Source organism: Lentzea sp. HUAS12 (assembly GCF_024125735.1).
Lineage (GTDB): Bacteria > Actinomycetota > Actinomycetes > Mycobacteriales > Pseudonocardiaceae > Lentzea > Lentzea albida.
This window is the reverse complement of sequence record NZ_CP099738.1, coordinates 9,425,358-9,539,513: the sequence shown is the minus strand read 5'-3', so window position 1 is coordinate 9,539,513 and position 114,156 is coordinate 9,425,358. Positions and strand designations below refer to the sequence as shown.

Annotated in this window: 108 protein-coding genes, 6 tRNA genes and 2 pseudogenes (2 of these 116 running past the window's edge); 45 read left to right on the top strand and 71 right to left on the bottom strand. The window is 69.7% G+C overall.

Annotated features, from left to right (window positions below):
- On the bottom strand, positions 1-495 hold the 5' portion of the coding sequence (locus ND450_RS44970; protein WP_253324004.1) for an esterase family protein. 207 nt of this gene lie to the left of the window's left edge; 495 of the gene's 702 nt are visible here — the first part of the coding sequence; it begins with the start codon at positions 493-495; its stop codon lies off the left edge, out of view.
- Positions 496-639: 144 nt separating this feature from the next.
- Here ND450_RS44970 and ND450_RS44965 point away from each other — a divergent pair, with 144 nt between their 5' ends.
- The 4 genes from ND450_RS44965 to ND450_RS44950 are packed head-to-tail and all read left to right on the top strand — an operon-like array spanning position 640 to position 5,375.
- Positions 640-2,148, top strand: a complete 1,509-nt coding sequence (locus ND450_RS44965; protein WP_253324003.1) for an NCS1 family nucleobase:cation symporter-1 — start codon at positions 640-642, stop codon at positions 2,146-2,148.
- Positions 2,145-2,987 carry a nitrilase-related carbon-nitrogen hydrolase gene (locus tag ND450_RS44960; RefSeq protein WP_089913091.1) on the top strand — a complete coding sequence of 281 codons (843 nt, stop codon included), beginning with the start codon at positions 2,145-2,147 and terminating at the stop codon, positions 2,985-2,987. The genes ND450_RS44965 and ND450_RS44960 overlap by 4 nt, the downstream gene beginning before the upstream one ends.
- Positions 2,984-4,369, top strand: a complete 1,386-nt coding sequence (gene hydA / locus ND450_RS44955) for a dihydropyrimidinase (RefSeq protein ID WP_253324002.1) — start codon at positions 2,984-2,986, stop codon at positions 4,367-4,369. The genes ND450_RS44960 and hydA overlap by 4 nt, the downstream gene beginning before the upstream one ends.
- 13 nt (positions 4,370-4,382) lie before the next feature.
- The gene (locus tag ND450_RS44950) at positions 4,383-5,375 is read left to right on the top strand and encodes a TIGR03842 family LLM class F420-dependent oxidoreductase (RefSeq protein ID WP_253324001.1); all 993 of its coding nucleotides are present in this window, start codon (positions 4,383-4,385) and stop codon (positions 5,373-5,375) included.
- Between the two features lie 3 nt (positions 5,376-5,378).
- Here ND450_RS44950 and ND450_RS44945 read toward each other — a convergent pair whose 3' ends face one another.
- The 8 genes from ND450_RS44945 to ND450_RS44910 form a co-directional block, all read right to left on the bottom strand.
- Positions 5,379-6,329 (bottom strand): NUDIX domain-containing protein, encoded by a 951-nt coding sequence (locus ND450_RS44945; RefSeq protein ID WP_253324000.1) that lies wholly within the window; start codon positions 6,327-6,329, stop codon positions 5,379-5,381.
- The gene (locus tag ND450_RS44940) at positions 6,326-7,438 is read right to left on the bottom strand and encodes a glycosyltransferase family 4 protein (protein WP_089913109.1); all 1,113 of its coding nucleotides are present in this window, start codon (positions 7,436-7,438) and stop codon (positions 6,326-6,328) included. The genes ND450_RS44945 and ND450_RS44940 overlap by 4 nt, the downstream gene beginning before the upstream one ends.
- The gene (locus ND450_RS44935; RefSeq protein WP_253323999.1) at positions 7,435-8,337 is read right to left on the bottom strand and encodes a phosphatidylinositol mannoside acyltransferase; all 903 of its coding nucleotides are present in this window, start codon (positions 8,335-8,337) and stop codon (positions 7,435-7,437) included. Before ND450_RS44935 ends, ND450_RS44940 begins: the two co-directional genes overlap by 4 nt.
- Positions 8,334-8,936: a phosphatidylinositol phosphate synthase gene (gene pgsA / locus ND450_RS44930; RefSeq protein WP_253323998.1), complete on the bottom strand. Its 603-nt coding sequence runs from the start codon at positions 8,934-8,936 to the stop codon at positions 8,334-8,336. Before pgsA ends, ND450_RS44935 begins: the two co-directional genes overlap by 4 nt.
- A gap of 734 nt (positions 8,937-9,670) precedes the next feature.
- Entirely contained in the window at positions 9,671-10,510 is an 840-nt protein-coding gene (locus ND450_RS44925) for a helix-turn-helix transcriptional regulator (protein ID WP_089913118.1), read from the bottom strand.
- 383 nt (positions 10,511-10,893) lie between these two features.
- Positions 10,894-11,442 carry an HIT domain-containing protein gene (locus ND450_RS44920; protein WP_253323996.1) on the bottom strand — a complete coding sequence of 183 codons (549 nt, stop codon included), beginning with the start codon at positions 11,440-11,442 and terminating at the stop codon, positions 10,894-10,896.
- Positions 11,439-13,445 carry a threonine--tRNA ligase gene (thrS, locus tag ND450_RS44915; protein WP_253328158.1) on the bottom strand — a complete coding sequence of 669 codons (2,007 nt, stop codon included), beginning with the start codon at positions 13,443-13,445 and terminating at the stop codon, positions 11,439-11,441. Before thrS ends, ND450_RS44920 begins: the two co-directional genes overlap by 4 nt.
- Positions 13,446-13,520: 75 nt before the next feature.
- Positions 13,521-14,012: a GNAT family N-acetyltransferase gene (locus ND450_RS44910; protein WP_253323995.1), complete on the bottom strand. Its 492-nt coding sequence runs from the start codon at positions 14,010-14,012 to the stop codon at positions 13,521-13,523.
- Between the two features lie 129 nt (positions 14,013-14,141).
- Between ND450_RS44910 and ND450_RS44905 the strand changes: the two genes are divergently transcribed.
- Both ND450_RS44905 and ND450_RS44900 read left to right on the top strand, forming a co-directional pair.
- Positions 14,142-14,456: a hypothetical protein gene (locus tag ND450_RS44905; protein ID WP_089913131.1), complete on the top strand. Its 315-nt coding sequence runs from the start codon at positions 14,142-14,144 to the stop codon at positions 14,454-14,456.
- Positions 14,453-14,917: a hypothetical protein gene (locus tag ND450_RS44900; protein WP_253323994.1), complete on the top strand. Its 465-nt coding sequence runs from the start codon at positions 14,453-14,455 to the stop codon at positions 14,915-14,917. The genes ND450_RS44905 and ND450_RS44900 overlap by 4 nt, the downstream gene beginning before the upstream one ends.
- A gap of 129 nt (positions 14,918-15,046) precedes the next feature.
- Here ND450_RS44900 and ND450_RS44895 read toward each other — a convergent pair whose 3' ends face one another.
- The 6 genes from ND450_RS44895 to ND450_RS44870 all read right to left on the bottom strand — a co-directional run bounded on the left by ND450_RS44895 (position 15,047) and on the right by ND450_RS44870 (position 21,748).
- Positions 15,047-16,687 carry an AMP-binding protein gene (locus ND450_RS44895; RefSeq protein ID WP_089914208.1) on the bottom strand — a complete coding sequence of 547 codons (1,641 nt, stop codon included), beginning with the start codon at positions 16,685-16,687 and terminating at the stop codon, positions 15,047-15,049.
- Positions 16,688-16,874: 187 nt separating this feature from the next.
- Positions 16,875-17,573: a FadR/GntR family transcriptional regulator gene (locus ND450_RS44890; protein ID WP_253323993.1), complete on the bottom strand. Its 699-nt coding sequence runs from the start codon at positions 17,571-17,573 to the stop codon at positions 16,875-16,877.
- Between the two features lie 2 nt (positions 17,574-17,575).
- Complete coding sequence (locus tag ND450_RS44885) at positions 17,576-18,343, bottom strand: 3-oxoacyl-ACP reductase (RefSeq protein WP_253323992.1); 768 nt, start codon at positions 18,341-18,343, stop codon at positions 17,576-17,578.
- A 33-nt stretch (positions 18,344-18,376) separates the two neighbouring features.
- Positions 18,377-19,729, bottom strand: coding sequence for an aldehyde dehydrogenase (locus tag ND450_RS44880; protein WP_253323991.1), 1,353 nt, complete (start codon positions 19,727-19,729; stop codon positions 18,377-18,379).
- Complete coding sequence (locus ND450_RS44875; protein WP_253323990.1) at positions 19,726-20,421, bottom strand: gamma-glutamyl-gamma-aminobutyrate hydrolase family protein; 696 nt, start codon at positions 20,419-20,421, stop codon at positions 19,726-19,728. Before ND450_RS44875 ends, ND450_RS44880 begins: the two co-directional genes overlap by 4 nt.
- Positions 20,408-21,748: a glutamine synthetase family protein gene (locus ND450_RS44870; protein WP_253323989.1), complete on the bottom strand. Its 1,341-nt coding sequence runs from the start codon at positions 21,746-21,748 to the stop codon at positions 20,408-20,410. The genes ND450_RS44875 and ND450_RS44870 overlap by 14 nt, the downstream gene beginning before the upstream one ends.
- Positions 21,749-21,859: 111 nt before the next feature.
- On the opposite strand from ND450_RS44870, the gene eat reads away from it, so the two are divergent.
- From eat to ND450_RS44845, 5 genes are all read left to right on the top strand, one after another.
- The gene (gene eat / locus ND450_RS44865; RefSeq protein WP_253323988.1) at positions 21,860-23,284 is read left to right on the top strand and encodes an ethanolamine permease; all 1,425 of its coding nucleotides are present in this window, start codon (positions 21,860-21,862) and stop codon (positions 23,282-23,284) included.
- Positions 23,285-23,478: 194 nt separating this feature from the next.
- A complete protein-coding gene (locus ND450_RS44860) occupies positions 23,479-24,240 on the top strand; it encodes an IniB N-terminal domain-containing protein (protein ID WP_253323987.1) in 762 nt (253 codons plus the stop codon).
- Between the two features lie 12 nt (positions 24,241-24,252).
- Positions 24,253-25,146 (top strand): NAD-dependent epimerase/dehydratase family protein, encoded by an 894-nt coding sequence (locus tag ND450_RS44855; RefSeq protein WP_253323986.1) that lies wholly within the window; start codon positions 24,253-24,255, stop codon positions 25,144-25,146.
- The gene (locus tag ND450_RS44850) at positions 25,139-26,002 is read left to right on the top strand and encodes a 3-hydroxybutyryl-CoA dehydrogenase (protein WP_089913160.1); all 864 of its coding nucleotides are present in this window, start codon (positions 25,139-25,141) and stop codon (positions 26,000-26,002) included. Before ND450_RS44855 ends, ND450_RS44850 begins: the two co-directional genes overlap by 8 nt.
- A 49-nt stretch (positions 26,003-26,051) precedes the next feature.
- Positions 26,052-26,576: a hypothetical protein gene (locus ND450_RS44845; RefSeq protein WP_253323985.1), complete on the top strand. Its 525-nt coding sequence runs from the start codon at positions 26,052-26,054 to the stop codon at positions 26,574-26,576.
- Here ND450_RS44845 and ND450_RS44840 read toward each other — a convergent pair.
- The 10 genes from ND450_RS44840 to ND450_RS44795 all read right to left on the bottom strand — a co-directional run bounded on the left by ND450_RS44840 (position 26,573) and on the right by ND450_RS44795 (position 35,295).
- On the bottom strand, positions 26,573-27,154 hold the full coding sequence (locus tag ND450_RS44840; RefSeq protein ID WP_253323984.1) for an ATP/GTP-binding protein: 582 nt from the start codon (positions 27,152-27,154) through the stop codon (positions 26,573-26,575). The two genes, ND450_RS44845 and ND450_RS44840, sit on opposite strands and share 4 nt — an antisense overlap.
- A complete protein-coding gene (locus ND450_RS44835) occupies positions 27,135-27,500 on the bottom strand; it encodes a DUF742 domain-containing protein (RefSeq protein WP_089913169.1) in 366 nt (121 codons plus the stop codon). The genes ND450_RS44840 and ND450_RS44835 overlap by 20 nt, the downstream gene beginning before the upstream one ends.
- A complete protein-coding gene (locus tag ND450_RS44830) occupies positions 27,500-27,934 on the bottom strand; it encodes a roadblock/LC7 domain-containing protein (RefSeq protein WP_089913172.1) in 435 nt (144 codons plus the stop codon). Before ND450_RS44830 ends, ND450_RS44835 begins: the two co-directional genes overlap by 1 nt.
- Complete coding sequence (locus ND450_RS44825; protein ID WP_371927602.1) at positions 27,931-30,273, bottom strand: nitrate- and nitrite sensing domain-containing protein; 2,343 nt, start codon at positions 30,271-30,273, stop codon at positions 27,931-27,933. The genes ND450_RS44830 and ND450_RS44825 overlap by 4 nt, the downstream gene beginning before the upstream one ends.
- Before the next feature lie 177 nt (positions 30,274-30,450).
- A complete protein-coding gene (locus ND450_RS44820) occupies positions 30,451-31,365 on the bottom strand; it encodes a superoxide dismutase (RefSeq protein ID WP_253323983.1) in 915 nt (304 codons plus the stop codon).
- Positions 31,366-31,467: 102 nt separating this feature from the next.
- On the bottom strand, positions 31,468-32,307 hold the full coding sequence (locus ND450_RS44815) for a helix-turn-helix transcriptional regulator (protein WP_089913177.1): 840 nt from the start codon (positions 32,305-32,307) through the stop codon (positions 31,468-31,470).
- Between the two features lie 111 nt (positions 32,308-32,418).
- A complete protein-coding gene (locus ND450_RS44810; RefSeq protein ID WP_253323982.1) occupies positions 32,419-33,153 on the bottom strand; it encodes an ATP-binding protein in 735 nt (244 codons plus the stop codon).
- 48 nt (positions 33,154-33,201) lie between these two features.
- Positions 33,202-33,525 carry a hypothetical protein gene (locus ND450_RS44805; protein WP_253323981.1) on the bottom strand — a complete coding sequence of 108 codons (324 nt, stop codon included), beginning with the start codon at positions 33,523-33,525 and terminating at the stop codon, positions 33,202-33,204.
- A gap of 66 nt (positions 33,526-33,591) precedes the next feature.
- Positions 33,592-33,846: a hypothetical protein gene (locus ND450_RS44800; RefSeq protein ID WP_143091512.1), complete on the bottom strand. Its 255-nt coding sequence runs from the start codon at positions 33,844-33,846 to the stop codon at positions 33,592-33,594.
- 9 nt (positions 33,847-33,855) lie between these two features.
- Positions 33,856-35,295 carry a PucR family transcriptional regulator gene (locus ND450_RS44795; RefSeq protein ID WP_253323980.1) on the bottom strand — a complete coding sequence of 480 codons (1,440 nt, stop codon included), beginning with the start codon at positions 35,293-35,295 and terminating at the stop codon, positions 33,856-33,858.
- A 128-nt stretch (positions 35,296-35,423) separates the two neighbouring features.
- Between ND450_RS44795 and uraH the strand changes: the two genes are divergently transcribed.
- From uraH to ND450_RS46190, 9 genes and pseudogenes are all read left to right on the top strand, one after another.
- Complete coding sequence (gene uraH / locus ND450_RS44790) at positions 35,424-35,738, top strand: hydroxyisourate hydrolase (protein ID WP_036015170.1); 315 nt, start codon at positions 35,424-35,426, stop codon at positions 35,736-35,738.
- A 2-nt stretch (positions 35,739-35,740) separates the two neighbouring features.
- A complete protein-coding gene (locus ND450_RS44785; protein ID WP_253323979.1) occupies positions 35,741-36,601 on the top strand; it encodes a xanthine dehydrogenase family protein subunit M in 861 nt (286 codons plus the stop codon).
- Positions 36,592-37,053: a (2Fe-2S)-binding protein gene (locus tag ND450_RS44780; RefSeq protein WP_089913194.1), complete on the top strand. Its 462-nt coding sequence runs from the start codon at positions 36,592-36,594 to the stop codon at positions 37,051-37,053. The genes ND450_RS44785 and ND450_RS44780 overlap by 10 nt, the downstream gene beginning before the upstream one ends.
- Positions 37,050-38,402 carry an 8-oxoguanine deaminase gene (locus ND450_RS44775; RefSeq protein WP_253323978.1) on the top strand — a complete coding sequence of 451 codons (1,353 nt, stop codon included), beginning with the start codon at positions 37,050-37,052 and terminating at the stop codon, positions 38,400-38,402. The genes ND450_RS44780 and ND450_RS44775 overlap by 4 nt, the downstream gene beginning before the upstream one ends.
- The gene (locus ND450_RS44770; RefSeq protein ID WP_253323977.1) at positions 38,399-40,585 is read left to right on the top strand and encodes a molybdopterin cofactor-binding domain-containing protein; all 2,187 of its coding nucleotides are present in this window, start codon (positions 38,399-38,401) and stop codon (positions 40,583-40,585) included. The genes ND450_RS44775 and ND450_RS44770 overlap by 4 nt, the downstream gene beginning before the upstream one ends.
- 19 nt (positions 40,586-40,604) lie before the next feature.
- Entirely contained in the window at positions 40,605-41,066 is a 462-nt protein-coding gene (locus tag ND450_RS44765; RefSeq protein ID WP_253323976.1) for a nucleoside deaminase, read from the top strand.
- Between the two features lie 105 nt (positions 41,067-41,171).
- On the top strand, positions 41,172-42,578 hold the full coding sequence (locus ND450_RS44760) for an NCS2 family permease (RefSeq protein WP_253323975.1): 1,407 nt from the start codon (positions 41,172-41,174) through the stop codon (positions 42,576-42,578).
- Between the two features lie 57 nt (positions 42,579-42,635).
- Positions 42,636-43,529, top strand: a pseudogene (locus tag ND450_RS44755) (XdhC family protein); the annotation flags it as partial.
- 16 nt (positions 43,530-43,545) lie between these two features.
- Complete coding sequence (locus tag ND450_RS46190) at positions 43,546-43,932, top strand: gamma-glutamylcyclotransferase (protein ID WP_371927601.1); 387 nt, start codon at positions 43,546-43,548, stop codon at positions 43,930-43,932.
- Between the two features lie 138 nt (positions 43,933-44,070).
- Here ND450_RS46190 and ND450_RS44745 read toward each other — a convergent pair whose 3' ends face one another.
- A complete protein-coding gene (locus tag ND450_RS44745) occupies positions 44,071-44,685 on the bottom strand; it encodes a TetR/AcrR family transcriptional regulator (RefSeq protein ID WP_253323973.1) in 615 nt (204 codons plus the stop codon).
- Between the two features lie 89 nt (positions 44,686-44,774).
- Between ND450_RS44745 and ND450_RS44740 the strand changes: the two genes are divergently transcribed.
- Genes ND450_RS44740 through ND450_RS44730 form a run of 3 tightly spaced genes read left to right on the top strand, consistent with a single transcriptional unit; the run spans position 44,775 to position 46,975 of the window.
- On the top strand, positions 44,775-45,638 hold the full coding sequence (locus tag ND450_RS44740; RefSeq protein ID WP_253323972.1) for an NmrA family NAD(P)-binding protein: 864 nt from the start codon (positions 44,775-44,777) through the stop codon (positions 45,636-45,638).
- A gap of 43 nt (positions 45,639-45,681) precedes the next feature.
- Positions 45,682-46,590, top strand: a complete 909-nt coding sequence (locus tag ND450_RS44735; protein WP_253323971.1) for a TIGR03619 family F420-dependent LLM class oxidoreductase — start codon at positions 45,682-45,684, stop codon at positions 46,588-46,590.
- 40 nt (positions 46,591-46,630) lie between these two features.
- Entirely contained in the window at positions 46,631-46,975 is a 345-nt protein-coding gene (locus ND450_RS44730) for a putative quinol monooxygenase (RefSeq protein ID WP_253323970.1), read from the top strand.
- 42 nt (positions 46,976-47,017) lie between these two features.
- Here the strand turns inward: ND450_RS44730 and ND450_RS44725 are convergent, their stop codons facing one another.
- The 5 genes from ND450_RS44725 to ND450_RS44705 form a co-directional block, all read right to left on the bottom strand.
- Complete coding sequence (locus tag ND450_RS44725) at positions 47,018-47,641, bottom strand: response regulator transcription factor (RefSeq protein ID WP_089914214.1); 624 nt, start codon at positions 47,639-47,641, stop codon at positions 47,018-47,020.
- Positions 47,642-47,762: 121 nt separating this feature from the next.
- Positions 47,763-48,914, bottom strand: a complete 1,152-nt coding sequence (locus tag ND450_RS44720) for a sensor histidine kinase (protein WP_253323969.1) — start codon at positions 48,912-48,914, stop codon at positions 47,763-47,765.
- Between the two features lie 9 nt (positions 48,915-48,923).
- Positions 48,924-49,649 carry an ABC transporter permease gene (locus ND450_RS44715; protein ID WP_253323968.1) on the bottom strand — a complete coding sequence of 242 codons (726 nt, stop codon included), beginning with the start codon at positions 49,647-49,649 and terminating at the stop codon, positions 48,924-48,926.
- Positions 49,633-50,526 carry an ABC transporter ATP-binding protein gene (locus tag ND450_RS44710; RefSeq protein ID WP_253323967.1) on the bottom strand — a complete coding sequence of 298 codons (894 nt, stop codon included), beginning with the start codon at positions 50,524-50,526 and terminating at the stop codon, positions 49,633-49,635. The genes ND450_RS44715 and ND450_RS44710 overlap by 17 nt, the downstream gene beginning before the upstream one ends.
- Positions 50,527-50,638: 112 nt before the next feature.
- On the bottom strand, positions 50,639-51,229 hold the full coding sequence (locus ND450_RS44705; RefSeq protein ID WP_253323966.1) for a TetR/AcrR family transcriptional regulator: 591 nt from the start codon (positions 51,227-51,229) through the stop codon (positions 50,639-50,641).
- Between the two features lie 80 nt (positions 51,230-51,309).
- On the opposite strand from ND450_RS44705, the gene ND450_RS44700 reads away from it, so the two are divergent.
- Both ND450_RS44700 and ND450_RS44695 read left to right on the top strand, forming a co-directional pair.
- Entirely contained in the window at positions 51,310-51,639 is a 330-nt protein-coding gene (locus ND450_RS44700; protein ID WP_253323965.1) for an antibiotic biosynthesis monooxygenase, read from the top strand.
- A 19-nt stretch (positions 51,640-51,658) separates the two neighbouring features.
- Positions 51,659-54,001, top strand: a complete 2,343-nt coding sequence (locus tag ND450_RS44695; protein WP_253323964.1) for a tetratricopeptide repeat protein — start codon at positions 51,659-51,661, stop codon at positions 53,999-54,001.
- On the opposite strand, the gene ND450_RS44690 is transcribed toward ND450_RS44695, so the two are convergent.
- Complete coding sequence (locus ND450_RS44690) at positions 53,967-54,569, bottom strand: DUF305 domain-containing protein (RefSeq protein ID WP_253323963.1); 603 nt, start codon at positions 54,567-54,569, stop codon at positions 53,967-53,969. The two genes, ND450_RS44695 and ND450_RS44690, sit on opposite strands and share 35 nt — an antisense overlap.
- A 131-nt stretch (positions 54,570-54,700) precedes the next feature.
- On the opposite strand from ND450_RS44690, the gene ND450_RS44685 reads away from it, so the two are divergent.
- Positions 54,701-56,143, top strand: a complete 1,443-nt coding sequence (locus ND450_RS44685) for an LVIVD repeat-containing protein (protein WP_371927599.1) — start codon at positions 54,701-54,703, stop codon at positions 56,141-56,143.
- 16 nt (positions 56,144-56,159) lie between these two features.
- On the opposite strand, the gene ND450_RS44680 is transcribed toward ND450_RS44685, so the two are convergent.
- The 10 genes from ND450_RS44680 to ND450_RS44635 all read right to left on the bottom strand — a co-directional run bounded on the left by ND450_RS44680 (position 56,160) and on the right by ND450_RS44635 (position 64,954).
- On the bottom strand, positions 56,160-57,320 hold the full coding sequence (locus ND450_RS44680) for an MFS transporter (RefSeq protein ID WP_089913242.1): 1,161 nt from the start codon (positions 57,318-57,320) through the stop codon (positions 56,160-56,162).
- Positions 57,321-57,728 (bottom strand): VOC family protein, encoded by a 408-nt coding sequence (locus tag ND450_RS44675; protein WP_218159589.1) that lies wholly within the window; start codon positions 57,726-57,728, stop codon positions 57,321-57,323. It lies immediately after the preceding gene.
- 42 nt (positions 57,729-57,770) lie between these two features.
- Positions 57,771-58,904 carry a low temperature requirement protein A gene (locus tag ND450_RS44670; RefSeq protein WP_253323962.1) on the bottom strand — a complete coding sequence of 378 codons (1,134 nt, stop codon included), beginning with the start codon at positions 58,902-58,904 and terminating at the stop codon, positions 57,771-57,773.
- Positions 58,901-59,932: an ABC transporter ATP-binding protein gene (locus tag ND450_RS44665; RefSeq protein WP_089913247.1), complete on the bottom strand. Its 1,032-nt coding sequence runs from the start codon at positions 59,930-59,932 to the stop codon at positions 58,901-58,903. Before ND450_RS44665 ends, ND450_RS44670 begins: the two co-directional genes overlap by 4 nt.
- 2 nt (positions 59,933-59,934) lie before the next feature.
- Positions 59,935-60,717, bottom strand: coding sequence for an ABC transporter permease (locus tag ND450_RS44660; RefSeq protein WP_245786010.1), 783 nt, complete (start codon positions 60,715-60,717; stop codon positions 59,935-59,937).
- On the bottom strand, positions 60,705-61,622 hold the full coding sequence (locus tag ND450_RS44655; protein ID WP_253323961.1) for an ABC transporter permease subunit: 918 nt from the start codon (positions 61,620-61,622) through the stop codon (positions 60,705-60,707). The genes ND450_RS44660 and ND450_RS44655 overlap by 13 nt, the downstream gene beginning before the upstream one ends.
- Entirely contained in the window at positions 61,619-62,740 is a 1,122-nt protein-coding gene (locus tag ND450_RS44650) for an ABC transporter substrate-binding protein (protein WP_245786012.1), read from the bottom strand. Before ND450_RS44650 ends, ND450_RS44655 begins: the two co-directional genes overlap by 4 nt.
- 89 nt (positions 62,741-62,829) lie before the next feature.
- Positions 62,830-63,318 (bottom strand): HAD domain-containing protein, encoded by a 489-nt coding sequence (locus tag ND450_RS44645; protein ID WP_253323960.1) that lies wholly within the window; start codon positions 63,316-63,318, stop codon positions 62,830-62,832.
- 40 nt (positions 63,319-63,358) lie between these two features.
- Complete coding sequence (locus ND450_RS44640; protein ID WP_253323959.1) at positions 63,359-64,294, bottom strand: hypothetical protein; 936 nt, start codon at positions 64,292-64,294, stop codon at positions 63,359-63,361.
- 87 nt (positions 64,295-64,381) lie between these two features.
- The gene (locus ND450_RS44635; RefSeq protein ID WP_253323958.1) at positions 64,382-64,954 is read right to left on the bottom strand and encodes a hypothetical protein; all 573 of its coding nucleotides are present in this window, start codon (positions 64,952-64,954) and stop codon (positions 64,382-64,384) included.
- 132 nt (positions 64,955-65,086) lie between these two features.
- Here ND450_RS44635 and ND450_RS44630 point away from each other — a divergent pair, with 132 nt between their 5' ends.
- Entirely contained in the window at positions 65,087-67,963 is a 2,877-nt protein-coding gene (locus ND450_RS44630) for a tetratricopeptide repeat protein (RefSeq protein ID WP_253323957.1), read from the top strand.
- Here ND450_RS44630 and ND450_RS44625 read toward each other — a convergent pair.
- Both ND450_RS44625 and ND450_RS44620 read right to left on the bottom strand, forming a co-directional pair.
- A complete protein-coding gene (locus tag ND450_RS44625) occupies positions 67,954-69,150 on the bottom strand; it encodes a helix-turn-helix transcriptional regulator (RefSeq protein WP_253323956.1) in 1,197 nt (398 codons plus the stop codon). The genes ND450_RS44630 and ND450_RS44625 overlap by 10 nt on opposite strands.
- Before the next feature lie 102 nt (positions 69,151-69,252).
- On the bottom strand, positions 69,253-69,429 hold the full coding sequence (locus ND450_RS44620) for a hypothetical protein (protein WP_253323955.1): 177 nt from the start codon (positions 69,427-69,429) through the stop codon (positions 69,253-69,255).
- A 217-nt stretch (positions 69,430-69,646) separates the two neighbouring features.
- Here ND450_RS44620 and ND450_RS44615 point away from each other — a divergent pair, with 217 nt between their 5' ends.
- The gene (locus ND450_RS44615) at positions 69,647-70,300 is read left to right on the top strand and encodes a hypothetical protein (RefSeq protein ID WP_253323954.1); all 654 of its coding nucleotides are present in this window, start codon (positions 69,647-69,649) and stop codon (positions 70,298-70,300) included.
- A gap of 45 nt (positions 70,301-70,345) precedes the next feature.
- Here ND450_RS44615 and ND450_RS44610 read toward each other — a convergent pair whose 3' ends face one another.
- The 10 genes from ND450_RS44610 to ND450_RS44565 form a co-directional block, all read right to left on the bottom strand.
- On the bottom strand, positions 70,346-73,465 hold the full coding sequence (locus ND450_RS44610; RefSeq protein WP_253323953.1) for an ATP-binding protein: 3,120 nt from the start codon (positions 73,463-73,465) through the stop codon (positions 70,346-70,348).
- Positions 73,462-74,067, bottom strand: a complete 606-nt coding sequence (locus ND450_RS44605; RefSeq protein ID WP_253323952.1) for a hypothetical protein — start codon at positions 74,065-74,067, stop codon at positions 73,462-73,464. Before ND450_RS44605 ends, ND450_RS44610 begins: the two co-directional genes overlap by 4 nt.
- A gap of 13 nt (positions 74,068-74,080) precedes the next feature.
- Positions 74,081-75,697: a KGGVGR-motif variant AAA ATPase gene (locus ND450_RS44600; RefSeq protein ID WP_253323951.1), complete on the bottom strand. Its 1,617-nt coding sequence runs from the start codon at positions 75,695-75,697 to the stop codon at positions 74,081-74,083.
- Positions 75,698-75,699: 2 nt separating this feature from the next.
- Entirely contained in the window at positions 75,700-76,287 is a 588-nt protein-coding gene (locus ND450_RS44595; protein WP_253323950.1) for a TIR domain-containing protein, read from the bottom strand.
- A 164-nt stretch (positions 76,288-76,451) separates the two neighbouring features.
- Positions 76,452-76,523, bottom strand: a tRNA-Val gene (locus ND450_RS44590).
- A gap of 1 nt (position 76,524) precedes the next feature.
- A tRNA-Gly gene (locus tag ND450_RS44585) sits at positions 76,525-76,597 on the bottom strand.
- Between the two features lie 158 nt (positions 76,598-76,755).
- A tRNA-Val gene (locus tag ND450_RS44580) sits at positions 76,756-76,827 on the bottom strand.
- A 1-nt stretch (position 76,828) separates the two neighbouring features.
- Positions 76,829-76,900: transfer RNA gene (locus tag ND450_RS44575), tRNA-Cys, on the bottom strand.
- 40 nt (positions 76,901-76,940) lie between these two features.
- Positions 76,941-77,013: transfer RNA gene (locus tag ND450_RS44570), tRNA-Gly, on the bottom strand.
- A gap of 107 nt (positions 77,014-77,120) precedes the next feature.
- A complete protein-coding gene (locus ND450_RS44565; protein ID WP_030477975.1) occupies positions 77,121-77,546 on the bottom strand; it encodes an SsgA family sporulation/cell division regulator in 426 nt (141 codons plus the stop codon).
- A gap of 256 nt (positions 77,547-77,802) precedes the next feature.
- Here ND450_RS44565 and ND450_RS44560 point away from each other — a divergent pair, with 256 nt between their 5' ends.
- From ND450_RS44560 to ND450_RS44545, 4 genes are all read left to right on the top strand, one after another.
- Complete coding sequence (locus ND450_RS44560; RefSeq protein WP_245786015.1) at positions 77,803-78,423, top strand: RNA polymerase sigma factor; 621 nt, start codon at positions 77,803-77,805, stop codon at positions 78,421-78,423.
- A complete protein-coding gene (locus tag ND450_RS44555; RefSeq protein WP_253323949.1) occupies positions 78,420-79,211 on the top strand; it encodes an anti-sigma factor in 792 nt (263 codons plus the stop codon). Before ND450_RS44560 ends, ND450_RS44555 begins: the two co-directional genes overlap by 4 nt.
- 22 nt (positions 79,212-79,233) lie before the next feature.
- Complete coding sequence (locus tag ND450_RS44550; protein WP_089913272.1) at positions 79,234-79,656, top strand: TIGR02611 family protein; 423 nt, start codon at positions 79,234-79,236, stop codon at positions 79,654-79,656.
- A 56-nt stretch (positions 79,657-79,712) separates the two neighbouring features.
- Positions 79,713-79,784 (top strand) — tRNA-Val (locus tag ND450_RS44545).
- Between the two features lie 1,387 nt (positions 79,785-81,171).
- On the opposite strand, the gene ND450_RS44540 is transcribed toward ND450_RS44545, so the two are convergent.
- The 5 genes from ND450_RS44540 to ND450_RS44520 form a co-directional block, all read right to left on the bottom strand.
- Entirely contained in the window at positions 81,172-81,741 is a 570-nt protein-coding gene (locus tag ND450_RS44540; RefSeq protein WP_253323948.1) for an STAS domain-containing protein, read from the bottom strand.
- An 87-nt stretch (positions 81,742-81,828) separates the two neighbouring features.
- On the bottom strand, positions 81,829-82,152 hold the full coding sequence (locus ND450_RS44535; RefSeq protein ID WP_253323947.1) for a hypothetical protein: 324 nt from the start codon (positions 82,150-82,152) through the stop codon (positions 81,829-81,831).
- 8 nt (positions 82,153-82,160) lie between these two features.
- Positions 82,161-83,519, bottom strand: coding sequence for a High-affinity nickel-transporter (locus tag ND450_RS44530; RefSeq protein ID WP_253323946.1), 1,359 nt, complete (start codon positions 83,517-83,519; stop codon positions 82,161-82,163).
- Entirely contained in the window at positions 83,516-84,811 is a 1,296-nt protein-coding gene (locus ND450_RS44525) for a lipopolysaccharide assembly protein LapB (RefSeq protein ID WP_253323945.1), read from the bottom strand. The genes ND450_RS44530 and ND450_RS44525 overlap by 4 nt, the downstream gene beginning before the upstream one ends.
- A gap of 79 nt (positions 84,812-84,890) precedes the next feature.
- Positions 84,891-86,444, bottom strand: coding sequence for a DUF4331 domain-containing protein (locus tag ND450_RS44520; protein WP_253323944.1), 1,554 nt, complete (start codon positions 86,442-86,444; stop codon positions 84,891-84,893).
- Between the two features lie 295 nt (positions 86,445-86,739).
- Between ND450_RS44520 and ND450_RS44515 the strand changes: the two genes are divergently transcribed.
- Entirely contained in the window at positions 86,740-87,078 is a 339-nt protein-coding gene (locus tag ND450_RS44515; protein WP_253323943.1) for a hypothetical protein, read from the top strand.
- Between the two features lie 129 nt (positions 87,079-87,207).
- On the opposite strand, the gene ND450_RS44510 is transcribed toward ND450_RS44515, so the two are convergent.
- Both ND450_RS44510 and ND450_RS44505 read right to left on the bottom strand, forming a co-directional pair.
- Positions 87,208-88,695: a molybdopterin-dependent oxidoreductase gene (locus ND450_RS44510; protein ID WP_253323942.1), complete on the bottom strand. Its 1,488-nt coding sequence runs from the start codon at positions 88,693-88,695 to the stop codon at positions 87,208-87,210.
- Positions 88,696-88,965: 270 nt separating this feature from the next.
- The gene (locus ND450_RS44505) at positions 88,966-89,616 is read right to left on the bottom strand and encodes a helix-turn-helix transcriptional regulator (RefSeq protein WP_253323941.1); all 651 of its coding nucleotides are present in this window, start codon (positions 89,614-89,616) and stop codon (positions 88,966-88,968) included.
- Between the two features lie 274 nt (positions 89,617-89,890).
- Here ND450_RS44505 and ND450_RS44500 point away from each other — a divergent pair, with 274 nt between their 5' ends.
- Positions 89,891-90,622: an anti-sigma factor domain-containing protein gene (locus tag ND450_RS44500; protein ID WP_253323940.1), complete on the top strand. Its 732-nt coding sequence runs from the start codon at positions 89,891-89,893 to the stop codon at positions 90,620-90,622.
- Positions 90,623-90,666: 44 nt separating this feature from the next.
- The gene (locus ND450_RS44495; RefSeq protein WP_253323939.1) at positions 90,667-90,819 is read left to right on the top strand and encodes a hypothetical protein; all 153 of its coding nucleotides are present in this window, start codon (positions 90,667-90,669) and stop codon (positions 90,817-90,819) included.
- 146 nt (positions 90,820-90,965) lie between these two features.
- On the opposite strand, the gene ND450_RS44490 is transcribed toward ND450_RS44495, so the two are convergent.
- The 5 genes from ND450_RS44490 to ND450_RS44470 all read right to left on the bottom strand — a co-directional run bounded on the left by ND450_RS44490 (position 90,966) and on the right by ND450_RS44470 (position 94,880).
- The gene (locus ND450_RS44490; protein ID WP_089913299.1) at positions 90,966-91,616 is read right to left on the bottom strand and encodes a fasciclin domain-containing protein; all 651 of its coding nucleotides are present in this window, start codon (positions 91,614-91,616) and stop codon (positions 90,966-90,968) included.
- Between the two features lie 226 nt (positions 91,617-91,842).
- Complete coding sequence (locus ND450_RS44485; protein WP_253323938.1) at positions 91,843-92,580, bottom strand: anti-sigma factor; 738 nt, start codon at positions 92,578-92,580, stop codon at positions 91,843-91,845.
- Positions 92,577-93,182: a sigma-70 family RNA polymerase sigma factor gene (locus ND450_RS44480; RefSeq protein ID WP_256557414.1), complete on the bottom strand. Its 606-nt coding sequence runs from the start codon at positions 93,180-93,182 to the stop codon at positions 92,577-92,579. Before ND450_RS44480 ends, ND450_RS44485 begins: the two co-directional genes overlap by 4 nt.
- Positions 93,183-94,377: 1,195 nt before the next feature.
- Entirely contained in the window at positions 94,378-94,557 is a 180-nt protein-coding gene (locus ND450_RS44475) for a hypothetical protein (RefSeq protein ID WP_253328155.1), read from the bottom strand.
- Positions 94,512-94,880, bottom strand: a complete 369-nt coding sequence (locus ND450_RS44470) for a hypothetical protein (RefSeq protein ID WP_253328166.1) — start codon at positions 94,878-94,880, stop codon at positions 94,512-94,514. Before ND450_RS44470 ends, ND450_RS44475 begins: the two co-directional genes overlap by 46 nt.
- Before the next feature lie 171 nt (positions 94,881-95,051).
- On the opposite strand from ND450_RS44470, the gene ND450_RS44465 reads away from it, so the two are divergent.
- From ND450_RS44465 to ND450_RS44440, 6 genes and pseudogenes are all read left to right on the top strand, one after another.
- Positions 95,052-95,321, top strand: a complete 270-nt coding sequence (locus tag ND450_RS44465) for a hypothetical protein (RefSeq protein ID WP_253323937.1) — start codon at positions 95,052-95,054, stop codon at positions 95,319-95,321.
- 89 nt (positions 95,322-95,410) lie between these two features.
- Positions 95,411-95,752: pseudogene (locus ND450_RS44460) on the top strand (peptidoglycan-binding protein); the annotation flags it as partial.
- 201 nt (positions 95,753-95,953) lie between these two features.
- Entirely contained in the window at positions 95,954-97,174 is a 1,221-nt protein-coding gene (locus ND450_RS44455) for a TIGR02679 family protein (RefSeq protein WP_253323936.1), read from the top strand.
- A 29-nt stretch (positions 97,175-97,203) separates the two neighbouring features.
- Complete coding sequence (locus ND450_RS44450) at positions 97,204-98,751, top strand: TIGR02677 family protein (protein ID WP_253323935.1); 1,548 nt, start codon at positions 97,204-97,206, stop codon at positions 98,749-98,751.
- The gene (locus ND450_RS44445) at positions 98,748-99,980 is read left to right on the top strand and encodes a TIGR02678 family protein (protein WP_253323934.1); all 1,233 of its coding nucleotides are present in this window, start codon (positions 98,748-98,750) and stop codon (positions 99,978-99,980) included. Before ND450_RS44450 ends, ND450_RS44445 begins: the two co-directional genes overlap by 4 nt.
- A complete protein-coding gene (locus ND450_RS44440) occupies positions 99,977-104,047 on the top strand; it encodes a TIGR02680 family protein (RefSeq protein ID WP_253323933.1) in 4,071 nt (1,356 codons plus the stop codon). Before ND450_RS44445 ends, ND450_RS44440 begins: the two co-directional genes overlap by 4 nt.
- A gap of 358 nt (positions 104,048-104,405) precedes the next feature.
- On the opposite strand, the gene ND450_RS44435 is transcribed toward ND450_RS44440, so the two are convergent.
- On the bottom strand, positions 104,406-104,906 hold the full coding sequence (locus ND450_RS44435; protein WP_253323932.1) for an SCO family protein: 501 nt from the start codon (positions 104,904-104,906) through the stop codon (positions 104,406-104,408).
- Positions 104,903-106,507 (bottom strand): hypothetical protein, encoded by a 1,605-nt coding sequence (locus tag ND450_RS44430; protein ID WP_253323931.1) that lies wholly within the window; start codon positions 106,505-106,507, stop codon positions 104,903-104,905. Before ND450_RS44430 ends, ND450_RS44435 begins: the two co-directional genes overlap by 4 nt.
- A gap of 235 nt (positions 106,508-106,742) precedes the next feature.
- On the opposite strand from ND450_RS44430, the gene ND450_RS44425 reads away from it, so the two are divergent.
- Together ND450_RS44425 and ND450_RS44420 are read left to right on the top strand one after the other, a co-directional pair.
- Entirely contained in the window at positions 106,743-107,423 is a 681-nt protein-coding gene (locus ND450_RS44425) for a response regulator transcription factor (protein ID WP_305885233.1), read from the top strand.
- Positions 107,420-108,793, top strand: coding sequence for a HAMP domain-containing sensor histidine kinase (locus ND450_RS44420; RefSeq protein WP_253323929.1), 1,374 nt, complete (start codon positions 107,420-107,422; stop codon positions 108,791-108,793). The genes ND450_RS44425 and ND450_RS44420 overlap by 4 nt, the downstream gene beginning before the upstream one ends.
- A gap of 48 nt (positions 108,794-108,841) precedes the next feature.
- Here the strand turns inward: ND450_RS44420 and ND450_RS44415 are convergent, their stop codons facing one another.
- A complete protein-coding gene (locus ND450_RS44415) occupies positions 108,842-110,959 on the bottom strand; it encodes an MMPL family transporter (protein ID WP_253323928.1) in 2,118 nt (705 codons plus the stop codon).
- Positions 110,960-111,165: 206 nt separating this feature from the next.
- Here ND450_RS44415 and ND450_RS44410 point away from each other — a divergent pair, with 206 nt between their 5' ends.
- On the top strand, positions 111,166-112,371 hold the full coding sequence (locus ND450_RS44410) for a hypothetical protein (protein WP_253323927.1): 1,206 nt from the start codon (positions 111,166-111,168) through the stop codon (positions 112,369-112,371).
- 1 nt (position 112,372) lies between these two features.
- Positions 112,373-113,236, top strand: coding sequence for a Rieske 2Fe-2S domain-containing protein (locus ND450_RS44405; RefSeq protein WP_253323926.1), 864 nt, complete (start codon positions 112,373-112,375; stop codon positions 113,234-113,236).
- An 18-nt stretch (positions 113,237-113,254) separates the two neighbouring features.
- On the opposite strand, the gene ND450_RS44400 is transcribed toward ND450_RS44405, so the two are convergent.
- Positions 113,255-113,929 (bottom strand): response regulator transcription factor, encoded by a 675-nt coding sequence (locus ND450_RS44400; RefSeq protein ID WP_253323925.1) that lies wholly within the window; start codon positions 113,927-113,929, stop codon positions 113,255-113,257.
- A 104-nt stretch (positions 113,930-114,033) separates the two neighbouring features.
- On the bottom strand, positions 114,034-114,156 hold the final stretch of the coding sequence (locus tag ND450_RS44395; protein ID WP_253323924.1) for a TetR/AcrR family transcriptional regulator. The gene runs 492 nt beyond the window's last position; 123 of the gene's 615 nt are visible here — the last part of the coding sequence; its start codon lies off the right edge, out of view; its stop codon occupies positions 114,034-114,036.

Sequence of the window (114,156 nt, the reverse complement as noted above, 5' to 3'; positions counted from 1 at the left end):
CCACACCTCTCGTGACGCGAACCCGTCGATGCGCTCGGCGTCCTCCCACGCAGGGAATAGCGCCGGGCTGATCGCCGCCACGGCCTTCAAAGGCCGCCTGGACGCGATGTCCAGCACGCCGAAGCCGCCCATCGACACGCCCAGCGCGGCCTCGAACGGCACGGGCGGTGTCAAGTTCACCCAGTAGTCCTCGCCGCCGTTGACCACCGCGCACCGGAACGCGCTGCCGTTGAGGAACCGCGGCAGCCCGAGGGCCTCCCACCACCCGACGCTGCCGCCACGGCCGTGCAGCACGAGCACGGTCGGACCGGTCGCACCCATCCACGCACCCCACGGCATGGGCTGAACGGGTACAGGTTCGACGTCCGGCACCACGCCGTCGGGGCCCGTCCAGCCGAGCAGACGGCGGCCTCGCGGGGAGAGCGCGGCGCACGTCCCCGCTGCTCCCGCCAGCCCCACGCCACCGAGCAGAACAGTCCTGCGCGACATCCCCATGCCCGTCAGTGGAACACAATGTGCGCCGATCATGACAAGCGTGGACACTCTGACACTGCCAGTCCTGCACCGGCGGACCCAGGATTCCGGGATGGAATCAGACCGGGTTGGCGTTGTTTCAGCAGCGTAACAGGGGGTTGAACGATGGCAGTCGAGTCCTCACCGCCCCAGGTCACACCTGATGGCCGAGTCGAACTGAGCGACGTGGGTCCCATCAAGGACAGCAGGTTCTACAACCCCGAACTCGCCCCCGTACCGGTCGAGCAGCGGACGTGGACGACGTACAACTTCTTCGCGCTGTGGATGGGCATGGCGCACAACATCCCCAGCTACACGCTCGCGGCGTCGCTGATCGCGATCGGCATGGACTGGGTGCAGGCCTTCCTCACGATCACCCTGGGCAACCTGATCGTGCTGATCCCCATGCTGCTCAACAGCCACGCGGGCACCAAATACGGCATCCCGTTCCCCGTGTTCGCCCGCGCGTTCTACGGCATCCGCGGCGCGAACCTGGTGGCGTTGCTGCGGGCGTTCATCGCGTGCGCCTGGTTCGGCATCCAGACGTGGGTCGGCGGCAAGGCGCTGCACGTGATCATCGGCCGGCTGGCCGGGGACGGGTGGACCAAGGCGTCGTCGATCGGCGGGCAGCCGTGGACGTTGTGGTTGTGCTTCTTCGGTTTCTGGGTCGTGCAGATGCTGGTGATCTGGCGCGGCATGGAGGCGATCCGCCGGTTCGAGAACTGGACGGCGCCGCTGGTCAGCATCGGGTTCCTGATCCTGCTGGGCTACGTGCTGGTCAAGGCGGGCGGGTTCGGCCCGATCCTCGACACGCCCAGCAAGCTCGGCTGGGGACCGGACTTCTGGAAGGTCTTCTTCCCCGCGCTGATGGGCATGATCGCGTTCTGGTCGACGCTGTCGCTGAACATGCCGGACTTCACGCGGTTCGGCGGCAGTCAGAAGAAGCAGGTCACCGGGCAGATCCTCGGCCTGCCGACCACCATGTCGTTCATCGCGATCGTCGCGATCCTGACCACCTCGGGCGCGCAGGCGCTGTACGGCGAGGCGATCTGGGATCCGGCCGACCTCGCGTCCCGCTTCGACAGCACGTTCCTGGTGATCATCGCGCTGGTCTCGCTGGTGCTGGCGACGATCTCGGCGAACCTCGCGGCGAACGTCGTCAGCCCGTCCTACGACTTCTCGAACGCCTTCCCGAAGCGCATCACGTTCGCGGTCGGCGGCCTGATCACCGGTGTGATCGGCATCGTGATCCAGCCGTGGCGGCTGATCTCCGACCCGAACATCTACATCTTCGCGTGGCTCGGGTTCTACGGCGGCCTGCTGGCGTCCGTGGCCGGCGTGTTCGTCGCCGGGTACTGGGTGATCAGGAAGACCCGGCTGGAACTCGCGGACCTCTACCTCGACGGCAGTGGCGCGTACTGGTTCAACGGCGGCTGGAACTGGCGTGCGGTCGCGGCGACGCTCGTGGGCTCGGTGCTCGCGGTCGGCGGCGCCCACGGCGGGCCGTTCCCGGCGGACGGGCTCATCCCGTTCCTCAAGCCCCTCTACGACTACAACTGGGTCGTCGGCTTCGCGGCCGGCTTCCTGGTCTTCCTCGCTCTGAAGGACACCACGGCAAAGGAGACGACCAGGTGAGCAACATCATCCGGGCGGCGCTCGTCCAGCAGAAGTGGACGGGCGACAAGGAGTCGATGATCGCGAACGCGGTCGAGCACATCCGCGCCGCCGCCTCCCAGGGCGCTCAGGTGCTGTGCCTTCAGGAACTCTTCTACGGCCCGTACTTCTGCCAGGTGCAGGACGCCGACTTCTACTCCTACACCGAGTCCATCCCGGACGGCCCCACCACGCAGCTGATGCAGGAGGTGGCCGCGCAGAACAACATCGTGCTGATCGTGCCGATGTACGAGGTCGAGCAGCCGGGCGTCTACTACAACACGGCGGCCGTGATCGACGCCGACGGCACGTACCTCGGCAAGTACCGCAAGAACCACATCCCGCAGGTGAAGGGCTTCTGGGAGAAGTTCTACTTCAAGCCCGGCAACCTCGGGTACCCGGTGTTCGACACGGCGGTCGGCCGGATCGGCGTCTACATCTGCTACGAGCGCCACTTCCCCGAGGGCTGGCGCGCCCTGGGCCTCGCGGGCGCGAAGATCGTGTTCAACCCGTCGGCGACGTCCCGGTCGTTGTCGGAGTACCTGTGGAAGCTGGAGCAGCCCGCCGCGGCCGTCGCGAACGAATACTTCGTCGGCGCGATCAACCGCGTGGGCGTGGAACCGCTGGGTGACAACGAGTTCTACGGCCAGACGTACTTCGTCTCGCCGCGCGGGCAGCTCGTCGGCGACGCGGCGTCCGACACCGAGGAAGAGCTCGTGGTGCGCGACCTCGACCTGGACCTGCTGACCGAGGTCCGCGACACGTGGGCGTTCTACCGCGACCGCCGCCCCGACACCTACGAGGGCCTGGTGACCCCGTGAGCACCCTGATCAAGAACGGCCTGGTGATCAACGCGACGGGCTCGCACGCCGCCGACGTGCTGATCGACGGCGAGCACATCGCCGCTCTCGTCACGCCGGGGTTCGCGGTCCAGGCGGACGAGGTCGTCGACGCGGCCGGGAAGTACGTCATCCCCGGTGGCATCGACGCCCACACGCACATGGAGATGCCGTTCGGCGGCACCCAGTCCGCGGACACCTTCGAGACGGGCACGACCGCCGCGGCGTGGGGCGGCACCACCACGATCGTCGACTTCGCCGTGCAGCCCAAGGGTTCGTCACTGCTGTCCACACTGGACAAGTGGCACAGCAAGGCGGACGGCAACTGCGCGGTCGACTACGGCTTCCACATGATCATCTCCGACGTGACCGACGAGTCGCTCAAGGAGATGGAGTCGTGCATCGCCGCCGGCGTGAACAGCTTCAAGATGTTCATGGCCTACCCCGGCGTCTTCTACGCCACCGACGGCGAAATCTTGCGCGCCATGCAGAAGGCGCGCGAGACCGGTGCCACGATCATGATGCACGCGGAGAACGGCATCGCGATCGACCAGCTCGTCGCGCAGGCACTGGCCTCGGGCCTTGGCGACCCGGTGCAGCACGGCCTGACCCGGCCGCCGGAGCTGGAGGGCGAGGCGACGTCCCGCGCGATTCAGCTGGCACGCGTCACCGGTTCGCCGTTGTACATCGTGCACCTGTCGGCGTCCCAGGCGCTCGACGCCGTGACGGCCGCCCGTGACACGGGCCAGAACGTGTTCGCGGAGACGTGCCCGCAGTACCTGTACCTGTCGCTGGAGGACCTGGCGAAGCCCGGTTTCGAGGGCGCGAAGTACGTGGCGTCGCCTCCGTTGCGCCCCAAGGAACACCAGTCGTCGCTGTGGCGCGGCCTGCGCACGAACGACCTGTCCGTCGTCAGCACCGACCACTGCCCGTTCTGCTTCAAGGACCAGAAGCAGCTGGGTCTCGGCGACTTCTCGAAGATCCCCAACGGCATGCCCGGTGTCGAGCACCGCGTCGACCTGCTGCACCAGGGCGTCGTGAAGGGCGAGATCACCCGCGAGCGCTGGGTCGAGATCGTCTCCACGACCCCGGCGCGCATGTTCGGCATGTACCCGCGCAAGGGCGTGATCGCCCCGGGAGCCGACGCGGACGTCGTGGTCTACGACCCGTCGGCCACGCAGACCATCTCGGCCGACACGCACCACATGGCCGTGGACTACTCGGCGTACGAGGGCTTCGAGGTCACCGGCCGCGTGGAGACGGTCTTCTCGCGGGGCCGCAAGGTGATCGCCGACGGCGCGTACCACGGCTCGACCGGCCACGGCCGCTTCGTGTCGCGCGATCTCAACCAGTACCTCGTCTGAGAGGAGGTCCACTGTGGACTTCGGTGTAGTGCTGCAGACCGACCCGCCGGCGCGGGACGTGGTGGAGGGCCTCCGCGCGGCCGAGGACTGCGGCTTCCGCTACGGGTGGACGTTCGACTCCTGCGTGCTGTGGCAGGAACCGTTCGTCATCTACTCGCAGGTGCTCTCCGCCACGCGGGACCTGGTCATCGGCCCGATGGTGACCAACCCGTCGACCCGCGACTGGTCCGTCACCGCCTCCCTGTTCGCGACGCTGAACGACATGTTCGGCAACCGCACGGTCTGCGGCATCGGCCGCGGCGACTCGGCCCGCCGCGTGATCGGCCAGAAGCCCGCGTCGCTCGCGACCCTGGGCTCCGCGATGCACGTGATCAAGGAGCTGGCGGAGGGCCGGGAGGTCGAGCACCACGGCACACCGGTCCAGATCCCGTGGGTGCGCAACGGAAAGCTCGAGATGTGGATGGCCGCCTACGGTCCGAAGGCGTTGAAGATGGTCGGGGAACAGGCCGACGGCTTCATCCTGCAGACCGCCGACCCGGACATCGCCCGCTGGACCATCGGCTCGGTCCGCGAGGCGGCCGTCGCGGCCGGACGTGACCCGTCGGCGATCACGATGTGCGTGGCGGCACCGGCCTACGTGGGCACGGACCTCGCGCACCAGCGCGACCAGCTGCGGTGGTTCGGCGGCATGGTCGGCAATCACGTCGCGGACCTCGTGGCGCGGTACGGGGACTCGGGCGTCGTGCCCAAGGCCCTGACCGACTACATCAAGGACCGCGAGGGCTACGACTACTCCCACCACGGCAAGGCGGGCAACCGTTCCACGGACTTCGTGCCGGACGCGATCGTGGACCGCTTCTGCCTCGTCGGGCCGGAGTCGGCGCACGTCGAGCGGTTGCAGGAGCTGAAGGAGATCGGCGTCGACAACTTCGCGCTGTACCTGATGCACGACGAGAAGGACAAGACGCGGGACGCCTACGGGTCGGCGGTCATCCCCGCGGTCTGACGGTCAGCGGACCGTGCGGGTCTCCCCGTCCCAGGCCTGGCCGAGCGTCGGCATGAGCTCGGCCAGCTGGACGGGGTAGACCGTGTCCTCGGCGGCTTCCAGCTCGGCAGGGCTCCACCACCGGTGCGCGGTGATCGAGGTTTCCTCGACGTCGTTGAACCCCGACGTGTCGACGGTCAGCTCGCCGTCGACCGAGGCGTGGAAGAACCACTCCTCGGCGTCGAAGGTCTCGCCGCCGAAGCTGAACACCGCGCGCCGGCGCCAGATCGGCCCGACCAGGTCCTCCGGCGCCAGCTTCAGGCCGGTCTCCTCGAAGGCCTCGCGCAGGGCCGTGTCGCGCAGCTCCTCGCCCTCCTCGACGCCGCCGCCGACCGTGAACCAGAACGACTCCTGCGGACGTGCGGGGTCGAAGCCCTGGAACAGGAGCACGCGGCCGGCGGAGTCCGTCAGCACCACGCGGGCCGACGGGCGCGGCTTGAGCATCACGGGTTCGGCGGGGGCGGTGGGCTCGGCGATCTCGAAGTACGACGGCTGCGGGGCGGTGCCGGCCAGGCGCAGCCAGCGGGCCACGCGGCGGCGGCGCTGCAGCAGGGTGTCGCGGACGGCGTCGTTGTGGACGCGGCGGGCCAGCATCACGCGTTCTTCGGCGTCGGCGAGTTCGAAGGCCAGTTCCGGTGCCAGGGACGAGCGGTCGACCGTGACGAGGAGGGCCGAGAGTTCGTTCTCGGCCTGTTCGCGCTCCGAGCGCGTGGCGGACTCGGCGCGTGAGGCCGCGGCGGACAGCGCGGGGTCCAGCAACGCGCGGGCGACCACCGCCCGGCGGGCCAGTGCCGCGTCGAGGGCCGCCCAGGCCGCGTCGGTGCGGACGTGCAGGCGGTCGAGGCGGTTCGCGATGCTGAGGACCCAGGCGGCCAGCAGCAGAGTGAGGAGGACGACGACGAGCGCGGTGGTCATGCCTCGCTCACCCGGCGCGGATCGGCGGCGATCGCGGTCTCGTAGACGCGCAGCACCTGCGAGGCGACCACGGACCAGTCGTAGGTCTGAACCCGTTGGGACGCAACGGTCACGTACTCGGCGCGCAGGGCCGAGTCGCGCAGCACCGAGCGCAGCGCGTCGGCCAGGGCGTGGGCGTCGCCCACCGGGAACAGCACGCCCGCCTTGCCGTCGTCGAGCACGCGCCGGAACGCGTCCAGGTCGCTCGCCACCACCGCGGTGCCGGCGGACATGGCCTCGGTCAGGATGATGCCGAAGGACTCGCCGCCGGTGTTCGGGGCGACGTAGACGTCGACCGAGCGGAGCATGCGGGCCTTGTCCTCGTCGCTGACCTGACCCAGCAGGTCGACCCTGTCGGCGTGCGGGCCCTCGAACGGGTTTTCGCCGCGGCCCACGACGAGCAGGCGCAGGTCGGGGAACTCGTCGGCGATCAGGCCGAACGCCTCCCACAGCAGCGGCATGCCCTTGCGCGGTTCGTCGTAGCGGCCGACGAACCCGATCGTGCCGCCCGGCCGGGGGTAGCCGTCCAAAGTGGACGCGGAGGCGAAGAAGTCGACGTCGACGCCGTTCGGGATCTCCACCGCGTCCCCGCCGAGGTGCTCGACCTGGACGCGCCGCGCCAGCGCGGACACGGCGATGCGGGCGGTGACCTTCTCCAGGAACGGCTGGAGCACGCCCTGGAACGCCGACAGCATCTTGGAGCGCGGCGTCGAGGTGTGGAAGGTGGCGACGATCGGGCCGTCCGCGACCATCAGCGCGAGGAACGACAGCGACGGCGCGGTCGGCTCGTGCAGGTGCAGGACGTCGAACCTGTGCTCGTCGATCCAGCGGCGGACCCGCGCGTACGAGACGGGGCCGAAGCTCAGGCGTGCCACGGAACCGTTGTACGGGATGCCGACCGCGCGACCGGCGGACGTGACGAACTCCGGCAGCTCCTGGTCGTCGTCGGCCGGTGCGAGCACGTTCACCGTGTGGCCGAGGCCGATGAGGGCGCGGGCGAGGTCGACGACGTGCGCCTGCACTCCCCCTGGCACGTCGAAGGAGTACGGGCAGACGATGCCGACCTTCACCGCGCGAGCCTCCTGGCCAGTGCGGCGCGGCGGCTCTCCGGCAGGTCGGCGAGCCAGAGCTTCTGCATCATGTGCCAGTCGGCCGGGTGCGCGGCGATGTCGGCGGCGAACACGTCCGCGACGGCCTGCGTGGCGGTCTGGACGTTGCTCACCTTGATCGGCGGGTGGATGCGGAAGTGCCAGCCGTCCCCGGTGAACCAGCAGCCGACCGGCAGCAGCGCGGCGCCCGTCGTCGACGCCAGGTGCGCGGGGCCCGCGGGCATCAGGGTCTGCTCGCCGAAGAACGTCACGGGGACACCGGACGACGTCAGGTCCCTGTCCGCCAGCAGGCACACGACCTTGTTGGCGCGCAGCCGATCGGCCAGCACCGTCGCGGGTGGACGGTCGCCGCCGTGCAGCGGCAGCACCTCGAAGCCGAGGGTCTCGCGGAAGTCGAGGAACTTGCGGTACAGCGACTCGGGCTTGAGCCGCTCGGCCACCGTCGTGAACGTGCCGGAGTGGCCGACGAGCCAGACGCCCGCCATGTCCCAGTTGCCGCTGTGGGGCAGCGCGACGACCGCGCCCGTGCCCGCTGCGAGCGCCGCGTCGAGGTTCTCCACACCCGACACCTGCGAGTCGCACTTCTCGTAGGCGGCCTTGAGGTCCATCGACGGCAACCGGAACGCCTCGCACCAGTACCGCGCGTACGACCGCAGCGAGTCGCGCACCAGTTCGTCGAGCTCGTCCTCGCCGGCCCGCGGCACCACCCGGCGGAGGTTCGTGCGCAACTGCTCGACGCTCGCACCGCCCTTGCGCGCCGCGTAGTCCGCGCCCGCGCGGAACAACCCGCGCGCCCACGACTCCGGCAGCAGGCGGATCAGCCGCCACCCGGCGCTGTACCCGAGGGTCGCGAGGTTCACGCGGCCTCCCGCGCCGACTTCGCCACCGCGAAGACGCGCTGCAACACCGTGACGACCGTCATCGCCGCGAGCAGCCACAGCGAGATGTCCAGCAGGTACGGCACACCCAGCCCCTGCACCCCGGCGCCGATCAGCGCGACGATGAACCGCTCGGCCCGCTCGGCCAGCCCGCCGTCCGCGTTGAGCCCGGACGCGTCGGCCCGCGCCTTCACGTAGGAGATGACCTGCGAGGCCACCAGGCAGATGAACCCGGCCGCCGCCGTCCACCGGTTGCCCGTGTCGAACGCGTACCAGGTGAGCGCGGCGAACAACGCCCCGTCCGCGATGCGGTCACAGGTGGCGTCGAGCACGGCACCGAACCTCGTGGGCCCCTGCGCTCGGGCCATGGCACCGTCGATCAGGTCGAGCAGCACGAAGAACGTCACCAGCGCACAGCCCACGAACAGCTGCCCGCGGGGGATGAACCACAGCGCGCTCGCCACGGCACCGACAGTGCCGGCCACGGTCACGGCGTTGGGCGTGAGGCCACGCGCCAGCAGCCACGCCCCGATCGGATCGGTGACGCGCGAGACGGACGCGCGAGCGAAGATGTTCAGCATGGCAGCCGCAGCCTAGCTGGACTGGCGAAACGCGCGCGCCGCGGGTGAGGTCCGGCGGCGGGCGGGGGCGGGTGCCGGTTGGCGCGCGGGCGGGGTGGGGGCCGGGTGCAGGGTTGGCGCGCGGGCGGGGCGGGGCGAGCGGGACGTCCGGGGTTTGCGCGTGGGCAGGCCGGCGGGAAGAGGAACCGAAGCGGGCCAGCGAGGCGGAGGCCGTGCGGGGACGAACGCCCTGCGGGGCGGGGCGAGGTAGCCGCGGGAGCGGCGCGCAGTCGGGTGCGGTCCGGGCGAACCGCCCGGGGCGGAGCCTTTCTGCGACGCACGTGTGCGCGAGGGGCGCTCCGGGGCGCGCGAGAGGCGGGCGGTGCGCGCGTGACGCAACCCGTGCGCGAGACGCGACGCACGCGCGAAGGCGGACCGTGCGCGAGGCGCCAGTCGTGCGCGCGAGGTGCGGGCGGTGCGCGAAGCGCCAGCCGTGCGGGATGTGCGAGGCATGCGCACGAGGCAGACCGTGCGCGAGGTGCCGCACGTGCGCGAGACACGGGTCATGCGGCATGACGCAAACCGTGCGCGAGTCGCGGGGCGAGAGCCGTGCGCGCAGCGCCGGGCATGCGCGCGAGGCGCGGGCCGTGCGAGCGCCGTCTCATCCCCGCGACAGCCCCGCGAACAGCCCGCCCAACCCCCTCACTCAACCCGTCCCTAACACCACCACTGACCGGACCCGCCCGGCCGGGCCCCTAGCCCAGCCGGCGGTGGTCCTCGGCGATGCGCTTCAGCAACCCCTGCAACTCCTCCCCTCGCACCGCCAGCCGCTCCAACCGGCTGAACAACGCGAGGTACTCGCGCACGTCCAGCGGGTCGGTGATGGTGGCGTTGCCGGTCAGCACGCTGACCGTGACGACGCGCTCGTCGTAGATCTGGAACCCGTGCAACGCGACCACGTTGGCGTCGGCCGACCACGGCACGACGCCCAGGCGGACGTTCGGGCGGCGTTGCATGGCGATCAGGTGTTCCACCTGTTCCGCCATGAGTTCCGCCGAGCCCATCCGCCAGCGGAGTGCGCTCTCGGACAGCACGAACACGAACTGCTTCGCCAGGTCGTCCATCCGGGAACGACGGGTGCGCAGGGCGGCCACCGCGGCCTCCTGCTCCGAATGCGGCATCGTCCCCAGCACGATCCGCAGGTAGGCCTCGGACTGCAGCAGCGAGGGGACCAGGTTGACCTGGAAGAACCTCGACGTCGCGGCCCGCGCCTCCACGCGGCTGATCGTCTGCTGGTGGCGGTGCGCTCCTCGGTGCAGCACGACGCGGCGGGTCTCCGCCTCCGCGTGCAGCGACCTGGCGAGTTCGACCAGTTCGATGCGCGTCTCTCTCGCGGCGGCCAGTTCTGCCACGAGACGCTCCACGTCCGTCACGGACGGGAGCAGCATGCCGTTCTCGATCTTCGACAGCTTGGACTGGCTCATCCCGGTGGCACGGGCGGTGGCCGTGCCGGTCATCTTCGCCTCGGTGCGCAACCGGCGTAGTTCACGCGAAAGCCGCTCTCTCGCTAATCGCGAACGCTCAGGTGCGGTCATGTTCGCACCGTAACCATTCGCACACGGTGAGACGATCGGCCATAGGCGGGGACTTGACTCGCAGTTGACACCTCCAGGTGGGTGATCTCACCTACCTGGAATCGCTTTGTGCTGGCGTTACGTCTCGAACAGGCCGGGAAATGCACCCGAAAGAAGTAACCCAATGCCATTCCGCGTCACATGGAAAGAGCCTTGATTGTCCACCAGAGACAAACGCCAGTGGGTTTTGTCACTCTTTTGTCCATGAATTCGTACGGATTTCAAACACACCGCCGCGCTAAACGCCGGGTTTAGCGCGCAAAACGCCGGGACGACGGTGCCGGAAATCACTGCGAAAGGGGGCGAGCGGAACCCCGCTCGCCCCCCGTCATCCGATCGACCGGTCAGCCGACGGCCTTCCAGCCGTCGGCCAGGAGCTGCCGGGTCTCGCCCAGCAGCTGCGGCAGCACCTTCGTGTGCCCGATGACCGGCATGAAGTTCGCGTCGCCACCCCACCTCGGCACCAGGTGCTGGTGCAGGTGGGCGGCGATCCCGGCGCCGGCCACGACGCCCTGGTTCATGCCGATGTTGAACCCGTGCGGCGCCGCCACGTGCCGAGCGACCCTCATGGCCTTCTGGGTGAAGGCACCGAGCTCGGCCACCTCCGACACCGTCAGGTCCGTGTAGTCCGCCACGTGCCGGTACGGCAGCACCATCAGGTGGCCGGGGTTGTACGGGTACAGGTTCAGCAGCGCGAAGACCTCGGCGCCGCGCGCGACGATCAGGCCGTCCTCGTCGGACAGTTCCACGACGCGGCAGAACGGGCAGCCCGCCGGCTCGTCGCCCTCGGCCTTGCCCGCTCCCTGCACGTACGACAGGCGGTGCGGGGTCCACAGGCGCTGCAACGCGTCCGGGACCCCCACACCGTCCTGAGAGGAGTACTCAGGCGTCACGAGAGCAGTTCCGCCGTGGGCGAGGCGTTCTCACGACGCTGCACCCACTCGACGATCTGCTCGACGGCCCGCTCCACCGGCACGCCGTTGATCTGCGTGCCGTCGCGGAACCGGAACGACACCGCGTTCGCCTCCACGTCCTTGGCGCCCGCCAGGAGCATGAACGGCACCTTCTGCATGGTGTGGTTGCGGATCTTCTTCTGCATGCGGTCGTCGGAGGCGTCGACCTCGACGCGGATGCCGGCCTTCTTCAGCGTCTCGCGGACGGCGAACAGGTGGTCGGCGTTCTCGGACGTCACCGGGATGCCCATGACCTGCACCGGCGCGAGCCACGCCGGGAACGCGCCCGCGTAGTGCTCGGTCATCACGCCGAAGAAGCGCTCCACCGAGCCGAACAGCGCGCGGTGGATCATGACCGGGCGCACGCGCGAGCCGTCCGGGCCCGTGTACTCGAGCTCGAAGCGCTCGGGCAGGTTGAAGTCGAGCTGGATGGTCGACATCTGCCAGGTGCGGCCGAGCGCGTCGCGGCACTGCACGGAGATCTTCGGGCCGTAGAACGCGGCGCCGCCGGGGTCGGGCACGAGCTCCAGGCCGGACTCCTGGGCGACGGACGCGAGCGTCTCGGTCGCCTCGTCCCAGATCTCGTCCGCACCCACGTACTTCTCGGGGTTCTTGGTCGAGAGCTCCAGGTAGAAGTCGTCGAGGCCGTAGTCGCGCAGCAGGTCCAGCACGAACGTCAGCAGCGACTTCAGCTCGTCGCGCACCTGGTCCTTGGTGCAGAAGATGTGCGCGTCGTCCTGCGTCATGCCGCGCACGCGGGTGAGGCCGTGCACCACACCGGACTTCTCGTACCGGTAGACGCCGCCGAACTCGAACATGCGCAGCGGCAGCTCGCGGTAGGAACGGCCGCGCGACTTGAAGATCAGGTCGTGGAACGGGCAGTTCATCGGCTTGAGGTAGTAGTCCTGGCCCGGCTTGCGGACGGTGCCGTCCTCGTTCAGCTCGGCGTCGAGGTGCATCGCCGGGTACATGCCGTCCTTGTACCAGTCGAGGTGGCCGGAGACCTCGAACAGGTTGCCCTTGGTGATGTGGGGCGAGTAGACGAACTCGTAGCCCTCTTCGGTGTGGCGCTGGCGGGAGTAGTCCTCCATCGCCTTGCGGATGATGCCGCCCTTGGGGTGGAACACCGCGAGACCCGAGCCGATCTCGTCCGGGAACGAGAACAGGTCGAGCTCGACGCCCAGCTTGCGGTGGTCGCGGCGCTCGGCCTCGGCCAGGCGCTCCAGGTACGCGTCCTGCGCCTCCTGCGACTCCCACGCGGTGCCGTAGATGCGCTGCAGCTGCGGGTTGTTCTCGTTGCCGCGCCAGTACGCGGCGGCCACGCGGGTCAGCTTGAACGCCGGGATGTGCTTGGTCGTCGGCACGTGCGGGCCGCGGCACAGGTCGCCCCAGACCTGCTCGCCGGAGCGCGGGTCGAGGTTGTCGTAGATCGTCAGCTCGCCGCCGCCGACCTCCATGACCTCGCTGGTGTCGACGTCGCTCTTGATGTCGACGAGCTCCAGCTTGAACGGCTCGGAGGCCAGCTCGGCCTTCGCGGAGTCGATCGACTCGACGACGCGCCGGGAGAACCGCTGCGAGGACTTGATGATCTGCTTCATGCGCTTCTCGAGCGCCTGCAGGTCCTCGGGCGTGAAGGGCTTCTCGACCTGGAAGTCGTAGTAGAAGCCGTCCTTCACGGGCGGGCCGATGCCGAGCTTGGCCTCGGGGAACTGCTGCTGGACGGCCTGCGCCAGCACGTGCGCGGCGGAGTGGCGCACGACGCTGCGGCCGTCCTCGGTGTCCGCGGCGACGGCCTCGACCTCGACGTCGACCTGCGGGGTCCACGACAGGTCGCGCAGGTGGCCCTCGGCGTCGCGCACGACGACGATCGCGTCTGCGCCCTTGCCCGGCAGACCGGCCTCGCGCACGGCCGTGCCCGCCGTCGTCCCAGCCGGAACCACCACGCGCGGCGGGTTCTGGGCGACTGCTGGGCGCGACTCGGACACGGTGACTCCTAGATCGAAGAGAGTGATTGCGGATCAGATGTTATCGGTGCTCAAGATGGACATGACGATCGCGTCGTGGAAGACGCCGTCCCAGAGCAGGGCGTCCCTCAACCGGCCCTCCTCGCGGAAGCCCAGTTTCTTGTACACGTGGATGGCCCGCTCGTTGAAGTCGTACACCTCCAGGTCGACGCGGTGGAGGTTCCGCTCGTGGAACGCGTGGTCGAGGACGTGCTCGATCGCGGCCGTCCCGTACCCCTTGCCGAAACCGTCCCACAGCGCGATCCGCAGGCCCGCCGAGCGGTTGTGCGGATTGATGGTGAGAACGACTTCGCCGAGGAACTCGCCGTCCTCCGTTATCGCACGCGTGTAGCGGTTCGGGTCGTTCAAGGTCCGCTCGACGTAGGCCTCGTAATCCTCCAGCGTGAACGTCCCGTGCGTACCGGTGAGGCGGTCGACCTCGGCGTCGTTCGGGCGGCTCCTGGCCATCGCCTGCGCGAACTCCCTGCGGAGCGGTACGAGTTCCATGGTCCGATTGAAGCGCGCCGGCGCAACCGCTTTCTCTACGCAGCGGCGTCTGAGTGGTTTTTCGGATGCGGCGCAGGGCCCGGGGCGAGCACCCTGGTCGTCTCCCGGCCCGCCGAAAGGAGCACCGCCATGTCCGACCTGGTCGTCGAATGCCCGGTCCGCCTCACCGAGTCCAACCGGGACGAACTGCGCCTGCTCTACGCCGACCTCCGCGACCACTACGCCCGCCGCGACGCCCGCAACGGCACGCGCACCACGTTGCACTTCCTGTGGACCGGGGTTCTCGACGACGAGACCTTCGGCGCGACCTACGCCGACCAGCGGCACGTTTTCGCTGGTTCGAGGCCCGTGATGAACTCCAGGCGGTTCCCAGGAGGGCTTCAGGAAACGAACAGGTGGCTGTCAGCCCCAGCTCAGTCGAACGGCGCATCGTTGAGGACATGAGCGAGCAGGGACAGACGCCTCCGCCGAAGGAGCCGTCGAACGACGAACCGCAGGCGGCCCGGCCTGCACCGGACCAGGCGACGACCCCGCTGCCGGCCGACCCCGCGCCGTCCGCGACCGCCGCGCAGGCCCCACCGGCCGCCGCGCAGGCACCGGCCGGACCACCTCCGCCTCCTCCGGCCGCGACCCCCGCGGCCGCGGTGCCGGCAGGCCCCGGCCGCGGGAGGCGCTTCGTGCGCCACCGCGCCACCCAGCTGGTCGCCGTGGGGCTGCTCGGCCTGGTCCTCGGCGGCGGCATCGTGGGAGCGGTCGCCGCCAACCGCTTCGACCACCGCGGCGGCCCCGGCCAGGTGCGGATGTACGAGCGCGGTGAACGAGGCCCCGACCGCGGCGGCGACCGCTTCGACCAGCGCGGGCCGTTCGGCGACCGCGGTGAGCGGGGCGACCGCTTCGAGCGGTGACCCGACCGAGTGCGCGACTCACGTACCGATCCCGACGCCGTGAGTCGCGCACTCCCCAAGCCAGGAACGCGCGTCACCGCCGGATTAGTCCCCCTCGTTCTGCGGTGACGCGCGTTCCGCCCAAAAGCCCTAGTGCTGCGGCCCGAGCCGGATAGCCAGGAGCTGGCGCCGCAGCACCTTGCCGGTCGCGTTGCGCGGCAGCTGCGGCACGACCACGACCTCGCGCGGGACCTTGTGCCGGGCGAGGCGGGTGCGCACGAACTCGCGCAGCTCCCGCACGTCGATCCGCGCCCCCGCGACCGGCACCACGAACGCGCGCAACCGTTGCCCGTACTCGGGATCCGGCACGCCCAGCACCGCCGCGTCGCGCACCCGGTAGTGCGTCATGAGCAGGTTCTCGACCTCGACCGGGTACACGTTCTCGCCGCCGGAGACGATCATGTCGTCCTCGCGGCCGTCGAAGTAGAGCCTGCCGCTGGGGTCGAAGTGCCCGAGGTCGCCGGTCGCGACCAGGCCGTCGATCGAGTCCTTCTGCGTGCCGTCGGTGTAGAGGTCGACGGTCAGCGAGCCGCGCACGTAGATGCGGCCCGTCACGAACGACCGGGTGATGCGGTTGCCGTTCTCGTCGTAGATGCGCACGACGCAGTTGTGCGGGGGCAGGCCGACGCTCGACGGCGCGGCCGCCAGGTCCTCGGGGGTCGCGACGGTGGCGACGGCGACTTCCGTTGAGCCGTAGAGGTTGTAGAGCACCGGGCCGAGGACGGATTGGGTGCGCTCGACGAGGTCCGGCGAGATCGGCGACCCGGACGAGAACACGACGCTCAGGTGCGACAGGTCGAACGAGTCGATCACGTGCCGGTCGAGCTCCATGATCCGCTGCAGCATCGTCGGCACCAGCACCAGCGTCGTGCAGCGCTGGCCCTGCACCGACCACAGCGTCTTGCGCGGGTCGAAACGGCGGTGCAGCACCGCGCGCGAGCCCAGCGACATCGCGAGCGTCAGGTGCGAGTAGCCGACGGAGTGGAAGATCGGCGCCGCGATGAACGTCGACTCGCCCGAGCGCATCGGGATGCGGTCGAGGAAGTCCGACGCGGTCAGCACCGACTTGATCTCGCGGGCGGTGCCCTTGGGCGTGCCGGTCGTGCCGGACGTCAGCTGGATCACGACACCCGGTTCGCGCGGCGGTTCCAGTTCGCCGCGCGGCGCCTTGGCCACCAGCTGGTCCAGCGTCGGCGTGCGGCGGTCCAGGCCGTCGCGCGACCACGACAGCCAGCGCGGGATCGACGGCGGCAGCTGGTGGAACAGCGGTGTGAACTCCTCGTCGTGGATGACGAGCGAGGCACGCTCACGGTGCAACAGGTCCAGGACCACCGGGGCGCCGAACCCGGTGTTGACGAGCAGCACGCGCACACCGAGCTTCGCGCACGCCAGCAGCGACTCGACCATGCCGCGGTGGTTGCGGCACATCAGCGCCACGATGTGCGTGTGCTGCACCCCCAGCGAGCGCAGCCCCTGCGCGATCGCGTTGGAACGCCTGTCCAGCTGGCGGTAGGTGACCGAGCCGCGTTCGTCGACGACCGCGACGCCGTCGGGGTTCAGCCGGACGGACCGGCGCAGCGCCGTCACGTTCGGTCCCCAGACCTTGACCTCCTGCAACGCCTGCATGGACATCTTGATGTTCGTGAGACTGACCATGCCCGCCTCGGACAAGACACGGAGTGAGTGCACCCGGCCCATGGCGTCGCGAAACACCTTGCGCAACCCTGGCATCAACAGCTCCTCGCGCTGCAAGTCCCCGAGGTATTCGGACGGTAACTGTCCGCAAGGCTCACGCCAAGCCTTGCCGCATGCGGAATTCGCATGACAACAGGACATTTAAGCCTGCAAACGTTTTCACGTTGTCGTCAACATGCCCGATCACTGTGCCACGTTGCTGCGTTCGCCGGAGTCTGACCGGTCAGACCAGGAAGCCGCGCAGCAGCGAGGCCGTCCCGTCGAGGTGCTCGGCCATCGCCTGGCGGGCCGCCGCGGGGTCTCCGTCCAAAATGGAGGCGATGATGCGCTCGTGCTGGGCGTTGGAGTGCGCGAGGTTCGGTTCGAGCAGCGGGATGTGGTCCAGCAGCTCGTTGGCGCGCATCCGCGACTCGGCGACGGCGGCGGTCAGCGCCGCGGACCCGGTCGCCTCGGCGATCGCGAGGTGCAGCCGCGAGTCCTTGCGCCGGTATTCCGCGAGCGACGAGGTCGAGGCCTCCTCCAGGCGGGCGCGCAGGCCGCGGCGTTCGGCCGGGCCGAGGGAGCGCCCCGCCGCCGTCTCCGCCGCGCCCGTCTCCAGCACCCTGCGCAACGTCAGCACGTCGTGGAGGTCACCGAACTCCTTGCCGGGGTCCGACTTCGGGAGCGCGTCCTTGACGAACGTGCCGCCGTACCGCCCCCTTCGCGACTCGACGTAGTGGTTCTCCTGCAACGACCTGATGGCCTCGCGCACGGTCACCCGGCTCACGCCGAGCCGGGTGGCCAGGTCCCGTTCGGACGGCAGCCTCTCCCCCGGCGCGACGACGCCGAGCCTGATGGACTGCATGAGCCGTTCGACGGTCTCCTCGAAGGCGTTGCCCGCCCGCACCGGGCGGAACAACGCCTCCTGCGCGTGCTCCACCATCGCTAGAGCGGTGTCACGTACGCGCCGGCGATGCCGCCGTCCACGAGGAAGTTCGACGCGGTCATGAACGAGGAGTCGTCGGACGCCAGGAACGCGACCGCCGCGGCGATCTCCTCGGGTTCGGCGAACCGGCCGAGCGGGACGTGCACGAGCCGGCGCGCGGCCCGCTCCGGGTCCTTCGCGAACAGCTCCCGCAGCAACGGGGTGTTGACCGGGCCGGGCGACAGGGCGTTGACGCGGATGCCCTCCCGGGCGAACTGCACGCCGAGCTCGCGCGACATGGCGAGCACGCCGCCCTTGGACGCCGTGTAGGAGATCTGGGACGTCGCCGCGCCCATCGTCGCGACGAACGACGCCGTGTTGATGATGGAGCCCTTGCCGCCTGCCTGCATGTGCGGGATGGCGTACTTGCAGCACAGGTAGACCGAGGTGAGGTTCACCTTCTGGACGCGCTCCCACGCCTCGATGCCCGTCGTGAGGATCGAGTCGTCGTCGGGCGGCGAGATACCGGCGTTGTTGAACGCGATGTCCAACTTGCCGTAAGTGTCCACAGTGGTCTGGAAGAGCGCCTTGACCTGTTCCTCGTCGGTCACGTCGACCTGGACGAACAGCCCGCCCACCTCGTCCGCGGCCGCCTTGCCGGTGGCCGGGTCGAGATCGGCGACGACGACCTTCGCGCCCTCGCTCGCGAACCGGCGCGCGGTCGCGAGTCCGATGCCGCTGCCGCCCCCCGTCACGACGGCCACGCGGCCCTCGAGTCGCTGCACCATCTTGTGTTCTCCTTGCTCGGGTGTGACCGGAAATCAGGTGGCGATGAAGACGTTCTTGACCTCGGTGAAGGCGTCGAGCGCGTCGGGACCGAGCTCGCGGCCGAGGCCGGACTGCTTCACACCACCGAAGGGCGTCCAGTAGCGGACGGACGAGTGCGAGTTCACCGACAGGTTCCCGGCCTCGACGGCACGGGACACCCGGATCGCGCGGCCGACGTCGTTCGTCCAGATCGACCCGGACAGGCCGTACTCGGAGTCGTTCGCGATCCGGATCGCATCGGCCTCGTCGGTGAACGGCAGGACGACGACGACCGGCCCGAAGATCTCCTCGGTGACCGTCGCATGGTCCGCGGGAGGCGTCAGGACGGTGGGCGGGAACCAGAAGCCCGGTCCGTCCGGTGCCGAACCGCGGAACGCGACGTGCTCGTCGTCTGGGACGTAAGACGCCACCTTGCCGAGGTGCGCCGCCGTGATGAGCGGCCCCATCTCGGTGGCCTCGTCACCGGGCTCGCCCACCTTGACGCCCTTGACCGCGGGCTCCAGCAGCTCCATGAACCGGTCGTAGACGCCGGCCTGCACGAGGATCCGCGAGCGCGCGCAGCAGTCCTGACCGGCGTTGTCGAACACCCCGTACGGCGCCGTGGCGGCCGCCTTCTCGAGGTCGGAGTCGGCGAAGACGATGTTCGCGGACTTGCCGCCGAGCTCCAGGGTCACCCGCTTCACCTGGTCCGCGCAGCCCGCCATGATCTGCTTGCCGACCTCGGTGGAGCCGGTGAAGACGACCTTGCGCACCAACGGGTGCGTGACGAACCGGTTGCCGACGACGCTGCCCTTGCCCGGCAGCACCTGGAAGACGCCCTCCGGGAGGCCCGCCTCCAGCGCGAGCTCACCGAGCCGGATCGCGGTCAGCGGCGTCACCTCGGCGGGCTTGAGCACCACCGCGTTGCCTGCGGCCAGCGCGGGCGCGAAACCCCAGCCCGCGATGGGCATCGGGAAGTTCCACGGCACGATCACGCCGACGACGCCGAGCGGTTCGTGGAACGTGACGTCGAGCCCGCCCGCGACCGGGATCTGCTTGCCGAACAGGCGTTCCGGCGCGGCCGAGTAGTACTGCAGCACGTCCCGGACGTTGCCCGCCTCCCACCGCGCGTTGCCGATGGTGTGGCCGGAGTTCTCGACCTCCAGCAGCGCGAGCTCCTCGACGTGCGCGTCGACGACCTCCGCGAACTTCCGCAGCAGCCGGGCGCGGTCACCGGGGGCGACGCCCCGCCAGCTCTCGAACGCCTTCTGCGCGCGGGCGATCGCCGCGTCCGTCTCTTCGAGGGACGTGTGCGGTACGGACCGCACGACTTTCTCGGTGGCCGGGTTGATCACGTCAAAGGTCACGACGCTTTGCTCCTTGCGACGTCCACGAGCGCTTCGAACAGCCTGAGGTCTTCGATGTCCTGCTCCGGGTGCGACTGCACGCCGACGACGAACCGCGCGCCCTCCAGTTCCACGGCCTCGACCGTGCCGTCGGGGGCCTGCGCGGTGACCCTGAGCCCGTCCGCGATCCGGTCCAGCGACTGGTGGTGGTGGCATTGGACGGTCGTGCGGCCGCCGAGGATCCGGTGCAGCGCGGTGCCGTCCGCGACGGTGATCTCGGTGTGCTCGAACACCGCGGGCGCCGGGTTGTGGCCCTCGACGTGCTGGTGCAGCGTGCCGCCCAGCGCCACGTTGAGGACCTGCATGCCCCGGCACACCCCGAGCAGCGGCAGGTCGAGCTTCAGCGCGGCCTCGACCAGCGCGAACTCGGCCTCGTCGCGAGCGGGGTTCGGGTCACCGGTCCGCTCGTCGGGCTCGGCCCCGTAGGTCCCGGGGTCGATGTCGGCACCGCCCGCGATCACCAGGGCGTCCAGGAAGGCGATGGTCTCGGCGTTCCACGCGCCGACCGGCGGCAGCATGACGGGGTTGCCGCCCGCCTGCACCACGCAGTCGAGGTAGCCGCGGTAGAGCACCGCGGCCTCCACGTCCCAGTGCCCGAAGCGCGTGCGCTCCAGGTACGTGCTGATGCCGATGAGTGGCTTAGAGGCGCTCAAACCCGCGTACCTTCTCCCAGTCCGTGACCGCCGCGTCGAACGCGGCCAGCTCGACCTTCGCCGCGTTCAGGTAGTGGTCCACGACGTCCTGTCCGAACGCCGACCGCGCGATCTCGCTGGCGGACAACAACTCCGCGGCCTCGCGCAGCGTCGTCGGCACCGTCGGCCGGTCGGACGCGTAGGCGTTGCCGACGAACTCGTCCTCCAGTTCCAGCTCCTGCTCGACGCCGTGCAGACCGGCCGCGATCAGCGCCGCCACCGCGAGGTACGGGTTCACGTCCCCGCCGGGTACCCGGTTCTCGAACCTCAAAGACTGCCCGTGGCCCACGACCCGCAGCGCACACGTGCGGTTGTCCCGCCCCCACGCGACGGCGGTCGGCGCGAACGAGCCCTGCACGTAGCGCTTGTAGGAGTTGATGTTCGGCGCGAGGAAGTAGGTGAGCTCCCGCAGCGCAGCCAGCTGACCGGCGAGGAAGTGCTTCATCAGCTTCGACATGCCGTGGCCCTCGGCGAAGACCGGCTCCCCGTCCTGGGACCGCAGGGAGAGGTGGATGTGGCAGGAGTTGCCCTCGCGTTCGTTGTACTTCGCCATGAACGTGAGCGACTTGCCCTGCTGCGAGGCGATCTCCTTGGAACCGTTCTTGTAGATCGCGTGCTGGTCGCACGTGCGCAGCGCCGTCGTGTAGCGGAAGGCGATCTCGTGCTGGCCGGGGTTGCACTCGCCCTTGGCCGACTCGACGACCATGCCGGCGCCCGTCATGCCGTTGCGGATGGCGCGCAGCAACGGTTCCACGCGCGCGGTGCCGAGCAACGAGTAGTCGACGTTGTACTGGTTGGACGGTGTGAGGTTGCGGTAGCCCGCGTTCCAGGCCTGCTCGTAGGTGTCGTCGAAGACGATGAACTCGAGCTCGGTGCCGACGTACGCCTCGAGGCCGAGCGCCGCGAGCCGGTCGAGCTGCTTGCGCAGGACCTGCCGCGGCGAGGCGACGACGGGGTCGCCGTTCTCCCAGACGACGTCGCACATGATCAGCGCGGTTCCCTCCTGCCACGGCACCCGGCGCAGAGTCTCGACGTCCGGCTTCATCACGAAGTCGCCGTACCCTCGCTCCCAGCTCGACATCTCGAACCCGCTCACGGGGTTCATCTCGACGTCGACGGCGAGCAGGTAGTTGCAGCCCTCGGCGGAATGGCCGAGGACCTCGTCGAGGAAGTACTGCGCGGCACAGCGCTTGCCCTGCAGGCGGCCCTGCATGTCCACGATCGCGACCAGGACGGTGTCGATCTCACCGGTCTCCACGGCCTCGCGCAACTCCTCGACGGTCAGCATCTCCGCGTTCCTCCAAAGGTATGTCTGCGAGCCATTGGCGGCACCATCTTGACACCACCGGGTGACGAGCGCCACCCTCAACCACCGCTTAAAGGACTATTAGGAGTCCATATGGCCAAGCACGTCGAGTACGAGAAGGTGAGCAGCGACTACCTGGAGCACCGACAGCTCAAAAGAGGCGCGGCGGGGTGGGTCCTGCTGGCCGGGCTGGGAGTCTCGTACGTGATCTCCGGCGACTTCGCCGGGTGGAACTTCGGCCTCGCCCAGGGTGGCTGGGGCGGGTTGCTGATCGCCACGATCCTGATGGCGACGATGTACACGTGCATGGTGTTCGGTCTGGCGGAACTGGCGTCGGCACTGCCCGTGGCGGGCGCCGGCTACGGCTTCGCGAGGCGCGCGCTCGGCCCGTTGGGCGGGTACGCGACAGGGATCGCGATCCTCATCGAGTACGCCATCGCTCCCGCGGCGATCTCGGTGTTCATCGGCGACTACGTGAAGGCTCTCGGTCTGCTCGACGCCACGTGGCCCGTGTACCTCGCGTGCTACATCGTGTTCGTCGGCATCCACCTGTACGGCGTCGGCGAGGCGCTGCGGGTGATGTTCGTGATCACCGGTGTCGCGGTGGTGGCCCTGGTGGCGTTCGTCGTGGGCATGGTCCCGAAGTTCGACTCCTCCAAGCTCTTCGACATCGGCGACGGCTCGTTCCTGCCGATGGGTGTGACGGGCGCGTGGGGCGCGGTGGTGTTCGCGATCTGGTTCTTCCTCGCGGTGGAGGGCGTGCCCCTGGCCGCCGAGGAGGCGCGCGATCCCAAGCGGGACATGCCCCGCGGCATCATCGGCGCGATGGTGGTGCTGCTGGTGTTCGCGGCGGCGATCCTGCTCGTCGCTCCCGGCGGTGCGGGTTCGAAGGTGCTGGAGGCGTCCGGCAACCCGTTGCCCGAGGCGGTGCGCGCGGCCTACGGCGGCGACACGTTCCTGGCGCAGCTCGTGAACTACGTCGGGCTGGCCGGTCTGGTGGCGTCGTTCTTCTCGATCATCTACGCGTACTCGCGGCAGCTGTTCGCGTTGTCGCGGGCGGGATACCTGCCGCGGTGGTTGTCGAAGACGGGCAAGCGCAAGACCCCGTACCTGGCGTTGATCGTGCCCGGCACGATCGGCTTCGTCCTGGCGACCACGATGAAGACGATCGACCCCGTGACCGGTGGCGCCCGGCTCATCAACATCGCGGTGTTCGGTGCCGCGTTGTCGTACGTGCTGATGATGGTGTCGCACATCGTGTTGCGGAAGACGGCGCCCGACCTGCCTCGCCCGTACCGGACTCCTGGCGGTGTGGTGACCACGGGCGTGGCGCTGGTTCTCGCCGTGGCCGCTGTCATCGCGACGTTCTTCGTGGACGAGATCGCCGCCGCGGTCACGGCGGGCATCGTGGTGATCGCCGTGGCGTACTACTGGTTCTACAGCCGGCACCACCTCGTGGCGAACGCTCCGGAGGAGGAGTTCGCGGCGATCGCGAAGGCAGAGGCCGAGCTCGACTGAGCGGACGGGCGGCGGCACGGGCCGTGCCGCCGCCCGCCCCTAACGCGGGGCGACGTCCCCCTAACGGGTGACGGACGGCCCCTAAGGAGTTCGGCCGCCCGAGATCTAGGGCGCGGACCCGATGCCAGGGGGATGTTGATCTCACTACGGTTCCCGGGAACCTTCCCCCGACCCGCCGTAGGAGCTCCACTCCCATGATGCAGCAGGACATCCAGCCGGCCACCCCGCAGCAGCCCGTTCAGCCCGCCGCGCCCGCCCAGGCCACCCCGGCGGCCGTGCCGCAGGAGGCCCAGCCGGCGACGCTGCAGGAGTTCGCCCTCAACCTCCTGAACGACCCGGCGGCGCTGTCGGCGTTCAACCTCGACCCGGAGGGCGTCCTCGGCTCCTGCGGCCTCGGCGACATCACCCCCGGTGACGTGCAGGAGATCCTCCCGCTGGTGCTCGACGCCGCCTCGATCGCGGACGTCGGCGGCCTCGCGGACGTCAACGGCCTGGTCGGCGACCTGTCCGGCCTCGGCGACGTGTCGCACACCCTCGACGGCGTCACCGGCGTCGTTCCCGGTCTCGGCGACGTGGCCGGTCTGGGCGGTGTCGCGGACCTCGGCGGTGTGGCGGACCTGGGTGGCGTCACCGACCTCGGCGGCGTCACCGACCTCTCCGGTGTGACGGGTCTCGCCGGCACCGGCGACGTGCTCGGCACCGTGACCGGTGTGGCGGACGTCGACGGCGTCCTCGGCACCGTCACCGGCGTGACCGACGTCGTCTCCCTCGACGTCACGACCGTCACCGAGACCGTCCACGAGGTCGTCCCGGACGTCGCGCCGGTCAGCGACGTGCACGACACCGTCCACGGCGTCGTCGACGTTCTCGGCGGCGACGTGCTGGGCGGCGTCACGGACCTCGACGTGCTCGACGGCGTCGGCGGCCTGACCGAAGGCCTCGGCCTCGGTCTCTGATCTGGTGCTCGGATGAGCAGACGAGCGTTGATCCTCGGCGGCACGGGCCTCATCGGCCGTGCCGCCGCTCGGCGTCTGGGGCAGGCGGGCTGGACCGTCGACGCGCCGGGCCGCGAGGTCGACCGCGGCGATCCCGAGGCCCTGGCCGCCGCGATGGGCGACGGCGCCGACCTCCTCGTCGACACCCTCTGCTACTCGGCCCGGGACGCGCGGACGCTGCTGCCGTTGGCGCGCAAGGCCGTCTTGACCGTGATGATCTCCGCCAAGGCCGTGTACGCGGACTCGCGGGGACGGCACGCGAACTCCCCCGAGCCTCCCCGGTTCGACGATCCGGTCACCGAGGACCAGCCGACGCTCGCACCACAGGAGTCGGATCCGTTCACCCGCGAGGGATACGGCCCGAACAAGGTCGCGGCCGAACGGACGCTGCTCGACAGCGGACTTCCGGTCACCGTGCTGCGACCGTCCAAAGTGCACGGTCCTGGCAATAAGCGCCCGCTGGAGCAGTACTTCGTCGAACGGATCCTCGCGGGCAACAAGGTGGTCGTGCTCGCCGCACGCGGTGAGGGCGTTGACCACCCGACCGCCGCGGCGAACCTGGCGGCGTTGATCGAGACGGTCGCGGACCACCCCGGCGCGCGCGTGCTGAACGCCGCCGACCCCGACGCCCCGAACGGCCTCGAGATCTCCCGGATCATCGCGGCCTCGCTCGGCCACGTGTGGACGGAGATCCTGCTGGACCACTCCGAAGCGGGCCTGCACCCGTGGCACCGCGGCTTCGTCCTGGACACGTCCGCCGCCGTGGCCCTGGGCCACCGCCCGGTCGGCGACTACGCCCACACCGTGCAGGAGACGCTCCGCGACCTGGTTTCGAGGCACTCGTGGCAGGATCGGGCACGTGAGTGACATTCAACGTGTGGGAGTCGTCGGTTCCGGTCTCATGGGGTCCGGTATCGCCGAGGTGAGCGCACGCGCCGGTCTCGACGTCATCGTCGTCGAGGTCAACGCGGGTGCGGCCGAGGCGGCGCAGGGGCGGATCGCCACCTCGCTCGCCAGGGGCGTCAAGTCGGGCAAGCTCAGCGAGGAGGACCGGGACGCCGCCATCGCGCGCATCCGGTTCACCACCGACATCGGCGAGTTCGCCGACCGCCAGTTCGTGGTCGAGGCGGTCGCCGAGAACGAGCAGGTCAAGACCGAGATCTTCGCGTCGCTCGACAAGGTCGTGAAGGACGAGGACGCCATCTTCGCGTCCAACACGTCGTCCATCCCGATCATGAAGCTCGGCATGGCCACCAACCGGCCCGAGCAGGTCATCGGCGTGCACTTCTTCAACCCGGTGCCGGTGCTGAAGCTGGTCGAGATCGTGCCGTCGCTGCTGACCGGCGCCACCACGCAGGACCGCGCCGAGGCGTTCGTGACCGGCACCCTGCACAAGGAGGTCATCCGCTCGCAGGACCGCGCCGGCTTCGTGGTCAACGCGCTGCTGATCCCCTACCTGCTCTCGTCGATCCGCATGCTGGAGTCCGGCTTCGCCTCGGCCGACGACATCGACAACGGCATGGTGCTCGGCTGCGCGCACCCGATGGGCCCGCTGCGCCTCACCGACCTGATCGGCCTCGACACCACCAAGGCCATCGCCGAGTCGATGTACGACGAGTTCAAGGAGCCGCTGTACTCCCCGCCGCCGCTGCTGCTGCGCATGGTGGACGCGGGGCTGCTCGGCAAGAAGTCGGGCCGCGGTTTCCACAACTACGCGAAGTAGCTCCTCACGAAGGGTTCCTCGAAAACGGTTCGAGGGACCCTTCGCGTTTGTGGACAATGCCGAGGTGTCCTACTTCGGCATCGACGGCTACGAACCCCGGTGGCTCGCCGGTTCGTCCATCATCGACGCCGCCCACGGGCCACGCCTGCGGGCGCTGACCGGCCACGTCCTGCGCCACGTCTGGCTGCTCTGGGACATCGAGGACGACGAGTGGTTCGCCGACGCCCCCGTCCTGCTGGACTTCGGCCACGAGCAGGTCGAGATCAGCCACCAGAAGTTCGCCGACCTCTCCGTCACCTGGAACACCATCTCCCCGGCGAAGCAGCCGGCCTGGACCAGCGGAGTCTTCCAGCTCGCGTGGCGCGACGAAGCCCGTGCCGACGCGTCCGCCCACCACGGCCACCGTCTCGACGCGGTCGAGCTGCTGGAGTACGCGGGATCCAACGCCGCCCACGGCATGACGGCCATCAGCTTCGTGTTCTCCGGCAACCGGCTGACCGTCTCCAACGGTCTCGACGAGAACGACCTGGAGTTCGGCGGGCCGGACCCCGCCTACCGCCGAACCCCGCTCTAGACCGCCGCCAGCCGGTTCATCGAGTGCTGGATCAACGCCACCAGCACCGACTTCGACGACTCGCGGTCCCGCGCGTCGCACAGCACCACCGGGATCGCCTCGTCGATGTCCAGGGCGTGCCGCACCTCGTCCACCGTGTACGCCTGAGACCCGTCGAAGCAGTTCACGGCCACGATGAACGGGATGCCGCGGTGCTCGAAGAAGTCGATCGACGGGAACGACGAGTCGAGCCGGCGCGTGTCGACGAGCACGACCGCGCCGATCGCGCCGGTCGCCAGTTCGTCCCACATGAACCAGAACCTGTTCTGGCCGGGCGTGCCGAACAGGTACAGCACCACCTTGGTGTTGATGGTGATGCGGCCGAAGTCGAGGGCGACGGTGGTGGTGTCCTTGCCCTCGATGCCGGCGAGGTCGTCGACGTGCACACCGGCCTCGGTGAGCAGTTCCTCGGTCCGCAGCGGCGGGATCTCGGACACCGACGCGACCATGGTGGTCTTGCCGGTGCCGAACCCGCCCGCGATGACGATCTTGACCGCGGTCGGCACGGTCAGCTGGGCGTCAGATCCCACGAACACCATCCAGTACGGCCTGCAGGAGGTCCCTGTCAGGAATCTTGGGAGTGGAGGTCTGCACGAGCACGTCACCGCGCTCGATGAGGTCCGAGAGCAGGACCTTCACCACGACGAGCGGGACGTCGAGGTAGGCGGCGACCTCGGCGACCGAGAGCGGGCGTGCGCACAGGGCCATGATCTCGCGATGTTCGACCGTCAGCGAGGTCTGGTCGGACGCAAACGAGGACGCCCGGACCTGCGTCACGAGGTGCAGATCAGGCGCGTTCGGCCGGGTGCGGCCGCGCACCATCGCGTACGGCCGCACCAGCGGGCCCGCGGCCTCGTCGTACCACCAGTCGTCGCGCCCGGTCATCAGCGCGACTCACGCGCCGAAGGGACCGTCGCGGTCTCGGCGCGAGGAGCCGAGGAGAGGTACGTGCCGACTCGCTTGACCAGCATGTTCATCTCGTACGCGATCATGCCCATGTCCGCGTCCTCCTCACCCAGCACGGCCAGGCACGCGCCGTGGCCCGCAGCGGTCACGAAAAGATAAGCATGCTCCATCTCCACGATGGTCTGCCGGACAGCACCACCACCGAAATGGCGGCCGGTCCCCCGGGCGAGTGACTGGAACGCGGACGCCATGGCGGACAGGTGCTCCGAGTCGTCGCGCGACAGCCCGGCCGAGCGGCCGAGCAGGAGTCCGTCCGCCGACAGCACGACCGCGTGGCGGGCTCCGACCACGCGCTGGATGAGGTCCTCCAGCAACCAGTTCAGTTCGCCGTGCTGGCTGGTGTTGTCCTTCATGACGAGGGGGCTCCTTCTGATCTCCAGTCGTCGGACAGCCGGGCGTCACGGGTGCCGCGCTGGAACGCGGCGAGTCCGTCACGGGTCCGCTCGGCCGCCCGTTCGCCGGTCACCGGCTCGGCGTGCGACGGCTCCTCCGAGGACTGCATGAGCTGCGGCGCGAGGTTCTGCCGCTTCTTCCTGCGGGGAAGGGGTGCCTTCCCGTCCATCGCCTGAGGTGCCGCGGGGGTTGGTTCGTCCACAGGGGCAACAGCGCTCATGTCAGGTTCTACGAGCGCGTTCAGCCCCGCGTTCAGTGCCTCCTGCACTTCGGGATTCACCTTCACGGGGAAGCTCGGGTGGTCCTCGGTGTGCCCGTGGTACGTGTCGTGGAACGACCGCACCGGCATCTGAGTGGTCTCGGTGATGTCGCCCGCGGTGTTGTGCGGGGCGACGATGGCGGGCGGCAGGACGCACAACGCCACTGTGCCGCCGTAGGGCGAGTCGCGCAGCTCCACCTTGATGCCCCGCCGTGCGGCGAGCCTCGCGACGACGAACAGGCCGAGGCGGGACTCGCCCCGGAACGCCATCGTCTCGAAGTCCGGCGGGTTGGAGAGCTTCGCGTTGGCCTGGAGGCGTTCCTCCTGCGTCAGGCCCAGGCCGTGGTCCTCGATCTCGATGACGAGCCCGTGCGGCGCGGCGCTGGAGTGGACGATCACCTCGGAGCGCGGGGACGAGAACGCCGTGGCGTTGTCGACGAGCTCCGCGAGCAGGTGGATGGTGTCGGCGACGGCCACGCCGACCAGCGCGCGGTCGGGCACAGGGTTCACCCTGACCCGGACGTACTGCTCGGTCTCGGCGACGGCGGAGCGGATGACGTCGCTCAGGCGCACCGGCTTGCGCCACTGCCTTCCGGGCTGCTCCCCGGCGAGGATGATCAGGTTCTCCGCGTTGCGGCGGGCGCGGGTCGCCAGGTGGTCGAGCTGGAAGAGCGAGTCGAGCTGCTCGGGGTGCTCCTCCTCGCGCTCCAGCTTGTCGAGGATCTTGAGCTGCCGGTGCACGAGCCCCTGGTTGCGGTGGGCGATGTCGAGGAAGACCCGGTTCACGCCCTCGCGCGCCTGCGTCTCCTTCACCGCCGCCGCGACCGCCGTGTACTGGGCGGCGTTGAACGCGTCCGCGACCTGGCCGATCTCGTCGTTGCCGTAGTCGAGCGGCGGCATGTCCCGGTGGACGTCCACCTGCTCGCCGCCGCGCAGGCGCGCCACGATGTGCGGCAGCCGTTCCTGGGCGAGCCGCAGCGTGTCCTCGCGCAACGACGTCAGCCGCGTGACGAGCGCCCTCGACACGAGCCGATTCGAGATGCGCAACGCCAGCACGATGCCCACGACGACGGCGAGCAACGCGATCAGGCTGCCGATCAGCACCGCGGCGACCCGGCTGTCGGCCTTGTCGACGCCCAGGTCGGCGGCGTTGCGGGCCTGCGTGACGGCGAGCCCGACGAGGTTGTCGTGCACGGGACTGGCCACGCCGCGCCACTGCACGTCGGTGACGGCCGCGTCGGCGGTGATGATCCGGCCCTCGAGGTCGAGCAGCGTCCGGTACTCCGTGCTGCCGCGCAGCGCGTCGTACTGCGAGCGCGGCTGCTCCAGCGCGAACGGGATCGAGGAGTCGAGGCTCGAGTGGTACGCGCCGATCAGCCGGGCGAACTCGACGCGTTCCGGTGCGGCGAACGAGCCGTTGAGCAGCCCGCGCGACCCGATCGTGGCACCGCGGGAGAGCCAGTCGGAGGCCTGGAAGATCGTCACGGCCTGGACGTTCGCCTGGCTCGCCTCCGCGTCGGGCACGAGGCGCGCCTGCCTCGACAGCAGCGCGACGCCCGAGTCGAGCAGGCTGTTGTAGAAGTCGTAGACCGCCTGCGCGTTCGCGGACCCCGAGTCGATCCGGGCGCGTTGCTGGGGCAGCTCGTCCAGCGCGGTGTTGAGGGCGTTGATCCGGTCGTCGATGTCCTGCGGCACGCTGTCGGAGAACTCGGTGAACGCGGCCTTCATCTTCCGGACGGCCTCGTCGGTGACGGCGTGCTGGCGCTTGAGCCCGCCCCTGTCGACGCCCTGGACGTTGCCCAGGACCTCGAGGCTCTGCTGCCGTTCCTTCTGCAGCCCGGCGAGCGCCTCGACGGACGGGATCGCCGCGCCCTTCACCCCGGCCGCGACCGACCGCATGTAGAAACCGTCGAAAAGGGTGTAAGAGGAGAAAACGGCCCACATGACCAGCAGGACCACGCTGGGAACGACCACGACACCGGCCAGCCGCGACCGAATGGTCCGGTAGTTGGTCGGTGTGTAACCGCTCTTCTCGCTCACAGCGCTCTCGGTCTCTCCTGTGTCCCACGGCTAGCGCTGCGGGTTACCTGAGTAACTCCTTCGGGTGGTTTCAGGTTACGGGGCAGGCTACCCAGTCGAGTGAGAGGAGCAACACCCGGTACAGGGGTTCTCACAAGGCAAGAACCCCCGTACGGGCTAGTTCCGTCGTCCGTTTTCCTAGGGGCGCTCCACCGCCACGACGGTGTACGTCGTCTCCGGCGTCGGAGGCGTGCTGAACCGGGCATTCGGCAGGTAGAGGCGCTTGCCGAACGCCGCGACCGTGGTCGGCACGTCGAAACGGGCGTCCGTGCGTTCCGCCGCGAGCGTCGCGCCATCACGGCTCAACGTGTAGCGCGCGACTTTGTTCAGTCGGTTTTGCACCACGTACAACTGACGCCCCTCACGCAACAGGCCGTCGCCATTGGTGAGTGTTTGACCGTTCAAATTGATCTCGGTCGATTCACCACTCCGGGGATCGATCCTGAACAACTTCCCGGTGTTGCTCTGCACGACGATCAGACCGCCGTCGAGCCCGGTGACGATCCCGTTCAGGTTCGTGGCGCCGGGGGTGACGACGAGATCACCCGTCACCGCGAGCGTGCGGTGCGGCTTGAGGCTCAGCGGCACCTCGTAGAGCACCGCCTTGCGCGAGTCGGTGAACCACGCCGACTTCTCGGTCAGCACCACGTCGTTGACGAACGTGTCCGCGGTCGCGAACTGGAACTTCGCCAGCAGCTTCCCGGAACGCGTGTCGTAGACCCGTGCGTCGCCGCCCGTGCCGCCCGCGACCCACAGCCGCTTGCGGTCGTCGACCTTCAGGCCCAGCGACGGTGTCCCCGGCCCGGTGGCCAGCACCTCGCCGGTGCCGGTGCGCAGGTCCGCCGCGTAGATCGACCCGTCGGCCCGCGACCCGAAGTAGGCCGTCGTGCCGCTGATCGCGATGCCTTCCGGCTGCCACCCGTTGGGCAGGGAGAACTCCGTCGGGAACCGCGTGCCGCGGGACTGCTCGGACGCGCCTGCGGTGGCCGGCGCCGCGGCGGTGAGCGAGACGCCCAGGACCGCCACGAGCAGGACACCGAATCTGCGGTACATGCCGCCTCCTAATCGGATTGGGTGCGTCCCCGATCCTTCTCCAGAGGACGGCCGAACAGGAGATTTCTCAGGATTCCGACATCTCCACAGGTCAGCGGCGCGTCACAGCTCGGCCGCGGCCTCGGCGACGAGCTCCAGCGACTCGCCCTCCCCCAGCGCCACCTCCCGCAGCCCGGCGAACCGCTGCGCGCACTGCTCGGTCATCCCCGGCTCCTCGACGTACTCGCCCTTCACGAACGTCTCCAGGTACGCCACGTCGTCGTGCTGCCGGTGCGCGAACCCGAGCAGCGTGAACGGCGACCCCATCGCCGGGTAGGCGCCCGCGCCGCGCGGCACCACCCGCACGCTCACCGTCTCGTGCTCGCTCACCTCCATGAGGTGCAGCAGCTGCGCCTTCATCACCCGCGGCCCGCCGACCACCTGCCGCAGCACCGCCTCCGGGAACACCGCCTGCACCGTCAGCGGGTCCTTGTCCCGCAGGCGCGTGGCCCACGCCTCCCGCACCATCGCGAGCCGTGCCGTGCGCACCGGGTCGTCGGTCTGCATCACGGCGTCGGTGTAACCGGGGAGCTGGAACACCGCCGGGACGAGGTCGAGCGTGAACGCCCGCAGCACCGTCGCCTCGAACACCAGGTTCGCGAAGTCCGCCGCCGGGTCGAAGTTCACCGGGTGCCCGGCGCCCTTGCGCGCCCGTTCCGCGTGCTGCGCCCGCGCGACGACGGCCTGCCACTCCACGACCGGCACCTTGTAGACGTACCCGAGCGCCATGACGTCGACCGGCGCGGACGGCTGCACCGCGTTCTCCATCATGGACAGCTTGGCGCTGCTGAACCCCACGCGCTGGCCCGCCTCGGTGAGGCTCAGCTCGCGCTCGGCGCGCCACCCGGCCAGCTGACGCCCGATGGCGCGTTCGAGCGTCGTGGCCCGGAAATCCTTCGGCATGACGCGAAGGATAGGACCAATTCGGATCCCCGAAAGGGACGGGCGGTGTGGACAACCCTTTACTGGCAAGGAAGTTCGTTCACCGTGACGCGTTGCGTTAAACGCACGAAGCTATTGATAACGCATCGCGCGCGCATGGGCACGCACGAGGTCGTGGAACCGGAACGCGTCGTCTCCGACCTCGGTCAGCAACGACTTCTCCACCAGGTCGTCCAGCGCGTCTTCCACGTCGCACTCGGGTTCGCCCGCGATCGCCGCCGCCACGGGCACACCGAACGCGCCGGGTTCCCACGCGCACAACCGGTAGAGCCGCGCCTGCCGTTCACCGAGCTCCACATAGGACAGATCGAGCAACGGCCCGAGCCGCCCGTCGTCGGGCAGCGGTCCCACGGCGATCTCCCGTGCTCCCGGGAGAGCGAGCCTCGACCGGCTCGTGACGAGCACGGTGCCCGACGCGGGCAGCAGCGGCGTCACCTGCTCGGCGGAGTCCGCGTTGTCCAGCAACAGGGTGAACTGCCGGCGCGTGACGAGGCCGCGGAAGACCGCCTGCTCGTCGGCGGGGCCGGCGTCGAGCCCGAACGCCCGCAGCACGCGGCCGAGGTCGTGCGCCGCCAGGTCGACGTACAGCTGCGCTCCGGACCCCCTGTCCCGCAACCACTTCAACGCCAGCGCGGTCTTCCCCGCACCACTCGCGCCGTGCAGCACCGTCACCCCGGCCCGGATGCCCGCCAGTTCGGCGTCCCTGCCGACGAAGTGCCGCGGCGGCGCGGGCGGGCGGAACCGCGGCGGCACGTCGTCGCGCCCCCTGATGCCCCCGGTCGCGCCGGCCACCAGAACGTCCCTCATCCCGCACCTCCCCGAAACCTCGAAGTTACGGGCTTTCCCCGTCTTTCATCAGACGGCCATCGAGTGATCGCACGTGAGCGCGGCCCCGGTCCTCGACGTCGAGGACCGCACCTGCCGGCCGTTGACGATGATCTTGCACGTGAGCTCGCCGTGCACGCCCTCGAGCCGGACGACGACCCTGCCCTTGCGCTTGCCCATGCGCTCGAACGGCAGGTCGGGGTTGCGCAGGGTGCGTTCCTCCTCACCGGGGAACGTGTAGGTGAGCCGGTCGGTCGTGCCCGTTCCCTCGACCACCACGCGGATGTTGGGCGCTGCCGCGCAACCGGCTGTTCCGGCCAGCAGCAGGCCCACGAGTAAGGCGGCGGTCTTCATGCCCCGAACGGTAGGAAGCGCGGGGGTGATCCGGCATCAGCCTGAAGGCTCAAGCGATATCAGCCATCAGAGTGACAAGCCCTGGTGCCGAAGGCACTCCTCGACCCTGATCCGCTCGACCTCGCGGTCCATCCCCTCGGGCAGGGCGCGCAACCGGTGCTCGACGCCCAGGGCCGTGCAGGCCTGCACGAGCAGCGCGTCGTAGGCCTGACGAGCACCGATCTTCTTGGCGGCCGACGCACCGGGCTCGAAGCACGCCCGTGCCCGCCGCACGCGACGAAGGTCGGCCGCGATTTGTTCGATCGGCCGATGTTCGGACACGGTGCCAAGCTACCCCGCCTGCAACGCGAGGAAGAGGTCCACGCGCGCCTCGAACTCCGCGAGGTCGGTGCCGAGCAACTCCTCCACGCGACCGACCCGGTACCGCAACGTGTTGACGTGGACGTGCAGCTTGGCGGCCGCCGCCGTCCACGAGCCGGAGCAGTCCAGGAAGACCTTCAACGTGCCCACGAGGTCCGAGCCGTGCTCGGCGTCGTAGTCCAGCACGGGCCCGAGGAACCGGCGGCGCAACGACGTGCGCAACTCCTCCGGCACGCCCGCGAGCAGCAGTTGGTGCAGTGCGATCTCCTCGCCCGCCACCACACACGTGCGCCCGCCACGGCGCTCTCCCAGCCGACGCGCGTGCGTGGCCTCCTCCGCCGCACCGCGCAGGCCCCGGGACGTGACCGGTGAGCTGATGCCGACGAGCACGCGGGACGAGCCGAGGCCCGGTTCCATCACGCGCATCGCCTCGCGGAGGTCGTCGGGCATCGAGTCGCCGGCCTTGGCGATCGCGTAGACGGTGTCGCCGACCGGGGTCACGAGGGCCTGCGGCAGCGCCTCCTCCAGCACGGCGGCGGCCAGGTCGGTGCGCTGGTCGGAGGTCACCGCGCTGATCACCCGGAGCCGGGCGCGCTCCAGACCGGCGGCCGCGAGCCGCGACTCCAGGTCGGCCGACCCGTTCAGCACGGCGGAGACCAGGGGCGCGGCCGTGCGGTTCTCGATCTGGCGGCCCTGCGCCTCGCGGAGGCGTTCCAGCCCGACCAGGGACGCGAGCTCGGCGGCGGCCTCCTGCTGCACCGGGCCGCCGACGACGAGGACCCAGCTGGTGAGCCGGTTGCCGCCGCGCTCGGACACCGGCACGAGCGTGACGCCCCGGACCGTCTTCGGCAGCCGGTCGGCCTGCAGGAACTCCTTCACCAGCCCGACGCGGTCGGGCAGCTCACCGCCCGCGACGACCCGGCCGGCCGTGGACAGCACCCAGCACGACGCGCCCAGCTCGTGGCTGCCGGCGAGCAGCAGGGCGGGCAGGCCGGAGCCCTCCGCGACGACGTTGAGCAGGCGGCGGTGGCGCGAGAGCCCGACGAGTTCCATCGAGACGCGTTCGGTGATGGTCGCGAACGAGAGGTCGACGGGCACTTCGAGCAACGGCACGTGGTGGCGTTCACAGGCATCCACGAGGTCGGTCGGCAGCGCGCGGTCCTCGGTCTCCGACGCGGCCAGCCCGGCGACGCGGGCCGAGGCGAGCGAGCGGACGAACGTCTCGGAGTCCTGCGGGCCGTGGTGCCAGAGCAGGCCGGACAGCACGAGCTCCCCGCCGGACAGGTACCGGCTGGGGTCGGGCAGCTCCGTTCCGTACACGCGCGTGACCGTGCGGTCGAGCTGGTCCTCACCGGTGTGCAGGCTCAGGCGCAGTTCCGGCATCTGCAGCAACGTCCGCAGCAGCAACATGACAGGTCACTTTCGTCCATTCGTGTTTGTAGGAAAGCACAAATCCTCGTCGTGCAGGGGCCTGGCGATTCATGTACTTCTGCCGTAGAGGAACACAGCCGTGTCTCTGTGTACTGGCTCACAACCAGATGGGAGGGCGAGTGACGATCTCCACGCACGTGCTGGACGCGGCGCGAGGCAGGCCGTTCGCGGGCATCGCCGTGTCGCTGCAGCGCCGCGACGGGACCGAGGTGGCGAACGCCGAGACGAACACCGACGGGCGGATCACCGGATGGGGTGAGGGCCTGGAAGCCGGGGTGTACCGGCTGGTGTTCGACACGGCCGAGGCGGCGCCGTTCTTCCCCGAGGTCGTGCTCACGTTCGACTACTCCGATCCGGCGCAGCACTACCACGTGCCGCTGCTGCTCTCGCCGTTCGCCTACTCCACCTACCGAGGTAGCTGACGATGGACTTCCTTCGACCGGAAACGCTCGCCGAGGCGTTGGAGCTGAAGGCTTCGAGGCCGGACGCCGTGCCGATCGCCGGCGGCACGGACGTCATGGTGGAGCTGAACTACGACCACCGCAGGCCCTCCGCCCTGCTGGACCTCACGCGCGTCCCCGAGCTGCGGCAGTGGTCGGACGGGCTGCGGATCGGCGCGGGCGTGCCGTACGCGCGGATCATCACCGAGCTCGGCGAGCAGTTGCCGGGTCTCGCCATGGCCTCCCGCACGGTCGGGTCGCCGCAGATCCGCAACCGCGGCACGGTCGGCGGCAACCTCGGCGCGGCCTCCCCCGCGGGGGACACCCACCCGGTGCTGCTGGCGTCGGACGCGGTCATCGAGGTGGCCTCCACGCGCGGCACGCGGATGATCCCCGCCGCCGAGTTCTACCTGGGGGTGAAGCGGAACGCGCTGGAGCAGGACGAACTGATCGTGGCGGTCCACCTCGCGCCTGCCAAGGGGCCACAGCAGTTCTCGAAGGTCGGCACGCGCAACGCCATGGTGATCGCGGTGTGCTCGTTCGGAATCTCGCTGTTCCCGCAGGAGAACCGCGTCGGCGCGGCGGTCGGGTCGGCCGCCCCGACACCGCGGCGGGCCACCGAGGCCGAGGAGTTCCTGGCCTCGGCGCTGGACTTCCGCAATCCGGCGCCGTTGCTCGACTCGGTGAAGCGCGAGTTCGGCGAGCTGGTCTCGCGGGCCGCGTCGCCGATCGACGACGTGCGCGGGTCGGCCGCCTACCGCAAGCACGCCTTGGCAGTGATGGCACGCAGGACGCTGGGCTGGGCCTGGCAGGAACTTCTGGACGGGGAGCGGGCATGCGCGTGAACGTGACGGTCAACGGCGAGCAGCGCCAGGCCGACGACGTGTGGGAAGGCGAGTCGCTGCTGTTCGTGCTGCGCGAGCGGCTCGGGCTGCCCGGCTCGAAGAACGCCTGCGAGCAGGGCGAGTGCGGGTCGTGCACGGTGTACCTGGACGACGTGCCGGTGTGCGCGTGCCTGGTCGCGGCCGGGCAGGCGCAGGACCGCGAGGTGCGCACGGTCGAGGGGCTCGCCGACGGGGACGCGCTGGACCCCGTGCAGGAGGCGTTCGTCGAGGCGGGCGCGGTGCAGTGCGGGTTCTGCACGCCCGGTCTGGTCGTGCAGGCGCACGACCTGCTGGACCGCGTGCCGAACCCGTCGGACCCGGAGATCCGCGAGGCGCTCGCCGGGAACCTGTGCCGCTGCACCGGGTACGAGAAGATCCTGGACGCCGTGCGACTGGCGGCGTCGCGCCGATGATCGTCCTCGACCGCTGCGCGGTGTCCACTGTGGACGAAGCCGGGACCGAGCACGCGTCCGGGCACGTCGTGATCGAGAACGGGCGGATCTCCTCCGTCGGTTCCGGCCCGGCGCCACGGCCCTACGAGTCGCACACGTACGTCGACGCGTCGTCGTGCCTGGTCACGCCGGGGCTGATCAACACCCACCACCACCTCTACCAGTGGGCGACGCGCGGCCTCGCGACCGACGCCACGCTGTTCGAGTGGCTCACGACGCTGTACCCGGTGTGGCGCGGCCTGGACGACACCGTGACGCACGCGGCGGCGTCGGCGGGGCTGGCCCGGCTGGCGCTGACGGGCTGCACGCTGGCCGCGGACCACCACTACGTCTTCCCGTCCGGCGGCGGTGACGTGTTCGACGCGCTGGTGTCGGCGGGGCGGCGGATCGGGATCCGGCTGGAGGCGATCCGCGGGTCGATGGACCGCGGTGAGTCGTCCGGTGGCCTGCCGCCGGACAACCTGGTCGAGGACACCGAGGCCGCGCTGGTCGCGACCGAGCAGGCCATCGGCGACCACCACTCGACCGCCGACGACGCCCTGGTGCGCGTGGCCGTCGGGCCGTGCTCGCCGTTCTCGGTGTCGAAGGAGCTGATGACCGGGGCCGCCTCGCTCGCCCGCCGGCACGGCGTCCGGCTGCACACGCACCTCGCCGAGACCCTCGACGAGGAGGAGCAGTGCCTGGCGGAGAACGGCTGCACGCCGACCGAGTACGCCGAGCAGCTCGGCTGGCTGGGCCCGGACGTGTGGCTCGCGCACACCGTGCACCTGAACTCCGGCGCGGTGAAGAGGCTGGGAGCGACCCGGACGGGGTCCGCGCACTGCCCGACGTCCAACGGGCGGCTGGGCACCGGGATCGCGCCGGTCCGCGACCTGCTCGACGCCGGCGCGCCCGTGGGACTCGGCGTCGACGGTGCCGCGTCCAATGAGGACGGTGGCCTGGTCGTGGAGCTGCGGTCGGCGCTCTACCAGGCACGGCAGCGCGGCGGTCCGGGCGCGCTGGACGCCCGCAAGGCGTTGTGGATGGGCACGATGGGCGGTGCGCAGGTGCTGGGCCGCGCGGACTCGCTCGGCTCGATCGAGCCCGGCAAGGTCGCGGACCTCGCCGTGTGGGACCTGTCCGGGATGAACTACGCGGGGATCGCGGACCCGGTGGCGGCACTCGTGCTGGGCACTCCCCCGCCGTTGAAGCTGTTGATCGTGGGCGGTGAGGTCGTGGTGCGGGACGGGGTCCTGCTCACCGCGTCCACCGACGACCTGGCGCGGGACCTCTCCGCCGCCAGCGCCAAGCTCCAGGAGGCTGCGCGATGACCCTCACTCCCGCCGAGCTCACGTCCGCGGTGTCGGGTGGCATCGGGACGTCTCCGCAGCGGCCTGACGGCAACCTGAAGGTGCGCGGCGAGTTCGCCTATGCGTCCGACCTGTGGCACGAGGACATGATCTGGGGCGCGACGCTGCGCTCACCGCACCCGTACGCCCGCATCACGTCGGTGGACATCACCGAGGCGTTGAAGGTGCCGGGCGTGTACGCGGTGCTGACCCACTCGGACGTGCCCGGCCGCAACCTGTACGGGCTGGAGCACAAGGACCAGCCGGTGCTGGCCGTGGACGTCGTGCGCTACCAGGGCGAGCCGGTGGCGCTCGTCGGCGCCGACCACCCGGAGACCGCGCTGCGGGCCATGAAGAAGATCGTCGTGACCTACGACGTGCTGGAACCCGTGGTGGACATGGAGACCGCGGCCGACGACACCCCGTTGCACCCCGGCGGGAACCTGGTCCGGCACGTGCCGATCCGCCGCGGTTCGCAGGACGTCACGGCCGACGTCGTGGTGACCGGGCGGTACGAGGTCGGCATGCAGGACCAGGCGTTCCTCGGGCCGGAGTCCGGGCTCGCGGTGCCGGCGGAGGACGGGTCGGTCGACCTCTACATCGCGACGCAGTGGCTGCACGTCGACCGCGACCAGATCGCGGCGGCGCTGGGGTTGCCGCAGGAGCAGGTGCGGCTGACGCTGTCCGGTGTCGGTGGCGCGTTCGGTGGCCGCGAGGACCTGTCGATGCAGGTCCACGCCTGCCTGCTGGCGCTGCACACCGGCAAGCCCGTGAAGATGGTCTACAACCGCGAAGAGTCGTTCTACGGCCACGTGCACCGGCACCCGGCCGTGCTGTACTACGAGCACGGCGCCGACCACACGGGCAAGCTCGTCTACGTCCGGACGAAGATGTACCTCGACGGTGGCGCGTACGCCTCCTCCACGCCCGCTGTGGTGGCCAACGCGGCGACACTCGGCGTTGGACCGTACGAGGTCGACAACGTCACGGTCGACGCGTACGGCCTCTACACGAACAACCCGCCGTGCGGCGCGATGCGCGGATTCGGTGCTGTGCAGGCGGGCTTCGCCTACGAGTCCCAGATGGACAAGCTGGCCGAGGCGCTGGGCATGTCCCCGGTCGACGTCCGGATCCGCAACGCGATGACCGAGGGCTCCGTGATGCCGACCGGCCAGGTCGTGGACTCGGCCGCGCCCGTCGCCCAGCTGCTGAAGCTGGTGCAGGACAAGCCGTTGCCCGCCGGCACCTCCACCGACATCCGCGAACTCCCCGGTGGCGTCTCGAACACCACGCACGGCGAAGGCGTGGTGCGGGGTGTCGGGTACGCGGTCGGCATCAAGAACATCTGCTTCTCCGAGGGCTACGACGACTACTCGACCGCCCGCGTCCGGGTCTCGATGGTCAACGGCGAACTGGCCGCCGCGGTGCACACCGCGGCGTGCGAGGTCGGCCAGGGCCTGGTGACGATCATGCAGCAGATCGTGCGCACGGAGCTCGGCATCGAGCGCGTCACCGTGCTGCCGATGGACACCACGATCGGCAACGGCGGTTCGACTTCCGCCTCCCGCCAGACGTACGTGACCGGTGGCGCCGTGAAGGCCGCCTGCGCGCTGGTGAAGGCACGTCTGGACGGTCGTGCGGACATCGGTGACGAGGTCATCGACGAGACCACCGAGTGGCGTCACCGCGCGACCGAGGCCCTCGATCCCGAGACCGGGCAGGGCAACGCGCACGTCCAGTACGGGTTCGCCGCCCACCGCGCCGTCGTCGACGTGGACGTCGACCTCGGTCTGGTGCGCGTGGTGTCGCTGGACTGCGCCCAGGACGTGGGCCGCGCGCTGAACCCGCAGGCCGTGGTGGGCCAGATCCAGGGCGGTTCCGCCCAGGGCCTCGGCCTCGCGGTCATGGAGGAGATCCAGACCTCCGGCGGCAAGGTGCGCAACCCGTCCTTCACCGACTACCTCATCCCCACCGTGCTCGACATGCCGCCGATGAGCATCGACGTGCTCGAGCTCGCCGACCCCCACGCCCCGTACGGGATCCGCGGCGTCGGCGAACCGCCCACCATCTCGTCGACCCCGGCGATCGTGGCGGCGATCCGCGCGGCGACCGGCCTGGCGCTCACCCGCGTCCCGGTCCGCCCGGAACACCTCACCGGTACTTAGAACCCTGGAGTTTCCTGCTGTGAACGCACATCTGCTCGCCACCATCGACCTGGCCACCCGCAACGTGGCCTCCGGTGGGGGCCCGTTCGGCGCGATGGTCGTCCGCGACGGCGAGGTGATCGCCACCGGCGTGAACCAGGTGACGCCGTCGCTCGACCCCACCGCCCACGCCGAGGTCGTCGCGATCCGCGCGGCCTGCCAAGCCCTCGGTGACTTCAAACTGACCGGCTGCACGCTCATCTCGTCGTGCGAGCCGTGTCCCCTGTGCCTGTCCGCCGCGCTGTGGGCGCGGGTCGACAGGGTCGTCTACGCCGCCGACCGCCACGACGCGGCGGCGGCCGGGTTCGACGACCGGGAGTTCTACGAGCTGTTCAGCAAGTCGCGCGACGACTGGGAACTGCCCGTGCACCAGATCTCCACCGGTGAGGACAACGCCCCGTTCACAGCGTGGATGTCGCTCGCGACTCGTATCGACTACTAGGCCACAAGCCCCCAAAAATCGAACACAGTGCTGACCGGAGCTCACATCGCTTAAACGCGTTCCGGCGTTGGAACGCGCCCACCGGCATGGGAAAGGCCGTCCTCCATGACCCAGTTACGGAGCCGACAACCGACGTCGGCCCTCGACCAGTTCTTCCGCATCACCGAACGTGGCAGCTCTTTGGGCCGTGAGGTGCGCGGGGGCATCACGACGTTCGTCGCGATGTCGTACATCGTGCTGCTGAACCCGTTGATCCTCGGCGCGTCCGCGGACATCACGGGCGCCAAGCTCACCATCGCCGAGATCACCACAGCGACGGCGCTGGCCGCCGGCGTGATGACCGTCCTCATGGGACTCGTCGGCAACGCACCTCTCGCGATAGCGGCGGGTCTCGGCGTGAACGGCGTGGTGGCCTTTCAGATGGCACCGGAGATGACGTGGGCGCAGGCCTTCGGTCTCGTGGTGCTCGAAGGCATCTGCATCGTGGTCATGGCCGCCTCCGGAGTCCGCGAGCGGATCATCAACGCGATCCCGGAGCCGTTGAAGATCGCGATCACCGTGGGCATCGGGCTCTACATCGCTCTGGTGGGACTGGTCTCCGCCGGTTTCGTGACCCGCACGCCGGACGCGGCGGGATCGACCGTGCCGGTGCGCATGGGCCTCGACGGGCACCTCAGCGGGTGGCCGATCGCGGTCTTCTGCCTCGGTCTGCTGCTGATGATCGTGCTGCTGGCGCGGGGCGTGCCCGGTGCCGTGCTGATCAGCATCGTGGTGGCGACCGTCGTCGCGATCGTGGTGAACGCCGTGTTCGACGTGCGGGGCTGGGGTCTCGTGACGCCGTCGCTGCCCTCGTCCGTGGTGAGCTCGCCGGACTTCGGGTTGTTCGGACGCGTGGACCTGTTCGGCGGCTTCGTGTCGGCGGGCGTGATCGCGGCGACGATCTTCCTGTTCACGCTGGTGCTCTCCGGGTTCTTCGACGCCATGGGCACGATCACGTCGGTCGCCGACGAGGCGGGGCTGAAGAAGGACGGCAAGGTCGAGGGGATGGGCAAGATCCTCATGGTCGACGGCGCCGGCGCGATCGCCGGTGGCGTCACGGGGTCCGCCCCGAACACCGTGTTCCTGGAGTCGGCCGCGGGCGTTGGCGAAGGCGCCCGGACCGGCCTGGCCTCGGTGGTGACCGGTGGGCTGTTCCTGGTGGCACTGCTGTTCACACCGCTCGCGACGGTCGTGCCGGCGCAGGCGGCGGCACCGGCGCTGGTGGTGATCGGCGGCCTGATGATGACCCAGATCCGCCGGATCCCCTGGCAGGACACGGACTTCACGATCCCCGTGTTCCTGACCGTGTCCATCATCCCGTTCACCTACTCGATCACCAACGGCATCGGCGCGGGCCTCGTGTCCTACGTCGTGCTGCGCATCTGCAAGGGCCGCTGGCCCGGCTGGCTGATGACCGGCCTCGCGCTGATGTTCGCCGTGTACTTCGGCGTCGACCTGATCAGCGGCAAGTGATCCGCGGGGCCCGGCCGGGCGGCCACCCGGCCGGGCCCCCTTCGTTGGGGAGGTTCGATGCGCGACCTGGCTTCGACTTTGCTGTCGTGGGACCGGTTCGCGGTCGCCTCGGTGGTGGCCGTGCGCGGCAGTGCGCCCCGCCCGGTCGGCGCCGCGATGGCCGTCGGACCCTCCGGCGAGGTGATCGGCAGCGTGTCCGGCGGCTGCGTCGAGGGTAAGGTGTACGACCTGGCGTGCGAGGTGCTTTCGAGCGGTGTCCCCGCGCTGGCGTCGTTCGGCTACTCCGACGACACGGCGTTCGCGGTCGGCCTCACCTGCGGCGGCTCCCTCGACGTGCTGGTGCAGCGCGATTCTCTCCCGTTGCGCGCGGCCCTCTCGGCCTCTCTGGAGGGACTCCCGCTCTCGGTGCGCTTCGAGGCCGGGGGCCGGGTGTTCACCGACTCGTGGCTGCCGCCGCCGCGCCTGCTGGTGTTCGGCGCCATCGACCACGCCGCCGCCGTCGCCGAGATGGGCCGTTTCCTCGGCTATCACGTGACCGTGTGCGACGCACGCCCCGTTTTCGCCACCCATGAACGCTTTCCCGCCGCACACTCCGTCGTCGTCGACTGGCCGCACCGCTACCTCGCGTCCACCCGCACCGACCCGTCCACCGCCGTCGTGGTGCTGACCCACGACCCGAAGTTCGACGTCCCGGTCCTCGTCGAGGCCCTGTCCCGACCGCTGGCGTTCGTCGGCGCGCTGGGCTCCCGCCGCACCCACGCCGAACGGCTGTCGCTCCTGCGTTCCGAAGGTGTGCCGGAGGCGTCACTGGCGCGGCTGCGTTCGCCCATCGGCCTCGACCTGGGCGGACGCAGCGCCGCCGAAACGGCCGTGTCGATCGCGGCCGAGCTCGTGGCCGTGCGCCACGACGGGTCTGGCCTCCCCCTGTCCTCGCTGTCCACGCCCATCCACCGAACCCTGGAGAGCCATGGCACTGATCTTCCTCAACGGCGGCGGCATGCGGGGCGGACCGCTGCACGCCCAACTGCAGGGCACGCCGATGGTGTGCCGGGCCCGCAGTGCGGCCAGGTACCGCTACTTCTCGGTGCGGGGGAAGTTCCCCGCGATGCACGAGTCGGGCTCGGCCTCGGTCGTGGGTGAGCTCTACGACCTGCCGCTGAAGGTCCTGCGCGACCACCTGGTCCCCGCGGAGCCCGCCGAACTGGAGATCGGCGTCATCGAATTGGAGGACGGCAGCGCCGCCCTGGCCACCGTCCTGCGGGACGCGATGGTCGACCCGTTGCTCCAATCGGGTGACATCCAGGACATCTCGTATCTGGGGGACTGGCGGGAGTTCCTTCATCGCGAGGGGTGAGGGAAGTGGCATCGGGGGGTGCCACGGGCAAGGGGGAGTTGCCGCAGGCGGCGGACCCGGTGCACACGCCGGGTTCGCCGCGGGGGTCCGAGCGGCAGCAGGTCGTCCAGCGTTCCCGCGCGGATCGGGCCGGCACGGCTACGGCCGCGCCAGCTCCTCGACCACCCGGTCCACCTCCAGTGACGGGTCGGCGATCCGCGCCGCTCGCAACGCTCCCGCGAGCACGGTCATGAGCATTTCGACGACCACGTTCTCGTCGAACGGGTGCTCGCTCAGCAGGTAGTCACGCGCGAGCTGGTCGGCCGCTGTCGTGTACATCCGCAGCACGGCCCGCACCGCCGGCCGGTCGAAGTCCAGGCCGAGGTTCTCGCACAGCTTCCGGTTGCCGTCGTCCCGCACCGCGTCGAACGGCTCCTCCGCACCCCACGGCTGCAGCAACAGGTTCAACGCCAGTTCGCGATGCGCCACGAGGTAGGACAGGTGGGCCGCGTGCGATCGGCGGATCCGTTCGCCCAGCGGCACGTCCGGATTGCTGACGTGCAGGTCCAGCACCTCGCGGCCGATGGTGCACAGCACCTCGCTGTAGAGCCCCTGCTTGCTGCCGAAGTGGTGGAACACCAGGCCGTGCGCGACACCGGCCGCGCGTGCGATGTCTGCTGCCTTGACGTCGTCGTACTTCGACGTGATGAACAACTCTCGTGCCGCGGCCAGGACTTTCTCCCTGGTGGCAGCGGCGCTGGCGGCGCGGGTCATGCCTCCACGCTAACAGTTCATTGACTCGAAGTCAGCGAAGCGGTATCCATTGATTAAGAGTCACTGACTTTGAGTCAACGGAGGGGACCATGACCAAGACGCTGATCATCGGAGCGACGGGCACCGTGGGTGGGCTGGTGCTGGACGAGGCCGTGCGCCGAGGTGTGGATGTGCGCGCGTTGGTGCGCAACAAGGAGCGGGCGAACCTGCCCGACACGGTCGAGCTCGTCGAAGGTGATCTGGCCGACCGCGAGGCCGTGAAGAGCGCGCTGCGGGGCGTCGACTCGGCGTTCTACGTGTCGCCGCACGAGACCAACGAGATCGACATCGCGACGGTCTTCGGCGAGGAGGCGCAGCGGGCGGGCGCTCGACTGGCGTTCGGCGGCTTCCACATCGAGGACGACGACGCGCGTGAGGCGGCCGGGCGCGCGATTCCCGCGTACGTCGGCAAGCTGCGGCTGGCCGCGTTCCTCGCGAGCACCGACACCCGGCCCGCGATGTTCAGCCTCACCAACTTCGACCAGAACGACGAGGTCTTCCGCGCCGACATCGAGGCCGGTGTCTTCCCGACGCCGCTGCACCCCGGCGGCGTCAACCGGATCGACCTGCGCGACGCGGCCGAGGTGATCACGAACGCGCTCACCGACGTCAGCTTCGCGCCCGGCTCCTACCAGCTCCTCGGGCCGGAGTCGTTGAACGGCGAGCAGTCGGCGCGGATCTGGGCCGAGGCGCTCGGTCGCGAGGTCCGCTACACGGGGGACGACCCGCAGTGGCGTGAGGCGTTCGCGAAGAGGCTGTCCGGCCAGAAACTCGTGGACTGGATCCGCAGCTTCGAACTGCTCGGCGCGGCGGCCATCCCGACCGATCCGGCCGAGGTGGACACGATGACGAAGCTGCTCGGGCACGCGCCGCGCACGTTGCGGGACTACGTGCGCGATTCGGTGAACCGCTGACCTCAAACCGCGGTCAGGGTCCGCGTCGATCCCGGGGAGTGATGTGAAGATCGGATTCACGCTGCCGCAAGCCGGAGGTGTCGCCTGGCAGGCGCCGCAGGTGGCGAGGTACGCGCGCGAAGTGGAACAGCTGGGAGCGGACAGCCTCTGGGTGATCGACCGGTTGCTGTCGCCGGTCGACCCCGCCATCGGCCACAACGGCGGCGAGAGGTTCCCGGACGAGTTCCGCGCGATCCTGGACCCGTTCGTGCTGCTCAGCGTGGCCGCCACGGCCACGGAACGGGTGCTGATCGGCAGCAACGTCCTCAACGCGCCGTGGTACCCGCCTGCGCTGCTCGGTCGCGTGCTCACCTCGCTCGACGTGCTCAGCGGGGGACGCCTGGTGCCGGGCTTCGGGGTCGGCTGGTCGCCGGACGAGTTCGAGGCGGTCAACGTGCCGATGGCCGAGCGCGGCTCCCGCCTGGACGAGACCCTCGACGTGCTCGACCAGTTGTGGACGGCCGATCCCGCCGAATACCGCGGCAAACACTGGACACTGCCCGCCACCCGCGCGGCCCTGAAGCCGGCGCGCCGCCCGCCGGTCTACCTGGCGGCGTTCGCTCCCGCCTCCATGCGGCGAGTGGCGAGCCGTGCCGACGGCTGGCTACCGGCGTTGGTACCGCCCCGTGCCACGGACATCCAGGCGGCGGTGAACGGGCCCTGGGCGGTGATCCGCGGCATGGCGGCCGAAGCCGGCCGTGATCCGGACGAGCTGGACGTGATCCTGCGCATCTACCCGTCCGTCCGCTCCGCCACCGTCGTGCGGGAGGTGGCCGAGCTGATCAGGCGCGTGGAGGCGGAGTCCGAGGTCCGGCACGTCCTGGTGGACCTGATGTACCTCGCCGACGACGTCGACCAGATGCTCGACCTGGCCGCCGGGATGCTGGCGAGCGTGCGCGGACAGCAGAAGTGACCTGCGTGGCGCTGGCGCCATGCCGTTCTGGGAGGAAGTCTTGAGCAACACCGACAACGGCGCTCTGGCGCCTGCCGAGTTCCTGTCCTCGACCGAGCCGGTCAGCCTCGTCGCCGTCGCCCGCCTGCGGCCGGGCTTCGAGCCCGAACACGTCCACCGGCTGGTGAAGGCGGCCATCCCCGCGGTGCACGCGGAGAAGGGGTGTGAGCAGTACGTCGTCCACGCCGAGCTCGACGACCCGCGCGTCTTCGTGTTCTACGAGCGCTGGTCGAACGGCTCGGACCTGCTCGGCCACCTGCGGAACCCCGACCTGCGGGAGCACTCCGACGCGTTCTTCGAGGCCCTCGACTTCGAGCTGCGCTGGCTGCTGCCGCTGAGTGCGTGACGCGAGCTGTGAACCCGCACCCCGGGGCAAGGGGTCGCGGGTTCACCGACCTCCCGGCTTGAGCAGCCCGCGCTCGTACGCCACCGCGACCGCCGCCGCCCGATCCGACACACCGAGCTTCGCGTAGACGTGCAGCAGGTGCGTCTTCACCGTCGCCTCGCTGATGAAGAGCGCCGCCGCCACGGCCCGGTTCGTGGTCCCCTTCGCCACCAACGCGAGCACGTCGACCTCCCGGGCCGACAACGGTTCCGAGGCAGGCTCCCGCACCTGCCCCAGCAACCGCGTGGCCACCGCGGGCGACAACACCGCCTCCCCCGAGTGCGCCGCGCGGATCGCCCGCTGCAACTCGTCGCGCGGCGTGTCCTTCAACAGGTACCCGGTGGCGCCCGCCTTGATGGCGGGCAACACGTCGCGGTCGGTGTCGTACGTGGTGAGCACCAGGACGCGGCACGGGTGGCCGCGCAGCCGTTCGATCGCGGACACGCCGTCCGAACCGGGCATGCGCAGGTCCATCAGGACCACGTCCGGCGAGACGGCCGTGACCACGGCGACCGCCTCGTCCCCCGACGCGGCCTCGCCGACGACCTCGAAGTCGCCGGTGGACAGCATGCCGCGCAGGCCGTCGCGGACGACCGGGTGGTCGTCGACGATCACGAGCCGGATCACGCCGCCACCCTCCCGCCGCGCACCACACGACTCACGCCATCACTCCCCTGCTCCACACACGCTCCCCACCGCTCGCCAACCAGGCCGGCCGCCGCCCCTCCCCAGCCACGCCCCTCCCGCCTCACGCGGGCACCCGCGCCGAGATCGCCGTCCCCGCCCCGGGCTCCGACTCCACGAACAACGCCCCCGACAGCCGGTGCACCCGATGCCTCATCGCGGGCAGCCCGAACCCGTCGGACGGCCGAGCCAGGTCGAAGCCCACCCCGTCGTCCCGCACGTCCAGCGTCACGACGTCCTCCATGTAGGACAGCGTCAGCCCCACCCGCGACGCCGAGGCGTGCTTCGCCACGTTCGCCAGCGCCTCCTGGGCGGTGCGCAGCAGCGCGACCTCCACCTCCGGGTGCGTCTCGCGCACAGCTCCGGTCAGCGTGACCGAGACCGGGACGCCGTTGTGCCTCGACCAGCCCGAGGCGACGTCGTCGAGTGCCTCGTGCAGGGCCGCCGAGTCGAGGGCCGGTGGGCGCAGGGCGTGGACGGAGCGGCGGGCCTCGGCCAGGTTCGACCGCGCCAGGTCGGTGGCCACGGCGACGCGGCGTTCCCAGTCCGAAGAGGACGCGGCGGACAGTTGCGTGATGATGCCCGCCAGGCCCTGGGCCAGCGTGTCGTGGATCTCGCCCGCCATGCGGTGGCGTTCGTCCTGCACGCCCGCCTCGTGCGCCTGCACCAGCAACTGGGCGTGGAGGCCCTCGTTCTCCTCCAGCAGTTCCTTGCGCATCCGGGACTGTTCGGTCGTCACGTGGCCCACGTACGTGAAGGTGCACGCCACCACCACGAACACGAGCATCAGCAACCAGAACGCCGCCGGGGCGTCGGACGGGTAGCCGCCGAACAACGACAGCGTCGCCAGGCCTGCCGTCAGCGCCACGACGAAGAACATCCAGCGGCCGCGCAGGATCTCGCTCGCGTAGACGTAGACCGCGTACGACACCGCGCCGAACCAGTGCTCGCGCATGCCGAGCACCGCGTAGAACACCACCATGCCGGCGATGAACACCGCCATGAGGTCCGTGCGCCGGTGCCACGCGGGATGCAGCGTGAACCACCACATCATCCACGCGAAGCCGAACGCCACGACGCCGTAGGTGAACCAGCGCTCCGGCGCGGACTGCGCGGTGAAGATCGAGTACAGCACCGTCGTCACGATCAGCACGAAGTACGGGATCACGTGCGCGATCGTGACGAGCCTGCGCTCCCACCTGTCCAACGCGGCCATGTCCACGAGCTACTCCCAGCGGAACGTCCTGGCCGCGACGGTACCCGCCACGAGGCCCACCAGTCCCATGATCGCGAGATGCCTCCAGTCCGGCGCGGTGCCGAGCCACGCCTGCTGCAGCGCCTCCACACCCGGAGGCGCGTACGAACCGATCGCCTGGATCGCCGTGGGCAGCATGAACCGCGGCAGGTACACGCCGCCGAGGAACATCAGCAGCATGAACACCACCGTCGCCCAGCCACCGGCCGCCCGCGCGTTCGGGACCAGGGCGGCGATCACCAGGCCCAACGCGAACGTGCCCGCGCCTCCCAGCACCACGGCACACGCCAGGCCGAGGGGGTGGTGAGGCAGGTCGACGCCGAAAACGACGTACCCCACGACTATGAGGAGCAGCACCGACAAGATCACCGCGGCGAAGTTGACCACCATCTGACCGGCCAGCAACCGCGCCGGGTGCACGGGCGTCGTCGACAACCGCCGCAACACGCCCTTCTCCCGGTAGGACGCCACCACGGTCGGCACGCGCTGCAACCCGATGAACGCCAGCGTGAACACCACCAGCGCCGACATGTAGCTGTCGATGAAGCGCTGCCCGCCGAGCTCCGGCAGGGGCTCGCGCAAGCCCGGAATCGCGCCCAGCACGAGCAGCAACATCGACGGGAACAGCACCGCGAACAACGAGTTCAGCCGGTCGCGCAGGAACAAGCGCGCCTCTATCTCAACGATCCGCACCATCACGACCCCCGGTGAGTTCGACGTAGGCGTCGTCCAGCGAGACCTGGTCGACGCGGAGCTGCCGCGCCACGACCTGCCGCCGCGCGAGCAGGGACGTCACGGCGTGCAGCAGGTTCTCCGATCCGCTGACCACGAGCTGCTCCCCCACCGCGGACACCGACGTGACCTCGGGCAACGCCTCCAGCAACGTCACGTCCAGCGGCTCCGACGGCACGAACCGCACCCGCGTCGCACCGTCCACACGCGACACCAGGGCGGAAGGCGTGTCGAGCGCGACGATCCGCCCCTCGCGGAACACCGCCACCCGGTCGCAGAGCCGTTCGGCCTCCTCCATGAAGTGCGTGACCAGCAGAATCGTCACGCCGGCCGCCCGCACCTCCTCGACCACCGACCACGTGTCGCGCCGCGCCTGCGGATCGAGCCCCGTCGTCAGCTCGTCGAGCACGGCGACGCGGGGCGAGCCGACCAGTGCCAGCGCGATCGCCAGCCGTTGCTTCAAACCGCCGGACAGCTGCCCGAACTCCGCCTTCAGGTGCGAGGTGAGCCCCAGCCGCGCGGACCAGTCGGCGGGCGACGGGTAGAACGACGAGAACAACGCCAGCGCCTCGCCGACCCGCATCCGTTCCGGCAGTTCGGAGGCCTGCAACTGCACCCCGATCGACGCCCGCACGTCGGCAGGCCGCTCCCCCAGCACCGCGACGCTCCCGGAGTCGGGCGTCCGCAGCCCCGACACGCACTCGACCGTCGTCGTCTTGCCGGCCCCGTTGGGCCCCAGCACGCCGAAGATCTCCCCCTCGGCCACCTCGAACGACACGGAGTCCACCGCCACGCGGGGCCCGTACCTCTTCCCGAGGTCGCGCACTTCGATGATCGCCATGCCACCAGCCTCGGCGACCGGGGCGCCGAGATCATCGAACGACGAGTCCGACCGGGATCAACCGATCGGTTGATGCCACCGGTCATCCGCGGCGCCGACCACGCGGCGGCGCTCAGCCGATGGGCTTGTCCAGCCCATGCACCACCTGGTCGAGCAATGTCGCGATGACCGCCTCGTTGTGCTCGTTGCGGCCCGGCGTGATCATCCGCGACGTCGCCTCGACCATCGCGTGCACCAGCATCGCCCGCAACGCCGCGCGCTCCACGCCGGCGGTCTTGAACACCCCGACGAGCGGCGCGAGCAACCGTTCGTGCTCGGCCCGGATCTGCTCGCGCGACGAGTCCGGCAGCGTGTGCGCGGACAACGCGACCACGGCCCCGTGGCTGCCGTCGGTGATGATCGCGAGCTCGGTACGCAGGTACGCCTCGATCTTCTCGGGCACGGACGAGGCGCTGTTGACCGCGTCCTCCAGCTTGTCCGCCCACTCCGGCAGCGCGTCCGACACGATCGCGGCGACCAGTTCCTCACGCGAGCGGAAGTACTCGTAGAGGCTCGGCCGCGACAGCCCGACGCGTCTGGCGAGCGACGCGAGCGTCAGCGCCTCCGCCCCCTCGGAGGACACGATCTCCCGCCCGGCGTCCAGCAGGGCGCGCAACCGGTTGGCGCGGTGCTCCGCGACGGTGTCTGCGCTGATCCTCGGCACATCGGGATCGTATCGCGCTTGATTTCCCGACGGGGAGTTGGAATAGTTCCCGACAGAGCGTCGGGATCAGGGAGGCCAGCATGTTCATCGCGACCAACCGGATGTTCGTGAACCCGGAGATGTCCGAGGAATTCGAGCGGTACTTCCGCGGCAACATGCGCACCCACCTGCCCGGAGTTCCCGGCCTGCTGCGCAGCACGCTGCTCAAGCCGACGCAGGACGACCAGCCGTACGTCTCGGTCAACGAGTTCGAGTCCGAGGACGCCTTCCGCGCGTGGGTCGCCTCCGACGCGTTCCGCGAGGCGCACAAGGGCCACCGCACGATCGCACGCCTGGTGACGGGCAACGAGCCGGAACGGTTCACGCACGCCGAAGACCTGGTCCTGCCCCGGCAGCGCGTCGAGCAGTAGGCCGCTAGCCTTCCCCCGCATGGGGGAAGTGCGCTTTCTGCTGCTGGGACCGTTGCGGGTGGAGGTCGGCGGGCAGGAGATCCCGCTGCCCGCCGGTCGCGGCAGGACCATCCTCGCGACGCTGCTCGCGAACGCGGGCGAGGTCGTGCCCGTCGAGGAGCTGGGCGGTGCCTCGTCCACCCCCCAGGCCGTCAGCAGGCTGCGCCGGGTGCTGGGCGAGGCCGCCGGCAGCCTGCGCACGCACGGCACCGGCTACCTCCTCCACGTCACGAACTCGGACCTCCTCGACTTCCGGTCGTTGCGCGACCAGAGCCGCTACGCGGAGGCCCTGACGTTGTGGCGTGGCAGGGCCTTCGAGGACGTCGAGGGCGTGCGGGACGTCGCCGCGCGCCTGGACGGCGAACGCAGGGCCGTCGAGGCGCTCGCGCCGGTGCCGCACCAGGTCCCCGCGCCGCCCGTCCAGTTCGCCGGACGCGACCGCGAACTCGCCGCGTTGCGCCGCTCCGGCCCGGTCACCCTGCTCAGCGGGGTGGGCGGAGTCGGCAAGACCACCCTCGCGCTGCAGTGGGCGAAGGAGGCCGACTTCCCGGCGGGGCAGCTGCACGTGAATCTGCGCGGCTTCGACCAGAACGCGCCGGCACGTCCCGAGGAGGCCATCCGGAGCTTCCTCGGCGCGCTCGGCGTGCCACCGGAGAGCCTGCCCCCGAGCACCACCGAGCAGGCCCTGCTGTACCGGACGTTGTTGCGCGGCAAGAACATGCTGCTCCTGCTCGACAACGCCCGCGACGCCGACCAGGTCCGCCCGCTGCTGCCGGACGACCCCTCGTGCCGCGTGGTGATCACCAGCCGCAACCGGATGGACGACCTCGGCGACACCACCAGGGTGCGGCTCGACGCGCTGAGCCCCGCCGAGTCGCACCAAGTCCTGACCAAGCGGATCGGTGCCCGCGCAGGCGCCGAGCCCGAGGCGCTCTCCCGCCTCGCCGCGCGGTGCGGCGGCCTGCCCCTCGCCCTCGCGATCGTGGCCGCCCGCGCCGACCCCCAGCACTCGCTGACCGCGCTCGCCGACGACTTCGCGGACGACGACGTGCTCGACTTCCTCGACACCGGCGAGGAGACGACCACCGTCCGCTCGGTGTTCGACTGGTCCTACGAGCGGCTTTCGGTTACCGCGCAACGACTCTTCCGTCTGCTCGGCGTCCACCCCGGACCGGACGTGTCCGCGCCGGCCGCCCGCAGCCTGGCGGGCACCACCCCTGCGCTGCCGGAGCTGGTCGCCGCCAACCTCGTGACCGAGACCGGCGACGGCCGCTTCGTGCTGCACGACCTGGTCCACGCGCACGCCCGCGGCCTCGTCGAGGAAGACGAGGGCCGAGACGCGTTGCACAGGTTGCTCGACCACTACCTGCACAGCGCGCACCACGCAGACGCCGAACTCCACGCCCACCGTCAACGCCTCATGATCGCTCCGCACGTCCCTGACGTCGTCCCGGAACGACCGGACGGCCACGACGCGAGCAGCAGGTGGTTCGCCGCCGAAACCGGCGTGATCATCGCGCTCGGCATCGCCGCGGCCGGCGCACGGCTCGACCGCTACGCGTGGCAGCTCCCGTGGTGCCTGACGGTCCACATGGACCGCTCAGGCAGATGGCACGAATGGGTGACCGTCCTGCGGTCCGCGCTCGCCGCCGCCCGGCGACTCGAGGACGACCACGCGGCCGCCCGCCTCCACCACATCCTCGCGCACGCCCACTACCGGCTGAGCGACGCCGAGACGAGAGACAGACACCTGCGGACGGCTCTGGCCCTGTACGAACGCGGCGACCTCACCGACGGTCAGGCGCGCGTGCACCGCAGCCTGGCCCAGGCCCACGAGGAGCAGGGCGACCTCGCCCAGGCCCTGCACCACGGACGACGCGCGGTGGCACTGGCCGCGAGCGACATCGAGCGGGCCGGCGCGCTGAACCAGGTCGGCTGGTTCCTGGGGCTGCTCGGCCGCCACGACGAGGCGCTCGGCCAGTGCCAGAACGCGCTCGCCCTGCACCGCGCCGGCGGTGACAAGCTCGGTGAGGCGAGCACACTCGACAGCATCGCCTACAACCTGGGCCACCTCGGCGACTTCAGCGGTGCGATCACGCACTACGGCGACGCGCTCGATCTGTTCGCCGCGATCGGCGAACAGTTCGAGGTGGCCACCACCCTGATCAACCTCGGCGACGCGCACGTCGCGACCGGCGGGGCGGACGAGGCACGGCACGCGTGGGAAGAGGCGCTCGAGATCTACGAACGCCTCGGGCACGCCGACGTCGCCAAGGCCCGCGAGCGCCTCACAGCTCTGTCAGCAGCTTCCTCATCCGCTTGATCTCGTCGTCCTGGGTGGCCACCACGTCGTCGGCCATCTCCTCGACCTGGACGTTGGACCCGGCGGCGCGCACGTCCGTCGCCATCTTGATCGCACCCTCGTGGTGCTTGATCATCAGCTCCAGGAACATCCGGTCGAAGTCCTTGCCGCGCGCGGCACCCAGGGCGTTCAGCTGGTCCTGCGTCGCCATGCCCGGCATCGACGCGTGGTCGCCGTGCGTGCCGATGGCGTTGAAGGTGCGCTGCCACTGCTTCATGGCGCCGATCTCGGGCTCCTGGCTGAACCGGATGCGGTCGGCCAGGCCCTTGACCGTCTCGTTCTCCGCGCGGTCGGGGGCGAACCGCGTCATCGCGAGCGCCTGCTCGTGGTGGGCGATCATCATCGCCACGTACTCGCGGTCGGCGTCGTTGGGCGGCGGCGTGACCCTGGCGCTCACGTCGCCGGGCGCGACGACGGACGCCGTGCCGCCGGGGGTGTCCGGCGCGATGACCGGTGCGGCGGGCGGCTCCGACGTACAGCCTGCCAGCAGGGCGGATGCCGCGACGATGACGAGAACCCCAGAACGCATGCTCCGGACAATACCCTCCGAAAGACGCTGGCCTTTAGCAAGGCGAAAGGGTCATACTCCCCCTCACCAACCCGTACTGAGGGGGTACAGCTGTGTCTTCAAGCGCAACGGCCCGGCGTCGCAGAGCGCCGTTGGCGGTTCTGGGGGCGCTCGCGCTGACGCTGTCGACGGTGACCGCGCCCGCGTACGCCGAGCCCGACCTCCCCGCTGACGGCAAGGGCCTCACCGAGGCCCAGCTCGAGGCGCGGGCGGACGGGGCCACCGGCCTCCCCGGTGTCGACGAGATCAGCCGCAGCCGCAACATGGTCCCGGTCGCCCACCTGGACAAGCAGGCTCCGCTGAACTCGACGCAGACTGACATCGCGTTCCAGGACAACTACGCGTTCGTCGGCAACTACGACGGCTTCGTCATCTACGACGTCCGCAACCCGAAGAAGCCGACGATCAAGTCGCAGGTCCTCTGCCCGGGCTCGCAGAACGACATCTCGGTGTACGGGAACCTGCTGTTCCTGTCGACCGACTCGTCGCGCAGCGACAACTCGTGCAGCAGCGTCTCCCAGCCCGCGACGATCAAGGAGTCGTGGGAGGGCATCAAGGTCTTCGACATCAGCGACAAGGCCGCGCCGAAGTACGTCGCCGCCGTCGAGACCGCCTGCGGTTCGCACACCCACACGATGGTGCCGAGCAAGAACAAGAAGGACGTGTACCTCTACGTCTCTTCCTACTCGCCCAACGCCACGTTCCCGGACTGCCAGCCGCCGCACGACAAGATCTCGATCGTCAAGGTGCCGGTGAAGAACCCGGCCGCGGCCTCGCTGCTCAAGGCCCCGGTCCTCTTCCCGGACGGCGGCAACAAGGGCGTCCCCGGCGACATCGAGACCGGCTACACCTCGGCCACCTCGGGCTGCCACGACATCACCGTCTACCCGCAGCTCGACCTCGCGGCCGGCGCGTGCATGGGTGACGGCGTGCTGTGGGACATCTCCGACCGGGAGAACCTGGTCGAGATCAACCGGGTCCAGGACGACGCGCACTTCGCGTTCTGGCACTCCGCGACGTTCAACAACAGCGGCACCAAGGTCGTCTTCACCGACGAGCTCGGTGGCGGTGGCGCCGCGACGTGCAACGAGAAGATCGGCCCGAACCGCGGTGCCAACGGCATCTACGACATCGTGGGCAAGGGCAAGAACCGCAAGCTGGTCTTCAAGTCGTACTACAAGATCCCGCGCATGCAGACCGACACGGAGAACTGCGTCGCGCACAACGGTTCGCTGATCCCGGTGCCCGGCAAGGACATCATGGTGCAGTCCTGGTACCAGGGCGGCATCTCGGTGTGGGACTTCACCAACTCGGCCAAGCCGCGTGAGATCGGCTTCTTCGAGCGCGGCCCGATGCCGAACGGCGCGGGCGGCGGTACGTGGTCCACGTACTGGTACAACGGCTACATCTACTCCTCGGAGATGGGCCGCGGCTTCGACGTCATCGACATGCGCGACCCGCGCACGTTCGTCGCGAAGCTCTTCCGCACGAACGAGCTGAACGTGCAGACCCAGGGCAACTTCTACCGCGGGTAGTAGCTGTCCACCCAGATCAGCGCGGCTGCCGTCGTTCGGCAGCCGCGCTGACCGCTGTCAGGACGAGGGTGACCGCCACACCGCCGAAGACGGCCCAGACCGGGTTGCCGGCGTCCATCGCCCACGCGGCGACGACGGCCGTGAGGCCGTAGCCCGCGCCCGTCACGGCGTACATCATCGAGAACCCGGCCGCGTGCGCGCCGATCGGAAGCCGTTCGCGCAACGCCAGGCTGCGTGTCACCAGCACACCTGACTGGAACAACCCGGCGGCGAGCAACGCGCCCGCGATGCCCGGCAGGTTCGGGAACAACGCCAGCGCGCCGACGCACGTCGCCGTGACGACGAGCAGCACCAGCCCCTGCGTGCGGAACGTCCCCGGCCACGGCCGCAGCCCGTACAGCACCGCGCCCAGGGCGCTGCACGCCGCGAAACCCATGAGCAGCGGTCCGATCCAGCCGATCCCGATGCCGCGGTGCTCCAGCAACGCGGGCAGCACCAGCTCCGCGACCGCCAGCTGCGCCAGCGCGGCCGCGCTCACCAGGTAGATCGGCCAGGCCGACGCGACGACACGGGGTTTCGCCGTGCCGGACCGGGAGGTCACGTGCCCGCGCGGCAGGATGAACACGAGCCATGCCGCCACGACGATCAACGACACGGACACCACCACGGGCGCCCGGTGGTCGACGCTCAGCGCCAGCACCGTGACGAGCGCGGGCGCCACCGCCCACACCACCTGCGTGATCATGGCGTCGAAGCCCATCGCCTTGGGCACCAGCGCGTCCGGCACCAGGCCGAGCAGCATCGCCCGCAGCCCGCCCGGTGTCGTCGACGGCCCGGCCCCCGCGACGAACGCCGCGATCGCCAGCACCGTCACGTTCTGCGTCAGCGCGAGCGTCGTGAACGCCGCCGCCCCGACGACCAGCCCGATCGACAGCTGCCCGCGCATCCGCGACGGGTCGAGGAAGAGCCCGAGCAGCGCGGCGCCGAGCACCTCGCCCAGCACGTAGACGGCGACCAGGGACGCGGCCAGCACGTACCCGCCGGGCAGTCCGCGCGTCAGGAACACCATCATCAGCGGCGTCATCGACATCGGCAGCTTCGCGGCGACCGTCACCACGGCGCACGCCAGCACGTCCCGGTTCGCGAGGTCGCGGTACCCGGCAGCGGAGATCGTCATCTACTCGCCCAGCTCCTGGAACAACGTCAGCTGCAACCCGGCAGGCGCTCGCAGCCGCGCGTTCAGCGAGTTCCACGGCGTGCGCGTCGGCTCGGCGACGACCTCAGCCCCGGCGGCTTCGAGCCTGCGGGTCGTCCCCTCGGAGTCCGTCACCTCGAACGCCACCCTGATGTGCCCGGCGACGCGCTTGCCGACCTCGACGGAGTCGATGAACTCGGCGTGCGGCGGGTCGGTGATCTCGAGCGTGGCCCGGCCCGCCTCGAGGATCGTGACCCGCCCGCCGTCGGACGCGAACGCCGCCCGTTGCTCGAGCCCCAGCACGTCTCGGTAGAAACGCAGGGCTTCGTCGTAGTCGTCGGCGGTGACGACCAGGCGGAGTTCACGGACACCGGTCATGGTGACGATCATTTCACTCCTCGTGTCAGAACGAGGAGAAGACGCGAAAGTGCCTCACACGTCGACGCGCTGGGGCTCCCCGGTCGTGAGCCTGGTCGCCACCACCAGCACCAGCGCGATCCCCGCGGTCACGTGGATCGGCGCCGGTCCGAACGTCGCCGCCAGCACCGCCACCGCCCCGACCGGCAGCAGGTACTTGCGGAGCCCGTCCTGCCCGGGGCAGTCCTGCACGTACCAGGCGCACAGGAAGAACACGGCCAGCGGCACGGTGGTGAACGCGGCCACCGTCGTCCCGGGCGCGTGCGAGATGTGCAGGTCGTAGTCCACCGAGGCGGCCAGCCCGGCGCCGAGCGCGGCGATCGAGCCGAGGATGAACAGGTGCGCGTAGCCCCAGAGGAACGCCTTCCTGAGGTTGTGCAGGGTCGCCGGCGCCTCGAAGTAGATCCACCACACCGAGAACACGATGACGAGCGAAGCGGCGGCCAGCGAGATCAGGTTGACGCCGCTGTCGAAGCCCTTCTGGAACGCGAGGGTGGCCGCGAGGATCGACTCGCCGAGCACGATCAGCGTGAACAGGCCGTGCCGCTCGGCGATGTGGTGCGGGTGCCAGGTCGTGGCGCCGGAACGCTCCGCCCAGGCCGGCACCAGCAGTTCGCCGAGCATGAAGAGCACCCACAGCGGGATCTGCAGCGCGGGCGGCGCGACCAGCACCCACAGCACCCAGAGCACCTGCATGAACGTGATGCCGGCCGCGTACCGGCGGGTGCAGGTCTTGTGCTCGGGGTTGTCCCGCGACGCGCGCAGCCAGTGCGCGACCATCGCGAGCCGGATCACGACGTACCCGCCGACGACGATCCGGTAGTCCTGGTGCTCGAAGACGGCCGGGACGCCCGCCGCGACCACGAGCACACCGGCGATCTGCACCATCGTGATGACGCGGTACAGCGTGTCGTCGTTGTCGAACGCGCTGGCGAACCAGGTGAAGTTGAGCCACGGCAGCCACAGCGCGAAGAACGCCATGCAGAACGCCATGACGCCGGCCCCGGCGTGGTTCTCGGAGACGGCGTGGTGCAACGAGGCGGCGGCCTGGGCGACCGCCACCACGAAGCTCAGGTCGAACAACAGCTCCAACGGCGTCGCGACCCGGTGGGCCTCCGCCGTGTCGCGCGCGAGGAGCTTCCTGATCATCCCGCTACCACCATGATCCTCGATTCGCTGAGGTCGAGAGCGACCCGCGTGCCCGGCTGGTACGCGGAGGCGGTGTTGGAGGGCTGGTCGATCCTCAGCACCTGCTCCCCCACCCTCACCGAGATCCGCGTGACCGGTCCGAGGAACGACTGGGTCAGCACATCGCCCACGATCTTGCCACCGGCGTCGCCGTCGTGCGCGGAAACGCCGATGTCCTCGGGACGCACGATCAGGCGCACGTCGCTGCCCGACGGCTGGTCGTGGGACACCGGCAGCGTCACACCGTTGATCACCACGGTCTGGCCCTCGGCTTTGGCCTCGACCGAGTTCGTGACGCCGACGAACTGCGCCACGAACGCCGTCTTCGGCTCGCGGTAGACCACGGACGGGGTGTCGAGCTGCTCCAGCCGTCCGTGCGACATCACGCCGACGCGGTCGGAGACGGCGAGCGCCTCCTCCTGGTCGTGCGTGACGAACAGCGTCGTCATGCCGAGCTCCGTCTGGATGCGGCGGATCTCGTCGCGCAGGGTGACGCGGACCTTGGCGTCCAGCGCGGACAGCGGCTCGTCCAGCAGCAGCACGCGCGGCTGGATCGCCAACGCCCGCGCCAGCGCGATGCGCTGCTGCTGCCCGCCCGACATCTGGTGCGGGTAGCGGCCACCGAGGTGCGCGAGACCGACGAGCTCGAGCAGTTCGCCGGCCTTCTTCGCGTCCGCCTTGCGCATCTTCAGGCCGAACGCCACGTTCTGCGCCGCGGTCATGTTCGGGAAGAGGCTGTAGGCCTGGAAGACCATGCCCATGTCCCGCTTGTTCGCGGGAACCTTCGTGATGTCCTTGCCGCCCACCGTGACCGTGCCCGAATCGGCGGTCTCGAAGCCCGCGACGATGCGCAGCGCCGTCGTCTTGCCGCAGCCGGACGGGCCGAGCAGCGACACCAGTTCGCCCTCGGCCAGCTCCAGGTCCAGGCCGTCCAGCGCGGTGTTGCCGCCGAACGTCTTGCGCAGCCCCTTGAGTTCCAGGTGACCCATCTTCACTCCTCGACCACGGTCTGACGGCGCCGCTGGCCGACATAAGAAAGTGCGAACAGAAGGACGAACGCGAAGATCAGGCACAGCAACGACACCGCGATGGACACGCCCGCGTTGCGCTTGCCCAGGAGGTTGACCTGCACCTGCAACGTGTCGAAGTTGAGCAGCGACGCGATGGTGAACTCGCCGAGCACCAAGGCGACCGACAGCAGCGAGGCACCGATCAGCGCCACGCGAATGTTCGGCACGACGACCTTCCACAGCACCGTGAACCACGACGCGCCCAGGCTGCGCGCGGCCTCGGCCAGCGTCTTCAGGTCGATCGCGGAGAGTCCGGCGTCGACCGCGCGGTAGGCGAACGGCAGGACCAGGACCGTGTAGGCGAACGTCAGCGTCAGCGGTGAGTCGCCGAGGAAGTAGTTCACCCACGCGTAGAGCGGTGCCATGCCGACCACCAGCACGATCGCGGGGATCGCCAGCGGCAGCAGGCACAGGAACTCGACGAGCCGTTGCAGCTGGGGAAGCCTGAGCCGGATCCACGCCATCGTCGGCACGAGCAGCACCAGCATCAGCACCGCACTCGTCACCGACAGCAGCAACGAGTTGACGAGCGCTTCCATCAACCCGTCGTCGTCGACGATGGACGTCCACGACTCCAGGCTGCGACTGCCTTCCCTGCCGCGCGTGGAGAACTCCGCCATCGCGATCAGCGGCAGGACGAAGTAGACGCCGAGGACCAGCAGGATGATCGTGCGCAGGACGCGCTGCTTCACTAGCGAACCCACTTGGCCACCCTCTTCTGCAGCAGCACGTTCACGCCCATGGCGATGCTGACCACGATCACCATGCCGAGGCCGAGCGCCTTGCCGAGGTTCTCCTGGCCCAGCACCACCTCGCCGGTGAGGAACCCGCGGATCTGCAGCGGCACGATCGGGCTGCCCTGCGAGACGAGCGCCGCGGCCGTGGCGTAGGCGCTGAAGGCGTTGGCGAACAACAGGAGCAGCGCGCCGAGGAACGGCGGCGTGAGGATCGGGCCGCCGACGTGGCGCCAGTAGGTCCAGCTCGTGCCACCGAGCGACGCGTTGGCCTCGCGCCACTGCGGCCGCAGACCGTCCAGCGCGGGCAGGAACACGATGACCATCAACGGGATCTGGAAGAACGTGTAGACGAGCGTCAGACCAGGCAGGTCGAAGAGCCACGCGCTGCCCGCGAACAGGTCGATGCCAACGTTGTCACGCAGGAACTTCGTGACGAGACCTTCGAAGCCGACCGTGGCGAGGAACGCGAACGCCAGTGGCACGCCACCGAACTGGGCGAGCACACCGCTGCCCGCGACGACGACCCGGCGCAGCATCCCGTCGGGGTTGCCGACCGCGATCGCCCACGTGAGCAACGCGCCGAAGACCGCGCCGATGAGCGCCGTGAGCGCGGAGAGCTCGATGCTGCGCACGAACGCGTCGAAGACGACACCCGTGAACAACGTCGTGAGGTTGTCGAGCGTGAAGGCGCCGTTCGAGTCCTGGAAGGCGCCGAACAGCACGAGCACCGTGGGGTAGACGAGGAAGGTGCCGACGAAGGCGAGGAACGGCACCGCGACGAGCCAGGCGGCCGCAGATGGCCGACCGGCGGCCCCACCCTTCTTCGAGGTGGAGCCGCCGGGCGTCGTCGCTACGGGAGCGACCGCGGTCATCCGATGGCCTGGGCCCAGGTAGCGGTCAGGACGGCCTTGGCCTTGTCGGCCTGGGCCTGCGTCTGGAACACCTGCTTGCCGTCGGTCTTCGGCAGCTTCTCCTTCGCCGCCTTGTCCGCCTTGTCGCCCATCTTGTCGAGGCGCACCGGGCGGGACATGCCCTTGAGGTAGAGGTTCTGGCCCTCGTCGGAGTAGAGGAACTCCTGCCACAGGCGCGCGGCCGCGGGGTGCGGCGCGTCCTTGCTGATGGCCTGGTTGTAGTAGCCGCCGATCTGCGCCTCGGACGGCACGACGACCTTCCAGTCGAGCTTGCCCTTGAGCTTCTCGGTCTGGGCGGCGTTGGTGTAGTCCCAGTCGATCACGACGGGCGTCTGGCCGGACTCGATCGTCGCGGGCGACGGGTCGACCGGCTGGAAGTTGCCGGCGGCCTTGAGCTGCTTGAAGAACTCGACACCGGGGGCGATGTCGTCGGCGGAACCACCGTTGCCCAGCGCCGCCATCACGACACCGGAGAACGCGGCACCGGCCTGCGTCGGGTCGCCGTTCAGCGCGACCTTGCCCTTGTACTCGGGCTTGAGCAGGTCCTTCACGGAGGTCGGCGCCGGCACCTTCGCGGCGTCGTAGCCGATCGACATGAAGCCGCCGTAGTCACCGTAGTAGGCGCCGTCCGCGTCCTTGAGCTCCGCGGCGATGTCGTCCCAGGTGCTGACCTTGTAGGGGGCGAACAGGTCCTTGTTGGCCAGCGCCACGTTGAGCCCGAGGTCGAACACGTCGGGCGCGCGGTCGTTGCCCTTGAGCTGCTTGGCGGCGTTGATCTCCTCCTGGCTGCTCGCGTCGGGCTGCGCGGAGTCGACCTTGATGCCGTACTTGGCCTCGAAGGCCTTGATGATCTCGCCGTAGTTGGCCCAGTCCGGCGGCAGCGCGATGACGTTGAGCTTGCCCTCGGCCTTGGCCGCCTCGACCAGCTTGTCCATGCCGCCGAACTCGCTCGCGGACTTCGCGGTCCCGGCGGCACCGGCCGGCGTCTCCTTGGCGGGCGGGGCGCCACAAGCGGCCATCGCCAGCACCAACGCGCCGACACCAATCATCTTCGTGGTGACGTTCCCTCGCTTCAGCACCAGCGGAGCTTTGGCTCGGGATGCTTTCGTTGTCAAGCCAGCCGCGCCGGTTGAGACCTTCTCGACTCCTAGCGTGAATTCTGGGCGCCTCAGGGGTTGCGACTGAATGCTTTCCGAGCTTCGTCCAGGTGTCGCGCCCCGATCCCGGTGGCGGGATCGACGTGGATCAGTGCGGTGGTCAGGTGCCGTCGCTTGTGGACGAACGCCTCCCGGCGCGCCGGGTGCAGCCCGAAGTCGTCGTCGAACCAGACGAGGGGCCGTTCGTAGGCGTAGCGCGCCACCGCCGGGTACTTCCACCCGGTCTCGTCGTGGAACTCGACGACCTTGAGCGGCGGCAGGCCCAGACGCGGTCCGATCTCGGTGTTCGCCCGGTGCAGCCACGTCGTGGCCCACGCGAGCTCGGCGCCGGTCTCGTCCGCCAGCCGTCTCAACTGGTGACCGTGCCCGGGGTCGAGCCACACGCGCAGCCTCCGGCGCCAGCCGACCTTGATCTCGAACGGCCGGTAGCCGTCCGGCTTGGGGTCGGCGGCCCACGGGTTGAGCGGGCCGTCGACGTCGATCAGGATCAGCGGTGTCACGCCGTCCAGCATGCCCGCTCGAACGCCGGCGGCCCGCCGCTCATGATGCCCGGCGCACCGAGCACGCCGCCGCCCCGCCCCACCTCACCCCGTACAGCAACCCCGGCAGCAGCCGCCGGAACCGCAGGTGGATCTCCCCGGCCCGGTCCACCGCCTGCGGCAGCCCGCTCGGCTCGACCTCGGACCGCTGCACCATCACCCCGTCGAACGCCCGCACGAACCGCTTGCGGTCGTGCTCGAACCGCACGCGCAGGTCGAACACCTCGCACGGCCGTTCAGGCACGTGCAGCACGCACGGGCGCATGGCGTCGCGGTGCGAGATCCGGTAGCGGACCGCGAAGTCGAGGGTGTCGCCGCGCACCAGCGGCTCGGCCGGCACCAGCCGGAAACCGGGCCGGTCGAGGAGGCCGCGGTCCTGCAGCGTGCCGCCGTAGAGCAGGTGCGCCTGCACGTCCCGCCGGTGCACCGGGAACACGGCGGCGAAGTCGAACGAGACCACGCCGTCCTGGTTCGCGACGACCTGGTAGCGCTCCAGGACCTCCGGCTGCTCCTGGTCGAGCGTCACGGCCACGGCCAGTTCCGCGGTGTGCCAGCCGCCGGCGTCGCGGCGCGTGGTGGTCGCGGCGAGGTCCGCCAGCTGCTCCACGGCCTCGTCGACGCGGCGGCGCACCGTGCGCGCGTCGCGGTCGATCGTCGTCGCGAGCCAGGCGACGCGCTCCTGGTAGAGCGGGTGCCGGACGTCGGAGATCAGCCCGAACGCCACTCGCGCGGCGAGGTGCAGGTCCTCCGGGAGCTGCTCGACCAGCTCGGTCAGCCGGGTGACCAGCTTCTGCTTGGCGGCGACCGGCCCGTCGGCGCTGGTGATCCCGCACGCCGCGGCCAGCGCCGGGCCGATCTTGTCGACGATCCGTCCCGCGTGCACACCCCGTCCCTTGCGCAGCGTCTTCAGCTCCCGGACCAGGCTCGACGTCGTCATCCCCGTTCTCCTCCCGTGCTCGCTCACGTGCGGCGAAGGCAGGTTGCGTCGGCCGTGTGGACGAGAAGTGGACACGCCGTGGATCGGTCACACGTGGTCCGGTCGCAGCACCGTCCGTGCCACCGACGAGGCCAGTGCGGTGCCCAGCCGCACGCCGTCGCCGCCGAGGAAGACCCGCGAACGGCCGATGCGGTCGAGCGCGGGCTGGTCGACCGCTCCCAGCCCGAACGCGATCATCTCCGGGCACGACGTCGTGGCGTTGAGGCGTTCCAGCGCGGCGGGCCAGGCGCGATCGGTGGCCCTGCCGTCCGAGACGAAGAACAGCACCGGCCGCCGCACCCGCAGCCGCTGCGCCTTCAGGCTCCGCACGTCCCGCTCGATGACGCCGCGCACGAGGCGGAACGCGGCCCCGAAGTCGGAGCCCGATTCCTGCCGGGGTCGAATCACCTCCACCGGGTCGAGCGCGGGGGCGAGCGGCCGCACGACCTGCGACTGTTCGGCGAAGACGACCACGCAGAGCCGGATCTGGGCTCCGGTGCGCCGGTCCGCGTGCACCACACCGCGGAACTCGCGCATCCCGGCGTTGACCTCGTCGATGTGGCCGGCCATCGAGAACGACACGTCGCACACCACGTAGCACGGCAACACATCACGGTCCATGACGTGCACCGTTACCGGATCGCGTTGATCAAACGTGGACAAAAAGCTGATTCGGTGACACGCAGACGGGGCCTTGCGCGACATTCCCCCCAAGACGGAAGCTTCGGGTCAGGAGGCGGCGTGGAATTTCGGATGCTGGGACCACTGGAGGCGTGGCACGACCACACCGCCGTACCGTTGGGGGACCAGCAACAACGCTTCATCCTCGTCGTACTGCTGTTGCACGCGAACAAGCCCGTGTCACCCGAACGCATCACCGAGATCGTGTGGCAGGGCAACCCGGAGCGCCGGACGCTGGTGCGCGGGTACATCAACAAGCTGCGCAAGTCGTTCGACGGGTCCGACGCGGAGATCGAGCGGACACCCACCGGGTACATGCTGCGCATCGACGAGGACGCCATCGACGTCCTCCGCTTCGACCGGTTGCGCTCCGAGGCCGCCCTGGCCCTGCAGGACAACGACCAGCGGCGGGCCATCGACCTGCTGCGCGAGGCGGTGGCGCTGTGGCGCGGCGACTTCCTCGAGGACATCGACATCGACAGGGTCGGCGGCGCGGACGTGATCCTGCCGGACGAGACCTACCTCGACATGCTCGGCGACCTGGCCGAACTGGAACTGCTCTCCGGTGACCACCGCTCGGCCCGCGACCGCATGCGCCGAGCCGTGCGCACCGCCCCGGAGAACCAGAAGTACGCCGAACTGCTGATGCGGGCGCTGATCGCCGGCAGTGACCGGGTGGGCGCCATCAGGGCGTTCGACGTCGCCTCCAAGTCACTCGGCGACCTGGGCCTCGAACCGGGAACCGTGCTGCGCAACCTCGCGGAACGCGCCCGGCGGGGTGAACCGGGCAGCTCGCTGCCGTCGCGTCCCGGCGGGTTCACGGGCCGGGCCGAGGAACTCGCCACGATCGCCGCGGCCGCGTCGGGCTCGGACGAACGGCGCGCCGTGTGGATCAGCGGCCCGCCCGGGGTCGGCAAGACGGGTCTGGCCGTCGAGGCCGCGCACCAGTTGCGCCACCGGTTCCCGGACGGCCAGCTCCTGGTGCGGCTCAACGGTTTCACCCCCGGCGTGACGCCGTTGTCGGTCTCGGAGGCGCTGACCCAGCTGCTGACCGAGCTCGGCGTGCCGGCCGAGCAGATCCCGGACACGGTGGGGCGCAAGGCGACCCTGTACCAGACCCACCTCTACGGCACGAAAACGCTGGTGGTGCTGGACAACGCGGTCTCACCCGAGCAGATCCGGCCGTTGCTGCCGGAGAACCGCGACTGCTTCGCCGTCATCACGAGCCGCAGGATGGGCGAGCCGGACATCTCCGAGCACGTGCGGCTGGCCCCGATGCCGGCCGACGACGCGTCGGCGTTGTTCCAGCGGCTGACCGGGTCGTCGCGCGTGCGCGGGAGGTCCGCGGACGTGGCGGGGCTCGTCGCGCGGTGCGGCTACCTGCCGGTGTCGATCACGGTCGCGGCGGCCATGCTGCGCAAGCACGACAGGTGGTCGCTCGACTACCTGCTCGGCCAGCTCGACGAAAGCGGTGCGTGGCAGGAGAACGGCGCCGCGATCCACGCCTCCTACCGCCAGCTCGACGCCCACCAGCAACAGGTCTTCCGCCTGTTCGGACGGCTGCCGGGCCCCGACGTGGACCTCCGCGGCGCGGCCGCGCTCATCGGCCGTGACATCGCTGCCACCCGCGTGCTGCTGCACGACCTGCACGAGGTCTGCCTGCTGGAGGAGGTCGCGCCGGAGCGCTACCAGATGCTGGACTCCATCAAGGAGTTCGCCGCGCTGGAGCCCGCGACCGAGGGCGCGCTGGAGCGACTGCTCGACTTCTACCTCGTGACCCTGGCGGACGCCGTGGACGTCGCGTACCCGTTCGACCGCACCGCTCTTCCCGCCGTCGAGCGGGAAAGCCCGCTGGCCCTGCGGTTCGAGCACGAGGAAGCGGCGCTGAGCTGGATCACCGCCGAACGCGACAACCTGATGGCCGCGATCAGGCGGGCGGACACGGACCGCGCCTGGCAGCTGGCCTCGTTGATCTGGCGCTACTTCAACACCGCCAACAGGTTCGACGACTGGATCGACGCGGTCGGTTCCGTGCGGCCGGAGGACGACCACGGCCGGGCGCACGTGCTGTTGCGGCTCTCCACCGCGAACGACCGGCTCGGCCGGCACGCGGAGGCACTCGACCTCGCCGAGCAGGCGTTGGTGAGCTGGACCCGCCTCGGCGACGACCCCGGCGAGGCGGCGGCGCTGTGCGCGATCGCGGTGCCCGCGATGCAGCTCGGTGCGCACGACCAGGCGGTGGGGCACTTCGAGGCCGCACTGGCGAAGTACGAGAGGTGCGGGGACCTGCGCGGCCAGGGGCACGCGCTGAGCGCACTCGGCTACATCCACGAGCAGCACGGCAGGTACGAGGCCGCGGTGCGGCAGAACGAAGCCGCCGTGGTGATCATGCGGCGGATCGGGCACCGCCAGGGACTCGCCCACGCGCTGAACAACCTCGGCGCGAACCTGCAGAACCTCGGGTCGCTCGACGACGCCATCCCCCACCACCTGGAGGCGCACGAGATCGCGGTCGAGATCGACGACAGGTGCGTGGCCGCCTACGCGTTGTCCAACATCGCCGACGCCCACCGGCTCGCCGGCCGGTTCCCCGAGGCGCTGCACCACCACGACCTGGCGGAGAAGACGGCCGCAGGACTCACCGACGTCGAACTCCAGGCGAGCCTCGTCCGCGACCGCGCCGCCACGGAGGAGGACCGCGGCAACCTCGGCGCGGCGCTGCGCCTCTACCGGTCGTTGCTGGGCGTGGCCACGGACACCGGCAACCGCAGGCAGGAGTCGCGCGGCCAGTTCGGCGCCGCGCGAACGTTGCACGCGATGGGCAGGCATGCGGAAGCGGCCGCGCACTGGGACGCGGCCGAGGCCGTGTACCGCGAGCTGGGCCAGCCGGAGGCCGAGGAGGTGCGGCGGACGCGGGCGGCGCTGACGTGTGCGTGCGGTCAGCGGTGAGTGAGCTGTCGCTTCAGGTCCGGGTAGATCTCGCGCACCGCACCGTGGTTGTGCCACCGGCCCAGGGTCCTGGCGAGCTGCCGCAGATCGGTCCGCACGGTCGCGGAGTCGACGTGCGCCGCGTCCTCCAAGGCCGCGGCGAGCGTGCGGCAGCTCTCGTCGACCTCACCCGAGAGCGCGAGAGCCAGTGAACGCCGGGTGCGGAAGCGCGCCAGGGTGCGGCGGGACGGGGCCGGCACCAGGCCGAGCTGCCGGTCCAGCACCGCGGCGGCCTCGGTGTTGAGCCCGAGGTCGGACAGCGCCCAGCCCCTGGCCAGTTCCAGCGGGTCGGGCGCGCTCGGCCCGAGCACCGGGTACGGGCCGTCCGGCGGCGCGGACTCCATCTGGTTCGCGGCGCGGTCGAACGCGCGTTCCGCGGCGGCCCGGTCGCCCGCGAGAGCGTGGCCCTGCGCCTCCCGCCGCGCGGCCAGGGCGAGGACGCGCGAGCCCGCCCGGCCGATCCACTGCGCCTGCTGGGCGAGGTTGATCGTGGCGGACGCGTCCTGGCGGTAGAGCGCGAGGCCCGCCTCCCGCGCGAACGCGTAGCTCGCGATGTCCGGATCTCCCGCGGCACGGGAGAGTTCGGACGCGTGCCGGGTCCACCACAGCGCGCCCTGCTCGTCGCCCGCCTCCTGGCACATCCAGCCGGTGTACTCGGCGATCCGCGCGGCGAGCAGGAGGAGCCGCGTGCCGACCGGCCCGGAGTTCTCCCGCGCCAGACCGTGCACCGTGTGCTGCAGTGCCTGCAACGGTTCGAGCACCACCTGCGGACTGGTGCGCAGACCCAGGCCCCGCAACTGTTCGAACGACGTCCGCATCCCGACGATCACCTGCTCGTCCGGCACCGGCCGCGCCCCGCCCGTGAGCGCGCCGACGCCGAGCATCGTCCCCGCCACCAGCACCTGGCGCCGGCCCAACCCCCTCGCGTCGCGTGAGGACGGTGCCTGCGCGGCGGCCTCGACCAGCCGGCCGCCGACGTCCAGCACGCCGTCGCACAGGCGCGCCACCGTCGGCGTGGGCGGCTTGAGGTCGTTCTCGATCTTGCTGACATAACCCTTGCTGTAATGGATCAACTTGGCCAGCTGGCCCATCGACAGTCCCGCCGCGACGCGGTGCGCGCGCAGCAACTCACCAAAACTCTCGGACACGATTGCCTCCCGCTCCGGCGTCACCCGAGTACATCATCCAGCGTGTTCCCGCGCAATCGCCCCGACCATTCGAAGAAATGGCCGGGGCGCATTTGCGTCAGCTCATCCGTGCCACGGGTTGCCGTTCCCGTCCTGGGTCTCCGTGGTCGTTGTCGTGGGAGGCGGCGGCGGGTTGTCGTCGGCGTTCGCCGTCACACCACCGGAAAGGGAGGCGGCGACGGCGAGCGCGGTCAGCAGGGTGGCGGCACCCGCGACGAATGTGGACACGATTTTGGACATGGCGAATCCTCCGAAGGGAGTCGGAATTGTTTTCCGGATTTCGCCCGGCTGTTCCGGGCTCCCTTCGAGCATTCGTCTTCGAAAAGCGTGGAACCAGGTGTTTCCCGTTGCCCACCGAGGTGGTCAACGCGTCCACTCCTCATCCACTTCTGGTCAACACCCGCCGTGGACACTGCGCGCACCCGGCCGCCGGCCGGTCGTCAACAAGGAGGTTGGAGTGACCGAATCCGCGACCTACGACATCGCCGTGTCGTTCGCCGAGGACCAGCGCACCGTCGCCGAAGAGGTGGTGGAGGCGTGCCGTCAGCGCGGCCTGACCGTGTTGGAGAGCAACGACCTGCCACAGGCGGAGGTGCGCTACCTCGTGCCGTTCGTGTCCACTCTGGACGAGATCGCGAGCGACCACGAGCACGTGCTGCCGGTGCTCACCGGCGAGCCGCCCGCGTCGTCGGACGTGAGGTACCTGCGGGCGGACGAGTACCTCGTCAACAGCCTGGTCGCGCGCATCGAGGCGGCCGAGACCGCGGGCCAGCACCGCGTCCCCGTCGCCGACCTGGCGGCAGCGCTGAAGCAGGAGGAGACCCCGGAACCGGAGACCCCCGAGCCGGCGCCCGTCCAGCAGTCACCCCTGCGCGCCCTCGCCGAGCAGTTCGCCGCCGCCCCGCCCGCACTCGCGAGACGAGGACTCGCCGGCACGCTGCACCTCGGCGGCACCACGGTCGCGGTGCGCGTCGAACGCGAGAACGACGCCGTCTACGCCCTCGAAGTGCGCGACGACGAGATCGTGAACTTCGTCGTCGTCGGCGACTCCCCCGAGCTGTTCTCCACGCTGTGGCAACGGATCGAGGACATGCTGACCGCGACGGCGTGACGCGAAGAAGGGCGGTGTCCCCCACTCGGGGACACCGCCCTTCTCTCATCGCCTGGCCCGCTCGACGACCTCCTCCAGCCGCAACGGGCTGGGCGGATGGTGACTCAGGCACAGCGGAGCCAGCATCCGCCGGAACCCGAACGTGTCACCGGTGACGTAGAACTGCCCGCGTTCCAACCGCGAGATGTCCGCGACCGAACTCCCCTTCGCCCGCGCCATCTCCGTGGCCGCGGCGATCTGAGCAGGACTGTTCAACCGCCCGAAGAACTGCGTCGTGGCGTTACCGGTCACCTGGTTGTGCACACCCTTCGGCGCCTGAGTGGCCAACACCAGCCCAAGCCCGTACTTGCGAGCCTGCGACGCCAGCAGGATCGTCGTCTGCGTACTGGCCGTGGCCTGCCCGGAAGGCGCGATCGTCTGCGCCTCGTCCATCACCATCAGTCCACCCAGCGGCCGGTCCGAAGCGGGGTTCCGCTTGATCCAGGCGAACACCTCCAGCTGCAACTGGCTGATGAACCCCTGCCGCTGCTCGTCGGACGGCAACCCGACGAAGCTGATCACCGAAACCCGGGCCTTCTTCCCCGCCGAAGGCTGGAACAACACGCCGGGATCCGTGGCCTCCCCATCGCCCGCGAGCAAGGGGTCGTTGACCATCGCGGCCCGCAACGTCTCCGCCAGATCAGCAGCGGTGGCCGTCGCGGAGACCAGGTTGCTGACCCCGTCCGGCAACTCGGCCAGCAGGTCCACGAACCCGTTCAGGTCCCGCCTGTCCTTGCGCGCGTAGTACTTCAACGCCTCCTTGAGCACAGCCCGCCCACGCACAGCGAACTTGGTCGCGTTGGCGATCCGCGCATGGGGCAACAACCGAGCCACAGCAGCCTCGACAGCAGCGCTGAACTCGTCCTCGTCCCCCCGAACCTCAGCGAAGTCGGGCAACGGGTGGAAACTCAACGGCCGCCCACCGGCGCGCCCAGGCGTCCACACGACCACCTCGGTCCCGGCGAAGTACGCGGCAGCAGCCTCCCGATCCCCGGGCAGCCAGTCCGCCGGCGGCTCGGGCCAAGCGTCCCCGAGCCGCGCCAGGTCGTTGTTGGGATCCAGCACGATCGCCGAAACCCCTTGCAGCGCACACTCCTCGACGATCCGCCGCAACAACACGGTCTTCCCGCTACCGGACCCGGCGAACACGATCGCGTGCTTGCGCAACGACTCGAGCGCGATCCGGATCTCCCCGTCCATCCCGAGCACGATCTCGCCGTCGCCCGAACCGGACACCGGTTCCTCCGCCTTCGCCTGCGGGGGCCTCACCTGCTCCGGCGGAGGACGCGTCTCCTGGTGCCGACTCCCGCCCCGCGCCGGATCAGGCAGGATCTTCCGCAGGAACGTGCTGCTGCTGGCCGGTTTCCGGGCAACGAGCCACGCCAGCAACTGATGCGACTGCGACGCCCACATCTCCTTGAGCGCGATGAACGTGCGCAGGTCGTCATCCGACACGTCGACGCTCTTGCCACCGCGCTGCACGAACTCGGCGACCTCACCCTTCGTCTTCGCACCGGTCCAGCCGTCGGAACCCTTGCGAATCAGCACGAGGTGCCGCCCACGCCCGTCCTCGGCCGCGGCACGCGCGTTGCGGAACTTCCGCAGCACCTTGTTCCCGTGACTGCTGGCGATGAGCCGGAAGACCCAGCGCTCCTCGACGTCCCGCTCCTCGTCCACGGTGTGCCGCAGACTCGCGTGCAGGCTCTTGTCCTTCGCCTCGGGCTCGGGATACCAGGCCAGGTCGTCGTTGCCGATCTCCGTGACCCACGACCGCAACCCCGCCAGCAACAACGCCGGCATCACGTCGTCCTCGTTCTGCGACCGCACCTCGGCGGCCGCACCGGCGGCCTTCTCCCGCAACCGCGCGAACTTGGCGTCGAGCTCCGCGAGGTAGTCCTGTGCGGGACCTGCCTTCGGCACGGCCAGCACCACCGGCGCGGGCGCCTCTTCCTGTTCCGGCTCCTGGAACGACCGAAGCTCCCGAATTTCACCGTGCAAGCACTCTTCGGCGTGCAAGTGGATGCGCTTGAGCAGCGCGCGCGGCGTCTCGGTCTGCCAGCCGTCGCCGAATGCTTCCGCGGCCACAGGCCAGGTCGGGTGAGGAGGAGTGATCCCCTTGGCCTTGTAGATCACCCCCAGCCACTTCTCGACCAGTGCCCTCCCGATCGCGGGATCGTCGATGGCACCCAGCACAGGTGTCTTCGTGAACCGGTCACCGACGGTGTCGCTGGCCGCCTTGCGCAGCTTGACCCAGGTGGTGGGCAGGCAGGCCACGACAGTCACCGTTCGCCGGGTGACCTCCCGCAACTGCATCAACCCGTCCGAGATGAGCGCGAGCTCTCTTGCCTCCTCCGGGTCGAGCTCGTCCTCGATCGCGTCCTGGGTCTTGTTGACGACGGTGTCCAGCTGATCGATCGCCACCACGGAAGGACCGGTCATCGCGAGCACCCGTGAGATGTCCCGCACCACCTGGTGTGCCGGCTTCGTCTTCGCCGACAACCCCCACTCGGCGCGCTCGCCCTTCTCCTCCTCCAACCCCTCGAGGTAGTTCCGGCCGATCGACGAGTGCCGCCGGGACGCGTACAGGACCAGTGCCCGGATCACCTCGTCGCACTCGCTGGCGATCCGCGCATCGACCTTCTGCAGCCCGTCGACCAGGGCGTCCAAGTGCTCGGGCATCAACGTCGCCTCGCGCACGATGGCCTTGCTGACGTTCTCCGGCAGATCCGCGCCTCGGCACAGCTCCCGCAACAGCACGATGAGCTGCAGATGGCCACCGTCATCGGTCCTGAGCAGCTCGCTGCGCATGGCGTCGGCGACGTCGTCCCAGAACATCGCCGCCGAGCTGACCTCGATGAGGAAGAAGTAGCCACCGGTCTCCTGCACCATGCTGCGCACGGTGCCGAGCAGGTGGGTCTTGCCAACCCCCTTGCGCCCCTGCAGGACGAGTCCGATGGGGTTGGAGCCGGTGCTGTCCCTGGCGTCCGCGATCGCCGTCCGGATGCGGTGTTCGGCCCGAGTGTGCAGGCCGTCCACGTGGGACGGTGAGGTGCGCCAGACGTCGTCGGGAGTCTCGGCGGAGTTGAACCGCAGCGCCGCCAGCGCCTCCCGCAGTTGCGCGGTCACGACTCCTCCATCGCCACGAGGTGCAGGTCCTCACTGCCGACCCGCAACGCCGCCGCGTGGTCGTCGGCGGTGAGCACCTTGGTGTTGGACTCGGGCGCCAGGTGGACGGTCCCGGTCTTCATCATCTTCACGAGGGTCTCGTCGACCTCGCCCTTGTCCGCGCCGTTCAGCCGGGGCCGGATGCGGGCGAGCCGGATCCAGTCCTGCGGCTCTTCGGCCAGTTCCTCGTACACGGACCGGATCAGCGACTCCAGGTCGCGGGCGCTGAATGCCTCGGCGAGGAGCCCCCGCTCGTCGAGGAATCGCAGCACGAGCTGCAGGATGTCGGCATGTACCCGAGCCAGCGGCCCCGACCGCGTCGGGGATCCGCCTCCACGCAGGTCGGACCGGCACCAGTCCCGTCCCTTGGCGGTGATCTCGTGCACCAGCCGCCTCGCCACCTTCGACGTCTCCAGAAGCCCGTCGGAGTTGAGCCGTTCCCTTTCCTTGGGCTCAAGCCTGATCTTGAACTCGGCCACCAGCTCCGGGTTCGGGATCGCCCGGTTCTCCAGCATCAGCCGCAGCAGTGCCGCTCGTGCGCTGGGCCCGTACTTCTCCGGCATCACGCCGCCTCTCTCAGTCGGTGAACGCATTGAGTCTTCGATCGATCCGGGCGAGCAGCTCTCCCACAGCCGCTCGCAGTCCGGAGGGCATCGGGGTCCGGGCGCCGCTGCCGTGCGCCTTGCTGATCAGTGCGAGATCAGCCGCGTGGTCGAGCAGCAGCTCCAACGCACCGCTGTCGAGCGCCGCGGTCATGCCGCGGACGGATTCCTGGACGAGCGCGAACCGGCCCGCGTAGGGCATCTCGTCGGGAAGACCGCGCAACGCGGTCGCGGCCGCGAGCAGCGCCTCGTGGTGGGGCTCCTGGTCGGAGTTGCCCTGGATGAGGGCCTGGAGCTGCCGCGCGACCAGTTCCGGGCGCAGTCCGAGCTCCAGGTGCCGCAGGTTGCGCAGAAACCCCGGCAGCTGGTCCTGGTCCGTGTTCTCCGAGAGCACGCAGAACAGCTGCCGTTGCCCGCCCTCCGGTCCGATGGCGTGCCGCAGGAAGCGCTCCGCCTCGGTGATCTGCCACCGGCTCGGCTCCTCGTCCACGAGGAGGCACAGGTGCTCGGCGGGCTCGCTCGTCTTCTCGAGGATCCCCGGGTCACCGGACACCGAACGGCCGGCCCGCACGCCGAGCGCGTTCAGCTCGGTGATGAGCTCCTCGGTGACCTTCAACAGTGTGCGAGGACTGGACACCAGGAGGTCGAGGTCGTAGTCGCGGTGGTGGTTGCGCGCGGCCGCCACGTAGGCGTCGCGGTTGTCTTCGAGCACGTCGGTGCGGTCGTACCCCTGCGCGACGACCGCGGCGATGGTCTCCAGCGCGTACGAGATCTGGTCGGGGGACGGCACCAGCTCGTCCAGCACCGGCAGCTGCTCGCCGAAACTCCAGTAGGAGACGTACGGGACCGTGAGGTGCCGCAGCATCAGGTCTTCGGGGACGCTCTTGACGAGCCAGTTCTCGAACAGCGGGGCGACCACCTCGGCGCACTTGCGCTGCCACTTGTCCGCGCGCTCGTACTCGACCCGGTTGTCCAGTCTGGACAGCACGGGGAGCACGGTGTGCCGGGGACGGTCGTAGGGCATGCGGTCCCGCGCGGCGTCGGCGCGGCGGGTGATGTCGACGACGTCGTCGAGGTTCTGGTCGTTGGCGGTGAAGACGACGACCAGCCGGTCGGGCAGGTGGGCGGTGCAGATCCCCGCGATGTCGGAGATGCCGGTCCTGCTGTCGATCAGCACGAAGTCGTGCTCGGCGGTCCAGCGCTCGCGGCACTGCTCGAGGAACCTCGCGAACCCCCGCTCGTACAGCTTCTCCCAGCCGATGTCCTGCATCCGGCGCATGTAGGAGCGGTCCATCTTCCCCGCTGCCAGCAGCGCGAGCGTGCCGGTGCCCCCGACCTCTGCTTTCAGGACGTGATCGGAGGGTTCCGCCGCGCCGTCGAGGAAATCGTGCGCGAGGTCGATCACGCCGCCTTTCGGCGATTCCTCCAGCACCGGTGCGAAGTAGTGGTGCAGTCCGGGTGCTTCCAGGTCCCAGTCGATCGTGAGGACCCGGTAACCCCAGCGTGCGAGCAACACGGCGATGTTGGCCATCGTGAAACTGCGTCCGACGCCGCCCTTGTACGAGTAGAAGGTGATGACGGTCCCGGCCATGGTCAGAACCTCGGTATCTGGGGTGGTGGCAGAAGTGGGGGTTCCGGTGGGTCGACATCGGGCCAGTCGGGCTGCCACGGGGGCGCCGATCTGGCGAGCCGCACGAGATCAGCAGCGAGATCGTTCACCTTCGTGTGGAATCGGAGGTATTTCCGGCTTTGCTGGTACACCGGATCCGGGTGCGCGACGTCCTTGAAATCGACCCACGCCCTTTCCTTCTCCTCCGGCGGGAAGTTCTCGGAGTCGGAGTAGAGGATCGGGTAGATCAGTCCCTGGGAGACGTCGAGGCTCGCGACGCCGAGCATCTCCTCCCGGGCACGCATGCTCTTCTGCTCGGCCATGCACCAGCGCGACTCGTAGTACTGCGGCGTCAGGAGCTGGATCATGATCTTGCTGCGCCGCAGGGCGTCCTGCAGGTCCGACGGCCAGTGCACGGCGCGCTCCATCGTGCGGTCGACGTACACCGTCGGAGTCGGTGCGTACTGATCAGCCAGGCATTCCTTGAGCTTGTTCAGGAAGTGGTTGAGCAACCATCGCTGCACACTGCCGTATCGGCAGTAACTGATGAAGAAATCGTACTTGTAGGACACAGCGCACAACGGTAGGTGCGCCACCCCGGTCGATAAAAGACAAAAAAGTGGGCATTTTCAGCCGTTCCGACCAATAAATGGACAGGAACTGGGTGCCGGCGCTGCCGGACCCGGAACAGCAGGAAGCCCCCGATCGAGTTCGATCGAGGGCTTCCTGTCCTGAGTGGACGATACAGGGATTGAACCTGTGACCCCTACCGTGTCAAGGTAGTGCTCTCCCGCTGAGCTAATCGTCCGAGCGGATGACGAGACTCGAACTCGCGACCCTCACCTTGGCAAGGTGATGCGCTACCAACTGCGCTACATCCGCGTTGCTCCCGGTTTCCCGTGGTGCGAGAGGAACTTTATCCGACGGTCCCCCGAAGTTCCAAATCGGCTGATCTTGAACGGTTCCGGCAGGCCCGCACACGTGCGGAAACGCCAGCGGGGCCAGGTGCGCTGTGCACCTGGCCCCGCTGGCGTTCCGAGTGGACGATACAGGGATTGAACCTGTGACCCCTACCGTGTCAAGGTAGTGCTCTCCCGCTGAGCTAATCGTCCGAGGCGGAGACGGGAATCGAACCCGTGTACAGGGCTTTGCAGGCCCTTGCCTAAGCCACTCGGCCACTCCGCCAGGAGCATGGATCCACGGTGAACACACCGGGGAACCACAGAGCGGATGACGAGACTCGAACTCGCGACCCTCACCTTGGCAAGGTGATGCGCTACCAACTGCGCTACATCCGCGTACATCACTGACTTCGTGATGTTGAAACAAAGCTTATACGAGGGGTTCAAGCGGGTTTCACCGGGGGTGCCCGCATCACCTTCGCGGGCCCCCTACCTCGGTTTATTCAGCTCAGATCGTTCGAGATGAGGTGCGTGAGCGCCTCGTCGACGTTGACCCAGAGGTGCTCGTTGCCCGGCACCACGACGTCATAGGTGCGGTCGAGGAAGTCGGCGAGCTCCTGGGCGGAAGCCTCGAACATGGCGTGCCCGGACGGTGAGCTCAGCTCGATCACGACGACCTCGGGGTCGTCGGCGGCGGGGCGGATCCGGACGTCACCATCGCCTGCGTCGGCGATGAGACCGTCTGCGAGCAGGTCGCGGGCGTAGACCCACTCGACCCAACCGGCGCGGCCGGTGCGGAACGCGGCGACGACCGCGTACGGGTCCTTTGTGTCGTATCGCAGCTCCACCTGAACCGGGACCGCGGGGGTCCTCGGTGCCAGCAGGTCGAAGACCGCTGTCGAGCGGAGCGTCACGTGATCGTTGCGCATCGTCGTTACCCTCTTCTCCCTTCCCGGTCAATGAAACGACCGAGCACCTCAGTTGTGACGTGCATGTGGCGAGGAACGCTCGCGGAACGGGCGCAGATCACCCCATCGGGTCAGCTTGACTGCGTAACGCGACGGTTTGCACGCGTTCCGTGCCCTCCTCACTCGTTAGCCCGCGTTCAGCGACTCCCATCTTGCTGGGTCTAACCTGAACCCGGTACCGGCTGTTGCGCGAATGTTGGACGTGAGGACATCTCTGGTGGCTGACACGCCCGGCCCACCCGTCGCTAGACGCGACGGCCGGCCGACCGATTTCGAGCTCGTGCAAAGACTCGCACAGGGCGATCGGACGGCGTTCGGAGAGCTGTACGACAGGTACGGCACGCCAGCGTATTCGCTGGCCAGGCGCATCTGCGTGGACCCCGAACTGGCCGAGGACGTCGTCCAGGAGGCCTTCCTCGCGCTCTGGCGGCACCCCGCCAGGTTCGACCCCGCCCGCGGGAGTTTCGGCACCTGGTTGATGACCCTGGTGCACCACCGCGCGGTCGACGCCGTACGTAAGGAGAACACCCAGCGCCGCCGGACTGTTCCCCTCACCGACGACGCCTCCCCGCCCGTGCAGGGCTCCGACCACGACGCGTTGGTGAGCGTGGTGAGCGCGGAGGTCAGAGCGGCGCTCCACACGCTGCCCGAAGAGCAGCGCCAGGTCATAGCGCTCGCCTATCTCGGTGGCTACACGCAGTGCGAAGTGGCGAAACTGACAGGCGTACCACTGGGCACTGTGAAGTCGCGCACGTTCGCGGCGATCAGACGCCTGAGAGGCACGTTGGGGAACTTGTGGGCCGGGGAGACCGGCGAAACGACAGGAGCTCACCGGTGAACGGCGACCTGTGCGCTCAGGAGGAGCTCGCCGTCGGCTGGGCGATGCACTCCTTGGAGCCCGACGAGGAAGCACTGGTCCGCGACCACCTGCCGACCTGCACGACGTGCCAGCGCACGGTGCAGGCGACCGAAGAGGTCCTCGCGGGCATTGGTGGCGCAGTCCGCCAGGAACAACCGCCGGCACACCTGCGCGCGAGGTTGATGGAGCAGATCGAGCACATCCCGCAGGAAGCGCCGGCACCGGCAGCACCGCACACCCCGCGCCACGCGGCCCCGATCCCGCTGCGCCCACGACACCGCCGCCGCACCGGCCGCGTGCTCCTGGCCGCCGCGGCAGCCCTGGCCGTCCTGGCAGGAGGCGGCTACCTGGGCGTGCGCGTGAACCAGCTCTCGGGCGAGGTCACGGCAGCGGAAGCCAGGACGAACGACCTGAACAGGGCCCTCTCCCTGGCCGCCGACCCGGCCACCAACAGGGCGGTCCTGCGCACCGGCTCGGGCGACGAGGTGGCGGTCGTCTTCTCGAACCCCACCACCGGCGCCGTGATGCCGACGAACCTGAAACCGAACGACTCGGGTCACGTTTACGTAGTTTGGGGTGCGAGCACCAAAGCGCCGGTACCGTTGGCGGTGTTCGACGTACGAGCCGGCACGACCGACCCGCAACTGCTGCCCTGGTCGTCCGACGCGCACAAGCACACGACGTTCGCGGTGTCGCTCGAACCAGGCCGCCAGGCCCCTCAGCAACCTTCCGAGGTACTGGCGGGCGGCCAGGTTGCACCCGCCTGATTCCAAACAGGATGATCGACACATGACGAAGCCCGACGTGAAGCCCGAGGAGCACAAGGGCTGGCGGCACTGGTTCCACAGGAACCCGGCCCTCAACATGGCGTACCGCATCGGCGTGGGCGTGATCGGCGGCCTCGTGCTGATCGCGGGCATCATCATGATCCCGTACCCCGGCCCGGGCTGGCTGGTCGTCTTCGCGGGCCTCGCCATCCTCGCGACGGAGTTCGAGTGGGCGGGCCGAGTCCTCAAGTTCGCGAAGCGCTACTACGACCGCTGGGTCGAGTGGCTCAAGCGCCAGCCGTCCTGGGTCCGGGGCCTCGTGATGGCGGGCGTCTGCGCCATCGTCCTCGTCACCTGCTACTTCCTCAACGTGTTCGCCCTGGTCGGAGGCTGGTTCGGGCTCGAGTGGAGCTGGTTGCAGAGCCCGATTTTTGGTTCTCGTTGATGATGTTGTAGGCTATGACCACACCGCGAGAGCGGGACAGCAAGACAACAGAACACGGGCGTTTAGCTCAGCGGGAGAGCGCTTCGTTCACACCGAAGAGGTCACTGGTTCGATCCCAGTATCGCCCACAGTGTGTTTTACCTGATCAGACGGCCCGCCGATGGATTCCATCGGCGGGCCGTTTGCGTTGCGTAGCGCAGAACTACCCTGCCAGCCTCAGGTCTGTGGACATCGAACCCGCAGGTCAGCGACTTGTCACCCCTCCAGCCCGTGCCCCATTCGCCGGTACCGAAGAGGTCACGAACCTCGTTCTCGGCATCACAACTGCAGCGGAAGCCTCTGACCTGCGCAGACGCGAGAACTCAAGCGTGAACGTCCACGGATCGCGCAGCCCTGGTAGTAAAAGTGGTAGCAGACCCGCCTCGTTGCTCATCAGTCCAGCCTCGTCATCCAGAGCATCTGCAGCAGAGCAATCACTGTCTTCGCGGCGTTGCGTTCGAGGTCCTCAATGATCGCGGAGCCGGCCGCCGCCGCTGGAGGCGAGTGCGTTTCCGAGGCCCGAATCGGCCAGTACCTGCTGCAGACCCCAAACCGCGGAGAACTCTTTGCCCGGCCCTGACCGTGGAGCCGGCATTTGTGTCCTCGATGCCGGGAACCGGGAGTCCGGACGTGTCGACGCAGGCCCCGCGCGACACACCACGCGCATCACGAGTTTCCTGGCATAAAACGAATATTTCGCCCCTGTAGGTGGGCGGGTCGAGTGCAAAGAACTGCGAAGTTGCCGCGGTCAGCCACTGTTAAGGGGACGCGATCGACAGATAGCTCGCCGGGCAACCCGCGAGCCGGACACCTCGGAGCGAACCGCCACACACCTGGCCGCGAAGTGGCGGCCATCGGACGGAGGTCGTTGTTCGGTAGTGGGGTGTTGTCGCTGCAAGCGCTGATCACCGCGACAAGACCACCACGGACTGCGGCTGGACCTGCTCTCCCGGCAAGCGCACCGAGCGTCGCGTCCAGGAGGTGCAGGCGTTTCCAGGGACGAACCACTTCGAACCCCGAGCGACGGTGAACCGAACTGTCCACCAGGTGTGATGTCAGGTGCCGGCGCCGCTGTCGAGCAACCAGTGGTAGCGCATGCGCATCACACGCTCGACGGTGCAGGCCACCGCGCCGAAGCCGAGCGTGAGGTTGAGCCACCGAACCAGTCCGTGCGATGCTCCGCGTTCGCCTGCGCGACGTGCCCGGTCTCGCTCGTTCCGGAAGGGTCCACCAGACCAGCGCCCTCAGCGGCGGACATCTTGAACCAGCCGGAGCACCGTTGACGCGCGGGTGACTCATCTCGAGCAGCTCGAAGCCGCCCTTTCCATCAGGTTGAGGCTGTGTCCAGATCATCGAGCCCGTGTCCGAGCACAGGTCGCACTCGGCATCACATTCTGTTTCAGCAGCAGGAGGCCATAAGTTTTCAGATCGACCGACGAGGTCCACCACGCCATCGTTCACCCGTCCTGCCCTGTGTCACCCGCGCTCACCGCATCCTCGCTTCGCCCGCGCCCGCACGGTGCAGCCGGACGTGACCTCACCCGGAGCGGGCTGTGAAGCCGCAGAGGACGAGTGGCCGCGGCCCCTCTGGACGAACCGGTCGATCGTCACCCAGCAGGGACGGGATTTCGGCACGACACGAGGAAGGTCTTCGCTTCGCGGCGTGGTCAGAGCCTTGATCGCCGCGGATCTGCTGGGGTGTAACACGATGTCCTCGCTGATGCCGGCGAGCAGCGCCGCGCGGGCGGTGAGCGTGTCGCTTCCCACGACAGCCATCCTGGTGCCACACGCACTGGCGGCTCGGTGAACATCGAGGAGCAGCGCGACTCCGGCCGGATCGAACCACGTCACACGGGTGACGTCGACCAGCAGCGCCTCTCTCCGCCCGTCCAGGAAGCCGAGCAGCACCCCGCGCAGGTCGTCTGCGGTGTACGTACTGACCTCACAGGAGACCAGCACGGCCAGCGTTCCGTCCTGCTCGACCACGACCACTCCCGCCGTCCTCGCAGGGTCGCCCGGCCGTGCTGGTCTGTCTTGCGTGTTCATCCGTCTTCTTCAACCGCGCATCATGCATGCGCTGCTCGATCCTGTGTGCCTGGGTCTCGGGCGGTTCCACCGTTGTGCCTCCCTGTCTCAGCCGAGCAAGGCGGTGACGTTGGCGCGGTGGGCGCCGAGGGTGACGTAGAGCTGGGCCCACTGCTTGTCGTTGCCGTTGGGACTTTGACCGTCGCAGAAGGGTTTGCGGCCGTGCGCGGTGTAGTAACGCAGGAGTGCCAGAGTTTCGCCGGTGCCGCGCATCGACTCGTCGGTGTAGCGCGAACCTGGCGGCTGGGACTGGTGGCGTAGGCAGGTGAGGTCCGCGCCGTTCTCGTTGTCGAAGACGGGACCGGGATCGGGGGTTCCCGTGCATGCGACCAAGAAGGTCGTGCAGCACACGAGCAAGAGCGGAACGCGCATCGCGTCTCCTATCCGAACAGCGCTCGAGCGGTCAGCCCGAGGCCCACGACGAGAACGAGCCCGGCGGTGATCGCGGGCAGGGCGGTGAACCGGTCGCGGAAGCGCTCGACGGCGGCCAGCCGGTCACGCAGACGGACCAGGAGCAGTCCCACGAGCGTGAGCGTGGTGGCCATGCCGATGCCATAACCGAGCACGAGCAGGACGCCGAACCAGGTCCGCCCCAGGGCGATCGCCCCCAGCAGCACCACCAGCGCCGAGGGGCTGGGCACGAGTCCCCCTGCCACGCCCATCCCGATCAGGCCGCCACGGCCAACGCGGTGCCCGTGGCCATGCCCGTGGCCGTGCCCGTGGCCATGCCCGTGGCCGTGGCCGACGAGCACGGGTTGGCGCTGCAGTGCCGAGCGGAGCAGGAACACCCCGATGGCGGTGACGAGCACGCCGCTGGCAACGCCGAGCACGCGCAGCAGCGATTCACCGGCCAACGCGCTGGAAGCGCTGATCACCAGACCGATGAGCAGCACCCCGACGGTGTGGGTGAGGGTGACGGTGGCACCGACGACGACCGCGTCACGAGCGGTGCCGTCCCGGCCTGCCAGGTAGGCGGCGATGACGGTCTTGCCGTGGCCGGGCAACGCGGCGTGCGAGGCGCCGAGCAGCAGCGACAGCAGCACGGCGAGCACCCCGACCAACGGCGTGAGGTCCTGTTCGCCGGCGAGGTCGGTGAAGGCGCGGGTGGCCGTGCCGAGCAAGGTGGTGCCGCCCTGGGCCACGCCGACGCCCGAGGCCGCGGTGGTGCCGGGTTCGACGCGCAGGCTCACCTCCCGGACGTCGAGCGGGTCGGCCAGCAGGTCGTCGGGATAGGCGCGGAGCTCGTCGCTGGCGCTGGTCGCCGGTACGGGCGGGTCCAGCAGTGCGATGCCGTCGCCGGTGGCGGTCATCTCGTGCCAGCCGACGCGGCCCGGCCGGTAGGTGTCCCGCACGTCGACGGTGGCGGCGGACCCGAGGTCCGCGGGCGCGGTGGACAGGCAGGTGAGGCGGGTGGTAGGCAGCCCGGCCTCGCCGGACGGGTGCTCGACCGACGCCGATCGCGGGGATGCCGCGGTGCGGACGCCGTCGACGGTCACCTGGAGACCGTCGAGCACGGCACCGCACTCCCGGTCCGCGTAGTCGCTCGTGCGCGCGGGCTGCTCCTGCAGGGTGGGGATCTCGGCGAGGTCGATGACCGAGACGACGTCGACCCGGTCGGGGTGGACGGTGATGGCGTGGTGGTGGTTGATCGTGAAGTTGCCCAATGGGTGCGCGCTAGCGCTCGCCGGAGCGGCCAGCAGGGCCAGCCCGGCCAGGACGAGGACCGCGGCCGCCCTCATCGCAGTCCGTCCAGGGCTGCGCGGGCGGCCGGGCCGTCCACGGGTGAGAAGTGCGGGTTGGTGCGCACCGCGGAGTCAAGCGCGCTCCTGGCCTCCGCGGTGCGACCGAGCGCACGCAGGATCATGCCGCGGTGGTAGGCGAAGGTGGCGTTGCGCCAGCCGGTCGCGGCGGCGCGCTCGGCGAAGGGCAGTGCCTCGGCATCACGACCGGTGAGGTGCAGCGCCCAGGCGAGCGCGTCCGCGACCAGCGGATGCTGCCGGCGGTTCCACTCCCGTTCGGCGGCGGCCAGCGAGGTGGCGGAATCACCCCGATCAGCGGCGACGACCGACACGGCCATGTCGTCGATGCTGCCCGCGGCGGCCAGCAGGCGCTCCTGCTGGGCGAGCAGGTCGAACTGACGCGCGGCGTCGTCGGTGCGGCCCGACGCGCGGAGCAGGAGCGCGTACTCGTGCAGGTACTGCGGTGACGGCACGCGGGCGACGATCGCGGCGTAGCCGGTGATCGCGGTGCCCAGATCTCCTCGGGCCGCGGCGATCTTGGCCCGCCCCTGCAGCAGTGCGGGGTCGAGGGGGTCGACGAGCAGGCCCTGCTCGTACTGCGAGGAGGCCTCGTCGAGATCACCGTTGTCGAAGGCCAGCTCGCCGAGGTGGTAGCGGCAGAACAAGGTGTCAGAGGGTGACGAGGAGGCGTCGAGCGCACGGGTGAGCGCTTGGCGCGCGGCGTCGACGTCGCCGCGTTGTTCGAAGTCGTAGGCGGCACGGGTGAACGCGGGCACGCCGGGTTCGAGGTCGAGCATCCGCTGCACGGCGGCTCGTGCTTCGTCGGACTTGCCGAGTTGGGTGAGGGCGTCGGCGAGCACGCCGTAGACCTCGGCGGTGTCGGGCAGCGCGGCACGGGCGAGTTCGGCCTGGTCGCGGGCAGCGGCGAAGTCGTGGCGGGCGTTGGCGAGGGCACCGAGACCCAGGTGGGCGGGTCCGTTGCCGTCCGGCTTGTGCCGCAGAGAGGTCTCGAGCGCACCCTGTGCCTTGCCGTAGTAGGTGGGATCACCGGTGATGCGGGCCTGCTCGACGTAGGCCGAGCCGAGCGACGCCCACGTGGCGGCGTCACCGGGCACGCGCCGCAGCCGCTCCTGGGCAGCGCTGATGGCGCGTTGCACGTCGCTGCGAGCCACGGCGGCGCCCGCGGCTGTGGGAACGGGGTCGTCACCGCGGCTGAGCGCCGTCGCGGTGGTGGCGAGCAACGCGGCGCCGGCGGCGATGGCCAGCGCTGCGATGATCTTGCGGCGGTTCATGGCGCGCTCCGTGGGTTGCTGCCGAGTCAGGTCACCGGACGTGCCGGGGAACGAACGGGTCCGTTCCCCGGCACGGCTGTCATGCGACTGCGGGAACCGCGGTCCGAAGTGGACGGCGGCTCAGCAGCCACACGCCCGAACCGATCAGCAGCGCCGCGAGGACGCCGTTGAGGATCAGCCCGGCCGGCAGACCGCCACCGCCACCGCTACCGCCCGCGGGCGGCACAGCTCCGGCAGCGCCGGAGTTGACCGCGGTGTTGTGGGGCAGCGCCACGTACGGGAACGAGGTGCCGAACGCCTTGTCGTTGGCATTGACCTTGTCCCCCGCCGCGAGCGCGGGCACGATGCCGCTCACCGCGGCGCCCTGCAGTGCCTGCACGCCGATGTCGAGCACGTCGTCGGCGAGCCGGCGTCCGTTGGGGAAGCCCTGCAGGTCACCGGCGAGCACGCCCAGCCGGTTGGGCGACGCCGCCGGCGGGATCGAGGTGTTGAGCCGCAGCTGTTCCGACGGTGTGAACTTCTTCGGGTTCACGTCGGCGTTGTTGAGCTGTGAGTTCAGGTCCGCCTTGATCGGCCCGCCCGCCTTGGTGGTGATGCCGGTCAGGAAGATCTCCACGAGGTCGTTGCGCGGCGTCGCCGGTGCCGGCAGGCCGTAGATGGCCTGGATCAGCTTGGGCACCTCCGGATCGGTGACCCGGTTGACCAGCTCGGGCGTTTTGCCGTCCTGGTCGGGCGTGAGGGAGTTGAACCTGTCCTTCAGCCCTGCCGGCACGACGACCTCGTTGACCAGCGGGTTGCCCAGGCGGGAGACCTGGACGAACGGGCCCACCGGTCGTGACTCGCCGGGAGTGAGCACCATCGACTGCCGCTCGGTGTCGCTCCACACGCCGATGACCGGGTTGCGGGTCGCGTCGCCCTTGAGCGCCAGCTGCGACTTCGGCACCTGCAACGCGATGGTGTTGACGTTGTAGCCGCGCAGCGTGTCCTGACCGACCTCGGACAGGTTGCCGCCGTAGAGCAGGTCGAACACCCGCAGGTCGAGGAAGAACGCGTCATCGGACTGGCCGACGAAGCTCTTGCCGCCGCCGGGGACGTCGGTGATCGCCTGAGCGGTCAACGCGCCGTAGTCCGGCATCGACGCCGGTCCGGTGTTGGACGGCGCGACCTTGCCCGAGCGGATCAGCTTGCGCTCACGGCCGTCGCGGTCGATCAGCTCCAGCGTGTAGGTCTGCCGGAACAGCAGGTTCTCGTCGTCCAGCGACGTGACCGGCCCGTTGTTGTACAGGAACGTCGACTTGCCACGACGGTCCTCGGTGCGGAACGTCCACCGGTACGTCAGGTCCGCCTTGGCGTCACCGTCGTTGTCGATGTTGATGTCGTAGCGGGCATCGGTCGCCCACGGGTAGAAGTTCGGCCCGCCGTTGGGCTCCTGGAACGGCGACCAGTTCGCCACCAACGTGACCGTGTCCGGCTTGTCCGGGCTCACGAACGCGTACACGTCGGTGTTGTCCACCGCGGGGTCGCCCGCGATCAACGGCGCTTCTCGGTGGCTCGACGCCCCGGCCGATCCCGAACCACCGATCAGACCTGCCGCGAGCAACGTGCTCCCGACCGCGATCAGACTTACCGCCACACGTCGTCGGCGACGTGTGGGAGGGGGTGCTGACATGCTCCATCCCTTCGGATCCGCGCCTGTCCGGAGCGATACCCGCCACGCGGACAGGACGTCGTTCATTCGCCACCGATGAAGTGCGGGTTTGCCCGGTTCACCCGATCGCACTGTTGCCAAAATCTGGCATCAATGAGTCGTGCTCGGGACGCTCTCGGCGCGACGACCAACCCACAGGGCCCGCGCCGACGAACCACGACCGTTCAGGCCGCAGAACAACGCGACTCTGCAATGGACGCACTCGGAGAGGCTGATCGGCTTGCTGCAGACCGTCATCGTGCTGGTCGCGGTGCTCACGGCAGTGTCCCTGCTCCCCTCTCCCACACCGGCACTGTGGGTGGTCCGGGCGCTGGCCCTGAGCCTCGCGCCTCCGCTCGCGGTGGTGGCGATCGCGCTGGCGGCGGTGGCGGCGGTCAACGGGAACCTGGTCTTCGCGGTGGCGGCGGCGGTCACCGCGGGGGCCCAGCTCTGCGTGGCCGGAGCGCAGTGGGGCAAGCCCTCGCGCTGGGTGCCGCCCATCCCCGCGTGCCGCGTTGTTCGACCTGACCGGCTTCCTCCGCGCGCGTGCGCCGGAGCGGCACGAGCTGCTCTCGCGTGACGGTGCCCGGCTTCCGCTGGGGGTCTGGCACCCGGCCGATCGCGCGGTCTCAGGTCCGGCGGTCGTGCTGGTCCACTGTGGAGGATGGGCGGGCGGGAACCGGCGGCAGGAACAGGCAGCCGGGCGGCACTAGGCGACGGCGGTGAAGACCATCGAGTGCCAGCCGGTGGCGCCGTCCGGGATGGGGGCGGCGCGGTCGTTGGTCTGGGTGAGGCCGTTGCGGTCGGTGGCGCGGCACTCGACGGTGTGGTTGCCCGGCGCCACGTCGAGCTCGATCCGCCACATCCGCCAGGTGTCGACGTTGACCTCCTTGCTCAGGGTCGCCTGCTGCCACGGACCGCCGTCGACCCGGACCTCCACCTTGTCTATGCCGAGGTGCTGGGCCCACGCGATGCCCGCCGCGACGAACTTCCCCGCCGGCGCCCGTTCGAACGACTTCGGCCGGTCGATCCGCGACATCACCTTGACCGGTGCCTTCTTCGCCCAGCCGCGCTGCGCCCAGTACGGGTCGAACGCGTCGAAGGTGGTGAGCTCCATGTCCACCAGCCACTTCGTCGCCGAGACGTAGCCGTAGAGGCCGGGCACGACCATGCGGACCGGGAAACCGCGCTCCAGCGGCAGCGGTTCGCCGTTCATCCCGATGGCCAGCATCGCGTTCGAGCCCGGGGCCATGATCGACGAGACCGGCGTTCCGCACGTCCAGCCGTCGACGCTGCGGGTCGCGAGCTGGTCGGCGCCGGACTGCACGCCCGCGTCGCGCAGCAGGTCCGCCAGGTCCACGCCGATGAAGTTCGACGTCGAGATGTACGGGCCGCCGACCTCGTTCGACACGCACACGAGCGTGATGGTCTTCTCCACCAGCGGACGGCGCAGCAGGTCGTCGTAGGTCAGCACCATCTCGTTGTCCACCATGCCGTGCACACGCATCCGCCAGTCCTCCGCCCGCAGGCGCGGCACGGTGAGCGCGGTGTCGACCCGGTAGAACTTCTCGTTCGGCGTGAGGAACGTCGGCGTGCCCTCACGCGAGAAGTCCGCGTCGAACGGGATCTCCGGCGCCTTGCGCCCCGGCCGCAACGTGATCCCGCGCCGCGAGGCCTCGACGTCCACCCGGCCCGCGAGGAACTGACCGCCCACCCCCGCCACCGCGGCTCCCGCGGCGACCGCGGCCGTCGACAGCAGGAACCTGCGCCTGCCCGGCGCCTCCGCGGGTGCCTGGGACCACAGCCAGCGGAACGCGACCACGCCGACCACGAGGCTTGCGAGCGGCGCGACCACTGCCCATCCGGTCGTCGTCGGCCGGGCCAGCACGGCGGCGATGCCGAGCAGTCCCAGCAGGCCGGCAAGCGCGGTGCCGGGCCACGGGCTGCGCCGCGACAGCAAGCCCGCCACCACGCCGAGCCCCGCGAGCACGACCGCCATGCCCGCGAGGAGCACGACCTTGTCGTTCTCACCGAAGGTGCGGATCGCGAAGTCCTTGACCGGGTGCGGTGTCAGGTCGATCGCTGTGTTGCCGACGGCGAGGAACGGAGAGGCCAGCGGACTCACCAGCCCGGCCACGAGGTGGCCTGCCGCCAGGGCCGCGGCCACGGACACGAGACCGATGAGGATGGATCGCATTGCCTTCACACCAGTGGTTCGGGGCGAACTCCCCGGCAGATTGGGCAGCGGCCGAACTCACCGCCGCGGAGCGACGCCGAGTCGAAGCTCGCCCAGCAGGACGACGCCCTGTCCCTGTGCGTCCAGATCCATTGTGGACGCACAGGGACGTGCGTGGCGCCGTCCCGAACCGGCTGAACCGCATCTGGCGGATCCGCGCACACGACATCCGCACGAAGTCCCGAAGCCGGATCGACACCGAGACCCACACCACCTGATCGGGTGATCTCCCTAGGACAGGTCGACGTCCTCCACGGCGCGTTCGAGTTCGCGCCGGTTCTTCGCATCGAGTTTGTCGCGGATGCGGATGACGTGGTGCTCAACGGTCTTGGGGGAGATGAACAGCGCGTCGCCCACCTCGCGGTGGGTGAGCCTGTCCCGGACCAGCGCGGCCACCTCCTGCTCGCGTTCGCTCAGGACCGCGGCACCACCACTGCTCTCCCCACCGCCGCCGTGGAACTGGCGGGCGATGTCGAGCAGCTGGGTCATCGCTTCGCGGTCGGTGGTGTGCATGGTCGCGTGCCCGGCGAGTCCGGCCGCGTCCGCGCGCATGCCCGGCTCCAGCAGTGCGCGGCCATCGAGAGCGCACGGGCGAACGACAACGCCGAACTCCAGGGTCGCGGCGAGCAGGGCCTCGCGGCTCCCTTGCGACGTCCGGACGTGAGAGCAGCTGTGCCGCCCCGGTGTCACCGCCGAGGAGTTCCACGCAGGCGAGCAACAGCTGGTGACGGTCAGCGAGCAGCCCCTGCCGCTGTCGTCCTGGACGGCCTTGGCGAGCAACGACCTCGCCACCGTCAGCTCCCCCGCGTGGACGCAGGTCAACGCGGCGAGCGCGGTGGGACTGTCCGGCAGCACCACCGCGAGAGCTCCGGCCTGGTCCACTCACCGCCGTGGCCACCACGGCGGTGAGTGCAGCCATCGGCGACATCTCCGGCGGACTCGGCGACGTCAACCTCGGCGGCGTGCTCAACGACCTCGACCTGAGCCTCTGACACACCTTCTGAAGGCCGCCCCGACCGCGCTCCGGGGCGGCCTTCAGGCGTCAGCACCATCCACACCGTCCACTTCGGACCAGCAGTGGCCGTGATCTCGCAGATCCGGGAACAAGCTCCCGCAACGCGGCAATCCGTTCACCGGACCGCACCGAAGTACCCGCGTGAAACCGGGAACGCCACGTGCGATCAACCCGCACCTGGCGACCGGTGCACACGCGCTCGACGCGCTGCCGGACTTCGAGCGCACCGCGTTCGAAACACATCTGGACGACTGTCGAGCCTGCGCCGACGAGGTGACAGGATTGCGGGAGACCGCCGCTCTGCTCGGGAACGCGGTGGACCGCCTCCAACCGCGACTTCTCCGGCCGCAGGTGGTGAACGCGGTCAGGTTCGTGCGGCAGGTGCCGCCCAGGTCGGAGCGCGTCATCGTCTCCTCGCGGCGTCAAGGCCTCCAGCTCGCCGCTGCGCTCGTCACCGCCGCCTGCCTGGTGGCCGGTGCCGTGGCTGGCGTGCACGGCGCACTGACCTCGGCATCCACCTCACCGGTGGCAGCCCCCGAGCACACCCCGATCGGCGATCTGCTCGCAGCACCGGACCTGCGCCTGGTCAGCTCGGGAGATCCAGCGGGAAGCGCGGCGCTGTCGGGCAACCGGAACGAGATGCTCTTCCTCGCCGACGGCCTGCTCGCTCCGCCGCCCGGCCGCACCTACCAACTGTGGCTCGTGGACGACCACGGCCCGCGTTCGGCCGGAACCAAGCTTCCCAGCGGTGGCACGGCGTCGATGCTGGTTCAGGGAATCAACGGAGTCGACGAGGCGGTCCTCACCATCGAGCCCGCAGGAGGATCACCGGGGCCGACAGGTGCTCCGGTCCTCACTCTCTCCCTGCGCTGAGCGCACGGCCGATCGGGTTCGATCCACGCGCCGAACCCTGAGGCGTGCCCGATCGCATCCTCGTCATCGGGTACGGCGACACCGGGCGCAATACCGTCAGCTCGGTCCCGAACTCGCAACCGGACGCCCGGCTCACAGTGCTGGACATCGAATTCGCCGCCGCCGACCGGATCGTCGATCGTCGCTCTCATCCGTGAACCGGATAACCACGCGCTGTTCGCCTCCGAAGGCGCATGACCGTCCACTTGCGATTCTCGGGTCAAGACCCCCGGCACGCGAAAACTCCGGGAACCGCAACACAGTGCGGTTCCCGGAGTTCTCGGTACTGCCACCCCTGGAGATGTCAGGCGGGCATCAGCACCGAGTCGATGAGGTACACGGTGGCGTTGGCGGTCTTCACGCCACCGCAGATCACGTTGGCGTCGTTGACCTTGATGGCGTTGCCCGAGCCGGTGACCTTGACGGTGCCGGTCTGCACGGTCTTCTGGTCGCCGGCGATCTTGTCCGGGGTGATCTGGCCGGGCACGACGTGGTAGGTCAGGATCTTGGTCAGCAGCGCGTCGTCGGTCTTGAGCGTCTCGATCGTCGCCGGGTCGATCTTCGCGAACGCGGAGTCCACCGGCGCGAAGACCGTGAACTCGGCACCGTTCAGCGTCGACACCAGGTTGACCTTCGGGTTCAGCTTGCCGGACACCGCGCTGACCAGCGTCGTGAGCAGCGGGTTGTTGCTCGCGGCGACCGCGACCGGGTCAGCGGCCATGCCCGAGACGGAGCCGGCACCGGACGGGACCTGCTTCGCGTAGTCGGCACAACCGGGACCGACCAGGTTCGCGGCCGGGTCGGCCATCGCCGACGACGACGCGGTCGTCGTGGGCGCGGCGGCGGTGGACGAGGAGCCGCTGCTGGCCATGTCACCCGAGCCGCACGCCGCACCGAACAGGGCGAGAGCGGCCGTGCCGACGGCGAGAACGGTGTTGCGGACGGTCTTGTTCATGACGAGACATCTCCAAGGAGGTGAACGGGAGACTTGCTGCTCGTGATTCGCCGCCCTCACGGGAACGGATGGGTGCGGTTACCGATCCGTTACGCGACTTCCCGCGGAACGCTCATGACCAGCACAAAGCCGGACCGGGCCACCCTCGATCCACAGTAGACGATCGACATCGCCCACTTCCCCTGCTGTCAGCGTTTCCGCGACACCGACCGCCGGCCTCCGCGACTCAGGCCACCGCGATCGCGAGAACGGGCTTCGTCGTGGGAGCAGGCGAGCCGCCACTCGGTTCGACGGTCAACGCGAACGCCCGCGCGTCGGCAAGCCCGTCGGCGACCAGGGGTTCTCCCCGCAGCAACCCGGCCGGACGCGGGTCACCGGTTCCCACCACCCACAACTGGTAGTCGCGGTCCGCGGCCAGAGGCGGCAACCCGTTCGCGAGGAAGACGGCCTTGCTGCGGCTCGGCGAGATCACCACCGTGGCCTTGCCCCCGCCGGCGCCGGGCTCGCTCAGAACCTTCGCGTCAGGAGCACTCAGCAGGTCCGAGACCTGGCTGTAGCCGACGGCCGACTGCTTCAGGTCGTCGAGCTCACGACGGTCCTGCAGACCCTGGACACCGACGACCACGGCCACCAGCACACTGGCCGCCGCCGCGAGCACGCTGGTGCGGACCAACCACCGGTTGCGCGCCGGCAACGCGGCTGTCGGCTGCACGTGGACAGACACCTGCGGAGGCAGCTGGCGGGTGGCAGCGGCATCGGCCAGCACCTGCGCGCGCAGGTGCTCCGGCGGTGCGATCTCGGCCACCGTCCCCAGCACGGCCGCGGTGGCCAGCAGCTCGGCGGCCTCCTCGGCGCACGACGAACAACCATGCAGATGCGCCTCGAACTCGGCCCGTTCGGTGTCGCTCAACGCGTTCACCGCATAGGCGCCCACCAAAGTGTGCGGATCCACAGTCGCGCTCACACCGTCACCCCCAGGCAGTCGCGCAACCGGATCAGGCCATCGCGCATCCGGGTCTTCACCGTGCCCAGGGGAACGTCGAGCAGGCTCGCCACCTCCGGATAGCTGTACCCCTGGTAGTAGGCCAGCTGCACGGACTCGCGCTGCAGCTCGGTCAGAAAGCCCAGGCACCGCCTGACCTTGCGCTGTTCGAGACGTTCGGTGACCTGTTCGACCACCTCGTCGAACGGCGTCGTGGCGCCCAGCACAGCGACCCGCTGGTCGCGGTCGGCCGCCGCCTGCGCCGACCGCACCCGGTCCACCGCACGCCGATGCGTCATCGTCAGGATCCAGGTCATCGCCTTGCCCCGCTCGGGATCGAACCGGCTCGCGGTCCGCCACACCTCGAGCATGACCTCCTGGAACACCTCCTCCGACTGAGCCTGATCCCGCAGCACCCGCCGAACAAGCCCGAACACCGCACCCGACACCGCGTCGTACAACTGCCCGAACGCGGTCTCGTCACCGCGCGCCACCTGCAGCAGCAGTTCGTCAGCGCTCGCCTTCGCCCCGGGATCTCCGGTGTCGAGGGAGACAACTGATCGCGGCTGATCTCGTTCCAGCACAGAACTCCTCAGTTTCGGCCTGCCCGGCTTCGTTCCGGGGCGCGGCCCAGCCGACTGGACAGGGCACGCCCCACACCGACGAGGCCTACGAAAGGTGACCCGCATCGCGCCGAAGAGCAGTGGGAAATCGCGACTCTACGAGGTTCCGCACACGGACTCCAATCGCGGAGCAGCAACACCATCGGGTGAAGTCACACTCTTGACACCGATCAGATCCGGCTTGTGAACGCCGTGCGTCGTCGCGTTCCTTCGTGGCAGCCCGGTAGCGCTGGCGTGGCCTCGACCGGTTCCGCAACGTTCCGCTGTTCCCGCACTCTCAGCGCTGCTGAGGCCCACACGATCCGCGAAAGCCCGAGCAACCCGGCACCACCGGACGACAGGCAAGCTCTGACCAGCAGCGCCCTGGGTTCCTGCTCCTGAGATGCGAAAGCATCCGCTCAGGGAAGCTGGCCGACTTCGTACTCGCCATCACCGAACGCCGCCGTGGTCTTCACAGACTTGCCCGTGCCGCCGATCCCAACGACGTAGATGAAGTAACTGGGCCGGAGCACATGTCGGCGAGATCAAGGCTGTAGGCGCCCATTACGACCCCTGCGGCAGCAGAGACCCAGCTTCCACTCCGAATAGTTGCACCAGAAAGTACCACAGCACAGCAGACGGAACTCCCAGACAGAAAAACCCGAAATCCCCGGACTGAACACACCCATGAATCGCACAAAAGGCCAGACCCATAACCGATACCATCAGAACCACGGAGCATTATTTCGAACGACCACTCAAATATGCACGGGAAGACGGATCGACCACCTTTTGGCGAACGTCCCGGAAGCTGAACACCAAAGCACCTACTCTGACGTCCCGCCTCGCCTACACGGCGACATGCTTGAAGCATGCATCAGACCAATAGGCACGTCCGCCGCGCACGACATCCATCCAAACCGGTAGTAGTACGGTAGCTGAGACAACCAGACACATGAGAGAGCTCAGGCGAACCCTGAGACGCGATCACATCGTCCAGGCAGTTCAGGACACCAATGCAGAGACGAGCAAGACCATCTGGAACCCGCCAGGATCCGTTCACACCGAATAGGTCACTGGTTCGATCTCAGTACCGCCCATTGCAGGTCAAAGGCCCGGAACCGAATCCGGTTCCAGGCCTTTGAGGTTGATGCAAGCAGCAAAGCACAGCAGCGGCTCAGAAATTCAGGCTCTCACTCAACTGCTGGAGCGCCTTCCTCGTCTCGTCGTCGGAGACCTCGGTGTAGATCTCCATCGTCACTCGCATATTCGCGTGCCGCAGGATCCGCATGATCACGCTCGGATGCACGTTCAGCTCCGCGAGCAGAGACGCACAGCTACGCCGGCCGTCGTGCACCGTGATTTCGGAACGCCCGCCTTCTCGCACCGACGGTCCCACGACCGGTTGAAGTTCCGCGGCTCGATCGGAGTGCCGTGACGGGTGGTGAAGAGCAGGCCGCTCTCCTGCCACGCCACGTCAGCCTCCGTCCTGTCCACCTCGCGCTGCTTGCGCCGGAGCCGGATCGCGGTACCGGCGATCGACGGGATGGGCAGCACGTCGTCGGAGGTGGCCGTCTTGGTCTCGCGGTGCAAGAGGCGACCACCGACCCGCCGCAGCTGGTAGCCGATGTCGAGAACCTGCTCAACCTCGTCGGAGGCGTCGGTGGGCAGGCCCAGCACCTCCCCCTACGCATCGCCATCGCGATGACCAGGACGTACGCCGAGTAGAACGGGTCGTCGTCCTCCATCGCGGACACCAGGAACGTCTTGGCCTCCGCAGTCGTCCACCTCCGCTTCTGCTGGCGTTCGCCGGAGCGCTTGACCTTCACCAGCTTCATGACGGTGCGCTTGATGAGCTCCTCGACCATGGCGTACGTCAGGGCCGACCGTGGGCAAGCCCGGATGTCGTTGAGCGATCGCAGCGTCAGCAGCTCGTTGCAGCACTTCCCCATAGCACAGCAGCGCCGCTTCTCCTCCGGCCGGCGCGCGTCCTTGCCCTGCTTGCAGCACTGGCAGGTGCGGGCGAGCTTGTTCATCCAGAGCTGCCCTTCACGGACGCTGAAGTTCAGCTCCTTCTCCCCCAAGGACGGCTCGATGTGCACCCTGACGCACGTCTCGTAGGTCTTGTGCGTGAGCGGAGCCAGACTGGGCTTGACGATCTCGTCCAGCCACCAGGAGAGGTACGGCCACCTTGGGCACCGCCGTGTTCACAGGGCTCCTACAACCCCGGCGGCGACCCGACCTCCGCCGGCACCCACGACGGTGGTGGGGCCGTGGACATCGAGGTTGACGACATGCCCCCCGCGACCCGCACCGCCGCTGTCCGCGCACTGCGGCAGGTCGGCTTCGCCGCTTGGCTGCGCAGCCCGTCGCAGGGCGACTGGCCGTGGCACATCCACGGCGTGGCGATCAACGACACAGACCAGGCCGCCCAGGCCCGCAACCAGGTCGGTGACCACTACCTCGGGTTCAACGGTCTCGCCAACCACGGACCCGACGACGGGCCTCGCGTCGCGATCCGCACTTGGGAGGAGTACCAGCGTTCACACTGAACCCCGCACCATGTGTGCGGCGGACAGCTCCGCCGACAACGCAGCCGCGGAAAGCCTCAACGCCTCCTTCACGCGCAAGACGATCCAAGGCACCCGGAGTTGGGGCAGTGAAGAAGCACGCCTGGCTGTGCCGGCTGGGCAGACCGCTCCGGGGGTGAAGTCCCATGCGGGCTTATGAGCGGTTCTGCCAAGGTTGGCATCATGCGCGCGGTGGACCAACTCGGCTCGCCTGCCTTGATGCCCTTGTGGAAGGCCGTGCACGACCGGCTTTCGTCCGGACGTCAGGTCACCAGGGTGAAGGCCGGTCCCCTTGATGAGGAGCAACGGTCGGCTGTCGCCGATCTGCTGGGAACGGATCGCCTGCCGGGCGAGTACGCGACGGTGTCGATGGCCGCGCTCGACGAGTTGCTCATGTCCGCGGTGGGTGCCGGGGCGCGCGAGGTTGCCGTGGCCCTGCTGGGACCGTTGGGCGACCGAGCCGGGGAGCGGGCGCTGGCCGATGTCTCCCGCTCAGAGCTGTGGACGTGGCTGGACAGCCACGTGGTGGTGACCGCCCAGCCGGCGTTGAAGGGGTGGGTGGACTCCGTTCGGCGGGCAGGGCTCGTCGCCGGTTCCGTCGAGCGCACCAGGAACGAGCTGGATCGCGCCTTGCGAGTGCTCGCCGCACTGCCCGCGGCGGGTGTGCCTCTGCCAGTGCTCGCGGAGAACCTGCTCGGTGATCCGCACGCCCTGGACGAGGGAACGCGGAGCGCGGGGCTGGTGTTGCGGGCACTGGCGGAGTTGCACGACGTGGAGCTGCCGGGGAACGCTCAGGAGCGTCGGGCGCTGTGGGAGAGCGTCGGAGTGGTCGAGGACGAGCTGTCGTCGGTCGTCTTGGCCGCCGGGCTGAGGTTGAGCGGTGTGGGCGGCCAGGTCCTGCGGGTGTGCGCCGACGAGGGGCACGTCGCGGCACTGACGTTGGCACAGCTGCGGGCCACCTCGTTCGCCGGCGCGCCGCAGGAGGTGTGGGTCTTCGAAAACCCGAGCGTGCTCGCGGTGGCGGTTGCCCGGCTCGGACCCTCGTGCCCGCCGATGGTGTGCACGTCGGGGTGGCCCAACAGCGCGGTGATCGCTCTGCTTCGCGGGCTGGCCGCTGAAGGGTCCACGCTGCGCTACCACGGCGACTTCGACGGCGAGGGCGTGCGGATCGCCGCACACGTGATCGCCCGCACCGGGGCCAAGCCCTGGCGCATGGCGACTGAGGACTACCTGGGGGCGTTGGGTGACGGCACACCGGTGGGACGGGTGACCGAGGCGCCCTGGGACGACGGGCTGGCCACCGCGATGCGCGAGCACGGGTCGGCGGTTCCGGAGGAGCGGGTCACCAGTCACTTGTTGGACGAGATCGAGCGACGCGGGCGGGCTGTCGGTGGTCTGCCGTAGCGTGCTCAGCTGAAAGGGAGGAGGGGGTTTTGGCTGCCATGCGTGTGCCGCCGGAGATGTTCCGGTTCACCACGGGCGAGCGGGCGGAGCTGTACGTCGCGATCCTGCACGCGTTCGGCGAGGCCAACGAACGCCTTGAGACCGCTCTCGGGCTGGACGACGTGCGGTCGAGACTTCGAGCTGTCGGTTGGCTCGATCCCCTTGACGACCAGGATCTCATCGACGCGCTGGGCAGCCTGCGCGGCTGGGGGTTGCTCGACGTCACCCAGAACCACGCCGAGAACTACCGGACCGCCGACGAGTACGAGCGGCGCAACATCCAGTACTCGCTGACCAGGCGAGGTGAGGCCGCGCTGGCCGGGGTGATGCACGCGATGGGCGTGCTGGCCTCGACCGGAGCACTGCAGACCGCAGTGATCGACGCGATCGCGGACCGGCTCGCTGAACTGGCCGTGCACCTCGGTGCTCCCGCCACGCCGGATCGCCGGGTCTTCAGCACGCTGGTCGAACTCGAAGGTCACCTGGAAGCCTTGCGAGGCAACACGAAGCAGTTCAACGGCGCACTCCAGCGCCTGCTGCGCACCGAGGGTGCTGACCAGGACACCTTCCGCGAGGTCAAGGCGGCGACCGTGGCCTACCTGCAGGAGTTCACCACGAACCTGGAGCAGCGCACGCACACGATCGCCAACCGGATCGCCGTGGTCGAGGACTACGGCGTGCCTCTGTTGCACCACCGGGCGTTGCTCGGCGCAGAGCTCCCGCCCACCGAGAGCGACGGTGCGGACGTGGCGTGGCTGGAGCTGCGTCGGGCCAGATGGGAAGGGCTTCGGGCGTGGTTCCTCCCGCTGGACGGCAGCACACCGCGTGCCGAGCAGCTGTTCGCGGTAGCTCGGCGCGCGATCATCGCGTTGTTGCAGGTCCTGGATCGGATCACCGAGTCCCGGCGCCGTTCGACCAGTGCGGCGGCCGACTTTCGCGAACTGGCCCGCTGGTTCGCCGCGGCACCGTCGGAGGAAGACCTGCACCTGCTGTGGGCCACGGCTTTCGGCTTCGGTTCGGCCCGGCACGCTCACCTCGCACACGCCGATCCCGAACTGATCAGCTCGTCGGCAGGGTGGTCCGAGGCAGCGCCGGTGGAGGTGTCCGCGCTCCTGCGCAGTGCGGGCAGGACGGAGCGGTTCAGCCGCACCGGGCAAGTGCGCGACGTGGCGAAGGTCAAGGCGGTGCGTGCCGAACGGGCTCGCGCTGAGCGGGCCGCGCTGAAAGCCGCCTGGGACCGCCTGGACACCGGAGGTGGTATCCGGCTCTCCCGGTTTGCGCAACTGGAACACGAGGTGCTCGAACGACTGCTGGAGTTGCTCGGACGAGCTTTGGGCACGGCACCGGACCAGCACGGCGTCCACCGGGCCACCACAGGCGACGGACGGGTGGAAATTGTGCTGACTCCACCGCGAGAGCACCGGGAGCACGCCGTGATCCGGAGTCCGCGCGGGGTGTTCATCAGCCCGGACTACGACGTCGAGATCCGCACACCGGGTCGCCGCACCACACGTCCCCTGGAAGCTGGGACCGGATGAGCAACCTGGCGAACCAGCTGGTCATCGCCGAGCGCGAGGAGGTCGCGCGAGCGATTCGCCTGCTCCTCGCCGCACCGCTGATCAGTGCCAGGAGCGCACCGGAGACCTTCGACCTCGTGCGCAGACGGCGGGACCCGGTCGAGAAGTGGTTCGACTACTACTGCGGGTGGTCGGTGGTGGTCGAGCCGCGCCTGGGATATGCCCGGCTGGCCAAGGTCAGGCTCGCCACCGACCCCACCCGTCCGGCACGACGGCACCGTGCCGGACGTGCCCCGTTCGACCGCCGCCGGTACACGCTGATGTGCGTGGTGGCCGCCGAGCTGCTGGCGGTTCCGGTCACCACCATCGGGTTGCTGGCGGACCGCGTCGTACAGGCCTGTGCCGCGGACCCGGCCGTGCCGCGGTTCGACACGTCCAGTCGCGCCGAACGCATGGCGTTCGTCGACGCGCTGCGCCTGCTCGAATCGTTCGGCGCGGTCGAGGTGGTGGACGGCGCCACCGACGCATACGTGGACTCCGCCGCGGCGAAGGTCCTCTACCGGGTGGACGCCACCCTGCTCATGCGCCTGCCGGCGGCTCCGGTCGGCGCCTCGCAGGTGGCGGTACCCGCCGACGAGGTCCCGTTGCGCTTCCCGGAGCTGCTGACCAGGCTGTCCCGCGAACGGCGTTACGGTGACGCCGACGACGAGGTGTCCGACGTGCGGCGCAACCTGCGGTTGCGGCACTCGGTGTTCCGCAGGCTCGTCGAGGACCCGGTCGTGTACCGCGACGAGTTGATGCCCGCGGAACTCGCCTACCTGGAGTCCCCGACCGGTGGCCAGCTCCTGCGCCGGGCCGCCGACCAGGCGGGTTTCCTGGTCGAGGAACGTGCCGAGGGCGTCATGCTGGTCGATCCTGACTGCCTGGCCACCGACAGCCGTTTCCCGGACGACTCGAGCAACGCCAAGGTCGCCGCCCTGCTGCTCCTGGACGGCATCGCGTCCGCGCCAGGACCGGTCGCGGTGGAACAGCTGCACGGCGAAGCAGACGCGCTGCTGAGCCGATTCCCCAAGTGGGCCAAGGGCTATCGCGGCGAGAACGGTTCCGGCCGACTGGTCGCGGACGCACTGGACGTGCTCGTCGCGTTCAGCCTCGTCCGGGTCGGCGGCGGGCTCGTGCGAGCCCGTCCCTCGGCCGCCCGCTACGCGGTGACCCGGACCAGCACCGACGACGTCGAGGACGAGCCATGACGGTGACCGAACTGCCGAGCGCCACCGCCGTCACCAGCGCGGAGCGCGAAGCGGTTGCCAGGTGGGCACCGGAGCGCGCCGGGATCTTGAACGTGTGGCGCTACTACGACGAGGTCTTCCGATTCCACAAAGGACGGTTGCTGCTGCGCGGTCCCAACGGGACCGGCAAGTCGAAGGCGCTGGAACTGCTCCTGCCCTTCCTGTTCGACGCGAACCTGCGCGCCAACCGGCTCTCCACGTTCGGCACGTCCGAACGCACCATGCACTGGAACCTGATGGGAGACGGCGCGTCCGGCACCACCAGGGTCGGCTACGTGTGGCTGGAGTTCCGCTTCCCCGGTGCGAACGGCTCGCCGGACACGTGGTTCTCCTGCGGCGCACGACTGGCCGCGACCAAGCACACCACCACCGTGCACCCGGACTACTTCACCACCGACCTCCGCATCGGTGTACAGAACGGCCTCTCGCTCACCGACCAGCACGGCGCTCCCCTCACCACCAAGGCACTGGAAGCCGCGCTGGGCGAGCAGGGGGTGCTCCACCAGAACGCCGCGGACTACCGGACCACCGTGCGCTCGACCCTGTTCCACGGGTTGAGCGAACAGCGTTACGACGCACTCATCACCGCCCTGCTCCAGCTCCGCACACCCAAGCTGTCGCAGCGGCTCGACCCCACACTGCTGTCCACGCTGCTGTCCAAGGCCCTGCCGCCCCTCGGCGAGGCGGAGATCAGTGATCTGGCCGAAGGCTTCGAACGCCTGGACCGGCAACGTGAACAGCTCAACCGCATGGACGCGGAGGTGGAGGCGGCACAGCGCCTCGGTGCGAGGCAACGCGCGTACGCCCAGCGAGTGCTGCGCGCCGCGGCGGCGAAGCTGATCTCCGCGACGACCGAGCTCGGGAAACTGGCGGAGGCCGCGAAGCTCTCGGCCGAGGAGCACGAGATCGCGGCGCGACGCAAGGAAGAGGCCGAAGAGTTCGAGGACCAGCTGGAACGGCGGATCGTCGAGACCGACGGGCGGGTCCAAGGCCTGATCGGCAGTGAGGCGTACCGGAAGGGTGAGCAGCTCGACCGGCTGCGAACACAGGTCCGCCAGGCGCGCGCGGCGGCGACGAGGAGGCGTGCCGACTCGACCAGCCAGCGCGAGACCGCCAAGTCCGATCAGGAGGCCGCGGACGCCGCCGCCAGACACGCGGAGGCGCGGGCACGGACCACCGCGGAGCTGGCCGAAGGCGCCTCGGCCGACGCCACCCGCGTCGGGCTTGCCTCCGTCCACGCGGAGATCACCCGAACCATCGCCGATCCCTCGCGGTCGCGGGCCCTGCTGCGCGCCGCGGTGCAGGCACGGGGTGAACAGGTGGAAGCCGTGCGCGTCGCGCTGAGCGAGCACGGGGCCGCCGTCGCGGGCAGGGAGGAAGCGGAGCAGGCACTCGACGAAGCCAGGCAAGCACTCGCGGAGGCTGCTGAACGGCGCGCAGTGTCGAGCGACCGCCGCACTGAAGCGCTCGCGAAGTTGCAAGCTGCCATCGTGACCTGGGCGGTGGGCTGCCGCGAGCTCACCTTCATCGAACCCGGCGCGCTGGCGGGCCTCGCCGCGGCGGAGACCGCCCTGCTGGCCCAGGTCGACGCCGTCGCCGGCCGCGTGCTGGACGCCATCACCAGAGAGGAGACCCTGGTCGACACGGCGCGGGAAGCCGCCGAACGTGAACGGGGTGCTTTGCGCGAGGAGGTCCGTCGGCTGCTCGCCGAACAGGACCTGCCTCCCCTGCCACCACACACCCGCACCACCGACCGCGCGAGGATGAGCGGTGCGCCGCTGTGGCGGCTGGTCCGCTTCGCCGACGCGGTGCCCGAGCAGGTCCGTGCGTCGGTGGAGGCCGCACTCCAAGCATCGGGCCTGTTGGACGCCTGGGTCGGCCACGACGGCGCGATCACCGGGCACGACACGTTCGCCGTGCCCGGCTCCGTACCCGCGGCGCCGGGCCGGTCGCTCACCGAAATCCTCGTGCCCGAGCCGGACACCCCCGTGGCCACCGACGTCGTCACCCGCCTGCTGAGCGAGGTGGCCTACGGGGAACAGCCACCGGACGGGCACCCGGCGGCGATCGGCGCCGATGGCGGCTGGCGGCTGGGCACCCTGGGCGGCACGTGGCAGAAGGACGAGCCCGCGCACATCGGCGCGCTCGCCCGGCAGCGGGCCAGGCAGCGCCGGTTGACCGAACTGCGCGAACGGATCGCCACGTCGGAGGAGCTGATCGAGACGCACACCGCCGCGCTGCGAACGCTTGCGTCACGCAGGTCGGCCGTCCAAGCCGACCGGGACGCGCGGCCCGGCCACGCCGACGCGGACGCGGCCCTGGAAGCGCTCACCCGGGCCGAGGCCGCGGTCTACAGCGCCGATGGCGTGGTCCGGCGCTCGCTGGACACGCTGTCGAAGCGCGAGCAGCGCGTGGACCGCGCACTGCGCGATCTGGCCGCGGCCGCGGCCGAGCACCGGCTGCCCACCGAGCGAAAGGCGCTCAACGCCGTGGCGGACGCCGTGAACGCCTTCCGCGCCGCCGCCGACGCGTGGATCGACGAGCACGCCACCCTGATCGCGACGCGTCGCGAAGCCGACCGGACCGCCGAACAAGCACAGCGTTCCAGGCTCGCCGCCGAGCAGCGAGAGGACGAGGCGGACGAAGCCGAAGCCGTCGCCAGCAGACTGGACAGTGAGCTGGACGCGGTCGAGGGCACCATCGGCGTCGATTACCGGAGCGTGCTCGACGAACTCCGTGCCCTGCGGATCGAGCTCGACCAGCTCAAGCAGCAAGCGAGCAGGACCCGCAAGGAGATCGGCACCCTGGCCGAGCGGGTGGGCGAACTGACCACCCGGCGCGCCACCGACGCGCAGGTTCGCGACAGTGCCATCAGCGTGCGCGACCAGGCGGCAACCCGCTTCCGCCACCTGGCGAACGGCAGCTTTCCAGCGGACAGCGGCTTGCACGACCTTGTTGCGTTCACCGAGGCGCTCATGACGTCCCCCGGTGTGCGGTCGGCTCTCGACGCGGCGAGAACGGTCGCGGCCGCGTGGCCGACGCTGCCCCACTCACCGAAGAACATCGGCGACGCCGCACATCGGCTGGCCGAGGAGGTGCACGCGTCCCGTGAGGTGCTCGGCGGTCGCGCCGACCTCGAACTCGACTCCGATGAGGACGTCCAGGTCTTCTCCGCGATGGTGGACGGAATGCGCATCGGTGCGTCGGCGCTGCTCGACCGGCTTCGATCCGACGCCGAGCGCAGCCGTGAAGACATCACCGCCCAAGAACGCGAACTGTTCGACCGAACCCTCACCGGCGACACCCGCCGCCACCTCGCCGCCCGGATTCGGCAGGCGCACGAGCTGGTCGACGGCATGAACGCCCGCTTGGAGCGCGTGCGCACGGCGTCCAAGGTGGCGGTGCGGCTGGTGTGGGAAGTCTCCCCGGACCTTCCGGCCGGCACGAAGGCGGCGCGCGACCTCCTGCTCAAGGACCCTGTGCGGTTGAACGACGCCGATCGCGAGTCGCTGCACCGGTTCTTCCGCGAGCGCGTGGAGCAGGCCAAGGCCGACGAGTCCGCCGCAGGCTGGGAACAGCAACTGGGGCAGGTGTTCGACTACACCGCCTGGCACCGGTTCGTGGTGAAGCTCGACCGCATGAACGGCACGGGCTGGCAGCCGTTGACCAAGAAACTTCACGGAGCACTTTCCGGCGGCGAGAAGGCGATCGCTCTGCACCTGCCCCTGTTCGCCGCCGTGGCGGCCCACTACCAGGCAGTCGCCCGAGCACCGCGGGTCATCCTGTTGGACGAGGTCTTCGTCGGCGTCGACACAGTCAACCGCGGCCAGGTCTTCGAGTTGCTGTCCGCGCTCGACCTGGACCTGGTGCTCACCTCCGACCACGAGTGGTGCACCTACCGTGAGCTCGACGGCATAGCGATCCACCAGCTGATCACGGGTGGCGACGGAGAAGAGGCCGTGACCACCGCCCGCTTCGTGTGGAACGGCACCGAGATACTCGACGAGAGTGAAGAGGAGGACGGCTGAAGTCCCCGAGCTCGACTCTTCCTCTTGCGCCACAGGACGCCCAGGTCGGCGACGAAAGTACGTCAGCCGTGGGAGCACGCCCTGGGAGCGGATTGGGAGCAGCTTCGTGCTCTGGATGCGCCAGAACGGTCCTCAACGAACCTGAACGGAGCCGCGCCCACTGCAGGAGTCGCGTTTCTGCAGGTCAGCGCGATCCCATCGCCATAGTTCACACCGAAGAGGTCACTGGTTCGATCTCAGTACCGCCCATTGCAGCGAAGTACAGCAGCGGGTCAGATGTTCAGGCTCTCGCTCAGCTGCTGGAGCGCCTTCCTCGTCTCGTCGTCGGAGACCTCGGTGTAGATCTCCATCGTGACCCTCATGTTCGCGTGCCGCAGAGCTCCCGGATCCGGTCCGCGATCTCGGTGGCCTCGAGCACGTCCGGGAAGTGCGCGAGGTACGTGGCATCGGTGTCCAGCAGATAGGTGACAGCGGTGTGCGGCACCGCGTAGCCGTCGGGGTCGTCCGGGTCGGCCTTGCGGGTCGCGAAGACGCGGAACGCGGTGCGCGCGGCCTCGGTCGCCTCCGTGTTGCCGGTCAGTCCCAGGAAGCGGGGGTAGTCCGTTTCCAGGAAGGCCCGCATGACCTCGGGGGTGTCCCGGTCCGGATCCACTGAGACGTACAGCGGCTGGATCCGGTCGGCCAGCGGCCCGAGGTCGTCCAGCACGGTGCTCAGCTTCGTCAACGCCGTCGGGCAGACCATCCGGCAGTGGGTGAAGCCGAAGAACACCAGCTGGTATTGGCCGGTGAAGTGCTGTTCGGTGACGGCGTTGCCGTGGTGGTCGACCAGGTCGTAGCGGGGGACGACGTTGGGATTCATGTGTTGCTCCAGGACATGTCGACGTCGGTGTGGCCGCGCAGGTCCAGCGTCAGCCGGAGCTCGTCGCCGGTGCGCCTGAGTTGGAGCCGGTGCCCGGTCGCGGTCACCGTGGTGTCGTCACCGTTCGCCACGACGACGCCGTCGACCGCCAGCGTCCACTCTCCCCGGTCCCACACCCGTGACAGCGCCAGATCCGTTGTGGTGCTGGACAAGCCGTGTCGCGGACTCGCGGTCAGCTGGAGGCGGCGAACGTCCTCGTGGTACCAGGCGCGCCGGATGTCGACCGAGTCGCCGATCTCCGTGAGCGCGGGCCTGGACCGCTCGCGGTCGGTCCACGGACGTTCGAAGAGCGTGCGCAGTCCGTCGGCCACGTTGAGGCGCGCGTAGGGGAACGTGGCGTTGCTGACCACAGGTGGCATGAGGACGAACTTGCCGTTCTCGTCATAGGTCTCGTCACGCCGCGGGTAGTGGAGCCCGCCGTTCTCCCACTGCGGGTTCATGTACCTGTCCGCGTGGGCGAGGAGTCCGTCGACGACCTCCTGGTCGCCCATCTCCGACGCCCAGGCGGCCAGCCAGCCCATCTCGCCGAGGGTGCCCAGGCCCGCGTACACGTCGGTTCCGGGGATCCGGGAGAGGTCGCGGACGGAGATCAGACCGTCGTCGGCCCGGTCGAGCCACTGCTCGATCGAGGTCCCGTAGGTGGTCCGGACGAGCTCGGGGCGCCACATGTTCATGAGCATGCCGAGCCAGCCGTCGGTCCAGGCGAGGTCGCGATCGACCAGCACGTCGTTCGGCAGCACCTCGTTCTGCTGCACGACGTAGCTGTGGAAGTGACCGTTGGCGTTGACGCTGCCGCCGAACCTCTCCCACGCCGCGAGGTAGCCGGTGGTGACCTCCTCGGCGGTCTTCCCGCCGTAGATGTGGTCGTGCAGCCGGAAACCGAGGATCGGGACCTGGTTGCAGATCTGGAACACGCAGTACGGCTCGCAGGCGACGCCGAGGTAGCCGTTCTCGACCATGTTCCAGTAGATGCGCTCGTTCAACGTGCGCTGGTCGTACTCGAAGCTCTCGTGGCGGTCCTTGCCCCACAGGACGGGCCGCATGCTGAACGTGAGCGAGCCGGGCTGTTCGTAGGTGCGGTCGTCGAACAGCATCGTGTACATGAGCGTCATGACCTGCAGGTAAGCGCTGTACATGATGTTGTCCACCGCGACCGGGTCGGTCCGGCTCGGCAGCCGCGGCAGGTCGAAGGGCCCGAACCCGCCCTGGGTGCTGGTGTCGCGCCAGTAGCTCCACGCGTCGGGCTCCAGCATCTTCTTGATGAGCCGGTCGAGCTGGCCCTGGAAGACGGCGGGTGCGGCGGGCAGGCGGTGGTAGTGGGCGAGCGCCATCGCGAGGCTCATGTACCCCAGCTGGTAGCGGTAGGAGCTGAAGTCCTCCTGGAACGGCACCGGTCCCGCCATGTGCCGCCAGTCCCCGCGCGCGAGCCGCGAGAGGTTGTCGACGTGGCGGATGTGCCCGACCTGCTCGTCCGAGAGCAGCGGTACCTGCCGACTCCCGAGCACCGCCGGCGTGGCGGATTCTCCGATCGTGGTCCTCATCGACACTCCTCGTTCGCCGCGCACGCGGGTGCGTTTCGTCATTGTCGTCAAGGCTGACCGGGTGCAGAAGTGGACATCGGTCGCGACCTGTGAGCCGGTCCGACGACACTTGTCGACCGGGAGGGACCACCGCGGCCCACACCGGTCGACCCCACCCGACGGTGACGCTCTAACGCTGGTCTCAGGTTGCTCGGGGACGATGAGCGGCCACGGCATCGACTGGAGGGCAGGCCGCGTGCGGATCATGATCGCGGACGACGAGGCGGCCATCCGCGAGTCGCTGGAGCGGGTGCTCCAGGTGGAGGGATACGACACCAGCACCGTCGCCAACGGTCTGGCCGTGCTCGACGGGGTCGAGGGCGACGAGCCGGATCTGCTGATCCTCGACGTGATGATGCCCCGTCTCGGCGGGGTGGAGACCTGCCGGCGGTTGCGGGCCGCGGGGCGGGATCTGCCGGTGCTGATGCTGACCGCCCGGGATCAGGTCTCCGACCGGGTCGCGGGGCTGGACGCGGGCGCCGACGACTACCTGCCCAAGCCGTTCGCCACCGAGGAGTTGCTGGCGCGGGTCCGGGCACTGCTGCGGCGCCGGGCGGCGGGTGACGAGTCGCAGATGCTGAGGTTCGCCGATCTCCGGGTTGATCCCGACCGGTTCGAGGCGTGGCGGGGTGAGCGGCCGCTGCACCTGACGCGGACCGAGTTCTTCCTGCTGGAGGTGCTCGTGCGCAACGCGACCAGGGTGTTGACCCGAGGCGAGCTGTTCGGGGCCATCTGGGGCTTCGACATGAGCGTCACGTCCAACAACCTCCAGGTGTACGTGAGCTACCTGCGCCGCAAGATGGAGGCCGGGGGTGAGCCCCGGTTGCTCTACACGCGGCGCGGTCTGGGGTACACGTTGCGGGAGACTCCTCCGTGAGGCTGACGCGCTGGTGGCGTCGGCGGTCCCTGCGGACCAGGCTGACGGTGATCGCGGCGACGGCCATCGCGGCCAGCGTGTTCCTGTCGTTCCAGGTGGCAAGCGAGCTGCTGGACTGGGAGCTGCGGGCCACCGCGGAGGACCAGCTGCGCGCCGATTCCCGTGTCCTGGCGGCGAACGCGGAACGCGCCGGTCTGGCGCAGGTCGAGCTGCCGCCGTATCCCGGAGCCGGCCGGCTGGTGCGGGTCGTCCTGCCCGACGGTTCGACCCGGACGCCGGACGGCCAACCCGCGTTGCCGCCCGTCAGCGCGGACGCCGGGCGGGTGGCGCAGGGCGCGGCGGCGGATCTGATGGAGTCGGGTGACAGCGACGACGACGGCTTCTTCGTCTACACGGTGCGGGCCGGTGGCGGTGCGGTCCAGGTGGCCCGCGTCGCCGACGACAGCCCGATCAACCGGTTCGGGCTGGGCATGCTGCTGATCGGGCTGCTCTGCGTGGCCTGCGGCGCCCTCGTCGGACGGGCCGTGGCGCGGGCCGGGCTGGCACCGATCGACCGGCTGACCGCCGCCGCGGTCCGCGTTGCGCGCACACGGGATCTCGACGCCGACATCCCGGACGAGGGCGGTGGGGAGATCCGGCAGCTGATCCGGTCGATCAACGACATGCTCGCGGCGCTCCGGGACTCCCGGCTGGCCCAGCGGCTGCTCGCCGAGGACGCCGCCCACGAGCTCAAGACGCCGCTCACGAGTCTGCGCCTCAACATCGAGCTGCTGATCCGGCTCGATCGGCGCGGCACCCTGGACAGCGCGCTGCCCTCGGAGAGCCGGACCCGGCTGCTGCACGACCTCGGCGCCCAGGTGGCCGAGCTGAGCACCCTCGCCGCCGAGCTGACCGACCTGGCGCGCGGTGACGTCAGTGACGAGAACACCGAACTGCTCGACCTCGCCGACGTGGTGGTGGCCGCCTCGGCGCAGGCGTGTTCCCGCATGCCCGACGTCGAGGTCGCGCTCGACGTGGACTCCGTGTGGGTGAGCGGGCGTCCCGCCGCGCTCCGGCGGGCGGTGCTCAACCTCGTCGACAACGCCGGCAAGTGGTCCCCCGCGGGCCAGCCGATCGAGGTCCGGCTCCGTGCCAGTGGCGCCACGGCGGTGCTGGAGGTCGACGACGCCGGGCCGGGTATCGACGCCGCCGACGCGCCACGGGTGTTCGACCGGTTCTACCGGGCCGACAGCGCGAGGGCGTTGCCGGGATCCGGGCTGGGGCTGTCGATCGTGCAGCGGGTCGTCGACGCCCACGGCGGCCGGGCCACCGTCGCCCGTTCCGCACGCGGTGGCGCGCTGCTGCGGGTCGACCTTCCGGCTGTTCGGTGAGAGGGGAAGATCCGGGACGAGTTCCCGTCCCGGATCTGTTCACCGCGCTCACCGTTGCAGTGCGGGCTCCGCGTCGTCGGCGAACTGCCGCGGGCCGTCCGGCTGCTCGACCGGCCGGGACAGCCTGCTCGGCCACCACATCCGCCGCCCGATCAGCAGGGTGAGGGCGGGCACCAGGACCGACCGCACCAGCAGGGCGTCGAGCAGCACGCCGAAGGCGACCAGGAAGCCGACCTCGATCAGCATCACCAGCGGGAGCGAGACGAGGACACCGAACGTGGCCGCCAGGACCAGGCCCGCCGACGTGATCACACCACCGGTGGCGGACAGCGCTTTGAGCATGCCGTCGCGGGTGCCCAGACGCAGTGCCTCCTCCCGTGCCCGGCTGGCCAGGAAGATGTTGTAGTCCACGCCCAGCGCCACCAGGAACAGGAACGCCAGCAACGGAACCGAGTAGTCGATTCCCTTGAACCCGAGGACCTTGTCGAACACGAACACGCTGCCGCCGAAGGCCGCCGCGAACGAGACGACCACGGTGGCCATCAGGACCAGCGGGGCCACGACCGCCCGTAGCAGCAGCCCGAGGACGATCAGGACGACGAGGAGCACCAGCGGGATCACCAGCTTCTCGTCGCGGTCGGTGGTCAGCTCGGTGTCGAGGTGCTCGGCACTCGGCCCGCCGACGATCGCCTCCGCACCGTTCACCGCGTGCACGGCCGTGCGCACCCGCTTGATCGTGTCGTACTCGGCGACGGTGTCCGGCGCGTCCGTCGGGAACACCGAGATGTCCGTCCAGCCACCGCGAGTCTCCCCCGGGACGGCCACCGCGACACCGGGAGTGCGCTGGACGACGTCCAGCACCTGCTCCTGCTGCCCCGGCCGGGTGAAGACCGTCATCGGCTGGCCGCCGAGCTCCGGGAAGTGCTGGCGCAGCAAGGCGAAACCGGTGACCGACTCCGGCGCGGACACGAACTGGTCCTGCTCCCGCAGGGCTCCGGTGCCGCCCACCGCAAGGCCGAGGGTGAGCACACCCAGGACTCCGAGCGAGCCGAGCGTCGCCACCCACCGGCGGCGGCTGATGGCGGCGCCGAGCCGCACCCACAGCCCCGGCTTCTCCTCCACGACCGCGTCGAACCGCGGGATGGCCGGCCAGAAGACCCTCCTGCCGAGCAGCACCAGCAGCGCCGGGAACAGCGTCAGCATGGCCACCAGCGCGCACAGGATGCCGGCCGCGCCGATCGGGCCCAACCCGCTGGTGCTGTTGAGGTCCGCGACGAGCAGGCAGAGCAGGCCGGCGACCACGGTGGCCGCGGACGCGACGATGGCCGGAGCGGCGCCCCGCAGCGCGTGGAGCATCGCGACCCGGACGTTCTCGTGCTGGTGCAACGCTTCCCGGTAGCGGGCGATGAGCAGCAGCGCGTAGTCCGTGCCGACGCCGAACACCAAGATGGTCAGCAGCGCCGAGTTCTGGTCGTTGACCACGATGCCGAAGCCCTTGACGAGCAGGTAGACGGTCGCCATCGACGTCAGTGCGGCCGCGCCCACGGCCACCAGCGGGATGAGCCACAGCACCGGGCTGCGGTAGGTGATGATGAGCAGCAGCGTGACGACGACGATGGTGGTGAGCAGGACCTGCAGGTCGATGCCGTCGAAGACGGCGTCCATGTCGCCGTCGACCGCGGCCGGGCCGGTCACCTCGAGCTGGAGGCCGGCGGGGCGGTCCTTCGCGGCGTCGCGCAACGGGCCGACGACCACCTCCGGTCCGCCGTGGGACGTGCTCACGTCGAGGGTGAACATCATCGCCTTGCCGTCGGCGGAAGGGCTCGTCCGCGGACCCTCGTCCTCCGGGGCCGCCGCCTTGGGCGGGTACCGCTTGACCAGGGTCTCGTAGTGGCGCTCGACCACCGCGCGGTCGGCGTCGGTCACGCCGCTGTCGCGGTGGTAGACGAAGACGAACGTGTTGTCCTCCCCGCCGGGGAGGCTGTCCTCCAGGGCGGCGACCTCGGTGGACTCGGCGCCGGCCGGCAGGGTGTCCACGGCCTTGTCGGTGGTGACCGAACTCAGCTTTCCGCTCAACGGCACCATGAAGACCGTCAGCACCACCCACAGGCCGATCACCAACCACGGCACCCACCGGCCGGTCAGCCGCGTCGCGTTGACTGTCATTCACGAGCCTCCTGCGTCCGTGTCACTTCGCCTGTCTGGCGCCCATTTCCTACCGAGCGAAGATGAGAAGACCGTTAATGCGGTGCTCAGGACCGCCGTTCAGTCCTAAGAGGACTTGCTGGAGTAGTACCGTCGTACCGGGCGCCCCCGGAAGTGACGACCGCGGTACGACGAAACGCGGCGGAATCGGCCCTAGCGTTCAGGCCATGAGGAAATCCAATGGTCCACTGTGGAGGATCGGCGCGGCCACCGTGGCACTGGCGACGGCGTTCACCGTCGTCGCCTGCGGGTCGAACACCGGCGGCGGTGCGGCGCCCGTCCCGCCCGGACCGCACCACGGGCACGCGGGCAAGCCGCCGGCCCCGACGCAGCCGCTGCGCGCCGGCGAGCGGTTCGTCGACGTGAAGATGGCCCAGGCCTACACGCCCACGTCGCTGGAGGGCGGCACGGACGACTACCGGTGCCAGGTGATCGATCCGGGCCTGACCAAGGCGCAGTTCCTGACCGGGACCCAGTTCACGCCGGAGAACGTCGCGATCGCCCACCACGCCATCGTGTACGCGGTGCCGCCGGAAGGCGTGGCGGCGGTGCGCGAGCAGGACGCGAAGACCTCCGGCCTCGGCTGGCAGTGCTTCGGGGGAACCGGCGTGGAAGGCGCCGAGGAGGACGACGGGGACGCGGCGTGGGTGGACACCTGGGCGCCGGGCTCCGCGGAGACGCTGCTCGACCAGGACGTCGGCTACAAGCTGGAGCCGGGCAGCCTGATCGTCCTGCAGATCCACTACAACCTGCTCGCGACCGACGGCAAGCCGGCGGGGTCGGACCGCTCGGCGGTGCGGCTGCGGCTGACGGACGGCACGCCGCAGACCCGGGAACTCGAGACGTGGCCGCTCAGCGCGCCGACCGACCTGCCCTGCACCGTCGGCGAGTCGGGTCCTCTCTGCGACCGAAAGGCCTCGATCGCGGACGTGACCAAGCGGTTCGGGGCGGAGACCGGCGAGATGGCGGACATCCAGGTGCAGGAGTGCAATCAGGGCGGCACGCCGAGGCCCGGCGACACCCAGACCTGTGACCACAAGGTGGAGGCGCCGATGACCCTGTTCGCCGGTTTCGGCCACATGCACATGCTCGGGCGGGCCATCAAGGTCGAGCTCAACCCCGGCACGCCGAAGGCCAAGGTCGTGCTGGACGTGCCGCAGTTCGACTTCGACGACCAGCGGCTGCTGAAGCTGCCGTCGCCGGTGGAGATCGGTCCGGGCGACACGTTGCGGGTGACGTGCACGCACGACGCGGGACTGCGCAAACAGTTGCCGCAGTTGAGCAAGCTGCCGCCGCGCTACGTGGTGTGGGGCGACGGCACCAGTGACGAGATGTGCACGGGCATCATGACGGTCTCTCCCCACAAGTCCTGACGTGAGGGACGAACACGCACTGCTGCCGCTGCGCGCTTTTCTCGGCGGCACCTTCATCTACGCCGGTGTCTCCAAGCTGTTCGACACGCACTACCTGGACGGCACCTCCGCACTCGGTGTCCACGCGCAGATGGTGAACGCCGCCGCGACCTCCCCGATCGGCCCGCTGGTCTCGCTGGCCGCCGACCACGCGACCGTCGCCGGGCTGGCGATCGCCTTCGGGGAGGTCGCGGTCGGCCTCGCGACCCTGCTCGGCCTGTTCACCCGGCTCGCCGCGCTCGGCGGTGTGGTGCTCTCGCTCAGCTTCTTCCTGGCGGTGAGCTGGGCGACTCGGCCGTACTACTTCGGGGCCGACATCGTGTTCGTGTTCGCCTGGACTCCGTTGCTGATCGCGGGCGACGCCGGGGTGTTGTCACTGGGTGCCCGGCTGCGTGCCAAGGCGCAGGATGACGCCGGGCGGCGCACCGTGCTGCTGAGCGGCCTGATCGCGGGGGCGGCGGCCGTCGCCGGAGTCACCGCGGGCAGCGTGCTGGCGCTCGCCCGGCGTCCTGCCCGCTCGGCCGCGAAGCCGGCGAGCCACGTGATCGCCGCGGTCGACGACGTCGCCGTCGGTTCGTCGAAGAGCTTCACGATGCCGAACGGGACGCCCGCCCACCTCCTGCGCCCGGCGCCGGACACGTTCCTGGCGTACAACGCCGCCTGCAGTCATCAGGGCTGCCCGGTGTCGTACGTCGGTCCCGGATTCCGGTGCCCGTGCCACGGCGCCACCTACGACGAGAACGGCCAGGTGACCGGAGGGCCCGCCCCCGCACCGCTGGTCAAGATCCCGGTCGAGGTGGTCGAGGGGCGGGTGGTGCTCGCCTGATCTTCGGAGTGCCGGTGGTCAGCAGCGCTGGACCGGCCGGGTGAGCCTCAGGTCGTAGGCGAGGATGACGGCCTGGATCCGGTTCCGTGCGCCGATCTTGGCGAGGACCCGCCCGACGTGGGTCTTCACCGTCGACTCCGACAGCGTGAACCGGTGCGCGATCTCGCCGTTGGTGAGGCCGTGGCCGATGGCGACGAGGATCTCGCGCTCGCGGCCGGTCAGGGAGCCGAGCCGGGGATCCTCCCGCCCCGGCCCGCCGAGGTCGTCGTCGAGCCGGTCGGCGACCGCGTCGAGCAACCGCCGGGTCAGCGCCGGCGCGATCACCGCGTCCCCGGCGGCGACGGCCCGGATGCCGGCGAGCAGCTCCTCCGGGCGGGTGTCCTCGAGCAGGAAACCGCTTGCCCCGGCCCGCAGCACGGCGAACGCGTACCGGTCCACATCGGACGTCGTCAGCACGAGGACCCGCGAACGCCCACCGGCGGCGACGATGCGCCGGGTGGCCTCGATCCCGTCGACGCCCGGCGTGCGGGTGTCCATCAGCACCACGTCGGGACGCAGCTCGGAGGCCCGCCGAACGGCCTCGGCGCCGTTCGCGGCCTCGCCGACCACCTCGGTGTCGGGAGTGCTCTCCAGGAGCACGCGAAACCCGAAGCGCTGCAGCGGCTGGGCGTCCACCACGAGCACGGAGATCATGAGCGGCTGCCTTTCAGGGTCGCGCGGTCCGGCCACCGTCCGGTGCGGGCCGGTGGTGGCTACTTCCTATCGAGCGGACCTGAGACGACCGTTAAAAACAGGGCTCAGGCGCCGGTAGCCTCCGGCGCCGCACCGCGCAGGGCGTTGTCGATGAGGATCGTCGCGACGGCCTGCGCGGTCGGGAGGGTCTCGGTGCCGAGTGCCCTGGTGCGCGCCGACGCGCCGTC

Excerpts from the sequence above, each read along its gene's own strand:
- ND450_RS44440 (WP_253323933.1), top strand. The coding sequence starts at position 99,977 with ATGACGGTGACCGAACTGCCGAGCGCCACCGCCGTCACCAGCGCGGAG.
- ND450_RS44635 (WP_253323958.1), bottom strand. The coding sequence starts at position 64,954 with ATGGACCGTGATGTGTTGCCGTGCTACGTGGTGTGCGACGTGTCGTTC.
- ND450_RS44535 (WP_253323947.1), bottom strand. The coding sequence starts at position 82,152 with ATGCGCGTTCCGCTCTTGCTCGTGTGCTGCACGACCTTCTTGGTCGCA.
- ND450_RS44400 (WP_253323925.1), bottom strand. The coding sequence starts at position 113,929 with ATGATCTCCGTGCTCGTGGTGGACGCCCAGCCGCTGCAGCGCTTCGGG.
- ND450_RS44665 (WP_089913247.1), bottom strand. The coding sequence starts at position 59,932 with ATGGGTCACCTGGAACTCAAGGGGCTGCGCAAGACGTTCGGCGGCAAC.
- ND450_RS44435 (WP_253323932.1), bottom strand. The coding sequence starts at position 104,906 with ATGAATCCCAACGTCGTCCCCCGCTACGACCTGGTCGACCACCACGGC.
- ND450_RS44775 (WP_253323978.1), top strand. The coding sequence starts at position 37,050 with ATGATCGTCCTCGACCGCTGCGCGGTGTCCACTGTGGACGAAGCCGGG.
- ND450_RS44835 (WP_089913169.1), bottom strand. The coding sequence starts at position 27,500 with ATGACCGGGCGCGACGACTGGTGGTACGACGAGGCCGCGGGCCCGCTG.
- ND450_RS44600 (WP_253323951.1), bottom strand. The coding sequence starts at position 75,697 with ATGGCCGGGACCGTCATCACCTTCTACTCGTACAAGGGCGGCGTCGGA.
- ND450_RS44890 (WP_253323993.1), bottom strand. The coding sequence starts at position 17,573 with ATGGTGGAGCACGCGCAGGAGGCGTTGTTCCGCCCGGTGCGGGCGGGC.
- ND450_RS44885 (WP_253323992.1), bottom strand. The coding sequence starts at position 18,343 with ATGGTGCAGCGACTCGAGGGCCGCGTGGCCGTCGTGACGGGGGGCGGC.
- ND450_RS44900 (WP_253323994.1), top strand. The coding sequence starts at position 14,453 with ATGAGCGAGCAGGGACAGACGCCTCCGCCGAAGGAGCCGTCGAACGAC.
- ND450_RS44455 (WP_253323936.1), top strand. The coding sequence starts at position 95,954 with ATGCGCGCGGTGGACCAACTCGGCTCGCCTGCCTTGATGCCCTTGTGG.
- ND450_RS44525 (WP_253323945.1), bottom strand. The coding sequence starts at position 84,811 with ATGAACCGCCGCAAGATCATCGCAGCGCTGGCCATCGCCGCCGGCGCC.
- ND450_RS44795 (WP_253323980.1), bottom strand. The coding sequence starts at position 35,295 with ATGTTGCTGCTGCGGACGTTGCTGCAGATGCCGGAACTGCGCCTGAGC.
- ND450_RS44745 (WP_253323973.1), bottom strand. The coding sequence starts at position 44,685 with ATGACCCGCGCCGCCAGCGCCGCTGCCACCAGGGAGAAAGTCCTGGCC.
- ND450_RS44945 (WP_253324000.1), bottom strand. The coding sequence starts at position 6,329 with ATGACCACCGCGCTCGTCGTCGTCCTCCTCACTCTGCTGCTGGCCGCC.
- ND450_RS44820 (WP_253323983.1), bottom strand. The coding sequence starts at position 31,365 with ATGTACCGCAGATTCGGTGTCCTGCTCGTGGCGGTCCTGGGCGTCTCG.
- ND450_RS44430 (WP_253323931.1), bottom strand. The coding sequence starts at position 106,507 with ATGAGGACCACGATCGGAGAATCCGCCACGCCGGCGGTGCTCGGGAGT.
- ND450_RS44810 (WP_253323982.1), bottom strand. The coding sequence starts at position 33,153 with ATGAGGGACGTTCTGGTGGCCGGCGCGACCGGGGGCATCAGGGGGCGC.
- ND450_RS44695 (WP_253323964.1), top strand. The coding sequence starts at position 51,659 with ATGGGGGAAGTGCGCTTTCTGCTGCTGGGACCGTTGCGGGTGGAGGTC.
- pgsA (WP_253323998.1), bottom strand. The coding sequence starts at position 8,936 with ATGCTGAACATCTTCGCTCGCGCGTCCGTCTCGCGCGTCACCGATCCG.
- ND450_RS44620 (WP_253323955.1), bottom strand. The coding sequence starts at position 69,429 with ATGTCCAAAATCGTGTCCACATTCGTCGCGGGTGCCGCCACCCTGCTG.
- ND450_RS44565 (WP_030477975.1), bottom strand. The coding sequence starts at position 77,546 with ATGCGCAACGATCACGTGACGCTCCGCTCGACAGCGGTCTTCGACCTG.
- ND450_RS44710 (WP_253323967.1), bottom strand. The coding sequence starts at position 50,526 with ATGGCGATCATCGAAGTGCGCGACCTCGGGAAGAGGTACGGGCCCCGC.
- ND450_RS44830 (WP_089913172.1), bottom strand. The coding sequence starts at position 27,934 with ATGAAGGACAACACCAGCCAGCACGGCGAACTGAACTGGTTGCTGGAG.
- ND450_RS44780 (WP_089913194.1), top strand. The coding sequence starts at position 36,592 with ATGCGCGTGAACGTGACGGTCAACGGCGAGCAGCGCCAGGCCGACGAC.
- ND450_RS44925 (WP_089913118.1), bottom strand. The coding sequence starts at position 10,510 with ATGACCGCACCTGAGCGTTCGCGATTAGCGAGAGAGCGGCTTTCGCGT.
- ND450_RS44655 (WP_253323961.1), bottom strand. The coding sequence starts at position 61,622 with ATGACCGCGGTCGCTCCCGTAGCGACGACGCCCGGCGGCTCCACCTCG.
- ND450_RS44700 (WP_253323965.1), top strand. The coding sequence starts at position 51,310 with ATGTTCATCGCGACCAACCGGATGTTCGTGAACCCGGAGATGTCCGAG.
- ND450_RS44770 (WP_253323977.1), top strand. The coding sequence starts at position 38,399 with ATGACCCTCACTCCCGCCGAGCTCACGTCCGCGGTGTCGGGTGGCATC.
- ND450_RS44465 (WP_253323937.1), top strand. The coding sequence starts at position 95,052 with ATGAGCTCCTCGACCATGGCGTACGTCAGGGCCGACCGTGGGCAAGCC.
- ND450_RS44760 (WP_253323975.1), top strand. The coding sequence starts at position 41,172 with ATGACCCAGTTACGGAGCCGACAACCGACGTCGGCCCTCGACCAGTTC.
- ND450_RS44550 (WP_089913272.1), top strand. The coding sequence starts at position 79,234 with ATGACGAAGCCCGACGTGAAGCCCGAGGAGCACAAGGGCTGGCGGCAC.
- ND450_RS44910 (WP_253323995.1), bottom strand. The coding sequence starts at position 14,012 with ATGGAACTCGTACCGCTCCGCAGGGAGTTCGCGCAGGCGATGGCCAGG.
- ND450_RS44870 (WP_253323989.1), bottom strand. The coding sequence starts at position 21,748 with ATGCTGACCGTCGAGGAGTTGCGCGAGGCCGTGGAGACCGGTGAGATC.
- ND450_RS44670 (WP_253323962.1), bottom strand. The coding sequence starts at position 58,904 with ATGATCAGGAAGCTCCTCGCGCGCGACACGGCGGAGGCCCACCGGGTC.
- ND450_RS46190 (WP_371927601.1), top strand. The coding sequence starts at position 43,546 with ATGGCACTGATCTTCCTCAACGGCGGCGGCATGCGGGGCGGACCGCTG.
- ND450_RS44490 (WP_089913299.1), bottom strand. The coding sequence starts at position 91,616 with ATGAACAAGACCGTCCGCAACACCGTTCTCGCCGTCGGCACGGCCGCT.
- eat (WP_253323988.1), top strand. The coding sequence starts at position 21,860 with ATGGCCAAGCACGTCGAGTACGAGAAGGTGAGCAGCGACTACCTGGAG.
- ND450_RS44540 (WP_253323948.1), bottom strand. The coding sequence starts at position 81,741 with ATGAACACGCAAGACAGACCAGCACGGCCGGGCGACCCTGCGAGGACG.
- ND450_RS44815 (WP_089913177.1), bottom strand. The coding sequence starts at position 32,307 with ATGCCGAAGGATTTCCGGGCCACGACGCTCGAACGCGCCATCGGGCGT.
- ND450_RS44640 (WP_253323959.1), bottom strand. The coding sequence starts at position 64,294 with ATGACGACGTCGAGCCTGGTCCGGGAGCTGAAGACGCTGCGCAAGGGA.
- ND450_RS44690 (WP_253323963.1), bottom strand. The coding sequence starts at position 54,569 with ATGCGTTCTGGGGTTCTCGTCATCGTCGCGGCATCCGCCCTGCTGGCA.
- ND450_RS44680 (WP_089913242.1), bottom strand. The coding sequence starts at position 57,320 with ATGACGATCTCCGCTGCCGGGTACCGCGACCTCGCGAACCGGGACGTG.
- ND450_RS44785 (WP_253323979.1), top strand. The coding sequence starts at position 35,741 with ATGGACTTCCTTCGACCGGAAACGCTCGCCGAGGCGTTGGAGCTGAAG.
- ND450_RS44860 (WP_253323987.1), top strand. The coding sequence starts at position 23,479 with ATGATGCAGCAGGACATCCAGCCGGCCACCCCGCAGCAGCCCGTTCAG.
- ND450_RS44630 (WP_253323957.1), top strand. The coding sequence starts at position 65,087 with ATGCTGGGACCACTGGAGGCGTGGCACGACCACACCGCCGTACCGTTG.
- ND450_RS44720 (WP_253323969.1), bottom strand. The coding sequence starts at position 48,914 with ATGGCCGCGTTGGACAGGTGGGAGCGCAGGCTCGTCACGATCGCGCAC.
- ND450_RS44965 (WP_253324003.1), top strand. The coding sequence starts at position 640 with ATGGCAGTCGAGTCCTCACCGCCCCAGGTCACACCTGATGGCCGAGTC.
- ND450_RS44445 (WP_253323934.1), top strand. The coding sequence starts at position 98,748 with ATGAGCAACCTGGCGAACCAGCTGGTCATCGCCGAGCGCGAGGAGGTC.
- ND450_RS44715 (WP_253323968.1), bottom strand. The coding sequence starts at position 49,649 with ATGGTGCGGATCGTTGAGATAGAGGCGCGCTTGTTCCTGCGCGACCGG.
- ND450_RS44605 (WP_253323952.1), bottom strand. The coding sequence starts at position 74,067 with ATGCCGGAGAAGTACGGGCCCAGCGCACGAGCGGCACTGCTGCGGCTG.
- ND450_RS44740 (WP_253323972.1), top strand. The coding sequence starts at position 44,775 with ATGACCAAGACGCTGATCATCGGAGCGACGGGCACCGTGGGTGGGCTG.
- ND450_RS44905 (WP_089913131.1), top strand. The coding sequence starts at position 14,142 with ATGTCCGACCTGGTCGTCGAATGCCCGGTCCGCCTCACCGAGTCCAAC.
- ND450_RS44410 (WP_253323927.1), top strand. The coding sequence starts at position 111,166 with ATGAGGAAATCCAATGGTCCACTGTGGAGGATCGGCGCGGCCACCGTG.
- ND450_RS44530 (WP_253323946.1), bottom strand. The coding sequence starts at position 83,519 with ATGAGGGCGGCCGCGGTCCTCGTCCTGGCCGGGCTGGCCCTGCTGGCC.
- ND450_RS44855 (WP_253323986.1), top strand. The coding sequence starts at position 24,253 with ATGAGCAGACGAGCGTTGATCCTCGGCGGCACGGGCCTCATCGGCCGT.
- ND450_RS44675 (WP_218159589.1), bottom strand. The coding sequence starts at position 57,728 with ATGATCGTCACCATGACCGGTGTCCGTGAACTCCGCCTGGTCGTCACC.
- ND450_RS44510 (WP_253323942.1), bottom strand. The coding sequence starts at position 88,695 with ATGCGATCCATCCTCATCGGTCTCGTGTCCGTGGCCGCGGCCCTGGCG.
- ND450_RS44805 (WP_253323981.1), bottom strand. The coding sequence starts at position 33,525 with ATGAAGACCGCCGCCTTACTCGTGGGCCTGCTGCTGGCCGGAACAGCC.
- ND450_RS44895 (WP_089914208.1), bottom strand. The coding sequence starts at position 16,687 with ATGCCAGGGTTGCGCAAGGTGTTTCGCGACGCCATGGGCCGGGTGCAC.
- ND450_RS44415 (WP_253323928.1), bottom strand. The coding sequence starts at position 110,959 with ATGACAGTCAACGCGACGCGGCTGACCGGCCGGTGGGTGCCGTGGTTG.
- uraH (WP_036015170.1), top strand. The coding sequence starts at position 35,424 with ATGGGAGGGCGAGTGACGATCTCCACGCACGTGCTGGACGCGGCGCGA.
- ND450_RS44840 (WP_253323984.1), bottom strand. The coding sequence starts at position 27,154 with ATGGTGTTCGTGGGATCTGACGCCCAGCTGACCGTGCCGACCGCGGTC.